This window comes from Bacteroidales bacterium (assembly GCA_016709865.1).
Lineage (GTDB): Bacteria > Bacteroidota > Bacteroidia > Bacteroidales > VadinHA17 > LD21.
Genome location: JADJLX010000005.1, coordinates 1,730,146 through 1,845,488 on the forward strand (window position 1 = coordinate 1,730,146; position 115,343 = coordinate 1,845,488).

The following is a 115,343-nucleotide window of genomic DNA, read 5'->3' on the forward strand; positions in this document are numbered from 1 at the left end:
TAACAATTTCATATCGGCATCGCCTGCATAGTTCTTATAAATGACTTCAACCTTGTATTTTTTCCCGGCTTCAAGGTCAACAGAATACTCTTTATGGAATGCATGATGTTCATTTCTTTCAGATATGATTTTCTTTCCGTCGAGATAAACCTCATAATATGACGATCCCCAGCTTCCGATAGCAAATGAGCCGGTTTCGGGAGCTACAAGGTATGTTGTCCACTTCACTCCGAAATTATCATCCGGAAGGTCATATCGGGGAGAGAGATGCTCCCAGTAAAAGTTGATCTGATCGTCAATCCTTGTAAATTTTGGTTCACCTTTCAGATCCCTGTTATCATAATATTCGCCAACTGCTCCCTGAAGTCCATCAGCAGTAAGAAGATATCGTGATGGGATTACAGTCAGATTATGAACGCCATCAGCCAGATCACTTCCTTCCGCATAAATAATTTTTGTCTCGGGGGATAGCTTGTTCTTAATACCCCTGAGGACTGTAACAGGATCTTTTGATATCCCGTTATAGTTTCCAACCAGCGACTCAAAGTTGTCTGCGTTTGGTCCGATAACAGCCAGGGTTTTAATATCTTTTTTAAGAGGAAGAATATTCTCAGCATTTTTAAGCATTACTATTGATTTCTGAGCAGCATTTCTTGACAGTGTATTGTTGTAATCGGAACAATTCACAAAGAATGGAATCTGTGCATAAGGTACGATCTCATCCGGATCGAACATACCAAGCTTAAACCTGGCAGTGAAGATCCTTTTTACGGCAACATCTATATCTGCCTCGGTAATTAGTCCGCGCTCCACTGCTTTCATCAGCTGCTTATAATCGACTCCGCATTCTAGATCGGTTCCGGCCTTTACTGCGGCTGCGGCAGCTTCAGCAGCATCTTTCGAAAACTTCTGAAATTTCCAGAAATCTGAAATAGCCCAGCAGTCTGATACTATATAACCTTTAAATCCCCACTCATTTCTGAGGATCCCATATAACATAGGATTGGCACAAGCGGGATAATCCCTTATCATATTGTACGCACCCATAACCGAATATGCTCCGGCATCCATAATAAGTGTACGAAAAGCAGGAAGATATGTCTCCCTGAGATCAACTTCGCTGACTTTCGCATTAAATTCGTGCCTCAGCGGCTCTGGTCCTGAATGTACAGCATAGTGCTTGGCAGTAGCAACAACTTTCAGGTATTTTGGATCATCACCCTGCAATCCTTTTACAAACTCTAAACCCATTCTTCCTGTCAGATAAGGATCTTCACCATAGGTCTCGTGTCCCCTTCCCCACCTTGGGTCGCGGAAGATATTAATATTTGGTGACCAGAAGGTAAGTCCCTGATATATACCTGTTTTGCCTCTTCTCTGAAACTCATGATATTTAGCCCTGGCCTCGTCAGAGATTGCACTGGCAACATTAAACATCAGACTTTCATCCCATGAATTGGCGATCGTAATCGACTGGGGAAACACCGTTGCGTAACCTGCTCTGGCCACACCATGCAGAGCTTCATTCCACCAGTTATAGGAAGGAATTCCCAGTTTCGGAATTGCAGGAGCAGTATAAAGAAGCTGATCAGCTTTTTCCTGAAGTGTAAGTCTCGAAACGAGGTCATTCACTCTATCCTCAAGAGGAAGTGAGGGATTCCGGAAAGGAAATGAATATGGTACCTGCTGTGCGCTGGTGAATAATGAGGAAAAAACCAGCAAAAACAGGATTGCAAGAGATGATGCTTTTTTCATAATTAATGTATTAGATCTGAGTGGAAAAGTATAAAAAATCTTTATAATAATTATATTTATACATAATTGAATTAAGATGGAAAAGCTATCATTTCTTTTAATCGGATGTGCATGTATTTCAGGATGTTCTTCAGGGAAACATGAGGTAACAGACGGGAGTAAACCAAATATAATTTTCATTCTTACAGATGACCACCGCTGGGATGCAATGAGTTATGCAGGTAATAAAATAATCAGGACACCCCAGATGGACAGGCTCGCAAGTGAAGGGACCTGGTTTAAAAATGCCTTTGTTACTACACCAATAAGTGCTGCCAGCAGAGCATCATTACTTACCGGTATGTATGAAAGAACTCATGGATATACCTTTCAGCAGGGTCCGCTTAAGGAACCTTACATGCAACTCAGCTATCCTGTAATTCTGAAGCAGAACGGATACTATACCGGTTTCTTTGGCAAGCTTGGAGTAACGTATAAAAACGCTGAAATGCTATTCGACACTGCAGACATTTACGATCGCAACGGAAACTTCCCCGACAGAAGGGGTTACTTTTTTAAAACCATAGGAGCTGATACTGTTCACCTTACAAGGTATACCGGATTTCAGGCTCAGGAGTTCATTAAAGATGCTCCATCGGATAAACCATTTTGTCTGTCATTAAGCTTTAGTGCACCCCACGCACACGACAATGCACCGGAACAGTACATATGGCAGAAGAAATCTGATGAACTGTATTCTGATATTACAATACCGGATCCTCTTTTAGGGGAGGATAAATACTTTATGGCTTTACCAAAAGAGGCCAGGGAAGGCTATAACAGGTTACGCTGGACGTGGAGGTTTGATACTCCTGAAAAATACCAGAAGAGCATTAAAGGTTATTACAGGATGATAACTGAAATAGATGATGAAATAGGCGAACTGAGAAAAGTGCTTGAAGATAAAGGCATTGCAGAAAATACTATTATTATTTTAATGGGCGATAACGGGTATTTCCTGGCTGAACGCCAGCTTGCTGATAAATGGCTGATGTATGATAATTCCCTGCATGTTCCCCTGATTATTTTTGATCCGAGAGCAAAAAAACACGGCGATATCAGCGATATGGTACTTAATATAGATATTGCCAAAACTATCCTTGATATTGCAGCTGTTGAGATTCCTGAAGAATATCAGGGAATAAGCCTTATGCCATATGTCTGGAATAAAAAACCTGAAAAAGTAAGGGAAGAAATCTTATTCGAACACCTATGGAAATTGCCTGAAATTCCTTCGAGTGAAGGGATAAGAACCAACGAATGGAAGTACTTCAGATACAGGTTTATTGAAGCTCCTGAAGAACTATATGACCTGAAAAATGACCCCCTTGAAACAAAAAATCTGGCTCCGGATCCTGCCTATAATGAAATCCTGAGCAGACTGCGAAAAGAGTGTGACAACCAGATTGAAAAGTACACAAAAGCCAAACTTGTTTCAGATTATACTCCTCCTGAAGAAATTGACAAATCTTTTTGATTATTATTTATTCAGCGTCTGTAACAATATTACAATTTCTGCATGTCCGTTGCTTTTAGCGAAAGCAAGAGCATCATCTCCATCAACGTCTTTCAGTGACGGATCAGCTTTATTTGACAGCAGCAATTTTACAACTTCCAGTTGTCCCTCAGAAGCAGCATACATCAATGCTGTGAAATGCTCCTCCTTATCAGTGATATTCGGATCAGCAGATCTGTCAAGAAGGAGTTTTACAGCTTCGGGATACGGACCTGAAGAAGCCATCATAAGGGCAGTCCGGCCATAGGCATCCTGAATATTAACATTAGCACCTTTTTCAAGAAGCCTTCTGATGATTGTGGTATATCCGTTATACGAGGCATACATCAATGGTGTCCTTCCGTCAGTGTCAAGTGTATCAACAGCCATACCGCTGTCGAGTAAACTCATTACCCGGTCTGTCAATCCATTTACTGCTGCTTCGTGAATTGACATCGAAGGCATAGTGATATCAGCAGCAGCCGGGACACTTATTTCAACAGACTTACTATCAACCTTTCTGGTTCCGCAACTAAACAAAAGAGGTGAGCCTAAAATTAATAGAAGTATGTGTAGAGTTCTGATCATATCTTTATGAACAACTTGTTCTTATAAAGCCAGTAACAAAGGTACCATAAAGCAGCCCACACCATCAGACTTGTTACAATTCCGACAGTTATTTCACCTGCCCAGGAGAAAACAGTTGTCGGGAATGGAGTTAAAATTTTATAGACCAGACCTGCTCCGCCTGACTCAAAGAAGACGTAAATGAAGATACAGTTCATACCAACGATCCTGAACATTTTCGAGCCATTTACAAAGATCTTCTTAACATCTATAAGCCAGTATGAAAATGTCAGGGCAAGAATTGCATAACCACCACTTGTAAATACGAATGAAGCTGTGGCAATTTTCTTGATTATCGGAGTGATATTCAGGAGATCGAGAGAGTAACCTATAACCAGCCCTGTTACACCAGCGATTATCAGCAGTTTAATTTTTTCACCGGCAGGTTTAGTGCTCATCAGAAGCTTCCCGCAAAGAACACCCCATACTGTGTGAGCGATAGTGGAAAAAGCATTTATTGATGCCCAGATACTCGTTTTCTCGACACCTTCTATTTTTATATTTGCCCAGGCACCAAGATTCTGATAAGCCACCCATGGCTGATTAAAACCTTCAACCGGAAAGAATCTGTATGCAAGATCCATAATCAGCAAAATAGCCAGAGATAATGTCATTTGAAACCAGAAGCTTTTATTTCTGATCAGGAAGGCAACAAGGTAAGTAACAGACAATTGGGTAAGAACGTCCTGAAGCCTGAAGACAATTTTACCCGGACCAATCCAGTAGAGGGCCCAACCGAGGAAGAACAGAAGAAATGCTCTTTTATAAGCATGAAGAGTTATTGTCCGGTCCCCCTCTCCTTTCTTGATCCTGTTGGCAACAGCAAATGGAATTGCAACACCAACGATAAACATGAAAAATGGCTGTATAAGGTCCCAGAAGTAAAGGCCATGCCACTCATGATGTTCAAGCTGTGTACCGATAAACTGAGTTAAGCCGGTGTCTATCTTTCTGATATGGGAATAGAGCCTGGTACTTTCACCTATAAGCAGAAACATTGTGAAGCCACGGAAAAAATCAATTGAGAACATTCTTTCCGCTATTGATGAATTCTGATTTACATCGCTCTCTTTCATAACACTTAAAAATTAAATTTTATGCGTCATTAAAGTACTGTTTTTTATTAATTATTCCCAATAAAATTCCAGACCAGTGAATCACCCTTGGTTTTAAACAAGAAGAAACCTGATTTCTTTGTCATGGCACTGCCATAACTTACATTTATTGATAGTCCTGTAAAAAACAAGTTATCAGTTCAATACAAGTTCTGATGGTTTATTTCCATCCGCTGTGATAATTGATGCCTTAACTTTACCATTAATGATATCACATTTTATAACTGCATTATTGCTGTTAACCAAAACCGGGAAGTTTATTTTCCCTGCCTCAGGCTTGTTGTAAGAATACCTGTGAGTGTGTCCGCTGAACATAGCTGTCACATTTGCCTCATTCAGAACAGGCAATAATGTTTCCCTCAGGTGAATATTCCCATGCCAGTTTCCTTCCATTGGAGGCATATGCAGAATCGCAACTTTGACTTTTGAATCCAGGTATTTCTTCGACTTTACAGTTTCTTTCAGCCATTCTGCTTCTGCATTCCGGTAGGCATCGAAGTCTGCCAGACCGCTGTACTCTATATCAGAATCTGGTTTATCTTCGCCGCAATCGAGCATCAGAAAAGAGACATCTCCCACATTAACAAGCTGATAGATATTATCAGACTCTTTTGGAAAATAGTCTATAAGGTAATCTGCGAAGGTTCCTCTTGTCTCGTGATTACCCCTTGTAAATAGTATTGGAACCCTTGATGCAAATATTTCCACTGAAGCATCTATGAAATCAGTAAATAACTGTTCTTCGTTGTTAAGGGATGAAGACATATCTCCGTTAAAGATCACCATATCAATTTTTCTGAAGTCAATTCCTTTACTGACATCCTTCATAAATTGAGATCGGCCATGTAAATCGTTGAATACTAAGAATGAAACTGAATCATCCTCATTACTGAATGTACGAAATGCAAGCGAATTCCTGCTATATGCGGGATTGGCCACAGTAATTCCATAAATAATCTTCGAATCAGTCTCCCATTGTATAACCTCCTTCGAGAAGATTGCATAACGATATCTGGTACCCGGAGTCAGATTATTTATTCTAACCTTGTGCAGGGTTGATGTTCCCTGTATCCTGCCATATTTTGAATCGTATTTCTTTGGCCGTTCATACCCATAAAAATTAGTGCCATCATCGGGAGCAACTTCAGCCCATGCTATTGCCTTTTTATTGGTAGTCCATACGATCGTTACTCCGGTTTCACTCATATCACAGAGGTAAGGACCATGCGTTATCCTGAAGTTCTCCTGTGAAAGTCCATTAAATGTCAAGACAAATATCAGTATGAAAAGTAAAAGTAATTTCTTCATTCTTATAAAGTTTAGTGTTAAAAGTAAGATAAGTTGCCCTTGCGGGCAACTTATCCAAAACAAAAAAAAGAATGTCCTAATATCCGGGGTTCTGAATAAGCAGACTGTTCTTGCTCATTTCAGCACGCAATATTGGGAAGAAGTATGCTTTATCCTGCCATGCCCATGTTTCAAAATTTGAAGAAGTTATTTTTGGGACTGTTGCAGTTGTTTTATCAGGATTCATTTTATAAACTACTGTAACTTTCTTTATCGGATGATAAGCTAATGGTCCTATTACCCATCGGCGGACATCAAAGAAGCGCTGCTCCTCAAATGACATTTCGATTCGCCTTTCATGACGATACCTGTCGCGAAGAGCTGTACCAGATTCAGTAATATCAGGCATCCCTGCCCTTTTTCTGATCATATTTATATAGGTCCTGGCTTCAGCATCCTGTCCTAATCCAATACAAGCTTCGGCATAATTAAGTAACACTTCTGCATATCTGATCCAACGCCATGTCGTGGTCATGTTGAAATACTGAACATCAACTGTAGGATCCTGATATTTCCGCAGATAATAGCCAGGATATCCTCCATTCCAGTCTTCAACTCCACTTGACCTTGTATCAAGTCCCCAATAAACCTTCATTGAATTTGAAGCAGCATCCCATCTTTCCCATGATCCGACCTGCATTACACCTACAGGATCTCTACCTTCAACATCAGCAGGACGTTTTTTCCATTTTGCACCTTCATAAAAAATATCAGCATAAAAACGAGGCTCACGATTTTTGTATGGGCTTGCTGCATGAACGGGGTTCGACCAGCTGAACTTTGTTCCATCTTTCATTTCATAATCATCAACCATGTCACCTATAGGGGCATTTGTTCCCCATGCATGGTAACCATTCGGCTGACTTACAAGACCAAATATCTGTCCTGAATTTACTGTGAAATATTTAACAAAGATATCCTCCTCAGTGTCTTTTTTAAGGAACATGTCGTTGTAGTTCTTAGCTACAGAATCCCCTGGAGCTGGCGAAGCCATGTAAAGCTTATAACTTCCCAGATCTATAACAGCCTTAGCTGCATCTTTGGCTGCCTGCCAGCGTGCTGTTCTATTGCCGTCTGTGTATCCAATAAGTTCAGGATTTGAATAACCCGGAAAAACAGTTGTATTATATAGGTCACTGGCTGCATAAATAAGAACTCTGGCTTTTAAAGCCATAGCTGCCCCCATTGTAGCACGCCCCTTATTTGCCCCGGTATTATTCACTGGTAATAAACCTGTAGCAAGATCACATTCTGAAACCATAAAATCAACACATTCTTTATACGAGTTCCTGGCTATTTGAAATTCTTCAGTTAAGCCGTATGGTTTTGTTATAATCGGGACTCCACCATAAACAGCTGTAAGAAGATGATAGAGATAAGCTCTTAAAAAATGCGCCTCACCAACTATCCTGTCTTTCATAGTCTTACCATCAATAATAGTTTCGTCGAATGGTACTTTATCAACATTTGCTAAAAGCAGATTACAAAATCTTATTGTCTTATAAAGATCATTCCAGCTTCTGTATCTGCTTGGGGTGCTCCATCCGGGAATTTTATCGACAGTCAGAAGTCCATTGTTAAAGTTTTTCGAATCACCATTTCCACGATAATGAGATTCATCAACAATATTAGATTTCAACCTGCCATTAGTAAATGGTTCATCAAGCCGCCAGTATATCTGGTTAATGAAGGTTTGTACCAGAGCCGGATCTTTCCAGACATCTACATCTGAAAACTCAGTAAGCGGTTTTGTTTCAAGAAAGTCTTTGTTGCATGATGTCATTATGACAGCAACAAAGAGCGCTATATTAAATATAAAAATATTTCTTCTCATAATCTCTGTTTTTAAAAGGTCATGTTTACTCCAATGTTAAATACTTTATTGAGAGGATAGGATGTCGCTGATGTCGACTCCGGATCGAAATCATCAATCTTATCAAGTGTTATCAGATTAAGTCCATTAAGGTAAATTCTTAGGCCGCTGATTCCAAGCTTATTGATTGAAGGAACATTGTACCCAACTTCAAAATTTTTCAATCTGACATAATCGGTATTCACCAACCAATAAGTATTATTTTCATTATCTCTCCAATACTCACTATAACGGTTCCATGTTCTCGGTTTAGTTGCATCAATATTGTCTACTGTCCATCTTCCATTTGCATCTGCAGCCCTGAAGTTTCCAGCCTCTCCCTGCATCTCATAATAATTATTTGTTACAGCACCGGTGGCCCACTGAATAAAAATGGCTGAATAGAAGTTTCTGTATTCCAGATTCAAATTTAACCCACCAGTAAAAGTAGGAAGGTTCGTTTTGTAGTTCATCTTTCTGTCGAGGCCATCTATTTTACCATCCTCATTCAGATCTTTAAAGATTACATCACCTGGTCTGGCACCAGCCCAATGAGGATATGCATCAACTGCTGCCTGATCCCTGAAAATTCCAATAGCCTCATAATAGAGTTCAGAATTCATTGGATGACCTGTAGATTTCTGATAATCAGGAACACCAGGTGTTTCATCCCAGAATACTATTTTGTTTTCCTGATAGCCTCCATTTAAAGACACATCATACTTAAATTCACCGAATCTATTTGTATATCCAAAAGTGAACTCAATACCCTGATTGGCTACTTTCCCAATATTCTCTCTTGGCAATGTCAATCCTGTTGACGCCGGAACAGAAGCATTCCTTGGCCACAAAATATTTGTTCGAAGGTTGTAAAAATAGTCACCTGAGAAAGTCAGGCTCCCATTTAACATCTGTGCATCAAATCCTATATTCGACTGGTTTGCAACCTCCCATGTTACTTCAGGGTTAGGAATACGGAGTTCGCTAAGGATTTTATTCTCTCCGGTATTGTTAAACACATAGATCCCTGATGTTGCACTGTTATAGCCATAGCTTGCGAGATACTGATAGGCAGCTATACGGTCGTTACCAGTCTGTCCCCATGATCCGCGCAATTTAAAATAGTTAACTATTGAGATATTGTCTTTCCAGAAATTTTCTTCAGAAACTCTCCATCCTAAAGATACACCCGGAAAAAACCCAAATCGTTTAGCTTCCGGGAAAATATATGAACCATCCACCCGCCAAACGAATTCAGCAAGATATCTTGAATTATAGGCATAATTAGCACGTCCAAAATAGTTTAATCTTGCACTTACGTCAGCTGATCCGGAATTATTCTTTTCAAGATCACCACCTGCAAACATCTGATCTACTGCAGTTGAAACAAAGTACTTTCTAAATGCTGAAAATGTGGAAGACTCACCTGAAATCATTTCTGATCCGAAAAGAATACTAAAATCGTGTTTCTCCTTAAATACCCTTTTATAGTTTACCAAACCATTAAAAGTCGAACGGGATCCATCAGATAATGACTGACTTAACTGGGGGTCAGGAAGTCCTTTTTTACCCTTAGTAAGAACAGGGATTCCATTTGCATCGTAAGATGTTCCATTCCAACTATATAAATACCATGGAGTTTCCCAAACTTTTCTGTTCTGAATATTCTTGTCGACGGATCCGTTAGCAGTTACAGAAAGTCCTTTTACCCATGGGATCGTTATGTTGAGTTTTAAATTACTTTCAAATATATATCTAATATCCTTATCATATCCTGTTTGATTTGTTGTGATAACAACTGGATTACTTCCATTCTCAAGATCAGGTCCATTCTCACCAGTCGGCCAATATGCCTGCTGTGTTGGATACGATCTCATCAGTGTGGAAAAAATTGAACTTGCCGATCTTGTGGGATAATTCCTGTTTTCCTGTCGGCCGGCAATGTCGAGACTCAAATTTATATTTTTTGAGATCTTCCCATCAATATTACTTCTGAAATTAAATTGCGAATAATTAGTTGCACTCTTCTCATAAATTGCATCCTGGTAGTTGCCTCCAAGTGAAACAAAATATTTGAGGCTCTCAAAACCGCCTGTAACAGAGAAATTAGCTGTCTGCTGCATAGCAGAAGGTTTAAAAGTTGATCCTATCCAATCAGTATTAGGGTAAGCCCATGGATCTGATCCGTCTGCATATTTCTGTACCTGTTCTGCTGTGTATCTTGGACTTCTTCCTGCATATACATCAATCTCATTAAGCATGGTAGCGTAGGTTGTAGCATCAGCCATCTCTGGTAAAACCGTCGGCATGCTCCATCCCTGGTTAAAGGTCAGGCTCACCTTTGACTTACCCAACTCACCACGTTTAGTAGTGATAAGGATTACTCCGTTCGCTGCCTGTGCTCCATATATGGCAGCTGAAGCATCCTTTAGAACAGTAATGCTTTCAATGTCACCCGGATTAATTCTCTGCATACTTCTGTTGGCGATACCATCAATCACAATGAGAGGTGAATTATCTCCAAGGGTATTTGATCCTCTGATTCTTAATGTTGAGTTATCATTACCAGGCTCCCCAGAACGTGTTACAACAACCAGACCAGGTAACCTGCCTGCAAATGAATTAGATAGGTTTGTTGTAGATGATGCTCTCAGAGATTCTGCTTTGACCGCACTTATTGATCCTGTAACTGTTGCTGCCTTCTGCGTTCCGTATCCGACAACGACAACTTCATCCAAACCGGTAAGTTCTGAATGCATTCTGGCATCAACTATCAGTTTTCCCTCAATTGGAAGTTCGAGAGTCAAAAAACCAATAAACGAAAATGACAGAGTCGCGTTCATATCTGCTGAAGTAAGAACATATTTACCGTTTTCATCAGTTATTGCACCCTGAGTGGTGCCCTTAACAATGACGTTTACACCAACCATTGGCTGTCCCGATGTTGCTTCCAGCACAGTACCAGTAATTCTGTTCTGCTGTTGCAGATTATAGGATTCAGTTGCAAGCAGTTTTAAACCAGCATCCTTCTCACCGGTAGTTAGTAATATTTTCCTGTCGAGTATTAAATAATTCACATCTGTTCCTTTAAACAGATCTGAAAGGATTCCATCAATTAATTTCTCATCAGCCTGAACAGTTACAAGACGACTTACATCTATTTGCTTTTGATTAAAAATAAAATAGAATTCACTCTGTTTTTCAATCTCATCCATTACCTTTTCAAGGGGAGAGTTATCCATATCAAGAGTAACTTTTGCCACCTGCGAATAGGAATCTGCTGCAAAAACAGTGGTCACACTGAGAACAACAATTAGTATCGCAATTTTAAGTTCCATAATTAATTTTTTTAGGGATGGGTGATAATGTACCCATAAATCAAATTTTTTCTTCATAACTTTGAAAGGTTTTTAGTTAGGTTATTTATAAAGAGTAACTTAGCATTACTAACAGGGAAGCGGGTCCAACGCTTTCCTGTTTTGCTTTAAATAGACTTATTTCATAGGCGCTGTATTTAGAATATTTAAACTATTTTCTTTTATTTCCGAGTGAAATAATAACTCTCTTTTTTGCATAAATGTCATCAGGTTGCAGGTTGCTGTTTTCAATTTTATAATCAATTAACAAACTGCGCTTTAGCATATCCATAACTTCTTCCAGTCCTTCATCAACAAAAGTTGCTCTTAATCTCAATTCTTCATTTAATGCGCTCTCAACGACAACGTCAACATTATACCAGCGGGCTATTCTTCTGGCAATAACATCGACAGGATCATTCCTGAAAACCAGTTTCCCCTCTGTCCAGGCCAGATACTTGGTAGGCTCTACCCCTGTAACTGACATTACCTTTTTTTCCTTGTTAAAAACCACAAGTTCATTAGGATTCATTTTGCGGAAATTAATCATCTCCTTATCGGATAGTTCTATTGCACCCTTCTCCAAAACTATCTCAACATTATTTTCATTTTCATAGGAGGCGATATTGAAACTTGTTCCCAACACCTTCACTGTTAACTCTTTGGTATTAACTCTGAATGGTCTTTCTTTATCATGAACAACGCTGAAAAATGCTTCACCAATAAGGGCAACTTGTCTGTCGTAGATGAAATTCCCATTATATCTCACACTGGAATTACTATTTAGCCAGCCTGTAGAGCCATCAGGAAGACTAAACTGAGCTCGTGTCCAGGCAGGTGCCTTTATTTCTATCCAGGTTTCTTTACCCTGATTCATATTCAGATAACCTTTCACTCCCCAGAAGATTGCTACAGGGAGAATTAGTATAGCTGCAATCCTGGCAACCCAATTTATAAGGTTTGGTTTTCTCCTGATTCTATTCCCTTCAGATTTCGTATTTATATCGTAATGAATTTTATACAGTATATGATCAAGATTTTTCTCTTCAGCATCATCATCTGAAATAATCTCGTCAAACTGAATTGACAGGAAATGCTTTAATTCCTTATCATTATCGCTATTCCCAAATATTTCTGAAATATAGCTCTCTTCAGTTTCTGAAAACTTACTGTTAAAATAGTCCTTTATTCTTTTAATATTTAATCCTGTCGCTGCCATAAAATACTTTTCGCTATCCGGAAGAGTGTTGATACTTATAATTATTTCAATTTATCCTTCTTTTGTGAAGAAAATAGATTAAGCAGTTCCTATTTACATAAGAACTGCCAATCATCCATTTAACTAACTTGTTATTAAACAATAGTTTTTATTCAAAACCATCATAAAATGTTCTACTAACATACAGTTATATCCACAACTGTCGTTTTACACCTATCAGGATAAGAAAAAAATTATTTTGAGATGAATAAGACAAAAAACAATATTGCAGAGATCTCTTTCTTATTCAGATTTGTTCTTATAAACTTCAGGGCATCAGTCAGTTGATTTTCAACTGTCTTATGACTGATATTCAGTTCCTCAGCTATTTCTTTTACACTTAATCCTTCGAATCTGCTTTTGATGAATATCAGCCTCCTTCTTTCCGGTAACTTACTTACAAGTTCATTTACATATTGGAATAACGAATCAAATGTGATTTTTTCGGTCGTATTAGTATCCAACTCATCAATAGTTCCGGCTTTCAAATACTCAGAAAGCTGAGCTTTTGTTCTGAAGTGCTTTCGAATAATATTAAAAGCAATTGTAAAAAGATATGATTTAAATGAAAGTTCCTCCTTCAGGTTTTCTCTTTTTTCCCATACCACTGTAAACACCTCCTGAACCAATTCTTCAGCTTCCTCCTCTGATTTCAGATATCCCAGAGCAAATCGGTATAACCTGTTACCATAAGCTTTAAAAAAAGAATTGAATGCCAGAAGATTACCTTCTGACAAGTTCTTCACTAATCGTGCTTCATTCTCTATCTGACTATATTTCACTTAGTTGCCCAGTTTTAACAAGCCCAATACAGAATTATTGGCTGAGTACAAGTTAAGAATTTTAAGATTATCTGTTCATGAGATAAAAACATAATAATTCTTAAAAAGCAAATCGCCGGATAATAAGAGGTTTAATACTCTTATTTCCCGGCGAAATAATTCTGTTTTTTGAAACTTATACTTTGGGCAATTTCCACGGCTCCCTGTAATTGGGCACAAGGAACCTGTTCGCATCAGCATCATTAGTGAACTGTGTGCCATCCCACACAAGTTTCTTGCCTGTACGGTACGCAATATTTCCCAGTGCAGAGAACTTTGCAATATGTGCTGCGATATCAGGATTGGCGTTGGTCTTGAAATTGCGTTTACTCATGCAATCAAGATGATTTACAACATGGTTCTTCAAACCTTCACCTGTACCTTTTACCCAAGGAACAGCTTCCATTCTGGTGACACCGTTCACGACTTCAGGAATTACTTCCCATCCGCCGCGATCGACAACCAGGGTACCGTTCTCACCAACAAAGCCTAAAACCGCATTGCGTTTGTAACCTCCGTCGTTGATACCTATCGCATGATCCCACATCACATTGAATCCGTCGAATTCGTATATTGTCTGAAGACTATCAGGTGTTTCACAGGCATCGTCGGGATAACCGTATTTGCCTCCCATTGCCATTATCGATTTGGGAGCAGTGACGTCCATTCCGAATAATGCAAAATCGAGCAGGTGAACACCCCAGTCTGTCATCAAACCACCTGCATAATCCCAGAACCAGCGGAAGGTGAAATGATATCTGTTTTTGTTAAAAGGACGGCTTGGTGATGGTCCGAGCCACATATCATAATCAATACCTGCAGGAGTATCCGTATCGGGCTGCACTGGGATAGAAGTGTTCCATCCCTGATATGAATAGACTCTGACAAGTCTTATTTTTCCCAACTTACCTGAGCGGATAAAGTCAACAGCATTGAGCCAGTGAGGATCGCTTCTCTGCCACTGACCAACCTGAACAACACTCTTGTATTTCTGTGCGGCTTTAACCATCAGATTACACTCTTCAATTGTTCTCCCGATTGGCTTTTCGCAATAAACATCCTTCCCTGCCTCGCATGCAGCAACCATCTGCAAACAATGCCAATGGTCAGGTGTACCAACGATTACCAGATTAATATCTTTATTATCGATGAGTTTACGCCAGTCTTTATAAAGATTGGCAGGTTTCTTACCTCTTATTTTCTCTACATCAGCCGCTCTGCGGTTAAGTACAGCATCATCAATGTCGCAGAGTGCAAGACACTCAACCTGCGGGTGTTTAAGAAATTCACTAAGATCAGAAAATCCCATACCGTTGCAGCCTATCAGACCAACATTAATCCTGTCTGATGGTGCGCAGCCTGCCAGGGCGCTGGAGAATGCCGGAGCTAATCCAATACCGGCAGCGGTGATAGCTGTGTTACGCAGAAATACTCTTCGGGTTGCCATAATCAAAATTAATTATCAAAGGTTATTGAGCTGAAAATCTGTAGATTGTTGTTGATTTTTTTGTTTCTCCCGGATTAATTATTGTGGTTGGGAATTCAGGATGATTCGGACTGTCAGGGAAATGACCTGACTCAAGACACAAAGCTGACCTGAAATTATAAGCCCGCCCACCATGACCTATTTTGGTACCATCAAGGAAGTTCCCTGTATAGAGCTGCATTCCGGGCTGATCAGTAATCACCTCTAAAGTGCGACCTGACAATGGCTCATAGAGGATTACATCAACTTCCTCCTTATTATCAAGGACATAGTTATGATCATACCCTTTTCCCAGATACAGCTGATCATATTCAGCATCAAGTCTTTCGCCAATTGTGTGAGCTGTGGTAAAATCAAAAGGAGTCCCGGCAACAGGTCTGATTTCTCCGGTCGGTATCATAAAAGAGTCAACAGGAGTGAATGCTGAGGCTCTGAGAACCAGTACATGTGACACAATATCATAGTTATTTATACCATGAAGATTGAAATATGCATGATTTGTAAGGTTTACAACTGTCTTCTTATCAGTTGTCCAGGTATAATCCATTACAATTTCATTATTGTCAGTCCAGGTATAAACCACTGATGCGGTTACTGTTCCAGGGAAACCCATCTCCATATCGGGACTAACATAAGAAAACTTAACTGAAGGTCCTCTGTCATCTTTCATAACTTCTGTATCCCAGACAACGCTGTGCCAGCCTTTCGGACCACCATGCAGTGTATTTGGCCCATTATTCTTAGGTAGAGTATATTCAACTCCGTCAATAGAGAACTTACCATTGGCTATACGGTTGGCATACCTTCCAACAGTTGAACCAAACGACATATCGCCATTTATTGTTTCCTCAAATGTATCGTATCCAAAAGTGATGTTATCCTTTTTACCGGTTCTGTCGGGGACTTCGATCCAGGTAATTTTTGCTCCGAAATTAGTGAGTCTTATTACGTTACCGAATTTATTTGTCAGAGTCAGAAGATAAACTTCTTTCCCTTCGTGTGTCCCGAAAAGGTCTTTTTTAAGTGTTGACTTACTTTTTCCCGACTGATTGCAGGACATTGCGATAAGCGCAATTAATGCCAGTGATACTATAAGAATCTTCTTCATGTGGTTAAGTTATGTTTTTGCTAAATTAATTATTTTTTTGAGAAAAGTGCCTCTACAGCACCTGCAAGATATGCTGCCGGAGCATTCCAGTTAATTGCAATCTCATTTGAAGCATATGAACAGACATCATCTGTATACGCCTCATCAGGAATGGAAGAAGTGTATGTTGTACACTTATCCTGTTTACCTGGATTTGCTCCTCCAGCCAGCAATCCCGGTACCGGATCAGCTATGCCATCGGCTTCTGACTGACGGTGATGAGGGAACATAGGAGTTCTGTCTCCAATACCTGTTACATAGGAATAACCTGTCGCGTTTCTTCCCAGAATATAATCAAGATTACCGAGGGCGAATTCAAGATACTTTCTGTTTCCTGTAAGTTTGTACGTATAGATGAGCAGTATACCCTGATTTGCAGCAACTGAATTACTGCCCCAGACAAAATCACGCGCTGTTTTCCCCATTACAGTTCTGTATGAACGGTCGACAACACCCTCAGACAACTGGTCAGCAGCCTTTATTAACCTGGCTTTGATTAGCGGGAAATCCTTCTTTGCACCGTCTGTCAGTCTCTTTTCAAACCTTGCCAGAGTATAATAACCAAGTAGTCTTACATTCCCCCATGAAGGCAATGGCATAAGAGTATCAGGAATCATATTCACCTCTTGGTAATAACTTGTTTTCTTTGTTGTAATATAAAGCTCAGCAGCAGCCCAGATGAATTCGTCGGTATAATTGTAATCACCATAACCTCCGGTATTGATAACGGGGGTAAACTCTTTGTTCATCCTGTTCTGATCATAAGCCAGTTTTGGATTGTTCTTAGCCCATAACCAGGCTTTTTCAGCTGATCTGATACACGAATCGGCCAGACCAGGAAAAGCTTTCTTAAACTTCCCGAAGATTCTCGAAGACTGAGCCATAACTGCAGCAAAGTCGAGTGTGGCAGCAGTCCCTTTCGGAACTACATATCTGGGTGTAACACAAACCGATGGCATTACCATTCCATCAAAATCAGCGTTAGTGACTTTATGATAAACACCTCCGTCGGAGGGATCCTGCATCGTCAGCATCCAGCGCAGGTTCCATGCGATCTCGTTAAGAAGATCAGGTGCCTGATCGGTGCTTTCAGGAATATTTAAGTTCAGAGTGTCAAAATATGCCGGGAAATCTTCATAAAGTGATAATAAAGTGCCCGTTGTAATTCCGCTGTTCACAACATATTTATTGTAGTCGCCTGCATCGTACCAGCCTTTTGGAGATGAGATAATTGTACCCGCTGGTCTGCCAGGCGATGCTGCTGCAGGATGGACAATAACCTCCCTGTCAGGATGGCCTGCAGCCCGGCTCCATTTTCCTGCATATTCAGGAAGCAATGGGGTAGACATTCTCTGAAAATAAAATCCTTTTATCAGAGCTTTCGTTAGTCCGCAAAATACATTAGACTTAATTTCAAACTGATAGGAATCTCCGATTCCGGGGACCGAAATCCTATAGCTTCCCGGGTTTGTAACCTTTGAAAAGTCTGCTATCCGGGTTACTGTAGGAGAGAATGAAGACTTATTTGGTCCGCCTAATTTAGACTGAAAGACAACCTCGCCTGAAGGAATTGAGACTACAGAAAAATCACTTTCAGTACCATCTGGTATTACAGCAATTTTCTGTGATTCAGGATAAAATCCAAGCTGATTAAGTCTTATTTTAGATGCTGTATTTTGTGCCATCAAAAATGATGGCAAAAAAACACAAATTATTATTGCAATTAAATCTTTTCTCATTGTCTATTATATGGAATTACAAGCCCCTCCCTCCCGGGGGAGGGTCCCGATAACTATCGGGAGGGGAGAGGTTTTACAACAGTTTTAATATATAGCTAAAAGTAGTCGGAGCAGCATATACAACATACTGCGGAAGTGGTCTCGGACCACAGCCTGCTGTACCAACACCAAGTGTCATGTGACTTATTGTAAACACTGTGGCACTGCTCTGTGGAAGATCGATCCGGTATTCAACCTTATCCATCTCTTCGTCACTATAAGGTAACATTGAGACCTGCAGAAGGGTATTCACCGACTGTGCCATCAATCCGCTTCCTGCGGCGGTAGTAACCTTTGCCCAACGTACATCTTCATGATTTCCGCATTCCATTGGTTTCTCATAAGGTGTAAGCTGTTCTGCTACAGTGCTTTTATAAATACCCACATCAAATCCCCGCTTTCTGTCAGCATAATTCTCCATTGGTCCGCGGCCAAAATAAGCTGCCTGATCAAACTTTTTATCGAGTAACAGCCTTACACCCATACGAGCAACAACCTGTTTCGGATCGCTTGAATTGACTGTATTCTCAGAAAGAATTGAGCCGTCACCTGAGATAGTATACACAACATCATGATTTACAGTGAAATTATTTTTGCCGGCAGCCAGCAGCCTGACAGTTATGGCCACTGTTGAAGGAGATTTTTGTTCAACACTCACATTCTGGGTGGTCCATTTGAGTTCTCTGAGGCCTGTTGTCACCCAACTCCTGTCGGCCCACATATCATCATTTCTGTGCGGGGCACGCCACAGATGAAGTCTTGGCCCGCCATCTTTTAACAGCATGTTGGTTCCGTTCTTTTCCAGAGTTGTGAAGGTTCCGCTAACCTTATCAAAAACAACTGTAAATCCCGAACCTTTAATAGTAATGTCAGTTTGACCCGGAACCAGGGTAAGCGGATTCATTGCTGCTGCCGGAGCTGCAGCAAGTGATTCAACAGGAAGTTTGAACTGTTCTGATACCATCTCAAATCCCTTCTTTGCCCATAGCTGATCAGCAGCAAGAGCAAAGGAGAGACGCAGGAAATATTCTGATCCGGTATTTACTTTTTCAATCTTATAAGGAATTGTTACAATTGCCTCTTTGCCAGGGGCTATATCAGGAATTTTAATATCGCCCCGGGAAATTTCCGTTCCGTTTTCAGAGAGTGTCCATGTTGCTGTAAAACCGCCAAGGTGGACAAACTGATATTTATTCTGAACCAGGAATTGTCCTTTTGAGAGATCCTCTCCTGTGACTTTAATCCACTGATAGGCCTTTTTCATTTCAGGATAGTGTGGTTTGAGCGAACGGTCTGATGCCACTACTCCTTTATGAATGAAATACTTGTCGTTAGGGAATTCACCAAAACCGCCACCATAGGCTATAATTGAATGGTTCGGATCGCGTTTGTTGTAAATACCCTGATCCTGCCATTCCCAGATAGCACCGCCTAGTATTGTTTCATACTTGTCAAATACATCATTGTACTCACCAATAGCTCCCATTGAGTTGAACATTGCATGAGCATATTCGCAGAGGAAGAATGGCTTCTTATAACTTGTATCCTGAGCAATTTTTTCTACTTCAGCCACACCTGTATACATACGGCTGTCGATATCGGCAGGATTGTTTTTACCTATTCCAAAGCCTTCATAATGAACAGGACGGGTATTGTCTATTGCTTTTATTGTTGCCATGGCAGCCCTGAAATTTGATCCGCCTCTTCCGTTCTCATTTCCAAGCGACCAGATGATAATTGAAGCATGATTCTTGAAATTCTCTGTATTGGCAACATTCCTGTCAATAATTGCACTTTTCATTGTTGGTTCTTCATCAAATCTTCCCATATAACCATGACATTCAACATTGGCTTCACCAACAAGGAACATACCATATTCGTCGCACAGTTCATACCAGCGCGGATCATCTGAATAATGTGATGTACGAACCAGATTGCAGTTTCCCTGCTTGATAAGTTCCAGATCGCGTATCATTTGTGCTTCGGTAACAGCATGACCGACATCAGGCCAGTTTTCGTGACGGTTCACTCCTTTAAGTTTAACAGGAGTTCCGTTAACAAGAAAAACTCTTCCTTTAATTTCTATCTCTCTGAATCCTGTTCTTGCCGATAGTGTCTCAACAATTTTCTTCCCGCTTGCAAGTGTTATAACAGTAGTATACAATTTAGGTGTTTCGGCTGTCCATTTTTCAGGGTTTGTTACCTGGAAAGTAAGTTTTACGGCACTCTCAGCACCAGGCTGAAGGGCAGGAACAGCAGCTTCAGCCATAGCAGCAGGAACAGTAACTTTACCATCGTAGAGTGTTGCAGCCACCTTTGTTGCTTTTGAAGCTTTTGATCCATAGTTCTTAATTTTTGCAATTATTTCTACTGTGGCATTTTTATACTGATCGTCAAGATCTGTTTTTATGAAAAAATCGCGGATATGCTGCTGGGGAGCGCTCCATAATGTAACATTACGGAAGATCCCGCTCAATCTCCACATGTCCTGATCTTCAAGCCAGGTACCGGAAGTGAACCGGTATACTTCAACGGCAACCATGTTTTTGCCGGGCTTAACATATTTGGTAACATCGAATTCGGCTGCATTCCTGCTGTTAACACTAAATCCTACTTTGGTACCATTTATCCACAGAAAGAAACCTGCATCAACTCCATCGAATGTAAGAAACACCTGACGGCTATTCCACTCAGCAGGAAGTTCAAAATCGCGACGGTAACTTCCCACAGGGTTTCGTTCCTCATAAGCTGTAAATGTCTTCGGTGGCATGCTCATAATTCTTGGAAAATCCTTTCTGATAATGTATCCAAGATTACGGTAATAAGGTGTTCCGTATCCCAGAACCTGCCAGTTGGAAGGCACCGGAATTTCTTTCCATGAGGTTACATCGTATTCAGGTTTATAGAAATCGACCGGACGCATCTGCGGCCACTTTACAAAATTAAACTTCCATGTTCCATTCAGGCTTCTTGCAAAAGTTGAAGCATGCCTGTTTGCAGCAAGTGCCTCTTCAAGCGTTGCGTAAGGCATAAGTGTTGCATGTGCCGGCTCCTTGTTTATTCCGAGGAGTTCGGGATCCTGAATCTCAGGAGGAACCGGAGCAGTCCCTAGTGAATCCTTTGGGGAGGTATACTGGGCATAACCAGAGATTGTTGAAATTAACAGAACAAGTGTACAAATAACACTTAATCGTAGATTTTTCATGTTGATTGTTAGTTAGTTATTGTTGTATGGTTAGATTTATCCGATTATAAAGTTACACCTTAATAAAATCATGAATGATTTTGAATTGTTAAAAATAGTTAATGCCTTTTTTAGCCGCACTGTTGAATCCTCAATTGAGTTTGAAAAAATCTGGTTAGTTTCATGATTTCCAGATCAGGATATTTATTTGGTTCACGCAAACCCCACCAGATATTCTCTTTAAAGAAACTACCGCTGTTCTTGCCGCTAATTAGCTGCCCGGAACCAATAAAAATATTATCATGAAAAATAAAATTTTTATGAGCTGAAGCATTTTCAAAGCTTACAACGGGAACTGAATCACTATATACAATATTGTTAAATATTTCACAATTAGCAAGTTGCTTATCATCTCCGGAGCCATTCCAAAGGAAAATACTACCAGAGCCTGCTGTCTTCAGTCCGTCATTTATGCTAACACAATTTCGTACAATATTATCTGACCAGGCTGAGGCACCCCAATATTGGAACAATCCATATCCGGCACCTTCATTTTCATATGACAGGCAATATTGAATAATTGAATTTGTAACCCCTCCATCGAGATCGAAACCTCCGCCGTCTTTGCCATTTCTGGATGTTTTATTACGATAGCTGACACAGTGCTGAATAACAACATTATTGCTTTGCCAGGTCCAGATCCCGACAGGTCCGTTACCTTCGCGGGGCATATCCCATCCGTTATTGGTGGCAATACAATGATCAACAATAACATTATCCGACACTCCGACAAGTATTCCGTTTCCGCTGTGGTTATCGAGCTTTGTCGGATCGCCCGGATTATTCTCAGCCCGGCAATAACTTATAAGAATACCATGAGATAACTTCTGTTCAGAACCCATGATATTAATTCCGCAAAAACCATTATTGAAGGCATATACTTTTTTCAGTTCTATACCTGAGCAATCAAAGAGATCAAGACCTGATTTCTGAAACCCTTCAGCACTAATGTTTTCAATGGTACTGCTGGTAGTACGGATTAATGCTATACCATTTGTAGTATTTCCACCCTTCCGGCCATTCCCCCTTACATTCAGATTGCTTATAATCAGGCCATTGCAGTCTTCAACAATAATTGCCTCATTATTCCCGCCGCTGATTTCAGCTCTGCCCTCACCATAGGAAGAAATTATAATTTCAGAACCTGATGATCCGGCAATATTTCTCAGATTAAGAGTGCCTTCAAAAACCTGTCCGGCAGCAAAGTACACTGAAGCTGTATTTTTTTGAAATCGGAGGTTTAATTCGGGAATTGTTTTTAAAGGGAATTTTTTTGTACCTGAATTACTGTCGTCTCCGAGATTGCCATCAACGTAATAATAGTCACCTTGAACATCCCCTGCATCTTGTGTGTGTCGATCAGTAGCAGATGATTTACAGCCAGCTAATGAAACAATAAAAAATAACAGATAATATGCATGGCGCTTTTTCATTCAATGATCCATTCATATAATCCGGCTGCGAATTCTTTATTGAGTTTAACTTTAATTTTTACGGCTGTTGCTTTAACCGGTTTAAATTCAAGTGAATCCCAGCCGTCTTTCGTAACCTTGTAAGGTGCTTTTGCTTTTACCGGCTGCCACATATTGCCGCTCAGGTACAGAATTTCCCACTCATCAGGAATACGACAGCCGCCGTTGGGACCATCATCGAACCAGTAAACCTTTGTTTTCGAAATAGTCTCTGGCTTTTCAAAGTCATACTCTATCCACTCCCACTTGCCCTTTTCAGGCCACCAGTGGAAATAAGAAACAGAATGATCGTTTGAATGGGCAGGACTAATCTGGTCATTTACTGCACCCAGGTCTCTTGTGTTTCTGCCGCTTGTCCTTACACTGCTTCTGTTGGCGATTGTCGGAGCAGGCAAGGGATGTGCAACCTCCGCTGCTGTCGGGATCCATACCATCATCTGACCCGGACCGCGGTTATTCCAGAGAGCATAGGGGATTAAGTTAACAGGCTCCTCCTGCAGCAACTCCACTTTACCATCAAGGGTCCTTTTTGTCTTGTTTCCTTTAGTTTTAATCATCATTGTTCCATCAAGAACAGATGGAAAAAACTCAGTTGTAACTGAGGCATCTTTATTTATCAGCAGGCTAAGAACTTTCCCGTCTGTGTTATCAGGCCATTCAGCACAATAGATTACAGGTCCCCTCTGAAATGCAATTTTTCCAACATCTTCCTTTATCCTTTCATCAGCAACAATTTTTCGTACAGGCATTGGAAATTCAACTTCAACCTTATCTCCCTGCTTCCATTTTCTGGAGATAACTGCGTATCCGTCAACAAGAGTGGCAGATTCTATGATTTCACCATTTACTGAAATATTTACTGGTGTACTATCCCGATCTGTAAATCTGTACAGGTTACCTGGAATTGCCTCATTCAGGGCCCAACCCGGGATTCTTATCTTAAGATCAAATTTTATGTTTGTTTCCGGATTTACAGAGATCTCAACTTTGCCATTCCATGGAAAATCAGCCTTCTGGGACACTGAGACTTTATTCTTCCCGATGCTTATATCAGCATCGTTAGAGATGAACAGATTGACATAAAGCTCATTGTCTGTAACAGCGTAGATATAACCCGGTATAGCAGGAACAAACCTTGCTACATTAGACGGGCAACAGGCACATCCGAACCATGCCTGACGCTGGTGCTGACCATTCGATTCCAGAGGATTAGGATAGAAAAACCGGTCTCCGGATAATGAGACTCCTGACAGCATCGAATTATAAAGAGTTTTCTCAAGGATATCAATATATTTTGTCTCACCGTGAAGCAAAAACAATCTCTCATTAGTGAAAATATTACCTATTGAAGCACAGGTCTCACAATAGGCTGACATATTAGGCAGAACGTAAGGATCAGCAAATCCTTCGTTACCTCCGGTTGCTCCTATCCCTCCGGTGAGATACATTTTTCCGTAAACGATATCCTCCCATATTTTTGTAATAGCATTAAGGTATGCTTCATCTTTCTCAATTGCAGCAATGTCGGCCATACCTGAATACATATAAGTAGCTCTTACAGAATGACCTACTGCTTCAGTCTGATCTACCACCTTCTTATGTGCCTGATTATACTCTTCACCCTTGGGACCCCGCAGATCGAGGAAGAATCTTGCGAGATCGAGATATTTCTTCTCACCTGTAGTTCTGTATAATTTAACCAGTCCCATCTCAATAACCTGGTGACCGGGGTAAACAGTTTCCCTGTCCCACCCAAAATCTTTATTGACTAAATCCGCTGATTTGACAGCGATATCGAGAAGTGTTCTTTTCCCTGTTGCCTGGTAATGAGCCACTGCGGCTTCATATAAATGTCCGAGGTTATAAAGTTCATGACTAAGAATTGAGTCGAGACCCCATCTGTTCTTACTTGCCCACTCATGCAATCCTACTCCTCCGTGCATCTCAGCTATTGTACGGTTGGTGTAGAGATAGCCGTCATCTTCCTGAGCAAGGCCAATCTTCCAGATAAGAGTGTCGAGGTAGGCATCCAGTTTCGGATCGGGTATTGTCTGAAGTGAATAACTGGCACCCTCAATAATCTTGAAAACGTCTGAATCGTCGAATGGATAAATAGTCTGGAACTTCCTGTATCAAGTCCTCCGGCAATTTCAAAATTCTTAACTCTGCCGGTCGATTCACAATAGCCAAAAGCTATTGGAATCGTAACATTAGCATTTTTCTTTATCCGGGGTGCCCAGAAATTATCTGTAAGCTTCACCTGGGTAAATGGAACAGGCTGAATTGGATAATCAGCATCTGATGAAGTAGTCTTGCCACAGCCTGTAATCAAAGCTATTGTACCGGCAATCACTAAAGAAAAACTGGCTATTTTTTTCATAATCAATTATTTATAAGGCCTCTTCTCCAAGATCCATTCTCCAAGGAGGCAGTCTCAAAAGTTCCTCTTTTAAAAGCCCCTAAATCCCCTAAAGGGGACTTAAAATCATCCATATTTAGACCCCCTTTAGGGGGAAGGGGGCAACATGAAGCTATTGAGACACCCTCTTTAGGGTGAGGTTACTTCGTCAGTTCCAGTACCACAACCGATTTTGCAGGCATATTGATAGTCAGAACACCATCTTTGTTTGTATATCCTGTGAAATTAACCGGTTTAACAACATCCCCATTTTCAAAGCTGTTAAATGAATTCATTTCAGCAGCAGTCAGAACCTCACCTGAAATTTTCCTGAAGGTCTCGCCTAATACAGGGCATGTAACAGTTACTGATTTATTGGGATTAAGGTTTGCCAGCGAGATGTGTACCTTTCCATCTTTATCAACTGAAGCTGATGCAGAGATTGCAGGGATCTTTTTTGTACCATTTACATAATCCTCGCATCTGAGATCAATGTTAAGCAACTGCGCTTCCTGATGGACCCTGAACATTCTGAAAACATGATAAGTAGGAGTTAATACCATCTTGTCATCTTTTGTAAGGATCACTGATTGAAGGACATTCACTATCTGGGCAAGGTTAGCAACTTTCACCCTGTCGGCATACTTATTAAAGATATTAAGGTGAATGGCAGCAGTGAGTGCATCACGCATTGTATTCTGCTGGTAAAGGAATCCGGGATTAGTGCCCGGCTCAACCTGGAACCAGTTTCCCCATTCATCAACTACCAGACCTTTTGTTTTCTGAGGATCGTAACGATCCATAATAGCTGCATGACCCTTGATTATCTGATCCATCTGGAGGTTCATCCTCATAGTCTCGAACCACTCCCTCTCATCGAATTTTGTTGCTGAACCTTTATATCCCCAGCCGTCAACGATAGAATAATAATGGATAGACAAACCCCTGAAATCTGCCCCTGGTCGCTCCGTCTTTCATCAGAGTTTCTGTCCATGCATAATTAAAATCCGACGGACCGCATGCCACTCTGTAAAGCTTATTATCAGCATAATTACCAAGATAGGTTGAGAACTGTCTCATCTGGTTCGCATAGAACTCATCAGTCATATTACCGCCGCAGCCCCAGTTTTCATTTCCTATTGCAAAATATTTTACTTTCCATGGTTCTTCACGGCCATTTTCCTTACGAAGTTTTGTCATCGGGCTCTCTGAATCGGAAGTAAGATATTCGACCCACTCCGACATTTCCTTTGGAGAACCTGTTCCAACATTACCATTAATATATGCATCACAACCAAGAAGTTCTGTAAGTTTCATGAATTCATGTGTCCCGAAGGAATTATCCTCAGTTACACCTCCCCAGTGAATATTGACAATAGAAGCCCTCTGTGACTGAGGACCTATTCCGTCTCTCCAGTGGTAAGTATCAGCGAAGCATCCACCGGGCCACCTTAGGTTTGGGACTTTGATCTCACGGAGAGCAAAGAGGACATCATTACGGATACCATAAGTATTCGGGATTTTTGAATCAGTGCCAACCCATATGCCACCGTAGATACAAGTTCCAAGGTGTTCTGAAAATGGCCGTAAATATCTTTACTGATAACCGGTCCGGGATGATTAGCCACTACAACCAGTTGATTTACAGCTACACTGTTTTTGTCCTGGGCACTGGAAATGGCTCCAATAAATAATATTACACATAAAACAAAAATATGCTTTTTTCATAAAGGTTTATTTTAATTGTTTATTTTCATTTTCCTTTTTGTTTACGCCCCTAAATCCCCTAAAGGGGACTTAAAATCATCCAGATTTAGACCCCTTTAGGGGAAGGGGGCAAAAAACCTGCAATTATAATAGCTCCATTTCTATAAAATTTCCAAGTTTCTTATATTCTTTAAAGAGTACCTCATATTTCTTTGCTCTTACAGGATCCGGTTTGTATTCCTTCTCGAAGCCGCCTCCCATTGCTTTCTGTGCTGCAGAGATATCCTTATGAACACCTGCCACAACAGAGGCTGCCATTGCTGATCCCAGCGCACAAGTCTGATCTGATTTTGCGACAGTTATCGGCATATTAAGAACATCAGCAACTATCTGCATAACGAACGGATTCTTTTTGGCAACACCTCCGATTGCGATTACACCATCTATCCTGACTCCCTCCGAGATAAAACGGTCGTTAATCATTTTTGAACCAAAAGCTGTTGCTTCAACCAATGCCCTGAATATTCTGGGAGCATCCGATCCGAGAGATAATCCGGAGATAGCCCCTTTAAGAGCCTGGTTAGCATCAGGAGTCCGCCTTCCGTTCATCCAATCGAGAGCTACAATAGCAGACTCTTCCGGTGGAATAGAAGCAGCTTGTTTGCTTAGTTCCCGCAATCATTTTGTCGGCTGTCTCCTCGCTTATCCTCTTCTTTGATTTATCATCAAGCCATTCCATTTTTGCAACTATCTCATCTACAGGCCACATAAGAAGCTTACTGAACCATGCATAGATATCTCCAAAAGCTGATTGTCCGGCCTCAAGTCCCATCAATCCGGGAACTATTGAGCCATCGACCTGACCGCATATGCCTGCCACAAGTTTATCGCCGACTTCAGCCATTGGAGAAACAATCATATCGCATGTTGAGGTACCCATCACTTTTACCAGATGATAAGGTTTTATCTCACCTCCGACTGCTCCCAGGTGCGCATCAAATGAACCGACACCTACATTAACATTTTCTGGCAATCCGAGTTTTTTTGCCCACTCTTCAGTAAGGGTTCCTGCAACAACTTCACAAGTATATGTCTCTGAGTAAAGTCTTTCCTTTAATCCTGCCAGTACAGGATCGAGTTTAACGAGAAATTTTTCATCTGGCAATCCACCGAAATCTTTATGCCACATAGCTTTATGACCAGCTGCACAACGGCTTCTCTTCAATTTCAGCGGATTTGTTTCACCGGTGAGAATGGCAGTAATCCAGTCGCAGTGTTCAACCCATGAGAAAGCATTTTTGCGGACCTCACTATTATTACGGAGTACGTGTAGCACTTTTGCCCAGAACCATTCAGAAGAATATATTCCTCCCTCGAATTTTGTAAAGTCGACACCTCCCCACGATCTGGCCAGTTCGTTTATCTCAGCAGCTTCCTTAACAGCTGTATGATCTTTCCATAAAACAAACATGGCATCGGGGTTGGATTCGAAACCTGCTTTCAGAGAGAGAGGGACACCCTCTTTATCGGTTGCCACAGGAGTTGAACCGGTAGTATCCACAGTAATTCCGGCGATATTATTAATTATATCCGGGGCCAGTCCTTTCAATGCATTTTTAACAGAGGTCTCCAGTCCTTCCAGATAATCAAGAGGATGCTGACGAAACTGGTTTATTGATGGATCGCAGAACAATCCTTTTTTCCAGCGTGGATATTCAAATACAGACGATCCAATAATTTTCCCATCGGATGTATCAACAATTACTGATCTTACAGAGTCAGTACCATAGTCAATCCCAATTACATATTTGTTTGCCATAATATCACATGTCAGAAAAATTAATATGCTCCTCTTTAGCGCCGGTATTTTACCTTACAAATACACTGAAATTGTGCTCCGGCGCAAATCATAAATTTATTACATCTTCTACCGATATGTCGCCACTCTGTGGCTGAAAACCTTCATATTCAGCTAATTCAGGTCTTTACTTTTATCTTTCAACTTTTGTCTTTTGTCTTTTTTGCTCTGTGCTCTGTGCTCTATGCCCTGAGCTTATTTTTCTCCCTGCCCATAGTATGCATCTTTCCCATGTTTTCTGTTAAAATGCTTATCAAGCAATGCTTTGTTTACAGGTTCACTTCTTCCCAGAAGTGTTGTGTAGAAAGCCATTCTCGCAATCTCTTCAAGAGCCACAGCATTATAAACTGCCTCAGCAGCACTTTTACCCCAGCAGAATGGGCCATGACTGTTTACAAGAACAGATGGTACTGTTAAAGGATTAACAGCTCCAAGTGTTTCAACTATTACTTTCCCGGTATTAGTTTCATAATTGCTGCCTATCTCTTTATCTGTCAGCAGTCGGGTACATGGCACTTCACCATAGTAATGGTCGGCATGTGTAGTGCCGAAAGGAGGAATTGCTCTTCCGGCCTGAGCCCAGCTTGTGGCATATGATGAATGCGTATGTACAATACCGCCTAATAGTTTATAGGATTTGTAGAGAAAAAGATGAGTTGGTGCATCAGTCGAGGGTTTATATTTCCCTTCAACTACATTACCATCAGGATCTATAACAACCATATCATCAGGTTTCATTTTATCATAGCTCACACCTGATGGCTTAATAACAACCAGTCCTGTTTCCTGATCCCTTCCGCTGACATTACCCCAGGTATGAATCACCAGGCCATGTTCCACGAGGTCGAGATTTGCTTTAAATACGTTATCCTTTAAGATTTCAAGCATGTTATTAACTTTAGGAACTCCAAACTTTAGTCACTTTAGTCACTTCTTTTTAATATACATCCAAATCGAAGTAGAAACCATCTTTTTTAAGTTTCTCATAATTTTCCTTATTAAACTTAAAGTAGTAAGCGCCCTTTTTGGAAGTTTCCTTCTCCTTTTCATCCAGTTTCTCAAGGATACCCATTGAGAGGATCTTTTTCCTGAAGTTTCTTTTATCAACACTCCTCTGATATATAGCCTCGTACAGATCCTGAAGCTGAACGAGAGTGAACTTCTCAGGAAGCAGCTCAAATCCAACAGGCTTTACTTTAACCTGATTCTGCAGATCGGTTAGTGCTCTCTTTACCATCATGGGATGGTCAAAGATCAGTTCGGGGAGTTTCGAGATTGATCTCCAGTGAACACCATTCTCCAGCGCCAGGTCTTTATTAATATCTCGCAGAGTAATAAGTGCAAAATATGCCACAGAAATAACCCTGTCACCAGGATCACGGTCAGTATCTCCATAAGAGTATGACTGCTTAAGATATACCGATTCCAGTCCGGTAATTTTTCTCAATACACGTGAAGCTGCATCGTCGAGACTCTCATTTTCAAGAACAAAGCCTCCCGCCAGCGACCATTTACCTTTTGCCGGTTCAATAAGTCTCTTAAAAAGCAGCAGTTTTATCTCTTTTTCGACTATATCATATCCAAATATTATACAGTCTACTGCAACCAGATGCCTGGCAACTTTTGAATATAGTTTCATTCAATAAGTCATTAGTAGTTTATAAATAAGTCCCTTTCTGTCAATAATTTAGCCAATACCATTGGAAATATGATAAAGACCTCATTCCACCTGAGTTCATTTCTGAATTCAGTAAGATTACATTTCTCATCAATCAGTACATACTCGACACCCATCATACCGGCAAAATCTTCGAGATACTCAGCATCTACAGATGTACTGAATCCGGTATGATGTGCACCACCGGCAAGTATCCAGGCAGCGGCACCTGTTTTCAGGTCAGGTTTAGGTGCCCATAACACGCTCGCTACAGGCAGATTAGGCATATCGGGACATTTTACGACTTCAACATCATTAACAATCATCCGGAATCTGTTGCCAAGATCAATAACAGACACATTTATTGCTTTCCCAAGTGCCGTTTTGAATACAAGTCTTGCCGGATCCTCTTTGCCTCCTATGCCAAGGGGATGTACTTCAATAGTCGGTTTTCCTAGGGCAATTGTCGGACAAACCTCGAGCATATGAGCACCCAGGACCCTCATACCCTTCGGATCGAAATGATAAGTATAATCTTCCATGAATGATGTTCCCCCTTTGAGTCCGGCAGCCATAACCTTCATCGAACGCACAAGTGCAGCAGTTTTCCAGTCACCTTCTGCACCAAAGCCGTAACCTTTTGCCATCAGACGTTGTACAGCAAGACCGGGTAGCTGCTTCAATCCATACAGATCTTCAAATGTTGTTGTGAAAGCTTTGAAGTTTCCGGCTTTAAGGAATTCTTCCATTCCAATTTCAATTCTTGCTGCTTCTTTAAGCGTATCGGATGCAGCAACAGCTTTGGTCATCTTATACTCTGAGCCATACTCTTCTATCAGCTTTTTTATTTTCGCCGTGGAGACCTGGTTCACCACTTTAACCAGATCACCAATACCATATCCATATACAGAATAGCCCATTTTCATTTGTGCGCTGACCTTGTTTCCTTCAGTTACAGCCACATCGCGCATGTTATCGCCGAAACGGGCTATTTTCATATTAAGAGCATCATTATAGGCTGATGCAGCTCTTATCCAAACAGCAATCCTGTCAATTGCTTCAGCATCCTGATAATGACCAACAACGACCTTTCTGTTTAATCGCATTCGTGCTCCAATGAAACCGAACTCACGGTCGCCATGGGCAGACTGGTTCAGATTCATGAAATTCATGTCGATCGATTCCCAGGGAATGTCTCTGTTGAGCTGAGTATGAAAGTGAAGTAATGGTTTGTTCAGAATCGACAAACCTCTGATCCACATTTTGGCAGGAGAAAATGTATGCATCCAGGCTATAAGACCAATACATGCTGAAGAATTATTTGCTTCGGTGCAGATTTCAGTAATTGAATCAGGAGTGGTCAGTATTGGTTTGAAAACCACCTTCTGAGATATTTTTGGTGATTTATCAAGGGCAGTTGAGATTTTAACTGAATCTGCAGCAACCTGTTTTAATGTTTCCGGTCCGTACAGATGCTGGGTACCGGTAATGAACCAGATCTCTTTTTAATAATATCTTTCATATTCGTGTTGTTTTAATCCACCTTATCCTACCAGAAATATGCATAGAACCAAACGATTACTACGATAATAAGTCCTGAGAATACAAGATCCCAGTTATTCCAGCTAGCCCGTGTCACGGCTTTTTCTTCTGGAGTGGCAGACCCGAACCATAAACCTTTAATCTTAGCCTGATCGGGCTTGTCAGTAACCATACTGGTAACAATCATAATTACAATTACAATGACAAACAGAGCTATTTCATAATGTAGCCAATTGGGTGCAAGGAAAACCTTGTGAATAATACTGTCGGTGCTGATACCACTTCCAAATACTTTCAGGGCCAGACGAAACATTCCGAGTGTGAATCCAGAGATAAGGCCTATCAGACCAGCCATTGGAGTAGTTTTTCTTGAAGCTACACCCAAAAGGAATACGGCAGCTATGCCCGGAGCAAGCAGTGACTGTACATCCTGAAGATAAGCGTAGAGGACTTTACCCAGCCCTCTCATTACGGGGATCCAGAGAATTCCTAGTACAACTACAACGACAGTGGCAATCCGGCCAACCTTAACAAGCTCTTTCTCTGCTGCCTGTGGCTTATACTTCTGATAAAAGTCAACAGTAAACAGAGTAGCAGATGAGTTAAATAGTGAGGCAAGAGAACTCATAAGGGCAGCAAGTATTCCACCAACTACAAGACCTTTAAATCCCAACGGAAGTAATTCTTTAACAAGCATAGAGAAGGCTGCATCGTTATCAGTTAAATTAATCATTCCTTTTGCATTCAGAGAATACGCGATCATACCAGGGATAAGGAAAATGAATACTGGTGATAGTTTGAAAGCTGCACCAAGAATAGCTCCTCGTCTTGACTCCTGCTGGTTTCTTCCTGACAGGACTCTCTGAACAATGAACTGGTCTGTACACCAGTACCAGAATCCGATAATAGCTGAACCAAGGATTACTCCTGTCCACGGATACTCGGGATCATTTGCCGAACGCATCAACTGGGTCATAGTATCGCCATCAGCATTCACAGGAACTGCACGGCAGATCTCCATCATCTCTGACCATCCCCCGAGTTTAATGAGTCCAATAACCATAATTGCAAGTGAACCTACAAGTAGAATCGGAGTCTGCAACACTGAAGTCCACAACACGGCTTTCATACCGCCGAGAGTAGTATATATTCCAGTAAGGACTACCAGTCCGACAGCACTTATCCAAAAAGAAATCGATCCCGAACATTGATTCGATACCAAATACCTGTTTGAAAACGATTCCTCCTGCATACACAGTAACTGCCACTTTTGTAAACACATAACTTACAAGAGATATTATTGAAAGAACACTTCTGGAACCTTTATTATAACGTTTTTCAAGGAATTCAGGCATTGTAAACACACCGCTCCTTGCATAGAAGGGAACGAAGAACCAACCGAGGATCAGGATTATCCATCCGTGCATTTCCCAGTGTGCCATAGCCATACCACTTGAAGCTCCGGCGCCTGCCAGCCCAACAAGATGCTCTGAGCCTATATTTGATGCAAAAATTGAGGAGCCTATTGCCAGCCAGGTGGCATCACGTCCTGCCAGGAAATAATCGGTTGATGTCTCAGATTTTTTGTCTGACAACCCATACAATAATACCAATTAAGGCAAGGCAAAATAGCCCTAATACAATCCAGTCTAATGTTCCCATAATAATTCCGCTTTTATGATTGGTTAAATAAGATATTATGAATTGAATGAAACTCAGTAAAAAAATACGATCAGGAAATGGAATACTTTAAACAAAATCCGAAGCCACTTCCAAACAAATTTATAAAAAACTTTAATAAATGTAATAAATACACTTAAAAATTGTTGGATTATTTTATTTTCTATTTCAATGTCAGATCTATTGAATTTCAAAGATTCTTTTTACCGCAGAGATTCACAGAGAGAAAACGCAGAGGGCCGCAGAGTAAATCCATAACTATAGTACTCTGCGGCTCTCAATAATTAGCTCGCGCCTCTCTGCGGTAAAACTAATTTATTCCGTTTTCCAATCTTGGAGGGAGGTCTTAATAAAATCAATTATCTTCTGGTTTTCATCCTTGCCATTACCGGTAATACTGAAGGGTTCACCGAATTTAAAATGAATCTGTTTATTACTATTGAGTGGTCCGAGCTCTTTGATAAGTTTCCCGTTACCCCAGAAATCGGTTTTAATTGCAATGGGAACAACCTGTACACCAGCCTTTTTTGCAAGTTTTACACCAAGTGAATTAAATTCCTCCGGATTGAATTCAAGGCTTCTGGTACTCTGTGGAAATATAATAATTGAAATGCCTTTTGATAGAAGCTCAACGCCACCGTTCATTACAGCCTCAAGATCTTTCCTCGGATCTGTTCTTCCAACAACAATAGGATTACGCGACCTCATAACATCTCCAAAAAGTGGATGCTTCACCAGGCTCTCTTTCACAACAAATGTTACTTCCCGAAGTGGAGCTATGATACATGGAAGAACCATTGTCTCAAGTGTGCTCATATGATTGCTTATGAAAGCACTGGTCCGGCCGGCTTCGTAATGTTCTCCATCCCGGTTATGTGAAACCTGCCTCCGGTCTTTTCAATAAACTGAAGTATTTCGAAAGAAGAGTCTGCCCAGGCTTTTGTGTCATAGACTCCCCTTATAGCCTCTTTTCTTGTTCTGAGAACTGTTTTGGCATAACTTAAAGTAAAGAATATCCGGCTGTTTTTCAGCAGCTTATCTTTAATACTTAGCCTGTCTTTTTCAGGAGTATGATATGAATTTGATTCAAAATAACCTTTCATAAAATAATTTTTCAACTTTATTACAAAATCATTGTTCATCAGCACCAAGCTTAAGCATGGCGTCACGGTACTTATCCATAAGCTGTTTATTCAGATTCAAAGGAGGCTGAGCACCTTCGGGAAGAAATGACTTGTATGGATGATCTTTGGAATAATCATCGAACTCCTTTTTAATTTCAGCCAGAAGCTTTGGATTTGTTAATAGATCGAGAGCTGAAGCAGCCATAACCTTTGCACCGATATTCAGCCCTTTCCAGGCTGCTGAACCGTACCCTGTTGTAACAGTGGACCAATGGTGCCCGATTGCTCCAGGAACACCACCGGGAAATTAAGTGTTGCAGTCGGAGCAACAAGAGTAACCTCTCCTACATCGGAGGACCCTCCCCAACCTGAGTACCTGATGGTTCATTCAGTGCCTTCAACTTTACGGGCATTCCGGTCTCCTTTGAACCCAACTCCTTCTGAAGAGCTTTAGCAAACGTCTGTTCTTCATCTGTCCATACAGGCAGCCCTACAAGTTCAATGTTTCTCTGAATTGTTTCGGCCATGCCTTTGTTTGAGTGTCGCTGATGAACAGCAGTAAGTACGACTACGGTATCGAGCTTTGTACCAGAGGCAATTGCAGCCCCTTTGGCACAATCAAGGACTCTCGTATACATTTCTTCCAATCTGTCGTCGGTGTTTCTTATATAATACCATACAGATGCTTTATCAGGCACTACGTTCGGGGCCTCACCACCTTCAGTAACAACATAATGAAGCCTGTATGTATAAAAAAGATGCTCCCTCAGGTAGTTTGCTGCAACATTCATAAGCTCTACACCATCGAGGGCACTGCGACCGCTCCATGGGGCACCTGCAGCATGAGCAGTTTTTCCTTTGAACGAAAAGACAACTGACATAACAGCATTTCCGTTAACTCCATAGCTTGTCGTCAGATCTGAAGATGCATGGTTATCTATCACAGCATCTACATCCTTAAAGACACTGTCTCTCACCATGTATGGACGGCTTATAACTGTCTCCTCAGCAGGTGAACCGAAAAATTTTATTGTCCCGGGAAGCTTATTAATCTCAAGACTTCTTTTTTACGGCTATGGCTGCAGCAATACCTGCAGAGCCCATCATATTATGGCCGCACCCATGTCCGGGAGCCCCGTCTATTACAGGGATCTGCGATGAGGTCAGGGCTTTCTGGGATATCATCGGAAGTGCATCAAATTCCCCCAGAATACCTATAACAGGCTTCCCGCTTCCCCATGTTGCAACAAAACAGGTTGGCATCCCTGCAACTCCCTTTTCAACAGTAAAGCCTTCTTCTTCAAGTGTTTTAACCAGCAGGGCTGATGATTTGAATTCCTGCATACCAAGTTCTGCATATCCCCAGATAGCATCTGAAATAGTACCAAATTTTCTAATGGCAGTACTATCACCAAGATATTCCAGAGCAGTTTTTTTAGCTTTATACAGGTCAGCTTTCCCCAGATAGGTACCTTCATTTTTTTTCTGAGCCTGCAGGGTATTACTTGCTATAGATATAAGAGCTATAAGAAAAAATATTGTTCTAATTAAAAAAGACTTCCTCATGCTGTCAGAAATTTAAATCTATACAAAACTATATCATTACAAATCTAATATTAAATTTGAACCTGAACCACAAACAGCAGATATGAAAAAAGCTCTTTTCTTTTCGGTCCTCATTCTTTTAAATACTCTTATTTCAATAGCTCAGGAGCCCTTTAAGGGTGAAAGATGTTTTGTTAAGACAGAGTTCATTTACCAGCCAGATGATGTTTCTTTTCCAAGCTGCCATGCCTCAACAATTGTTCAAACCAAAACTGGTTTACTGGCTGCATGGTTCGGAGGAACTGCAGAGAGAAATCCTGATGTAGGTATTTGGGTAAGCCACTTCTCAGACGGAAAATGGTCAAAACCTGTTGAGGTGGTAAATGGGATCCAGCATAAAACTAAACGGTATCCATGCTGGAATCCTGTTATGTATAATACCGGAAAGGAAGTAATTCTGTTTTATAAGGTTGGGCCCACTCCTTCCACATGGTGGGGAGAGATGATGACTTCTTACGATGAGGGAAAAACCTGGTCAAGACCATCGAGACTTCCTGAAGATATTTATGGTCCGATTAAAAACAAGCCGGTTCTGCTGCAGAATGGTGAGTTGCTATGTCCTTCAAGCTCAGAACACGACGGATGGCGGGTACACATGGAGATTACTGCAGATAACGGGCTTACATGGGAACGTACCCCATTTCTTAACAGTAAAGAGATCAGGGCAATTCAGCCAACAATTCTTCTTCATAATGAGGGAAAGCTACAGATGCTGTGCAGAAGCGGGTCATCAGCCATATTATCCTCATTTTCAAACAACAACGGACGTACATGGAGTGAGCTCACCCCGATTGCGCTCCCAAATCCCAATTCCGGAATAGATGCAGTTACTCTGAAAGATGGAACACACATATTAATATATAACCATATAACAAAGGGACGTAACATTTTGAATGTTGCACTTTCTGAAAATGGAATTGAATGGAAAGCTGCGGCACTGCTTGAAAATGAGCCTAAAGATGGTGAATTCTCTTACCCGGCTGTAATCCAGACAAGTGATGGTATGGTTCATATTACCTATACATGGAACAGAAAGCTGATTAAACATGTGGTAATAGATCCAACTAAGATCAAAGCAAAGACAATTGAGAACGGAGTTTGGCCGGCGGAATGATTAGCTGAGAGCGGGCATAATCAGCAGTAGCAATGAGAGTCCTGTGAGAATAATTACGGTTCCCCAGCCGATAATATTCTGAAAGGGTTTATTGACGTATGCTCCCATGATCTTCCTGTTATTAATTAGCAGAATCATACTTACCAGTACCACAGGAAGAAGTATTCCGTTTAGTACCTGCGACCAGATTGAGATCTGAATCAGCGGGGCATTCGGTATGAGTATTATAATTGCTGATATAACAAGAATTCCCGTGTAAAGAATATAAAACTCTTTAGCTTCATCCCACTTCTTATCTATACCTGCTTCAAATCCAAAAGCTTCAGAGACATAAAAAGCTGTAGCCAGAGGAAGTATTGTTGCAGAAAAAACTGATGCAACAAAAAGGCCGAAAGCAAATACCTGAGAAGCCATGGCTCCTGCCAGAGGCTTGAGAGCAAGCGCGGCATCTTTTGCCTCATTAATTTCAATTCCTGCAGGATATAGTGTTGAACCACATGCTACCATAATAAAAAAGGCTACCACAATTGTTACAACACATCCGACTGCAATATCTATCAGTGTAAACCTGTAATTCTTCATTTTAAGCCCCTTCTCAATTACAGAAGACTGCATATAAAATTGCATCCACGGAGCAATAGTTGTTCCTACAAGAGCTATTACCATTGCCAGACTCTGAGTATTCATTTCAACCTGCGGATGTATAATAGCTGATCCTATTTCGTCCCAGTGTGGTTTACTCATCAGTGCCGAAACCACATATGTAAGGAGCGAAACACTGAATATCAGAAATATACGTTCAGCTATCTGGTATGTTCCCTTCACCACCAGAAACCAGACAAGAACAGCAGTCACTGGTACGGATATATATTTGCTTACACCAAAGATCTCCATACTACCTGCTACACCTGCAAATTCTGTAGTTGTATTGCCAATGTTTGAAAAGAGAAGTCCAATGAAAATGAAAAATGTGATTTTCATTCCGGCGTTTTCCCGAATAAGATCCGATAGACCTTTACCTGTAACAATACCCATTCTTGCATTCATTTCCTGAATTACCAGCAATACAACAAACGACGGGATAAGAGTCCAGATCAGGCCATAGCCATATAAAGCACCTGCTACTGAATAGGTTGTAATACCACCTGCATCATTATCGACACTGCCGGTTATAATACCGGGACCAAGAATAGCAAAGAATATTGCCAGATTCCTTATAAAATGCGAGTCTTTTAATTTCTTTCTGAACATTGGCTTATTCTCTTGTCGTCTGCTGTCGTGCAGGTCTTGCAGGTCATGCTCTCAGTAATTATCTTTTCTTATACGCTCTACGCTTTACGCTTTCTTTTACCTTCTCTTTGTTCTTCTCTCATTAATCAGGTCTTCCACAACATCATCAACCACAACCATACCCTGAAGCAGGTTATGACGGTCGACAACAGGAACTGCAAGAAGATTGTATTTAGAGACTAATTCTGCAATTGCTCTTGTTTTCTGATCGTCGAACAAAGAGACAGGTTCCGATTTCATAATCTGGCTTACACTGGCATTTGGTTCAGCAACAACAAGATCGCGCAAATTGAATGTCCCAATAAGCTCGTCGTTCGATTCAGTTACAAACATGTTATAGAGCTCAGCTGATTCAGGTTTCTTCTGACGTAACTCTGTCAGCACCTCTTCAACTGTTTTTGATGCACTGAACGATAAATAATCAGTTGTCATAATACTTCCTACAAGATCATCATCATATTCGAGAAGCTCCCTTACCTCCTGGGATGATTCTGAGTCCATCTCTTTCAGAAGGATTTCAGCTTTCTCATCCTCAAGTTCATCAAGAATATCTGCAGCTTCATCGGCAGGCATTTTTTCAAGAACATCAGCAGCCTTATTTACCGGAAGGTTTTCGATGATATGGATCTGTGTCTGAGTCTCGAGCTCTTCAAGAACATCGGCAGCTTTCTCTTCATCGAGGGCAGAGAATACCGACATGCTTGACTTCTTACCCAGGTCTTCAAGGATATCAGCTATATCTGACGGGTGAAGCGTATGAAGCTTTGCATAGCTTTTCGACAAAACGATACTCAGATTTGAATGGTCAATTGCCTGAACATCGTCCCATAGGATAAACTTCGCAGGTATATTTACCTTAAACAGTGATAAAAATCCTTTTATCGGCTGTGCGATTCCAATTCTTCTGAGAAGTCCTTCAATTCCTATATCAACAGCTACCGCGAATGTCCCTGCCGGCAGAGTGGCAAGCCTCACATCATTTACCCTGACAAGTTTGCGTCCGTTAAGGTCAACAATCTGTTTATCAAGGATATTATCAACAAGTAAAAGACCGTTTTCCACCTCTTCATTACTTAATTCAATCAGTCCGGAACAACTTACGTTTAGCTGTTCACGTGCTTTAACCACCCTGAAAGTAGTGAAGGAATAGAGTCGGGTTTCCTTTTTGATACGCAGTCTTATACCAGTTATGAGCTGTTGATTGGGATCACTTAGACCGGAAGGTACAGCATTCAATAGCAAGTCCTTAATGATACCAATAGCATCGCCATCTGCACCAAATGCTTCTTTCCCTATTATTCCGCTTAGATAAAATGTTGTGAGTGATGTCATTGTCACCTCCTTGCTGTTTCCGAAAAAGAAGGAAGTGACCGGTACGACCGGTTAACCTTCTAGTTCAGGTTTAAGATTAATAAATTCGCCGGGTCGTCGTCCATTGAGTTCTCTGTTTTGTTTTACGCGTACAAAAGTAATTCTCATATTACTACTTTCCAAATTAAATTAAAGTAAAAAAGTTCGTATTTAAATACCTAATAAAGTTCCTCAAATCAAACAATTAAATTACCGCAGAGGAACGCAGAGTAATATAATGAGAGCCGCAGAGTACTTCTTACCGGATTTTGTCTCAGCGGTCCTCAGCCTTTTCTGTGTGCAACTCTGCGGTAAAAATAAAAATCCCTTCCGTCTCCGGTCTTCCGTCTTCTGTCTTTCCAATGGGTATATGTGCTTAATTTATCAATCTGTTAATTGAAAAACTGATGTTTTATTCAATTGTATTCATTTTTAGTTATTTTTGGCAGTTAAACTTAAAATACTAGCTGACCAGTGAGAATCTTAACAGACAAACTTAAAGGCTACGACGCCCCGCAAAAAGCCATGCAGGCTGGCATATATCCCTATTTCAGGGCAATAGAATCAGAACAGGATACTGTGGTTCATATCAACGGTAATAAGGTTCTGATGTTCGGATCTAACAGTTATCTGGGACTAACAAATCATCCAAAAGTAAAAGAGGCAGCACTGGCTGCAATCAAAAAATACGGAACCGGATGTGCCGGATCAAGGTTTTTAAACGGGACCCTTGACATTCACATAGAACTTGAAGAAAAACTTGCCAGACTGGTAAATAAAGAAGGTGCACTCTGTTACAGTACAGGATTTCAGGTAAACCTGGGGGTAGTTTCTCTGCTTGCCGGACGTCATGATTATCTTCTTCTTGATGAACTTGACCATGCTTCGATAATAGAAGGAAGCAGGCTCTCCTTTTCAAAGGTCCTTAAGTTTGCCCATAACGATATGGATGCCCTTGAGTGTAAACTTAAACTTTGCCATAACGACCGGATAAAACTGATTGTTGTTGACGGAGTTTTCTCAATGGAAGGTGATATCATCAAATTACCTGAACTTGTAAAGCTTGCTGATAAATACAAGGCATCAGTTATGGTTGATGATGCTCATTCTCTGGGAGTTCTGGGAAAAAATGGTTCAGGTACGGCTTCTCATTTCGGGCTGACTGATAAAGTGGATCTGATAATGGGTACTTTCTCGAAGTCATTTGCATCTCTTGGAGGTTTTATTGCTGCCGACAAAGAGGTGATCAATTTCATAAAACATAATTCCAGATCGCTGATATTCAGTGCCAGCATGACTCCTGCATCAGCAGCTGCAGTACTTGCTTCAATAGAAATAATGGAAACAGAACCTGAAAGAATAAAGCATCTCTGGGATATGACACATTATGCACTTGAGGGATTTAAAGCTGCAGGTTTCGACACCGGAAAGTCAGAGACACCAATTATTCCTCTCTTTATCAGGGATGACATTAAAGCTCTTATGCTTACACAGGTGCTCCTGGCAGAAGGGGTATTTGTGAATCCTGTTGTATCCCCTGCTGTTCCTAAGGAGGATTGCCTTATAAGGTACTCTCTCATGGCAACACATACAAAAGAGCAGGTTGAAGTTTCGATAGAGAAGATTACGAAAGCTGCGAAAGAGCTGGGTATTCTATAATATGGCCCCTATCCCGATAGCTATCGGGACCCCTGAAGGGGACTTTCAGATTATCAATGACTTACAGAACCCCCTTTAGGGGGCAGGGGGCAAACAATAGCATGAAAAAGATTATTCTCATCACAGGTATCTCCTCAGGCTTTGGGAAAGAGACTGCAAGGCTCCTTTCTGAAAAAGGACATACTGTTTATGGTACAGTTAGAAGAAATACGGAGCAGACCTCTTCTGTTAATTATTTAACAATGGATCTGACCGATCTTGTTTCAATTAAGAAAGCTGTTTCATTAATACTTGAAAAAGAAGGAAGAATTGATGTGCTGGTAAATAATGCAGGGATGCATACTGGAGGTCCGATTGAGACATCGCCAATTGAGCACATCAAGCTCCAGATGGATACGAACTTCATTGGAACTGTCAATCTAACCAGGGAAGTGTTGCCTGCGATGCGCAAACAGGGAGGAGGAACTATTGTCAATTTCAGTTCTATCGGAGGATTGATGGGATTACCATTTCAGGGATATTATTCAGCTGCAAAATTTGCATTGGAAGGCTTCAGTGAAGCTTTGAGAATGGAGGTCAGTCAGTTCAATATCAAAGTTGTACTCATCAACCCGGGAGATTTCAACACAAGTAATTCAGCTAACCGCAGGAACTATCTTGCTCCCACCGGAACTGAAGATGCTTATAAAACACAGTTTGAAACGAGTCTGGACCAGATTGAAAAGGATGAAGCCAAAGGTTGGAAGCCAGTTATTCTTTCAAAAAAACTCGTTAAAATAATAGAATCTAAAAATCCGCATCAGAGATATATAATAGCTTCCTTTGAGCAGAAGCTGGCTGTTGTATTAAAGTATGTCCTTCCAGGTAAGTTATTCAGGATGATCCTTGCCGATCATTACAAAATAACTCAATAACCAAATTACCTTATAACTTCTTTAACCACGGATTACACGGAGTTTCACGGAGAAATTACGGAGAAATACTCTCTGTGCCTCCGTGTAATCCGTGTATCTGTGGTTAATAATATTGACATATCTATATATTTATATTTATTCTTGTTAATAATAATGATATTTAATACTTTTGGCGGCACAAATAAAAGACATAATAAAAATATGGCAGCTGAAAAAGGAAAATTCAATTTAAGAAGTTTTACCAGTTTTACACTGGTTATCTCCACACTTATAATGTCGTGGTCGGGATTCATTCTTTACGTTGCCCCTCCCGGGAGAATAGCCAACTGGGGAACATGGAAGCTGATGCTTTTCACTAAATCTGAATGGCAGGCTTTGCACACAATATTTTCTTATCTCTTTTTTATCCTTGTAATCATCCATCTGTTCTTTGTTAACTGGAAGACTTTTCTTACTTATTTTAAGAGCAAGTTAAAATCGGGGCTCAACAAAAAATGGGAACTTGGAACTGCAATTATTCTTTCTTCAATTTTTTTCATCGGCACACTTCGTCACTGGACTCCATTCGAACCGGTTATGACATTCGGAGAAAAGGTGAAAGAGGGCTGGGAAGGGGATTTCCAGACACCTCCGGTGCTGCATATGGAAACGTACACGCTGGAACAGCTTTCAGTTGTTCTTGACAGCATTGCACCTGCAAAACTGCTTAAGACTCTTCAGGATAGCAGTATTAAAGTAACAGGAACAAAAGAGACACTTAAAGAGATTGCTAACAACAATAATACAACTCCTTCGGCTATCTATAATATACTTGCTGCCAAAAACAAGCAACATACAGGACCAGTAGCCGGTGAAGTACCTCAGGGAATAGGTAAATACACAGTAAACTCAACAGCTGTCAGTTCAGGCATAGAGGTCACATCACTTATTCAGAAACTGAAGGAAAAGGGAATTGAAGCTGAAGGAGAAACAACCTTAAGGACCATAGCTGATAAACTAGGAGTTACTCCAAGAGATGTATACACTATGCTCACCTCGAAGTAGAACCAGAATTAAAATAATATTGGTATTTTTGAGCTGTAAAAAACTGTTATGTCAGAGCTTGAAATATACTTTAATCAATACAGGAAGAATATAATCGGTATTGATTCTGAAATCGATACACCATACGGCAGGAAGAAACTTATCTACGCTGACTGGATAGCCAGCGGACGGCTGTATGGTCCTATTGAAAAGAGGATGCTGGAGGATATCGGACCGATGATTGGCAACACTCACTCTGAATCAACATCAACCGGTAAAGCTATGACAGATGCGTATCATATGTCGCAGAAGATTGTAAAGCGACATGTAAATGCAAATGATGATGATATCCTGATATTTACAGGAACCGGTATGACTTCTGCTATAGCCAAGCTTCAGAGAATACTTGGACTCAAAGTACCCGAACAGGCTATAAATTTCTGCACCTTTACAAACGGAGTATATCAAAAGTGCAAAGATATTCCAAACGGAAACAGACCGGTAGTATTTTTGACACACACAGAACACCATTCAAATCATACCTCCTGGTTCGAAACACTTGCAGATGTAGTTGTTCTTGAACCATCGGCCGATCTCAAAGTCGATCCTGATTCTTTACGGAAAGAGATTATCAAATATAAAGACAGGCCCCTTCTGATAGGTTCATTTTCTGCCTGTTCAAATGTTACAGGCTATGTGCCTCCTTTCAAAGAGCTGGCTAAGATAATGCATGAACACAATGGTTATTGTTTCGTTGATTTTGCCGCTTCTGCTCCCTATGTTGATATTGATATGCATCCCGCAAATAAAATGGAACAGCTTGATGCCATCTTCTTCTCTCCCCACAAGTTTCTTGGCGGTCCGGGAAGTGCAGGTGTTCTGATCTTCAGCAAAGCCCTTTATAAGAATGACATACCGGACTCACCCGGAGGCGGTACTGTTAAATGGACAAACCGGTGGGGCGGATACAGTTATATCAGCGATATTGAGGTAAAAGAGGACGGAGGCACTCCCGGTTTCCTGCAGGGGATCAGAGCGGCTCTCTCTGTAAAACTTAAGGAAAAGATGGGTACTGCTAAAATGCATCAGCGGGAAAAGGAGCTTATCAGCATAGCATTCAGCCGGTTATCGAAAATAAAAGGAGTCCATATTCTGGCTGACAACGTCAATGAAAGGCTTGGTGTGTTTTCTTTTTACATTGATAATATTCATCATAATCTTGTTACAAGACTGCTTAACGACAGGTTTGGGATACAGGTAAGAGGAGGATGTTCCTGTGCAGGGACTTATGGACATTTCCTTCTAGATGTTGATTTCAGCATGTCGAAAGAGATTACAGATAGAATTGATGCCGGTGACTTATCAATGAAACCGGGCTGGATAAGGTTATCACTTCATCCGACTATGACTGATGAGGAATTGCTGTTTATTACAGATGCTATCAGACAAACAGTAGAGAATGTATCAGAATGGCAGAAAGATTATTGCTACGACAGACATACGAATGAATTTAACCATTGCAGTTCACCTGACAGCTCCAAAGCTGTTGCAGATTGGTTTAATTTATGATTTCCTGAGTTTATCCAGTGAATAATGCTGCAATACCCTGTCTTTGACAACAAGAGGTGTTACAGGAGCTTTGGATTTTGAATTGAAAATCATATCATGGCCAAGGCAGAGTCCCATCATAATATTGAGTTCAGTCCCTTTTTCTTCGAGGTAATTAGCCTGACCGGCCGGATTACATGAGATTCCTTTGTAACCATCTACCAGATCAGTGAAAGGAATTTTACCGTACTTACAATTAACAGTTTCCACAGTAAAACCATTTTCAGAAAGAATTTCCGATAGAAGCTGTGCTTCCTTATTGAAAACGGTACAGTTTGCTATTCCGATTTTTTTCAAACCGGCTTCTCTGGCATATTCTATTATCTCCTCCACCCTGTCGAGTTTTGAGTCTAATGAATCTTCAGCAATCTTCAGAATATGCTTATCTTCATCACTATACAGTTTTATCTGATCGTTTTCCTCCATAATCAGTTTAAGATTCAATAATTCGTATTTCCGAAGTGACCTCCATAGTTTTTCTATAAACAGCACTCACCCCGCAATATCTTTCCTCAGAAAGATCGATAGCTTTCTGTAATTTCTCGAGAGGCAGATCTTTGCCTTTAAACTCATAGATAACATGCATTTTTGTGAAGTGTTTTGGGTGTTCTTCTGTCAGTTCACCTTCAACAACCACATTAAAACTGTCAACTTCAACCCTCATTTTACCGAGTATTGAGATCACATCCATTCCTGTACAGCCACCCAATGCGGCGAGCATAAGTGGCTTTGGACGGGGACCGAGGTTCTCTCCGCCTACCTGATGGCCGGCATCCATAGTGAATTTATGTCCGCTCACTTCAGTTTCAAAGGCCATATTTTTAAGCCATCGGGTATTAACGGTCTCTTTACTCATTTTGTCTCTGTTTTATCCGGTTCAATCATAATACTGATATTTCACCTTTAAGATACGCTAAAAATACCGGATGCTGTCATGCTAAGGCAACTAAAATTTTTAAGTATCTTTGTTTAATCCAACCAAAAAATCAGATAATATGGGACAAAAAGGAAGATCTATCGTAAAAATGGATGTTGATGAATTAATCAACTTACTGAACAAAGCCTTATCAGATGAGTGGCTGGCTTACTATCAATACTGGATTGGTGCTAAAGTAGTTAAGGGTCCGATGAAGGATGCAGTTATTGCTGAGCTTACCTTGCACGCTACTGAGGAACTGGGACATGCAGAATTATTATCGACCAGAATTGTCCAGCTTGGAGGGACTCCCGTTTTATCTCCGGAAGAGTGGTCAAAACTTACAAATTGCGGTTATGATGCTCCGACAGACGGATATGTTGAGGTCATTCTCGATCAGAACATTAAAGGTGAACAGTGTGCTATTAAAGTATATAGTGATTTACTCGATATAACAAGGGTCGGCGACCCAGTTACATATAACATTATTCTTCAGATATTATCTGATGAAGTGGAACATGAAGAAGACCTCTCTTCTCTAAAAGAAGATCTGGAACTGATGCTTGAAAGAAGAAGGTAATTGTAACCTTAATAATACTTAAAGGTGGTAAACAGTTTACCACCTTTTTTGTTATACTTGCGAACGATATTTAATATAAATACTTTAACCAACATGCATTTACAATTACATAAAATAAGAAGGATCTCATTATCAGTATTTTTAACTGTATTAAGTGTAACTTTTATCACCTGTACCCCTGCCAGGTACTCTGCTTCGAAAAAGCAGCCTGAAATCAGGAATGTTATACTAATGATTGGCGACGGGATGGGACTAGCCACAATGTCATCGGCAATAACTGTCTCAGACCACCCGCTGAACATTACCAGATGCAAGACAATTGGCTTGCAAAAAACAAGCTCTGCAAACAAATATATCACAGATTCTGCTGCAGCCGGCACAGCACTCGCAACCGGTAATAAAACAAACAATGGAGTAATTGGAATGGATTCCACGGGAGTGCGGGTTAAATCAATTCTGGAAATCGCAGAAGAAAATGGACTGGCCACGGGCCTTGTTTCTACTTCTTCAGTAACACATGCCACTCCTGCATCATTTATTGCACACCAGGAAAGCAGGGGAAGCTATGAGGATATAGCTCTGGATTTTCTGAAGACTGATGTTGATGTCTTAATTGGCGGTGGTTATGATCATTTTGCAAAAAGAAAAGATAATCTTAACCTTATTGACAGCCTTAAAGCCAGAGGTTATGAGGTTATGAATTCAATGAATCAGGTTCTGGGCTCAACCTCTGGTAAAATTGCCGGACTTGTTGCTCCTGTTCATACACCATACAGGCTTAAAGGAAGAGGAGAAATGTTGCCACAATCATCTTCCAAAGCAATTGAGATACTGAGTAAAAATAAAAAGGGATTCTTCCTTATGATCGAAGGTTCTCAGATTGACTGGGCCGGACATGCAAATGCAGCTGATACACTCGTTGACGAAACAATTGATTTTGATAATGCAGTTGGTAAGGTACTTGATTTTGCAGAAGCAGACGGACATACCCTTGTTATAATAACAGCCGATCACGAAACGGGAGGAGTGACAATAACCGATGGTGATATTCAGACACATAAGGTGAAACTGAACTTCTCATCAAAAGATCATACACCCATACTTATTCCGGTCTTTGCCTTCGGCCCTGGTTCGGAGAACTTTAACGGAATTTATGAAAACACAGAGATCTTCCAGAAAATCCGTAATAGTTTTAGATTTGACCTGAACAAATAACCCTTACAGAATGTTTTAATAAGCATGACGACAAGCTTGTCCCATAAAATATCTGGTTACTTTCTGGTTATACTCTTTTGCGGATATTTTGGCTCTATAACATTATTCCCTCATAGTCATATAGTTAATGGAGTTACAATTGTTCACTCCCATCCGTTTAAATCCGACCAGGGGAATGCTCCTGTAAATCATAGTCATACTACTAACGGATTTCAACTGATTCAGTTGATAAGTGGCTTTATTGCTACCACTACTATCTTTTTCATTGCAACAACTGTCCTTAGAAAAGTTTCAAGTGTCCGTTTTCCCGTACAGGATGAATTCTTAAGGGTCAGGATAACCATATCTTCACCTTATCGTCCCAGAGGTCCGACTTTAATATTACACACTGGTTTCTAAGTTTTTCTTTAGTATGCAGGTCCTTAAGCATACAGAACAATTTGTGTAACATTTAAAGTCATTATTATGAAAACAAATTTATTGGTTCTGTTCTTTTTTCTCATTTATATACCATCCCTTCATTCTCAGAAAAAGACAGATGCTAACATTATTGGTCATGTAACAAGCGGCGGAGAACATGTTCATTTTGCTACTGTAAGCATTCCGGGTACCACAGTCGGAACATCCACTGATGAAACGGGCCATTTCCAGCTAATCAATATGCCATTAGGCAAGCATATCATCAGGGCATATTCAATAGGATACAAGGCTGTTGAAAAAGAAGTTGTTTTGAAAGCCGGTGAAACAATTGAACTGAATTTCGAACTTGATCCCGACATGCTCGGACTTGATGAAATAGTTGTAACAGCTGACAGGGGTGAAATAAAAAGAGTTGAATCGGCTTCAATAGTAAATACACTCTCTCCAAAACTTTTTACATCGACACAATCTGTGACCCTCAGCGAAGGATTAAATTTCTCACCCGGACTCAGAATGGAGAATAATTGTCAGAACTGCGGATTCTCACAGGTAAGGATGAATGGCATGGAAGGACCATATTCCCAGATACTTATCAACAGCAGACCAATATTCAGCGGACTGGCCGGAGTATACGGACTAGAGCTGATACCTGCAAATATGATTGAAAAGGTTGAGGTGGTTCGCGGAGGCGGTTCTGCTATCTACGGCAGCAATGCAATTGCAGGCACAATAAATATCATTCTTAAAGAACCTGAATCGAGTACTTATGAAGCCGGATTTAATTCAAATTTCACCGGAGTGGGAGTATCGGGTTCCGGGGGGGCAGCACCGGACTATTCTGCAAATTTTAACACATCTATCGTATCAGCCGATAGCAAAACAGGCTTCTCTCTGATAGGTTTTACAAGGAAAAGAGACATATTCGATGCAAATAATGACGGTTATTCAGAACTTTCCCAATTGTCTTCAATAACCTTAGGAACAACAATTTATCACAAGTTCGGATTAAGAAATAAACTCTCAGTAGATTTTTATAATATTAATGAGGCCCGCGACGGCGGGAACAGGCTTGATTATACTGTTCATGAAAGAGATATCGCAGAATCTCTGAAACATGATATTAAAGCCGGAGCAGTTACATTTGAACAATATTTCAGGGGTTATGACCTGCTTTCTGTTTACTTTTCAACCCAGCTTCTCGATCGCGACTCCTATTATGGCGCCAATCGCACTCTCAGCAGCTACGGTAAGTCAAAGGACATCACATATAACATTGGATTTCAATATAAAGCTGTATTTGATAAATCCACACTTATCGGAGGAATAGAAAACACATCAGGGGCTCTGAAAGATTACAAAATGGGATATCCCGATTATCAAAACGCTGTAATAAACAATGATACAATCACCTCGGTACCTCATACAGACAACACAATTATAGCCGATCAGAAAACAGGAACCACAGGACTCTTTTTACAGTATGATCTTAAGATGAACAGGCTGAAGCTTGGTTTTGGCGGACGATTTGAACATTTTGCCATTACAGATAATTTTAATCCTGCAGGTAATAACTCAGGAAATGTTATCAGTCCCAGGATAAATATTATGTATGAAGTGGCCAAACCATTACAGGCCAGGGTAAGTTATTCCCAAGGTTACAGGGCCCCGCAGATCTTTAACGAAGACCTTCACATTGAGGCTTCAGGTTCAAGAAAGATTATCATAGTTAATGACCCCGGACTTAAACAGGAAAAGAGTCACAGTGTAATGGCTTCCCTTGACTTTAACAGGCTGCTGGGCACTGTTAATACAGGCTTCCTTGCCGAATTCTTCTATACCAGGTTAACTGATGCATTTGTTAATGAAATAGGCTCTCCGGATGAAGAGGGAACAGTCTACTATACACGCATGAACGCACCGGGAGGTGCAACAGTGAGCGGATTGAATATGGAACTGAGGTTAAAACCCTTAACACAATTTTCTGTCACCGGAGGCTTCACGATTCAGAAAAGCACATATGATGAACCCCAAAGGTTCAGTGAGAAAATATTTTTCAGGACACCTGCTGACTATGGATTCCTGATTGCAGACTGGGATTTTACAGACAATTTCTGCCTTTCATCCTCGTTCAATTATACCGGCAAAATGCTTGTACCTTATTTTGGTCCGAACACAGACCCTGTGACTGGTGAATTAAGAAAATCGGAATCCTTTTTCGACCTTGGATTAAAAATATCACATACAGTTAAGATCAATGGAGCATCAGTTCAGTGGTATGCAGGTATGAAAAACATTTTCAACTCATACCAGTCTGATTTCGACTCAGGTGTCAACAGGGATCCCTCATATATCTATGGCCCTGTTTCGCCAAGAACGATATATCTGGGAATAAGGTTCGGAAACATGCTTAACTAACTTATTGTTAATTATATAACAGCATTTTACATAATGAGTATGTAACCTATTGCATACTTTATCTACAAAAGTACTGAAGAATATCCAATCAATTAATATCGATCTGATATCATCAAAAGACGTACCTTTGAATAATATATAAGATTAATATGAAAACATTATTATCAATTGTCCTTTTAGGATTAGTGACTATGTCATGTAGTCAAAACCAGAGTGACAAAGCAGTCACAGTTACCTCTCAGTCCCCTGCTTCTGAAACAGTAACAAATGTCAGAGACGGAGTGTTTATTCATATAACCGAATGTTACGGTGATCCTCACCGTGCCCTTATGCCTCTGAAAATGGCCGTAATGATGGCCGACGATAAAGATGTGCTTGTTTATATGGATATACATGCTGTACATCTTCTGGTAAAGGGAGCGGAAGATCTTAAATTTGCAGATTTTGAATCTGCTCACACTTATATTAAAAAACTGATTGAAAAAGGTGTAGGTGTTTATGCCTGCCCTACCTGTCTTAAGATTGCCGGTTACAAACCCGAAGATCTGATGGAGGGCGTTCAGGTTGCACAAAAAGATAAATTCTTCAGTTTTACCAAAGGAAGGATAATTACTCTGGACTATTAAATTCATCTGGAATTTAAGTCAATGTAATTGCTTTTGCCAGCACACTATAGACAGATAACTAAATAGTGTCCTGAAAAACTTTATATTGTCCTGAGTGTTATATAATAGTTAAGAAAAAAATATCAACATATAATGAATGAATTCGACGTTAAAGCCGCTGAATGGGATAAAAATCCCATGCATTGGGACCGCTCTGAAGCTATAGCTAATGAGATAAAGAAGCTTATTCCGCTTAATAATAAAATGAAAGCTCTTGAATATGGTGCAGGTACTGGTATCACCAGTTTTTTACTTAAAGACCATCTTAGGGAAATCATTCTTATGGATAATTCAACCGAAATGGTCAGGATAATGAATGAGAAGATAGAAGCCAGTAAAGTTAAGAATATGACTGCCCTGAATTTTGATCTTGAACATAATGACTATAGAAGTAGCAAATTCGATATCATATTTACCCAAATGGTTCTTCATCATGTAATGAATATTGATGCTATTCTGGGAAGATTCCAGACTTTGCTTAATCCGGGCGGCTATCTTGCAATTGCAGATCTCTTTTCCGAAGATGGTTCTTTTCACGGAGAAGGATTTGAAGGACACAATGGTTTTGATGTAGAGGATCTTTCGGGGAAGCTCGACAAACACAACTTCAAAAAAATCAATCATAAAGAATGCTTCGTAATTAACAGGAAAATATCAGATAGTGTGACAAGAAACTATCCAGTATTTATAATGACTGGCTTTAAGCCGGCAAGTTAACTTACAGTTTTACTTCTTTAAAGTATAATAAAGAACTTTTAACTGAATATTTATTTGCATTATGAACGTAGGTTCATTATATTTGTAAAAAAGATCAGCTATGAGAGCTTCTTTATTTGTTAAAGTGTTTTTTGTGCTGCCATTAATTCTATTCATCGATTACATATTAATGGCACTATTAGGTTGTACGACTTGTCTTTTAGGATTTGGTGAAGATTTTTACTGTGATTCCTTTTGTCTCGCCGGGAAAATAATTTTAGCTTTGTCTGCAATATTTTTTGGGTATCTGATATATGCCGATATTAAAGCTATCCTGAAATCAAAAAAACATGGCTCGTCCGCAAAAAAGCAGGAAAATTTCTAATCCTCCAATAATGAAGGGATTTAAGCCCTATGGCATTCCGATGTGTAAAATTGAACCGGTAATCCTGAAATATGAAGAATTCGAAAGCATAAGGCTGGTAAACTATGATAATTTGCCTCAGGATAAAGCAGCAGAACAGATGAATATTTCGCGACCTACTTTTACACGAATTTATAATAAGGCGTTAAAACTTATTGCAAAGTCATTTGTAGAAGGCAAAGCAATTGAGATAGAGGGTGGCAATTATGAGTTTGAGAAAGATTGGTACCGTTGTAAGAAGTGCTACAAGCTGATAGAAGGATTAGAGAACCACTTCAGATGCGACGGGTGCACCACATTCGGGGAGAATGAATTACTTAGAATAAACTAACAATAAAATAAAAACAATAATATGAAAATTGCAGTTCCGGTAACAAGAGATAACCAGATAGATGGACATTTTGGCCATTGTGAGTCCTATAGCGTATTCACAATAAACAACAAAAAAGAAATAACTGAAAAAAAGAATGTGGAGTCTCCTCAGGGATGTGGTTGCAAATCCAATATCGCGTCAGTACTTGCAGATGATGGCGTATCAATAATGCTTGCCGGAGGTATTGGCGGCGGAGCAATCAATGTTCTTAACAGCAGCGGGATAGATGTTATTCGTGGCTGCTCAGGTGATGCCACCGAAGTTGTAAAACTCTATCTGAAAGGATTGGTTGAAGATAGCGGAAGCAGTTGTCATCAGCACCAGGCACACCATGGCCATGGCCACGATCATGACCATGAACATGGACATCAGTGCAACCATAACTAACTTAAGATAAAACGCAGGGACTATACAGCTCGATTTACGAATCCGGAAAAATGTAACACCTGTTTACTGACATACCATTATCGCGTATCAGAACAATTTGTGTATCCGCTTGTTTAATATCTAAAATATGCAATATATAATTTACTAAATGGAAATTACTTTTGAGGGAGGAAAGGTAGTAACTGCCTTCACCCATGGTCATACAATAAGAACTGATCAGCCACTCGATAATGGAGGGGAAAATTCAGCGCCATCACCATTTGATCTGTTCCTGGCTTCAATAGGAACATGTGCCGGTATTTATGTGAAATCATTCTGTGATAAAAGACATATTCCATCAGAAGGAATTAAGCTGATACAAAAGACTATTTATGATGAGGTGACAGACCTTCCTACAAGTATTAGTATAGACATTCAGGTCCCTGAAGGATTTCCCGACAAGTACCTTAATTCGCTTATAAGTGTTGCTGAATTGTGCAAGGTGAAAAAGACAATGCTTAACCCTCCTGTATTTGAAATAGTAACTTCAAAAAGATAGATATATGAAAATTGCTGTACCAGTTTCAAAAGATAACAAGATAGAAGCCCATATCGGTAATTGTGAATACTATAATGTATTTTCAATAACAGAAAATAAACAGATAAAAGACATAACGAGTATAGAGTCGCAGGGAGGATGCGGATGCAGTACCGATATTGCCAGTGTCCTGGCAGCTGACGGAGTTTCAACTGTAATCGCAGCAGGAATCGGAGGTGGTTCAACCAGAGCCTTTAATAAAAGCGGTATTAATGTTATAGGTGGTTGTTCGGGAGATTCAACAGAGGTTGTTAATCTTTATCTTTCAGGATTGATTGAAGACAAGGGAAGCAGCTGTCACAAACACCAGCCGCATCAACATGAAGAGAAACATGCAGCGCATCGTGTACCTGAAATAGTTGGGATTCATACAAAAGAACATAGTTGTGGTTGCGGCCATGGGAGTGGCAGTTCCTGCCATAACTAATGTTGCCCCCTGCCCCCTAAAGGGGGTTCTTTAAGTCCCCTTTAGTGGTCCCGATAGCTATCGGGATAGGGGCAAAATTTATTCTTTCTTTCTGGTACTCAAACCAAAAGGAAGGTAAAGCGGACAAAAACTTATAAAACTTGTCAGCACAAAAACCGCTGCCAAAGCTAACAGTACATATGCCAGAGTTCCTGTAATTACGTTTGTAAAAAATAGTAAAACCACGACTGCTGCAATCAGTATCCTGACTGATTTGTCAATTGTTCCCATGTTCTTTTTCATAATACTTCTTTTTGTAATTAATTTTTAAACTAATCCAGCTCTTTTGCGATAGCCATTGCTGCGATTGTCCCGTCAGCAACTGCCGTTGTTATTTGCCTGTATTTCTTGCTTATAACGTCTCCTACTGCATAAACACCATCAACACTTGTCCTCATGTCTTCATTTGTCTTGATATAACCCCATTTATCAAGTTCGAGTTTATCTCTGAACAAATCGATGTTGGGTTTCATACCTATGAAGATGAAGACTCCATCACTAAACAGTTTTTGTCTGGCTTTTGTTTTGACATTTTCAATTTCAGTGACGATTTTATCGCCATCGCGGGTAAATGATCTTGGCTCATTCTCAAACAGGACTGAGATCTTAGGATTAGACAATACTTTATCCTGGGCCAGCTTATTAGCTGTAAATTTATCAAACTGATGAACAATTGTAAGCTTCGTTGCAAAACGTGTAATATATTCAGATTCCTCAATTGCCGAGTTACCACCTCCTATTACAATGGCTTCTTTTCCGTCGAAGTATTTGGCATCGCAGGTAGCGCAATAAGAGATCCCTTTACCTTTTAACTCTTTTTCTCCCGGTGCGCCGGTAAGATTAGGAGTTGTACCTGTTGCAATAATTATTTTCTTTGCTTTAACAGTCTCATACTCATCAATAATTACCTCTTTTTTATCAAGGTCAACTCTTGTAATATCAACAGCAACTTTATATATTGTTCCGCAAAGCTTTGTCTGCTCGCTCATATTATGTGAAAGCATATAGCCTGCCTGTGGTTCAATAAACCCGGGATAATTAGATACTGAATGTGTTGTTGCAACGTTTCCTCCCGGTAATGCTATGTCGATCAATACTGTATTAATTTTAGACTGGCACAGATAAAGTCCCGCTGTTAATCCGCCGGGGCCCGCGCCAAGAATGATAACATCAAACTCAGATACCGTTGGTTTAATTTTCGCTTTGATACTTGCTACCTTATCAGCAGGAAGCAGATTATCGAGATTCCGGATAATATCTATTCTTTTTACTCCGCCCGTGAGTCTTTCTCCGACTTCTTTTCCGTTATCATAGAATAACAAAGTTGGAGACGACTTAACTCCAAGCTTATCAGCAAGTTCACGGTTTCCCTGACGAAAAATCTTCAGAAATTTAATATCATTACCATATAGTGTGGAAAGATCCTCAAATTTCGATGCGAGGGCTTCACAAGGCGGACATTCTGTTGAATAAAAGTCAAGCACAACTTTGCCTGAATGCAATACTTCTGCATCAAATTCTGATGAATTTATTGTTTTCATTTTTGTAAAAATTGGTGTAATTGATTATTCTGCTGTGTTTTCAATATAAGCTGAGAATCCTAATTCAAGCAGCTCTTTTACCGGACGGCAATCTGTTGAGCAAATTTTGCCGGTCCTGTTTTTTGCCACCGATCCGCATCCCCCTCCACAGGCGAGCTGAACAGAGCATTCTTTACATTCGGGGATAGCTGTTACATCACGTCTTTCCCATTGGTCTATCAGGTCAGATTTCCGACTAACCACAGGATAAAAAGTACCAAGCGATTCATCTGACTTCCCTACTGTTGCAGTACAGGAATAAATCTGTCCTGTGTAATCAAAGGCCCATTCTGTTTTGCAGGCTGGACAAGCATCAAATAAAGGATCGGGCAGTTCTCCGTTCTCGGAAAGGAATTTTGCTACCGAATATGCGGGTTTATAGAACTCCACAATCTGCGGATGCTTCTTAGTAAGTTCATATATACTTTCATACAGCGACACCCTGTCGAAAAGCATATCAGGTGAAGATTGACAATGATGAAGCTCATAGTTGCGGCCGATCTGGGTTTTAAAGTACGGACTTTTTGTCCAGCCTTTATCAATTGCGAACTGAGCCAGATCAGGAAGATTATTAATATTCTCTTTATCGGCAACCATACGGAGATTTACATCGATATGGTTATCGATGCATGAGTCAATGCCTCTGACTATCCTGCTGAATGTGCCCTCTCCGCCCTTAAGAAAACGACGGTTATTATGAACTGATTCTGTTCCGTCGAGAGTAACCTGAACTTCTCTTATTTTGCCGGACTTAAGAATATCCGAATACTCTTCAAGGGAATATCCGTTAGTTACAAAACTGACTTCAAGATCTGCCTCAGCAGATTTCTTCAGTAAATAACTAATAAGCTCTTTTTGTTTAGGACTACCAAGAAGAGGTTCCCCGCCAAAAACAGTTATATACTTTTTACGCCCGGCAAACTCCCTTCTTACATAGTCAAAGAACGCATCTGTAATGTCGTTGCTTAGTTCCAGGTGAGGATTATTGTATTGATCCTGGTAGCAATAGGTACAGGCAAAGTTGCAACTGTAGTTGGTAACAAAGAAAATCTGAATTTCATCCTTGTCCCGTGAATCTATAAAATCGAGGTACCTGCTCCTGTAGAGTTTTGTCTCTTCAGGCTCTTCAATCAGATAACCTTTTTCTGTCAACTCATTTATAATCTCTTCCCCTGAACCAGGCTCACCTTTACGTATCGCCTCAATTTTTTCAGCATCACTTCCCGTAAGAATATCAGCGTTACCTGTGAGAAGGTTAATGATGAAGTAATTCTCAGAATCCCTGATTTTCGAAAAAATATTGTACTTTGAGTATCGCATTAAGTTTAGTCGTGACAGCCAACAACTGTTTTAGATGTTTTTGCACAGCACTGTGCCACTTTAGCCTGCTTTCTGTTTTCTTTCTTTTTAATTACGCTTTTCATAATTCTGATTAATTTTTAATTAATAAAATTTCATTTATAGCTCTTAACATATTCTCCCTCGACATAAAACCCATCGATGCACGGGGCATCCCTTCTGACGGGATAAACAGAAGCGTTGGCAAGCCTGTTATGCCCAATCCCTGTGCAAGCATCTTTTCTTTCTCAGTATCCACCTTATACACTGCAATTTTTCCTGAATATTCATCTGCAATTGAATCTACAAGAGGAGAAAGTTGGCGGCAGGGGGCACACCAGTCAGCATAAAAGTCGATTATTACCGGTTTGTCACCTTCAAACTTCCACTCTTTATTTAACTCATAATTGAATACCAATTTTTTAAATTCAGCATCTGTTAACTGTTTCACAGAACTCTCTTTTGAATCAGTTTTTCCCTGATTTTCAGACTTACAATTTATGAAAAACAAAGAAGAAACTATTACTGCAAGGAAGATTTTATTTCTCATATTTAACAGTTTTACTAATTAATTTTTACAACCGCAATCTGTTTTCCCGGATGGTTTCTCTCCGGCAATTGTCCAGCTTGAAACCCTTGTTTTACCCTTTTCATAAGGGGCAGACTCTTCAATTATCTGAATATTATTAAAACCTGCATTTTTCAGTTGAGAAAGATATTCATCACGTGTAACCGATCCTGCCCAGCACTCTGAAATAGCTACAGGGTCATTTCTATACTCTTCAGGCACAGGTTCAATCGCATAAATATCGCTGATAACAAAACGGCCTCCGTTTTTCAGGATCCTGTATATTTCGTTCCAGACGAGTTGCTTATCAGTAGCATGATTTATTGTACAATTTGAGATTACCAGATCGGCCAGATTGTCTTTTAAATTAATCTTTTCAAGAGGACTTTGAACAAATTCGACATTTGATATTCCAAGCTGGCTGGCAGTATTGGCAGCTTTTCTTATCATGCCATCTGAAATATCAATTCCATAAACGAAACCATCTTTGCCTACTGTTTCAGATAATCTTATTACATCGGTTCCCCTGCCACTACCCAAATCAACACAAACTTCACCTGTGCTGGCACCTGAATAATTTATTGCTCCGCCACATGAAAGACAGCAGGATGATTCTGCCAGTTCAGTATATCTTTTATTTATTGCTTCGTATTCCATCTTATAATTCTTACTTTCCAAACCGTGAACATGGACTACCAGTAACAAAAAATCCCAATAAGCCCCCGAAGAACATTGAATTTAAAGTATCACCGGTAAATTCAAACGGGATTGGTCTGGCTTCAATAAAAACATTATATAAAAACCCTAAAGTTACTCCAATTAACACTCCAAGAAAAGGCTTCCAGAAATACCAGGTTGAAAAAAACTCTTTCACACTTTTTGGTCTGGGTGTTACTTTACAACTTGATTCCATATTTACATATCTATATATTTCGATGCAAAGATAATCAGAAATATTTAAATCGCAATAATATCACCTGAATCTTTTTATTATCACTTGCAATTTGTATCTTTGCCGTACAAATTCCTGATAATGGGTAAGATATTCAAGACGGACCTTAATGAGAAGCAACTGGAAGAGCTCTTCAGCAGTGATGAAAAGTGCTATGAGTTCCTAGCAGAAGTGAAATGGGGCGACGGTTTTATCTGCAGGAAATGCGGAAATACAAATTATTGTCAGGGAAAGACTCCGCATTCAAGACGATGTACAAAATGCAAAACAGAGGAATCCTCCTCTGCCGGCACTATCTTTCACAACTGCAAATTCCCCATCAGTAAAGCATTTTATATAGCCTACAATGTATGTAAGGGTAAAGAAGATCTGTCTACCTACGAATATGCCAGAAGGCTTGCATTACGACAGATGACATGCTGGAATTTCAAAACCAAGATCCAGCAGGCTCTCATACATATGGAATCTCTTACTGATATTGAAAAATCATCAATAGAAAAAATACTCTCTTAATACTTCGATACATAATTAGAATGCCTTTGAGATTCTTCGTGTATCCCTTTGTGCCCTATGTGGTAAAAAAAGACTTAACCACTAAGGATCACAAAGGAAGGCTCAAAGGAACACAATGGGAAGAAATATTATTTATCAGTTACTGACTTAACTATTTCAAAAGTCTCATCCGACGCGTCCTTCATTACACCGGCAATCTCAGAAGGTAATCCTGAAGCCAGATCACCTGCATTTATTAAGCTGACATAGGTGTGTCCGTTGTCCTTCTCATAAACAGAGATCCTGCAGGGCATCATAACCGATATAATCCTCTCATCATTCAGCTCCAGCATTTTTCCTGAATACTGGGGTTTGCATATTTCGATAACCTTTACCGGTTTCACTTCTTTGCCTGATTTTGCCAGAGAAAGCTGCAGATCGTGAACAGCAGGGACTTTCCATTCCCTGCGTTCCGCCTCTGCAACAAGCAAATCAACTGTCTTCTCAAACTTAAATTTACTCTGATGTTCAATAACCAATCGATTTGTCTTCATAAGTAAAAATTTTAAATTATATGCATATTTATCAGCTGCTCAAATAATTCCTGCTTTCCGCTTTTGGTTTCAGGCTCGCCTATTTCATGGGCAATGTCGCGGAGCTTTTCAAGGGTTAATTTACCCTTTTCAAAATCTTTTCCCGGACCTTTATCAAATGATTCGTATCTCTTCTTCCTGAGCTTAAGATAATCGCTGTCCTTCAGTATCTTATCAGCTATAACCAGTGCGCGTGCAAAAGTATCCATACCACTGATATGGGCTATAAAGATATCTTCTGCATCGGTTGAATTACGACGGATTTTTGCATCAAAATTTATGCCTCCGGTTGTAAATCCTCCTGCCTGAAGAATAACCATCATTGCTTCAGTTATCTCATATATATTTGTAGGGAATTCATCCGTATCCCAGCCATTCTGATAGTCACCTTTGTTGGCATCAATACTTCCCAGCAAACCGGCATCGGCAGCTACCTGCAACTCATGCTGGAAAGTATGTCCTGCGAGAGTGGCATGATTAACTTCGATATTCATTTTAAAGTCCTTATCCAGTCCATGTTCGCGCAGAAAGCCTATTATTGTTGCCACATCGAAATCGTACTGATGTTTAGAAGGTTCCATTGGCTTCGGTTCCACAAGGAAGGTACCTTTAAAACCAATTTTTCTTCCATAGTCACGGGCCATGGAAAGCATCATCCCCATATGTTCAAGCTCTCTTTTCATATTTGTATTATGGAGGCTCATATAACCTTCCCGCCCGCCCCAGAATACATAATTCTCACCTCCAAGAGCAACAGTAGCAGCGATTGCATTTCTGAGCTGAACACCTGCATTGGCAACAACATTAAAATCGGGATTTGTTGCTGCGCCGTTCATATATCTTGGATTAGAGAAGAGGTTTGCAGTTCCCCAAAGAAGTTTTACTCCTGTCTGCTCCTGCATCTTTTTGATAACTGGAATAATTTTATCAAGACGCTTCTCTATCTCGAAAACTGAGCCATCTCCAACAACATCAGTATCGTGAAAACAGTAATATCCGGCACCTATTTTCGTAATAAACTCAAAGGCAGCATCGAGTCTTTGTTTCGTTTTGTCATCATTTGATGCATCTTTCCACGGATAGATTCTTGTTGCATTGCCGAAAGGATCAGAACCGTCTCCGCAGAACGAATGCCAATAAGCAATAGCAAAACGAAGATGATCTTTCATCTTTTTGCCACCTATTTTCTCTTCAGGATTATACCATCTGAATGCCAGTGGATTTTTTGATTTTTTCCCTTCATACTCAATTTTCCCTATTCCGGGGTATACTTCTTTTTTTCCTTTGTAAATCATATATCTGTTTTTTAAAATGAGACTTAAGAAATCCGTTAAACACAAAGTTCGCAAAGATTTGCGCAAAGTGCGCAAAGAAAAAGTACTATTTTAAAGATCTTCAAGTAAATCTTTCCATTTATTATATGCTTCTTCAAATATCTCCAATCCCGAAGATGCAGGCTCGGTAACTCCCAGTGCATTAAGTCCTTTAAATGCCTCTTTTTCAGAAGTATAATATCCGCATCCGATTCCGGCTCCCCGTGCTGCTCCGATAGAACCGTCAGTATTGTAAAGATGAATTGCTGTACCTGTAATATTAGATAAGGTCTCCCTGAAAATTTTACTGAGGAACATATTAGCCTCTCCTGCTCTTATAACCTGGGGATCAATTCCTGTTTCCTTCATAATATCGAGTCCGTACCTGAATGAAAAGGCAATTCCTTCCTGTGCTGCCCTGAAAAGGTGAGCAGTTGAATGAGAGTTGAAATTCAATCCGGCAAAATGAGCACCTGATTCCTTGTTTCCAAGCATTCTTTCCGATCCGTTGCCAAACGGGAGAATAGTCAATCCGTCTGATCCGGGGGGAACTTGAGATGCCAGTTCATTCATCTGATTATAAGAGAGGGTATTGCCTGTATTTCTCCTCAACCATGAATTAAGTATTCCTGTTCCGTTGATACATAATAACACACCCAGCCTTGTATCTGTATGTGAGTGATTAACATGCAGAAAAGTATTAACCCTTGAATGTGGATCATATTTCTTCTGATCTGTAACTCCATAAATTACTCCTGATGTACCTGCCGTTGCAGCAACTTCACCCGGATTAAGAACATTTAGCGAAAGGGCATTATTTGGCTGGTCACCTGCACGGTATGAAACAGGGATACCTTCAGGCAATCCTAATTCAGATGCGACTGATTTCAACAATCCCCCTTGCGATGAAAATGAAGAATAGGCTGCCGGCAGAATTCCCGGATCAAATTCGAAATATTTCATCAGTTCAGCAGATACCCTGTTTTCGGAAATATCCCAGAACATACCTTCTGAAAGTCCGGTAAAAGAAGTACTTATTTCACCGGTAAGCCTCATTGCAATATAATCGCCGGGGAGCATAATCTTGTGGATTTTACTGAACAGATCAGGTTCGTTTTCTTTTACCCATGCGAGCTTTGAAGCTGTGAAATTACCCGGAGAATTGAGCAGATGAGAGAGACAATATTCCCTTGTAAGAGAAATCAGAGCCACTTCACCATACCCGACAGCCCGGCTATCGCACCAAATTATTGAAGGTCGTAATACATTCTGATTTTTGTCGATTGCTACCAGACCATGCATCTGGTATGATATACCTATTGCACCTATTTCGTTTTTTTTTTGCCCCAGCTGTGTTGTACAGTCACTGATTGCCGCTTTGAGGTTTGTCCACCAGACTTCAGTCTCCTGCTCAGCCCATCCGGGTTTAAGGGCAATTATCTTCATTTCATCTTTTGGGCAGAATGCTGTTGCCAGACATTTACCTGAATCACCGTCAATTACAGAAGCCTTTACTGATGAGCTTCCCAAGTCTATCCCAAGTAATAACATAGTATAAAATATTAATTCTTCTCTGTGTTACTCTGTGCCTTCTCTGTGGAACTCTGTGTCAGTTCTTATTTTTTTGTTACACAGAGAGACACAGAGAATACACAGAGAGACACTGAGATCAAAAATAGTTAAAACTTGCTACCAATTGAACATAGTCCCGTCAGATTTTCTGTTTACCGGAAGACGGGCCATTGAGTAAGGGAATTTTGCAGCAGCTTTTTCGTCAATATCCACCCCTATCCCTGGAGTATCATCAATAGTGAGGAATCCGTCATCAAACCTGTAGTTGGTTTTAAATACCTCATTTACAACATCCTGATGAGGCATATATTCAAGAATCCCGAAATTATTAACGGCAGTGTTGAAATGTACTGAAGCAGCCAGGTTCACCGGTGACAGGTCAGTGGCTCCATGAAAACCCGTATTGATATGATAAACAGAAGCCATGGCTGCAACCTTTAGAAGATGAGTTACCCCTCCTCCATGTACCAGAGGCATTCTTACATAGTCGATAAGCTGTTCAGTAAAAAGAGTCGAATAATCATAAATTGAGTTAAAAACTTCTCCTATAGCAATTGGTGTAGCAGAGTGTTTCCTGATAAGCCTCAGTCCTTCCTGCAGCTCACCTGCAACAGGGTCCTCCAGCCAGAAAAGATGATATGGTTCGAGTTCTTTTGCGAGACGTGCTGCCTCAACAGGAGTGCATCTGTGATGGACATCATGCAAAAGATGAATATTATCACCAAAAACTTCCCTGGCTTTTTCAAATAATGAAGGGATAAAGTTCAGGTACTTTGAAGTATCCCAGGATTCTTCCTGGGGTATACCTTTATGAGCAGGTTCATATGATTTATTATCCTTAGCCACACCATATGTATGCTCAATACCAGGAACCCCTGACTGAATACGTACAGCTTTAAATCCCTTTTCTATTTCCTTTCCTGCCTTTTCAATTGTTTCGTTAAGATTCTTACCATTTGCATGACAATAAACCAAAACTTTCTCCCGGCTCTTTCCGCCGATCAGATTATATAAAGGGGTGTTAAGAACCTTCCCTTTAATATCCCAGAGTGCCATATCAATTGCAGATACAGCGGTCATCGAAACAGCACCTCTTCTCCAGTAGACACCCCTGTAGAAATAGTTCCATATATCCTCGGTATTGCGCGGATCGCGTCCGATAAGAGAGGGTATACAATAGTCTTCGAGGTAGGAAGCAACAGACTTCTCCATGCCGTTCAGCGTAGCATCACCTAATCCGTATACGCCCTCGTCAGTATAAATCTTAAGGGTAACAAAATTTCTCCCCGGAGAACAAACAATAACCTTTGCATCAGTAATTTTCACAATGATTTTATTATAAATTAGTTAATATTTAAATCCCCCCTCTTTATTTCATCCCTTCTCCTCTTCTCCCACTTCCCCCTTTCATGTTATTGAGCCATTGCGCCATTACGCCCTTGTGCCATTGCGCCATTACGCCTTTACGCCTTTGTGCCCTTGCGCCTTTCTTAAAACCCAATCGAATTTCCCCCGTCAACCGGCAGAATGACCCCGGTGATAAATGACGCTGACGGTGAAACAAGAAAATAAGCAGCATCTGCCACTTCTTCAGGTTTACCAAGCCGTCCTAACGGAGTTCTTGAGAGTACTTTCTTTTTGCGTTCAGGATCTTTTTCAAGAGCAAGTGTCGACATATTGGTTTTAATGAATCCGGGGGCAAGACAGTTTACCCTGATTTTATACTGAGCAAGCTCAACAGCCATTGCCCTGGTCATGCCTTCAATAGCTGATTTTGAAGCTGTATAGGCAATTACATTCGGAAGTCCGTATTGCGACGCCATTGAACTGATATTAAGAATTACACCGGTGCACTGTTTCTGCATAATACCTGCCACTTCTCTTGTCAGGCTGAACATTGCTGTCTGATTTGTAAGGATAACCTTCTGATATTCTTCATCGCTTACCTCAGCAATTGCCTTCTTCAGGTGCATTCCGGCGTTATTTACAAGAATATCAATATTCCCGTGTTTTTTATGGATTTCTTTGATAACACCCGGTAATTCAGAGAGTTCTGCAAGATCACACCCGACAAAGTCAGACAACTCCCCGAGTGTTTCACAAGCCAGCTTAAGCTTTGTCTTATCTCTTCCGATAAGGATTACTTTAATACCATTCTGCACAAACTTTTTTGCAATTGCAAAACCTATTCCCGAAGCTCCGCCAGTAATTATTGCAATTCTGAATTTACTATCGCTTGTCATACTTTCCTGTTTTATATCTGTTTACTCTTCTCTGCCGACTCCCACATTATGAGCCTGTGTTCAAATATCATTCTGTTTTTTTATCAGAACAATCTGACAATAAGTAAAATTAACAGAAAACTAAGTAATATTCAAAAGTAATACATTGTTTATGCATCCGGGTTCAATTTTTATACGATTGCTGTATTCTAAAAATGTTTACTTTTATATTGTTTAAAAGCATTCAGCATTCTGTTTTAATTCAGTATAAAATTGGTAAAACCTCATAATTCCTGCGGTATGATAATACAAGATATTGTTCTGAACACGTGCAGAAAACTTATCATATTTACATTAGCTTTATTTGTCATCTCACTCACAAACGGCTGCGAAAAAGTCAATGCTGAAGCAAATGACCCTTATATTGGAACAAATCCGGATACCCTTAAAGGACTAAAAGACTATTATAAAGCTTTCTTCCCTGTAGGAGTTGCAGTAGAACCGTCTTCACTAACAGGCACTTCTTCTGATCTTATACTGAAGCATTTCAATAGCATCACAGCTGAAAATGTGATGAAACCTTCATCGATACATCCTGCGGAAAACAGGTATTTCTGGGATAATGCAGACCTGATTGTGAATTATGCGAAGGCAAACGGAATGATGGTAAGGGGACATACTTTGTTGTGGCATAAACAGGTTCCTGCCTGGATGTTCAGAGATGCAGCCGGAGACACAGTTTCAAAAGAGGTTCTGCTTGCAAGGCTAAAAGAGCATATAACTCAGGTTGTATCAAGATATAAGGGGAAGGTATATGCATGGGACGTTGTTAATGAAGTTCTTGATGATAAAGATTCCAAGTTCTACAGAGAAACTCAATGGTACAAAATATGCGGGGAAGAATATATTGCAAAAGCATTTCAGTGGGCACATGAAGCTGATCCGGATGCCCTTCTTTTTTATAACGATTACAACACTGAATTTGCGGGAAGAAGGGATAAGGTATATAAACTTGTAAAACAGCTGCTTGATGCCGGGGTTCCGATTCATGGAATAGGTCTACAGGGACACTGGAATATTAATAATCCCTCGGAACAGGATCTCAGGAGTGCAATTGAGAAGTACTCATCACTGGGATTGAAGATTCAGATAACAGAACTTGATGTATCCGTCTATTCTTCATCTGAAAGGAATCCTGCAGATAATGTATTTACCACAGAAAGAGAACAGAAACAACTCGAAAAATATAAGATGATTTTCAGGGTTTTCCGGGAGTATAACAATGTGATTACAGGTGTTACATTCTGGAATTTGTCTGACAAACACAGCTGGCTGGATAATTCCCCCGTGGCAGGAAGAAAGAACTATCCGCTGCTCTTCGATCAGAACCTGAAACCAAAAAAAGCTTACTGGGAAGTTGTAAAGTTTTAATTTCATATTCCCTCTGTGTCTCTCTGTGCCTCCTCTGTGTCTCTCTGTGTCAGTTCTTTTTTGTTACACAGAGAAAATCCGGAGGAGGCACAGAGTTACACAGAGAAAACAAAAACAAGATGCGTAAATTATTGTTATTCATACTTTTATCAATACTGCCATTGATATTTATCAATGGGCAAGACAACTCTGGAAATGAGACATTTATCTCGACTGCAAAAGGGAAAAAGAATTTTGCAATATCTGCAGAGGGTAAGTCTACACCTCTGTTAATCAGCTCAAAAGAGTGGCCGGGGGTAATCAGGGCTTTCAAAGACCTTCAGTCTGACATTGGTAAAGTTACCTCAATAGCTCCTGAATTGCTTACTGATGAGTATTCCGGTAACAAAATGATAATTATAGCCGGTACTATTGGAAAAAGTCCGCTTATAGATAAGCTCGTGAGTGATAAAAAACTTGATGTCAATAGTGTAGCTGGTAACTGGGAAACATTTGTTATACAGGTTGTTAAGAAACCATTTAAAGGTGTTAAAAGAGCCCTTGTTATTGCAGGAAGCGATAAACGCGGAACTATATATGGCATTTATGAAGTTTCCAAACAGATTGGCGTCTCGCCCTGGTACTGGTGGGCTGATGTTCCGGTAATAAAGAAGAATGCACTTTATACCCTGCCGGGAAGATTTGTACAAGGTTCCCCTTCGGTAAAATACAGGGGAATATTTCTTAATGACGAGGCTCCTGATCTGACAAACTGGGTGAGGGAAAAATATGGAAGTGTGCCTGTTGGAACAAATCCTCCCATGCCCAGAGGAGTTGTCAACTACGGAAAGGAATTTTATACAAAGCTTTTTGAACTTATTCTGAGACTGAAGGGAAACTACCTGTGGCCCGCAATGTGGAATAATGCATTCAACGAGGATGATCCTGATAATCCGCGACTGGCCGACGAATACGGGATAGTAATGGGAAACTCACACCAGGAACCGATGCTAAGGGCACAAAAAGAGTGGGACCGTCGCTATCAGAAAACCATTGGTACCTGGAACTATGCCAAACATCCTGATATTCTGGAGGCTTTCTGGCGCGAAGGCATAAAAAGAAATAAAGATTATGAGAGCATAGTAACGATTGGATTAAGAGGCGCTAACGACACAGAAATGGCACCGGGCGGACCGCCGGCTAACATGACAATGCTTGAAAAAATTGTTGGTGTACAAAGAAAAATACTTACTGAAGAGATCAACCCTGATATAACCAAAATACCTCAGTTATGGTGCCTGTACAAGGAAGTGCAGGATTACTATAACGCCGGAATGAGGGTCCCTGAAGATGTGACTCTTCTCTGGGCTGAAGATAACTGGGGGAACATTCGCCGGCTACCAACAGCGGAGGAAAGGAAAAGAAGCGGAGGCGCAGGAATCTATTATCACTTCGACTATCATGGAGGTCCAAGAAGCTACCAGTGGCTGAACACCAGCCCTATAGCCAAGATCTGGGACCAGATGTCGCTGGCAAAACAGTACGGAGCCGACAGGATCTGGATAGTTAATGTCGGACACTTCAAAGGTTATGAGTTACCGATAGAATATTTTCTCGATCTGGCATGGAATACTGATAAACACACAAATAACAATATAAATGAGTTCACTCAGGAATGGGCCGGGGAGCAATTTGGAGATGAATACTCAGAAGAGATAGCAGAATTTCTTTCTGCTTATACAAAATTTAATGGCCGGCGTAAACCGGAGCTACTGTCGCCAACAACTTACAGTCAGACTAATTACAATGAAGCGGAAAGGGTAGTTGATGATTATAAAGCACTTGCAAGAAAAGCTTCTGATCTTTTCAATAAGATCCCGTCTGAGATGCAGGATGCATTTTATCAGCTTGTACTATTTCCAGTCAGAGCCTGTGCTATAGTAAATGAGTTATATCTGGCGGCCGGAAAAAATGATCTCTACTCAAGACAGGGAAGAGCAAGTACAGTAGCCCTGGCAGCCCAAACGCGAAGACTATTTGAAGCCGATACAAGTCTGATGGCATATTATAACCGCGAATTTGCCGATGGCAGATGGGCTCACTTTATGGATCAGTCTCATCTTGGATATACAAGCTGGGTAGATCCTCCAACGAATAGCCTGCGGGCAATAAAACTTAAAGAACCGGTAATACCAAAAACTGCCTCGATGGGAGTATCAGTGGAGGGATCTGAAGCTGTATGGCCAGGTGCTAAAACAAGTCCCGAATTGCCTCCTTTTGATATATTCAATAAACAAAAACATTATATCGACATCTTTAATAAAGGAAAAACAGAATTTGAGTTCAGTGCCACCTCTGCTGAACCATGGATTATAATTAGCAAATATAAAGGCCCGTTTGGATTTGATGAACGGCTATGGATATCAGTCAATTGGGAGACAGTTCCAAAAGGCAGAAACACCGGAACAATAAAAATCTCAGGTACAGGAAAAGAGGTATCTGTTAGGATCAATGCTTTTAATCCGGATGAGATAACTCCTGAAACTCTTCAGGGTTTTGTTGAGGGGGAGGGAGTTGTTTCAATTGAGGCGGAACACTATACAAAGCTCAACAATGCCGGTGAACGGAAGTGGACTGTAATTGAAGATTACGGACACACTCTGTCTGCTATGAGGGCTGAAGGTCCGGTTGAGGCTGCTCCCGCTGTTCCCGGAAACGATTCTCCATGCCTGGAATATCAGATATATTTCTTTAATACCGGTACATTTGATATAACTTCAATCTTCTCCCCTACGCTTAATTTTATGGCCGGAAGGGCGATGCAATATGCGATCTCTTTCGATAATGAAACACCTCAGGTAATTACACTCGTTCCTGAAAAATATAATGCCCAGAACCGGAATACCGACTGGGAGAAAACAGTTAGTGATAATGCCAGATTCAGTCAGTCAAAACATATAATAAACAACCCCGGTTACCATACCCTCAAAATTTTTATGGTCGATCCTGGTGTAGTATTGCAGAAAATTATCGTAAATTCCGGTGGTTTAAAACCAAGCTATCTCGGTCCGCCTGAAAGCTTCTACAAACCACTTAGCAGTAAAATATAATTGTATCACTTTAAATATCAAAGAGATGAAAAAAGAGACAAAGAATATTTCCAGAAGAAAATTCATCGATAATTCGGTAAAGGCAACTCTCCTGTCGTCAGTTGCATTTGGCGGATTTCCTACAATTATCCCTTCAAGTGTCATCGGGAAAAACCCGCCGAGTGACAAAATTAACATAGGACAGATTGGATTTGGCAGGATAGCCAGTAGTCACGATCTGACAGAAACACTTCCTTATGATGTTGCACGGGTAGTTGCGGTAGCTGACTGGGATTCGAACAGGGTGGCGAAAGGGAAACAGTATATTGAGAATTTTTATACAAAAAAAACAGGTAGTCCCGGTTATGTTGACGTTAAAACATACGAAGATTATCACGAAATAATAGCCGATAAAAGCATAGATGCAGTAATCATATCCACTCCTGACCACTGGCATTCCCAACCGGCTATTGAGGCTGCTCTTGCAGGCAAAGATATATATGTACAGAAACCCACTTCACTTACTATTAAAGAAGGACAACTTCTAAGGGATGTGGTACTCAGGAAAAAAGTCATTCTCCAGGTCGGTACGCAGCAGCGTGCAATGCCTCAGTTCAGAATTGCAGCAGAACTTGTGAGAAACGGAAGGATTGGTAAGCTTCATACAGTTAAAATAGGTCTGCCCGGCGACCCACCGGGTCCGGTAACTACAGAAATGCCAATACCAAAAAACCTTAATTACAAGGCATGGCTGGGATCAACTCCTGAGGTCTACTATACAGAAACCCGTGTACATCCTCAGAATAGTCTGACTGACAGACCGGGATGGCTAAGATGCGAACAGTTCGGAGCAGGTATGATAACTGGCTGGGGACAGCACCACTTCGATTCAGCTGCATGGGGTATGGATACAGAATTAACCGGACCGATTTCTATTGAAGCTGTTGCTGAATTTCCTAAATCAGGTATGTGGGATGTTCATGGTGACTTCATGGCAAAAGCAGAATATAAAAATGGCATCACAATGTACACAAGCGGAGGCTATCCGAATGGCATCAGGTACGAAGGTACAGAAGGCTGGATTTTTGTTACACGCGGTAACTATACAGCTTCTGCAAGCGATCCTGTTGTTGCAGGAAGAAACGCAAGATCACTAACTGCAAGCGATCCAAAAATCCTTACATCAGAAATAAAGGAGAATGAGATTCATCTTTATAAGATTGACAATCAGCACGGGAACTGGCTCGATTGTATAAAATCGAGAAAAGAGCCAATATCACCTGTCGAATTAGGCCATCGCGCATGTACAATATGCCTAATAACTCATACTGCTATGAAACTTGGAAGAAAACTTCCATGGGATCCTATTGCTGAAAAATTCGGCAATGATGCTGAAGCCAATAAGACTCTGTCGCGCCCGCAAAGGGCTCCTTACGGAACCGATTATATTAAAATGTAACTTGCTGAATAATAAGATTATGAAAAGGCTTTTTTTCTGGACACTGGTTATTGCCGGTCTGATGATTGTTTTACCAATATCGGCAGCTAAAATTACAGCCGAGAAGGTTGGCTCAAAAATTAATGTAACGATAGGGAATAAATATTTCACCAGTTACATCTTTTCAAACGATGAAAAATATCCTTTTTTCTATCCTGTGAACGGTCCTGTTTCAGGGGGTTCTGTAACATCTATGCGTAACGGTGAATACCCTCATCACAGCTCTCTGTTTTTTGGCTGCGATCTGGTAAATGGTGGAAACTACTGGCAGGAAGGACTTGAACGGGGAAGAATAATCTCAGTCAATGCACAGATTCAAAAGCAGGGTGGCGATACGGTTCTAATAACTGATGAGTGCATATGGAGCCGTCCGGGTGCAATATCCCCGGTGAAGGATACTAGAAAGATCCTGATAACCTCACCTTCGGCTACCATGAGTCAGATAGATGTTGAAATAGTAATGGAGATGCTTATTGATGTTACTATCAAAAAAACAAATCATTCGCTGTTCAGTGCCAGGATGGCGGCAGATCTCTCTGTTAAGAATGGTGGTACTATGATTAATGCTGAAGGATCAAAAAGTGAAAAAGACACTTTCGGGAAGAGCTCCCCATGGATCGATTTTTATGGAAAAAGAGGGGATGCGATTGAGGGGTTGGCTATTTTTCAGCATCCATCGAACCCGTGGTACCCATCCCCATGGTTCACGCGCGATTACGGCTTTATGTCGCCAACACCAATGTACTGGCCTGCAAATGAAACTGATACCTTTATGAAAAAGGGAACTGTACTAACACTTCGGTACAGGGTACTTGTTCATTCAGGTGATCACAATCAGGCTAAGATTGCAGAGGCATTCGAGAAATATAAAAACGAAAGATAATTCTTAACCCTTCCCTTAGACAATAAGGGAAGGAGGCTGTGATTTTCGAAATACCTGCGACACCCCTTCCCTTACTCTTAAGGGAAGGGGCCGGGGGATGGGTTACAAAAATATTAAGGATTTCATTACTTTCTCTCCTTGACTTTCCTGTAAATACAGTCCTTCATATCGCACATCCTGCATGTATACGGATTGCTTTTTACTTTTGAACCAATTCCAATAATGCCGCTAACAGACTTTACTGGATCCATCAGAGCTGATTCAGTAAGCCTTATACCACAATAATTATATGGAATAAGACTAAAGAGACTATGCTGCTCATTAACATTCCAGCCGCAATACCCGGGACTATACCTGTTTGTAATTTTCAATCCAGATTCTGAAGCTGATTTTCCAAGATCATCCTGCATCAGATCGGCTGCTGCTTCAGCTATTTCACTGCCAACAACATCATAGATATAACCACGAAGCAGGTCTCTTTCATGCATATATTTCCGGCTTCTCTTTCCTATCTCTTCACCGGCAGTGCACATAAAAAGTGCAACAGATTCAGATTTCTTAAGCTGCTGGTAAACAATGTTTTTAATATTGAAAGTGATATCATTAATCGAGATTGATTTAGATTCATTTTCAAAACTGATCCTTTCGAACAGGCAATATTGTGCCCTGACATTTGCAATCTCTGAAGATTCAGCAAGGACTTCATCTATTAGGCTGATAACAAACTCGCGGTCATCACCTTCATTAAAACCAATGACATTCTCTATCTGCGAAACACTAAGTTTCAGATCCTTAAAGTCAAATTGAAATATCTTGTTTTTCATAATTCTTTCACAATCCTCTCAACCGCTGCCTCCCAACCCAATGTCATAATATGAATACCGTTAACACCCTGTTTTCCTTTAACTGCACTGATCATTTCCAAAGCAATCCGGATGCCCTCCTCCGGTGCTGACTCTCCGGCTTTCTCCATCCGTTTCAGAATTTTTTCAGGGACCCTTACACCTGGTACCTTTGTGTTTATATATTCTGCAACCTTATAACTTTTCAGCGGTGCAATACCTATGAGAATAAATACCTTATCAAGAACACCTCTCTTATAAAGTTGTTCCAGCCATGGATCGAGTTTCTCAGGCTCAAAAACAAGGTTTGTCTGGAAAAACTGGGCCCCTGCATTTACTTTCTTATGATCCTTAATAGCCTGCAATTCAGGATCTGAAGCAAACGGTGATGCAGCAGCTCCCAGGAAAAACCGGGGAGGATTCTTCATTTGCCTTCCATCGAGGTATATGGCATCATCGCGCATTCTTCTGAGTATCCACAGCATCTGCACTGAATCAACATCTAAAATATTCATGCTAGAAGTTGGAGATGATCCAACAACAGCGTTATCTCCTGTCAGACACAGAACATTTTTAATACCAATTGCATTTAAACCTACAGCGGTTGCCTGCAGACCTGTACGGGTTATATCGCGCGAAGCAATCTGAAATACCGGCTCAACTCCATGATCCAGAGCCACTTTACAACATGCAATGGAAGACATTTTAGGACGTGCGGAAGAGGAGTCTGTAAAATTAATTGCTGTAGCATACTGTTTTACTGATTCCAGATCTCTCACAAATTTATCCGTTCCTGAACCAACCGGCGGAGAGACCTCCGTTGCCACAACAAATTCCCCTGAGCGCAACTTTTTCTCCAGCTCAGATACCGGCTCAGCATTCCTGGCAGGATGGTATTCTGAGTCGCCCTGCCACCATTCAGGCTGACGGATAGTTTTGAAAACTGATGCCCACACCTCGTCTTTCGCTATCTGATCTTTTAAAAAAAGAGATGAAACAAATTTACCGGTACCGACTTTTTTAACCTGTCGCACCACATCACCCCATGTTTCAGTACCGGTCTTATCCCAGTCGAGAGGAGGAAGAACTTCCATCAGCATCTCTTCCCTCCCGGTTTTAAGTGCTCTTTTATATATAGCATACCAGATACATTTTCTGGTTCTATCAACATAACACATTTTATCTGGAGTAATACCACCGCATGGTCCGTTTCTTATACCTTTTGGACACTCCATCGGGCAAATGAAAGCAGTCTCCTGGAGCAGACAGTTTCCGCACATACGGCAGCCAAAAAGTGGCCCCTTGACCATTAACTCCGTTTTTGCAAGTATCCTCCTGCTGAGTTTTTCCTTTTTAAACGGGTAAAAAGCCGGTTGCCATCTGCGTGCAGGTTTAATTACCGACATGCTATTTATATTGGTGAAATACTAAAATTCTCCAGACTGGAAATGTTCAACAAACCTCACTGCATAATCATCCCTGCCCATAATAAGATCTGTTGCCCTTACGGCAGCCGTGATCTTCTCCGGATTTGCAATCGGACACGTGAGCCCGTTCAGTATTGATAATGTCATGAAAGCTGAATTCAAAACTTCTCTGCCTGGCAGTCCGAAGGATATGTTACTCGATCCCATGGTGATATTCAATCCAAGTTTACTGTGTACTAATCTTATTGTCTCAAGAGTTACCATACAGGCATCAGGATCAGCACTGATTGCCATGGCAAGGGGGTCTATAACAACATCTTCCATTCTGATGCCTGCTCTAACGGCCCTTTCCATTATCTTTTCGGCAATCCGGAGTCTTTTTTCCGGATCATTTGTTATCCCGTTCTCATCCATCGTTAATCCAATAATTGCAGCTCCATACTCTTTGGCTATCGGGAGAAGTATGTTTAAAGACCTCTCTTCGCCATTCACGGAATTAATGAGGCATTTTCCTGTGGCTGCTTTTAATGCAGCCTCAATTGCTTTTGGATTTGGAGAGTCGAGACAAAGAGGGATATCAAATTTTTCATTAAGAGCCAGTACTGTTGCAGGCAGCATAGAAACATCATCCACTCCCGGAAACCCAACATTTACATCGAGAACATCAGCCCCGGCTTTAATCTGACTATCAGCAAGTTCAAGGACATATTCAAAATTATTTTCCTGTAAGGTGGAAACAAGTTTTTTCCTTCGTGTCGGGTTAATACACTCCCCTATAATTACAACCGGCCCTTTTGTATCAATGACTACTTCAACTTCTCTGCCTCTCAGGATTGTTTGCATAAATTAAACATGTTATGACACTAATTGCTTCAGGTAATTAACAGCACCCTGTGGATCGGGGGAATAAAAGTCAGCCCCGATTTTTTGACAATATTCCATTGTTACAGGAGCACCTCCTACAAGAATTTTTGAGTCAGAATGCTTCTCCTTTATTGCGGCGACTATTTTTTTCATATTCTCCATTGTGGTTGTAAGAAGCGCAGATAATCCTACTACAGCCCCCGGATGTTCGTCAAGAGCCTTCAGAAATTTCTCGGTTCCTACATCTACTCCCAGATCTATAACTTCCCATCCGCCACCCTCTATCATCATCGCAACCAGATTTTTACCTATATCATGAAGATCACCTGAAACGGTACCGACTATAAACTTACCCTTTCGTTTTGTTTCTCCTGACTGAAAAAAGGGTTTCAGATGTACCAGGGCGCTGTTCATTGCTTTGGCAGCCATAAGCATCTGCGGCACATAAATCTCCTTACGTGTAAACTTCTCCCCGACCTTTTCCATAGCCGGCACTAATGCATTTTCGAGTATCTCACCAGGGCTTACTCCTTCATCCAATGCCCTTCTGGTCAACTCATCAGCTCCATCCTGATCCTTCATATTAGGAGGATAAGGAGAAACTTTATTTATCTTCCCGAACTCAACGCAAAGCGAAATTTTATTAAGTATCTCATTCATAGTTCTTCATTTAATCAGAATCGTGGTATAAAAATTTAATCTGGTCTGACAATTCTGATACCAAAATAGTCGAATTTCTTCTTTTTACATCAAAAATCAGAGAATATATTAACGATTATATCTGATTGCAGCAGATTTTTATTGTATCTTTAATCAGCCTAAAATAGTGGAGACCAGCAGCCACATAAAACCTGGCAGCACTAAAACTAAATGAGTACTTAAAAACCAGAACTATGTATTGCAGAAACTGTGGAAACGAAGTTTCCGAAAAAGCCGTTATGTGTGTATCTTGTGGAACACCACCTAAAGCAGGTGACAGATATTGTCACAACTGCAAAGCTGAAACAAATGCCAGCTCAACAATCTGCATGAAATGCGGAGTCAGTCTCAAAGGAGAAAATCCCCAGAACGGTGAGGGAAAAGATTGGCTGACTACACTTTTGTTATGCTTTTTCCTTGGATTCATTGGCGTACACAGGTTCTACACAGGCCATACAGCAATCGGGGTAGTTCAGATATTAACTCTTGGAGGTTGTGGTATCTGGACACTTGTAGATTTCATTATTATTATTGTCGGTAACTTCAAAGATGCAAAAGGAAATCTTCTGGTTAAGAGATAGAAGTTTTTCCGGGATTCTTTTTACTACCGGAATCTTAATGGTTCCGGTGGTTTTATATTTTATACCTCTTGACTGGATAAAGGATCAGCATACGATCTGCCTGTATAAGAATATTACCGGTAATGAATGTATAGGTTGCGGAATGACAAGAGCTATTCTTTCTGTGATTCATTTTCAGTTCGAAAATGCTTTCTACTACAATAAACTGGTGGTTGTTGTTTTTCCATTACTTGTATATATTTGGTTAAAGAGTTTATTAATGCGTTTCAAAAAATATTCATCCGATTTTAAGACTTTAAAACCTGCTTAAATATGAAATCATCACTGATCCTTGTATTAAGTCTAATACTGATTTCAGTATCAGCACAGAATAATCCTGCCGGAGTCTTTCAGAACAGCAGTGATATCGGCAATCCGAAAATCGCCGGCTCTGCATTGTATAATAATGCTGAACAGGCCTATACACTGAAAGGTGCCGGATACAATATCTGGTTTGAGAGAGATGAATTTCATTATCTGTACAATAAGATTAAAGGTGATTTTATCATGACAGCAAATTTTGAATTTGTTGGCAAGGGCAAAGAACTTCACAGGAAAACAGGCTTTATGATCAGGGAATCTGCTGATGAAAAGGCAATGCATGCTACTGCTACACTACATGGTGACGGATTGACTGCTCTGCAGTGGAGAGCATCAAGTGGGGCAGCAATGAGAGACCCTCAGGATGAGATATTTGCAAAAGACTCAGCATATAATGTTATTCAGATTGAACGCACAGGAAAGCTGATTACAATGAGAGCTGCTCATTATGGTAAACCATTTGATATAATTGGTTCTCACGAAATGGAGAATCTTCCGGAAGAAGTGCTGGCAGGTCCGTTTATCTGCTCTCATAATCCAGATGTATCCGAAGAAGTGAAAATATGGAACCTGAGAATAGACAAACCTGTTCCGGATGGTTACACATCAGCAAAATTCGGTCCGGTAGGATGCAGAATGGAAACAGTTAATGTATTCGACGGGAAAAGAAAAGTAATATGGGAAAAAGACGGAACATTTGAGGCACCCAACTGGATGCCCGACGGCAAGAAACTTCTTTTCAACATGGGAGGTTCCATTTACAAGATTCCTGTTGAGGGTGGTGAATTGGAGAAACTTAACACCGGCAAAGTAGTCAGAAACAATAATGACCATGGAATATCCTTCAACGGCAAGTTACTTGCAATAAGCAGTTCAGGAGAAGGGACAGTTGGGACAGGCTCTGCTGTTTGGGTTGTTCCGATCACTGGAGGAGAGCCAACTCTGATAACCCCGGAGACACCTTCATACTGGCATGGATGGGCACCTAATAATAAAGAAGTCGTTTATGTTGCTCAGCGTAACGGGAAAAGAATCTATAACATTTACCGGAACTCGATAAAAGGTGGAAAAGAGGTTCAGTTAACCGATATCAAGGAGGGTGAACATGTTGACGGATGTGAATATTCGCCTGATGGAAAATACATCTATTATAACGGCCAGCATACCGGGACGATGCAGATCTGGCGTATAAAACCCGACGGATCAGGAAGGGAGCAGCTTACATTCGATAAGTACAACAACTGGTTTCCTCATATATCTCCTGATGGAAAATGGATAGCTATTATCTCATTCCCTCCCGACATTGAGCCGAACAGTCATCCTGCTAATAAACGGGTAATGCTCAGACTGATGCCTGTTACAGGCGGCGAACCAAAGGTAATAGCTTACCTGTACGGAGGACAGGGTACCATTAACGTACCATCGTGGTCTCCTGACAGTAAGCAGATTTCCTTTGTAAGCAATTCAGGGATAAAATAATCAGCTTGCCTGAATCTTAATCAGACGGTCGCAGAGGTCTTTCAATCCTTCGGGAGTACCACCTCCCGGCTGCTCTATTGTTGTCCAGCCTCCATAACCAATATTATCGAGGGCTTTCATAACATTTGCCCAGTTAACATCGCCTTCAAGCAGGTTCACCTTGAATCCTGCTGATTTGCCTTGCGTGTCGGCAATCTTCCGGCTGAATTCCTTAATGTGAACCTTCGCTATTCGTCTGTTAAGGATTTTTATCCATTGCTCAGGCCACCCATATATAAGAATATTACCGCAATCGAAGTAGAACCCGACGAATGTTGTTTTAAACTGATCAACAAATGATGCAGCTTCCATCGGGCTGATGAGGAAGTTGTTCCATACATTCTCAAGTGCAATTTTCACCTTAAGATCTATTGCCATCGGAACTACTTTTTTAATCTCCTCTGCTGATCGTGTCCAGCATTCATCATATGTAACTGTTTCACTAACCCGGCCGGGAACAAGTAATACTGTATCAGCACCATATGCTGCAGCATCCTCGAGGGATAACTTAAGCGAAGCCAGTCCCTGCTCCCTGATTGCAGGATCGGGATCAGAAAGCGTGAACTTCCAGTGGTTTGTTCCACAGACACTTGGGATAGTGAGTCCTGTAGCGTCGCGGGCTTTCAGGACCTCAGCCCTGTTGAGATGACTCATAACCTCAACACCGTCAAATCCGGCAGCTTTTGCAGCCTGGAACTTTTCCATTATTGTTTGTCCAAAGCCAATGCTTCCCCACATTATTCCTTTTTTCAGAGTCCGTTCAGCAGGAGAAAAGGATTTTGAGAATAGCGGTAATGAAGAAGCTGAAAGCATAGCCGAAGCCAGCATTGTATTTTTGGTAAATTGTCGTCTATTCATAGTTCAGTTTATTTATGGTGAATCGTGAATTTCGGATTTCGGATTTTCGATTTCGGATTTCATTGCTAAATTCAGCTCGTTTTCAATCCGCAATCCGCAATCCGAAATCCGCAATATTTTTAGGCTTTAGGTTCTGCTCCGATTACAGGTATTGTTTCAGGAATTCCGGGAACGGGGCCAAACGCATAGGTCTTTGGACCAAGATACATGTCGGAGTTCATAACTTCTTCCCAGGTAACATCTTTTCCTGTATATGCCGACATACGTCCCATGATAGTTATGAGTGTTGAATTTATCTGTGCCTCAGCATCACTCAGGTATTCTCCTCTTCGGATGGCAGTAACCAGATTGATATGTTCCTGAACATAAGGATCTGTAACCTTCCATGTTGGATCTGTCGAACCTTCTTCGGGTGTCGGATACTTCCATATCTCCTCCCCTTTGAGGTTATAAATCTGACCTTTTGCATTTGCAAACCCCTCTGTTCCTGTAATTAGCTGTTTTGTCAGGTTGCTGCAACCAGTAATCTGACGTGCAGCACAATGTGTGTGCATGCCGTTTTCATACAGATATTCAACACTGAAAAAATCGTACTGATCGCCTGTGATCCTTCGCTGACGTCCGCCCCAGCCCATTGCTTTTACAGGGTTTTTACCTATATACCAGTTCATTACATCAACTTCATGAATAAACTGTTCAACTATATGATCGCCCGAAAGCCAGCAGAAATTTGCCCAGTTGCGAAGCATATATTCCATATCAGACATTCCAGGTTGTCTCTTGATGACCCACAATGACCCTCCGTTGCGGATTATATGTGCACTTACAATCTCCCCTATTGCGCCGTTCTGTACTCTTCTCCATGTTTCCATGAAATCTTTCTGAACACGCCTGATTGTGCCGCTAACAATACAAAGTCCCTGCTGTTTGGCTCTCTCCGAGGAGACCATAACAGAACGGGCACCTACTGGGTCAACAGCACACGGTTTCTCCATAAATATATGTTTACCAGCTTTTACTGCAGCCTCTACATGCTGCGGCCGGAAGTGAGGAGGTGTGCATAACAAAACAATATCTACTCCTGAATCAATAACTTTTTCATAATTATCAAATCCGAGGAAGCACTTCTCGTCAGGGATCTCTACGTTTTTCTGAGTTTTTAGTTCAGCCCTGCATTTATCAAGACGGTCCTGGAAGACATCGCCCAAAGCAACTATTTCGAGGTTTGGACCGGCATCGAGAAAGTTAATTGCGGCACCTGTACCACGTCCGCCACATCCAATAAGTCCTGCTTTCAATACTTTCCCGTCGGGAGCGCTGGTAAGCAGCTCAGGCAGTTTGATCTCCTCTTTTTTAGTACCTCCATCGGTACATGAAGATAGTAATTGAGATGCTCCTATCGTCCCCAGAGTTGCTAATGCAGATGTAGAGATGAATTTACGGCGGCTGAATTCTTCATTTGTTTTCATAAGGGTATCAGTTTGGTGTTGTTATGAAAAAGATCAGGTTTATGGTTAGTTATAAAATTATGAAAAAGAGTTGAATTAAGGCTTATAATGCTATAAATCACTCTACTTATTTTTATGATAAAAAAAATAGTTATTTTCATCCGGCAATTATTAATCACATTCAATGCGTTCAAAATTCTACGCAGTTATTTCAATACTATTATTTGGAGTACTTTATTGCTACACGGCAATCGGGGTATTTATAATCTTGGTCTTTGCCTTTCTAAGAATGAAAAGGCCAATCAGGGTGCTTTCACAGTTTTGGGCCAAATCGGTCTTTATAATTATAGGGAAAAAACTGCATGTACAGGGCAGGGAGAATATCAATAAAGTCCAACGCTACATACTTGTTGCGAATCATGCAAGCCTGTTTGACATCGTGGCAATTATGTCGATCTATTCAGGAATATCCTGGTTTGGTCATGAACGGCTGTTAAAAGTGCCTCTGTTCGGTATGATACTCAGAATGACTGATTATGTTCCTTTTAAAGAGCCAACAGTCAGGAATACAAAGGAAATGCTCGAACAGCTTGTCCTGAAATCGAGGGAACATACAGTAGCAATATTTCCAGAAGGCACCAGGACTCTGGATGGAAAGATAAACGATTTCTATAAGGGATTTATATATCTGTTCCGTACGTCGGATATCGGAATATTACCTGTTACTTTAAATGGTTTTTACAAACTCAAGCCTAAGAACAGGGCATCGATAGATTTTGATTCCAGGCTGGAAGTAATTATACATGAGCCTATAAAAAGAGAAGATTTAATAGAAAAGACAGATATTGAAATTATCGAAGCAGTAAAATCGATAATTGAATCAGCTTATAAATAGAAAATATTATCAGACTAATATTGAAAATATTTAACCACAAAGGACACTAAGTGCACACAAAGAACACAAAGGAAGAATCAACTAATTAAGCTCTTCGTGCCCTTTTTGGTTAAATGATTTATATTTAAACAAAAATGGAAATAAAAAACAAAAGGTGGGCTTTCATCATCAATCCGATAGCAGGTAATGGTTTTGCTAAAACCCTTATACCCTTGCTGGAAGAGATGATAAAGAAGCATAATATTGATGCCGAATTAATGATCACCGAGAGAAGCGGACATGCCACTGAATTGTCAGAGCAATGCCTGAAAAAAGGATTCGGGCATATAATAGGCGTAGGCGGTGACGGAACATTTAATGAAATTGCCCGGCCGCTAATTAATCAGAAAGATGTGATAACCGGACTTATTCCTGCAGGCACAGGCAATGACTTTATACAGATCCCCGGATTCCACAACCGTTTTGATGAGAAAGAATGGGATATCTTCTTCAAAGCCAATGTTATTGCAATGGATGCAGGATTGTGTAACGACATGATTTTCCTTAACGGGATGGGGCTTGGTTTTGATGCCCAGGTTGCTGCCGAGAATTACACTGAACCCGGTAAGGTCAAATTGGGAGGAAAACATAAGTACATATGGCATATAATAAAAACCCTTCTCTTTTTCAGAGAAAAAAGGATGATAGTAATAACAAATGAGGGAAAACATGAGACTGACTGTTTTATTAATACCATTGCGATTGGAAGAAGGTTTGCCGGGAGTTTTTTCCTGACACCAAAAGCAGTTGCCAATGATGGATTATTGGATGTATGCATGATTAAGAAACTCTCTTTGCTCCAGCGATTCAGCATTCTGCTAAAAGTTCCTGAAGGAAAGCATGTTACCGATCCCAAAGTAAATTACTACCAGACTCCCGGAATAAACCTGGAATTCCCCGGAAAGGTGCCATTCCATGTAGATGGCGAGCTGAATTTTGCTACATCTTTTAATGTAAAAATTATACCTTCAGCGCTGAATCTAATTTATAACCCAGATGGAAACCACTTCTTCAAATGTTAGCCATTCGGGCATAAAATATATTGCATTTTTCGATCTCGATCGCACAATAATAAGTGAAAACAGCGGGAAGATCCTAATCCAGCAGGCATACAGGAATGGGCTCATATCCAAACGTTATGTTCTATGGGGCACATACCTCTCCCTGTTATACAAGTTAAAGCTTAAAGATCCTGTTATCATTATCAAAACTATTACCAGATGGCTTAAGGGAACAAAGGAATCTGAATTAAAGGAACTCGCTGCAGAGATTTTCAATTCCCGGCTTAAAAAATCAATTCGTCCTCTGATAGAGGAAAAAATCAGGCTTCATAAAAAGAACGGAGCAAGAGTTGTTATTCTATCTTCGTCTGTATTCCCGGTATGCAGCGCTGTAGCTGAGTATCTAAACATGGATGATGTAATCTGCACACAACTCGAAACTGAAAATGGAATTTTCACCGGCAGACCAGATGGTTCATTCTGTTTCAATGAAGCGAAAGTTGAACGTCTTACCAGTTACTGTGAAATAAATAACACAAGCCTAAAAACCTCCTGGTATTACGGCGATTCCACTGCTGATCTTCCTGCTCTGGGCATTGTTGGTAATCCAGTTTGTGTAGATCCTGATAAGAAACTTCGCAGAAAAGCTATTGTGAACGGGTGGGAAATAATATCATGACCCCGAAAATCAAGAGACCTATGAAACCAAAGACAATTACTTTTATTTATTTCTTTATAGGGACTGTTTACACTTTGACAGACAATCTTCTGCCATTCTGGTTGGGAGTAGGGCTGAAAGGTATGATAATCCCAACTCTTATAATTTATTATTTAATCAGCGTCAGGAAAGATATTAAAATCCCGGTTCTTGCAGCCTTGTTACTTTCATGGGCAGGCGATGTTGCAATAGATTTCTCTTTTATCCCCGGACTTGCCTTTTTTCTATTAAGCCAGATCATGTATATTGTGGCATTTAGCAGGATCCCGGGAAAAAGTGTTGTCTTCTTCAGAAAGATTTACCTTCTTCTTCCACTTCTCTTATTCGGATCTTCACTAGTTGCAATTCTATATAAAAACCTTGACGGAATGAAGGTTCCGGTAATATTATATGCTGCGGTAATATTGTCGATGGTAGCAGCCGCAATAAACCGTATGGACAGAGTTAACAAAATCAGCTATATAGCAGTCTTATGCGGAGCAATCCTCTTTGTATTGTCCGATTCTCTTATTTCAATCAATAAGTTCTATGCTCAATTCACATACTCCGGAATTGCAATTATGTCAACCTACATTCTTGCCCAGTACCTAATTATATCTGGTATTGTGAAACAAGACAACTTAGGGTCTAAGCAACCGTAGTATTTGAACGCCAGACTAGTTTACCTCGAGCCTCTGCCATTCAGGCATTTTAGGAAATTTTGCATGGGGCTCTGCCTGGTACCAGAAACATGTTGATGCAATATCAGATTGCTGTTTCAGGTATCTACCTCCCTGGTGCCAGCCCAGATCCTGGATTGTGATTTTAAGATCTGTTTCAAACCTTACCGGATCCATAATATGCCAGCGGTATAATCCGAATCTTTGCTGCGATTTGTATGTTCCATCTGGCCTGATCACCTGAGGCAGCCCGGCATATGGAGTACAGAATTCGGTATACTTTCCTTCACGGTCGAAATTATATGAGCCGCAGAAATAATCTTCTGTTCCTGTTCCGCAAATTGTTGGAAACTTAGTATCACCATCCATATAAAATTTAATTTCACCTTCTCCCCACCATCCGTTATTATTAACACCCCATGCGAGGTAAACACCTACATACTGCCCTTTTCCTTTTATCCCGTCATTAATAGTATAGACAGATGATTCATTTGGGTTTGAACGGCGGAACTGGGCATGAAAATATCCTGCATCAGACGGTACCTCAGTCAGAGTATAGTCAACCTGATAATAGAGTGTCATGGCATCAGCATCGTTGACATTCTCCATAGTTATCCTGCATTTTTTCCTGAATGGCATTACCCAGTAAGAGTTAAATGCACTTCCTGGATTTACACAAATGGCTGCTGATACCAGCGGCGAGTACTCATTCCATCCCATGCCGAAGAAATCTCCTACAGGACACTCAACAGAAGGTTCTGTTTCATCATCCCAGTAGATCCTCAGAATCGAAAAACGCCATTTGCCTGTGGGTGTCATCCAGATGTGCTGAATAGCTCCCGGGCCGGTTATATCTGCCATTGTAAAGGTCTCTCCGGGTTTAATCCTTACAAACGGATTTACCTTCCATCCCTGACCCAGGTCTCGTGCGGCATTGAATGCATTTGCTGTGTTAGGCTTATCCTTATCAGCAGGATCAGCCATTCCTGCTTGGCCCTTTTCTCCTGAGAAATTCTCAGGACTTATAGAACGTGTTTTGGCATCTGACAGCCTGTAAAGGTTTCCCATATTCATATCTAGTCCGTTAAAACGGGACTGGGAACTTGCAAGATACGGCACCAGTACTGCGATTAAGATCAACAAAAGAGTTCTTTTCATATCATAATGTGTTTGGTGAGTTAGTTAACATCTGTATTTAATTAATAAAATTAAGAAATTACTGGAAATTTATAACCTGGTCAAGATTGAAGAAATCCGCAGATTAAAGTCATCCATACTTTTCTGATTTCTTCTTTCTGCAATTATCCCGGCTCTGCGAATTCCTCCGTTGTAGGTCTTGTTTAATAATCCCAATCCAACAAAATACCCGGTAAAATAATAATGAGTATAAAATTCATATGCTGCAAATCCGAGTATTGATGCATTCATCAGAAAATTAAATGATCCCTCGCCGACTGCTCCTGAATAAACCTGTCCTGAACCGGGAATGAATCTTGAAAGGTTTTCTGCTTTAGAAGGCTTTTTGAATTTAGGGAGTTTATTATCAATGTAAATCTCATCAATTTCTTCTGCTAATTTTTTCTTTTCCGGTTCTGTGATATCAGAATTAACTATCAGGTAATCTAACAGATTGTGAGCATCTTCCCATTTCCGTATTGAATTCAGGCATAAAACATTAAGAGGTAAAATGTTTAGAATTTCGGAAGTATCCCGGTTACTAAGCCTGAGTTCATCAAGAAGCCAGATTGCCTTTTCGGGATCGCCGATAAGATAATTGCACAAGGCTCCTTCATAGCGTATTAATAACATAAGAGAATCAGGCAGGTTAAACAGGTTTATGCCGTTGAGTTCATCAAGAGCTTTTGATACTTCATCAGCCTTTCTGTAGCACAATGATTTGTAGTATTTACAGGTGGCAATTTTGCTATTGTCGGTTTCATAAAAGAGGGCTCTTTCAAATTCAATAGAAGCAACAAAGTACTTACCCTCATTATAATATCGGAGAGCGTCCCTGAAATAGTCTGATGCATCTAACCTACCGGTCGAAACTATTCCTGATAGGAATATGCAGATTAAAAAGTATCGAGTTCTTAACATTGTCGTTATATTCTGTTTCAATAATGTTAACTGTCATTACAGCTCCATAAATATTGGCTGCATATGAGAATGCAAAGGCAGTACCAAAAGCAATTGTTCTGAAACTCTTCAGTCCCTTCTTCCTTATTGATTCTGCTGTTACAAGTCCAAGCCCGGTTGTGGAAATAAAAGTCGTAATTGCCTCACCTCTCTTCCCGGCATAGAACTTGCCTGACCCCGGTATTATTCCTGACAATAATCCGGCAACAAATGGTGACTTTCTTTTATGGCTCTTTAGATTTTCAGATATTTTATAAAGATTATCAAACGATTCAGAGATCTCGTACTGACTTCTGTTTACCAGGCCTGCTGATTCATCATACTTTATATAATTACCCTGGAGAAGGAAGAGTCCTGCCAATTCAAAGTTTCTGAGAGAAAGTTCCCTGGTTTGAGTAATCTGAATATCTGATAATGTCTTAAACGCCAGGTCATAATTGCCGGCATGCAAATAGTTGTATCCGGCAAAAAAATGTGATTTCAGGTAGAATTCAGATGAAGGGTCAACTTTAATGAGGTTTTCTGATGATCTCAATAATTGCTTCAATGAATAAAGGCTCCAGCCTCTGAGATAAAAAACAGTATCATTCGACTGATTAAGGGAGCAATCTGTTGAATCGAGCAAAAATATTGCTTCCTTATAGTATCCCCTGTTTACGAGATGATTAATGAACTGCAGGTCGCAGCCGGCAGAATTCTGGGATAAGCTTATTGCCTCAAATGAAATAAACCAGCTTAACAGAGCATATTTAATCAGTGAATTATTTTTGATCATCATGATCATTTGACTTTCTGATATGTCTGGAAACAGGATCTGGATACTTATTGGAGACCGGATCCAGGGTCTGATTTTTCAGATCATGTGCTGCAATCCTGTTGCACCTGCTTAGACGGTCCATCGTAAGAAGAGTACCTCGTATCAGTCCGGTTTCTCTGATTGCCTCTTTGCTAAAATCTGAACAGCTGGGGAAGAAAAGACAATCTGCTGAAATGTGTTTTGAAAGAACATTCTGGTAGAAGTATAAAGTGCCTCCAAACACCCACCCTATCGGATTCAGTTTCTTTATTAAGGGTTCATCCTTATAGATATATGATCTTCTTGATTTCTCCGGTTTTGAAAACAATAAACTAACCCTTACTACGTCTATATCGGAAATAAACAAACTATCCTGTCCATATATAAATCCTGAAAATGAAATAAGGAATACGATCAGAATAACTTTAGTTACCGATTTTTGCATTTTCCGGAATTTTAAAATTAAAATAATTGTTCTCCGGAAAGTCCTTTGTACGAACATTTGAGAAAACAGATAGTCTTATCGTCGAGTCTTTTTTATCATCGAAGGTTATCTCCGTAACGCGGAGAGGAATTCTAAAGGACTGATAATCTGTGTATCTACTGTAAAATATCTTTTTAAGTATATTCCCATCCGGGCCACGATACTCGGCATATATAGGAAGAATATCTTTAAAGACTATTTTAATCATATTAATAACTTTAAGAGACGCAGGTGCCTGCCAGTAAGTAACCACCATACCTTCTTCCCTTGCAGTATTTGCCAGTTTAAATCCTTCTTTTGATAGCCCCAGATCGGATAGCTTATTATTAATGAAGTAATACAATAATTCATTTGTTGTTGATAATGACTGATTTTGCTCAATTGTAACTTTATTGGTTTCAGGAAAATAAATTTTCATCTCCCCTAACCTGTTTGACATCTTCACAAACTCTACAGGGTAGTAATGATGCGTTACAATTGCATCCTTTTCTTTGTTATAGAAAATATCACATCTGAAAACACTTTTGGTACCCTTTGTAAGCACCTGTGTTTCCTGACTCACACTTACACAATCCTTATATTGTGAGAATAGAAAACAACCAGGAAATAGTGTTAAGACAATAACAGTGAATATCTTATTCATAGTCAGCAAGCCAGCATTCTTAAATACGGATAAGAACTAAGTATCATAAATACCAGATACTTAATTCTTATCCTCTATTGATAAATATTCGTTATTCCTGAATTACCACATGAAGAACTTTGGATTATCAACATATTTCGAAATATCTTCAATATTGATAATAATTACAACAAAATCAATAAGGGGCATAACGCCGAAGAATCCACCGCAGGTAAGAATATACCCTATTCCTGTGAACACTTCAGTTCCAAGGTAAAAACGATGAACTCCCAGTCCACCTAAAAAGAAATCAAGAAGTAAAGCTACAGGTGCACTTTTGTCACTGGAGGCAAAGGAAGCTGCTGAGAGTCCCCCGGATGTCAGGTCATTAAAAAGGACACCAGTACTTTCAGGAGCCTGTGTCAACATCTGGTCGATCAGGTTATCATCGGCAGTATAACCTGAAGCATTCACTGCTGTACCGCAAATTGCAGTAAATGCAATGAGTAATGAGAGGAAAAGAATCTTTTTCATAAGCATTTCATTTGTTGGTTAATAATTGAGAGAAAATTAAATTCCTTGGATATTGTGCATTCAGTTCAGTTATGTAGGCTAATGCCTTTGACTTGTTATTTTCAATGTCAAGATAATACTTCATAAGAAAATACTTACCTATTGCGCGGTTGGAATATGAACCATTGCTAATTATGGATTCAATATCCCCGATTAATCGGTTATTAATATCATGTCCTGAAAACAAACAACTAACTGAATAGCTGTTTTGAACAAGTTCCAACAATGATTTATAAAGCACAAACAGCTCTTTTTCTTCGGTGCATGAAGATATAAGTATTTCCTTTTCTGCGCTACCGACCTGTCTGTGGACTTTAAGAAATAACCCGGGAATCATATACACTTTGTTTGTGCAGGCATAGTATCTCATTCTGTACGTTGAAGAAATGATGAGAGATAATTCAGATGGGTTATATTTTTCAAACCTGTCAAGTGTTTTCAGAAACTCTGAGAAACGGTCTTTATCCTGTCGCTCCATAGCCATCCACCATTTTACTTCAAGATTAAGAGTCTGGTATTTTAAAGGTTCATTTTCACTTAACAACAATAACTTCTCATTTGCTTTTAGAAAATCAAAATTATATATGTTGTCTATAATTGAAGTGGTATCAGCAGATGAGGAATGCAGTATGAAATTAACAGGAAATGAGAGTATTGCCAGTATCAGATACTTCCTAATTTTCATACCAGTTGTTACAATAATAAGGTTATAAAACAAAGTATGTTATAAATATACTAAATTACGATTCAATGTCGCAAAAGACACATAAAAAAAATAAGGGCGCCGAAGCACCCTTATTTCCTTTTAAATATTTATATGTCCTGGCTTAGAAAATATATCTGATAGATAAGGCACCACCATCAGCCCAGAATCCTGAATATCCAACAAGGTTAATAGCTGGTTTCCAGTCGAGTCCGATATTGATCGGAGCCTCACTGAAACTATATTCAATGCCGAGGATTCCATCAATACCAATTACAGTATAGGATGTACCAAGCGTACCCCATGAACTGTTTCCATCCCAAAAACCGATATGTGCCCCAGCACCATAATACCATTTAAGGCGATCTACATCAAAAGCAGTATTATGAATTTCATAGAGACCTGTTATCTCAAAACCGCCCCATCTGGTTGTTAAAAGTCCTTCAACAGCAGCTTTATCTCCAAGAAAATGTTTGATTGTTAATCCCTGTGAAAATCCGCCTCTGAGACCAACACCTGTTTTATATTCCTGTGCAGATGCAAGTGAAACAATACTGAATGCCAATACCAATGTCAAAATAGTTTTTCTCATGTCTTTTCAATTTTTAATGATTTGATGCGCAAATTTAATTAATAATCTTTCTAAATGAAATCTCATTAGTCCATCAAATCATTAAACAAACAAAAGCACTTAAGGGTTCACTACCTTTCTGTATCTGGCATTCTCATTTTTCCTTGCCTGGTTACGTTCCCTTATTATAGGAATAAGTTCTTCCCCAACAAGTTTAAAATTCTCCGCATCTTCCGGCGCTATAACGTATAATGAACGTCCCGGCTCAACTCCCTTCTCAATTATAACATTCTTTTCATTCGATTCTCCCAGCACGACTATATGCTTTGTTCTATTCTTCTCATAAACAAATGGCAGACTGTCTGCTCCTGCCATTACACATTCTGTAGGAACAGAGATCACATTATCAAATGTTTTGATAATTATCTTATTGTCAGTTGTCATTGTTGGTCTGAGATCGGGATCCGAGCCATCAAGTTTAATAAGCACTTCAAACATTTTTGCATCGGAGTTCGGAAGAACCTCTCCGATATTTGCAATTGTAGTTACGGTTCCGGTATATGATTTTTTTGGAAATGCGTCTACCCTAACATCGACTTTCTGGCCAGGTTTGATTTTGCTGACCTCAATCTCATTTACATAGACTTTTGAAATCATAGCGGTAAGATCGGGAAGTGTGGCAATCACACGGTCAAACGGATTTACCTGTGAACCTGCTTTTCTTTTTGACCCGTTTCTCTCTTTCTTGTAAATTACCATTCCGTCGGTAGGAGCAGTGATCGTGAATTGAGAAAGATATTCCTCAAGATCTTGAACGAGTCTTTCCTGCCTGCTGAGTCGAATTTTCTGGTAATTGAGTTCAGAGGCTGTCTGTGCGACGCGTAAATCATATCCTCTGATTTTTTGGTGAAGATTTCTCTGAGCTTTATCAAGAGCTATCTCTGCCTGACGAATAGTGGCAGGAGGTTCATATTTTGACTGTGCCAGAGTAATAGTGGCCTCTTCCACAACATATCGTTGATTCTTTATGTCATCCCTAAGATTGGTAAGAACAACTGCAGTATCAAGAATCTTCATATCAACATTATTCTGGTATGTTTTCAGAAGGTCCTGTGCATCCTTCAAAGTATTGGAATAACTCGACCTGTCTAGCTGAGCAATGAAATCGCCCTTCTTAACAACTGTCCCTTCAGGAACAATGTCCTGGATCTTTAATTCCATCATACGCATATCCATACCGCCACCCTGTCTTTGTCCTCCATGATCACCCCCACCTTGCTGATTACCGCCTTGCCCGATAGATGGACCAAAAATATCAACAGATTTCTCTGCAAGAAGCTCTCCTGAGTTAGAAACTGATATTTCAAAAGGGCCCTCAAATACCTCTGCATATACAACAACATCACCTTTTTTAGTGGTCATCATGTTAAAAGCAACAAGTGCTGCCACCGCAAGCAAAACCCCACCGATAATTAAAAAACGTTTCATAATATGATTATATATTTTTAATAGATTCTTTAAAACTAGACTTCGAAATTATTTAAAAAACTGATCAACAGGTCCCTAAACTTAAACATTTAACAACTATTAACATCAGCAGGCAGATATAAGCACACCAATGCAGTTAATAGACAATCATATCTGTAGTTTTATTCCTTTAACAGGAAATATTTATAACTTTAAATTGTCAAAACAAAATAATAAACAAATTATCAGGTTTTAATGTTAGACTTGATCAGTGCAGATTTGAACATGAATAATTATCAAAAATATATTGAAAATTTCAGTCTGATAATCCTGATAATGGTGATCCTCTCCGCTTGTGTCAAAGAAGAGTTTGATCCCGCAAAATTTGATGCCTCCCTGAACCTCAAACCAGGACTGGCAGTGCCCGTCGGTTACTCGCATTTGGAAATAGAAAAATACCTCACCGACTCGGCATACAGCGATCAGCTTCACATTGCCAATGATGGGTTCCTTAGCCTGTACTACTCAACCAGTGTTGTTTCAGGAACAATGCGCGATCTTCTCTCCTTCACGCCAATAAGTGTTAATAATACACTAATAAATACTACAGGCTCGGCAATTAATCTCATAATTCCGGGAGCCTCTCTCGACATTACTGATACAGTATCAGTGCCTATAACACTTGTTCAGACTACAGCCCGCCTCGACAGTATTCATCTGTTGACAGGGAACCTTACCGTTGACATTAATTCAGCAAACATCTCCGGGACAGTCACTTACCTTTTGCCAGGACTTCAGCTTAATGGCCAGCCATACACAATAACCCGAAATTTCTCCAATCCCGATTTTACAATAAACCTTGCAGGTTATTCGATTATTCCCGGACATGATTCCGGAGGCAACAATATTCTGAAATGCATTCTTTCAATTCATCTTCAGAATCCCTCAGGTCCTGTTAATGCAGGCTCCTCAATATTAAGCACTCAGGTAGATATGACAGGTTTAAGTTATGAGACTATTTATGGCGACTTCAGCGGATATAGTATTAGTCTTCCCGCTTTTAACTTTGCAACTGACTTTTTCAGCAAGATCGACGGCGGACAATTTGAATTTTATGATCCGAAACTTAAACTCCTCTTTTCAAACTCAGTCGGAGTTCCTTTATCATTGTCTTTCAGCAGGTTTGAGGCTGTAGACCGAAACAATAACCACATTTCATTAACAGGCACAGGTGTCCCTTCACTAACCAATCCGAGAACAATCGGATACCCTTTGCTTAGCCAGGCAGGACAGACAATAAACGATAGTATCGTAATTGACCGGACAAATTCAAATCTGCCGGTGCTTCTTGCCTCAAATCCCGATTCAATAAGTATGTCAGCCTCAGCAGGAATAATGCCTGCTGCAGGGAACAGCACAACATTTATCAATCACGATTCAAACTATGAGGTGACTGCTGCAGTTGAATTGCCCCTCTGGGGAAAAGGTGAGTTTCTTGTTTTGTTCGATACCATGTCATTCGATTATTTAAGCACGACTCTTCCGGCTCCTGAAGAACTGGAGAGAGTGATTGTACGGTTAAATATTACCAATTCATTTCCGGTTGCCATGAGTTCTCAGATCTACCTGCTTGATCAGAACCACATGCTGCTTGACAGCCTGTTCACTCAGGAGATAAAAATTGAAGGAGCATCGGATACCAATAACGACGGAATTGCCGACCCCCACCAGCAGGATATGATAGATGTTGATTTGCCAAGGTCTAAAATAGATGTCCTTAACAATACCTACTTCATTGTTACAAGAGGCAGAATAACGACAACGGATTTCCCGGTAAAAGATGTCAAATTCTATCTTTCATACTATATGGATTATAATATAGGTCTTATCGCCCAGTTAAAAATCAATACCGGGAAGTGATGAAAAGACTGAAAATAGTATATAAAATCCTGGTTACATTCATTATTCTTATACAGATAACGTTCAGCACAAAAGCACAGGACAATACTCTTTATATGATGCCGGGGATCCCGCAGGCGAATCAACTAAATCCTGCCTATATGCATCCCTGCCGTATTTACATTGGACTGCCGGTAATATCCGCGCTGAAAGTAAATGTGAGAAACACCGGATTTGGTTTTCATGATGCCATTCATACAGGAACCGGTGCCCAATCGGGTACTTATTATCTCGATCTGGAAAACCTTGACAGGAAGCTTAAGAGGATGAACTATTTCCGTACCGACCTCGACATCGATCTGTTAGGATTCGGTTTTAACCTGAAGGACTGGTATTTCACTTTTGGAATTAGAAATCATACTGAATTAAGGGTTGCTTACAGTGATGATGTTGCTTCATTGAAAGATGGGAACTGGGACGTTGCAGGAAACACAGCAATACCTGTTAAACTAAGTGGTACGGGTGCAGATCTTACTGTATGGAATTCAATTGGATTCAGTGCTGCCAGGGAATTATTTGACGGACTGAAGGTTGGTGCCAGAATTAAGTATCTGCAGGGGATGGCAAACATAAACACAAAGCAGGCGCGACTTGAACTAAATACCACAAACAATCCTATATCTCTTGAGGCAATAATGAACTACAGGCTTAATGCTTCATTTCCTGTTAATCTGGGATATGATGCCAACGGTTTGGTAAACAGGGTGGATTTTGATAATGCTCTCGATAATATCGTTGGTGATTATATATTTAATGGTAACCGGGGAATATCAATCGACGGAGGTATTGTTTATGATCTGGATGAGTCAACGCAACTTACTGCTAGTTTTACAGATCTGGGGTTTATCAGGTGGAAGAAAAATGTTAATAATTTTAAAGCAAGCGGGACCTATACTTTCAACGGCATTGATCTTGATCAGTATCAGGCCAATCCCGGCCAGAAACATCTGCTTGAGGCTTTACAGGATACTCTTCTGCAAGCATTCACAGCAGCCGGAACTACTCAAAAATATTTTACTGCCACCTCTTTAAAGATTTATGGAGGAGTTACCAGGGTTCTCCTTCCAAAGCTGAAGGCAGGCGCAATGACCAGAATTGAAATCTATGATTTACGATTGAGACCATCACTTACATTGTCAATGAATTATACACCAATTCCTTCTGTGGGAACAGCGCTTACCTACACTATAATGAATAATAAAATCAATCAGGTGGGTGCAGGAGTGGCATTCGGAAACAAAGGAGCACAGTTTTATCTCATAACCGATAATATTCCGGTTAGGTTTACAAGAGAAACCGGATCAGGACTAATGTGGCCATATAATGCACGCATGCTTAGCCTCAGGTTAGGATTTAATCTGCTATTCGGATGTAATGAGAAGGAGGTTAAGAAAAGTCCCCGGAAACCCGGGAAGAACGAACTTTGTCCTGCTTACTGGTAATCTCAGAGTTTTATTCTTTTTCCGGAAGCCAACCCGGCATAAAAAATTCCGTCCTTATAGATCAGCATCTGTCCGGGCTCATTGTCTGTTGAGATACCCGCGTCTATTCCGAATATCTTATTCTTAAAAATCGGGTTAATTCCCTCACAATGAGTATGTCCTACAACTATATGACCTGTCCCGTAAAATGAAAGTATCGAATCAAGCTGATTCTCGCTGAAATCTTGTTCTCTGAAGTACCCTCTATACCAGATCGGACCATTATCGTCATTTAGAAAAATAAGTTTTTCATATTCTGCATCCGACTGAATTTCCTTACCTGCAAGCATATCAGAAAATCCCCTGTTTATCTGTTCAATCTTAAGCTTTCTGTCTACCATTTCAATTGATATGCCGGCATGAACAAATAGAATATCATTTATAGTTATCACTATTGGTTTTGAACGTAACCATTTTCCAAGTACCGAATTTGCAGCAAAGAGATCTGAATATTTCACCTGTAATAATTCTTCAACTTTCCTGTACTTATCATTCAGGTAAGTCTCATCTTTGCCAAAAATCATCAATTCATGATTCCCGAGGATGACATGAACCATACCACCTGCCTCCAGAGCCTGTTTCTCGAGACCAAAAAGATGCCAGAGAATCTGAGTAACCTTGTCTCCCCTGTCGAAGGCATCGCCGAGAACAACCAGATGACCTTTCCCGTATTTCCAGTTAAGGTTTTCGTCAATTATTCCTGAAGCCTTGAGAAGGTTAATATATTTGTCGTATTCTCCATGTATATCTGAAATTGCACTCAGACTGTCAACTGAGGTATAAACCTGAGCATAATCCGGTTTTGAAGGTGAAGATTCCTTTAAATCAATATAGTCAAATGAAAGATTGAATTTTTTCTTAAACTCAGAATAATTTTCGGCAGTTAAAACATCAGATTTGATCCGGCCTTTATCAATCCAGCGTGCTTTGATTTTATTGTTTTCCCTGAAAATATACGGACCGGCAGAAAGTGTATCTGTATAATACTCTGCATCCAGTACTATTGCTGAAGAACTAAAACTTAAGAAGATACCAATAATTAGAAAAAAAGTATTTCTATACATAGGCTTTCTATAATATCATAGTAACACAAAGAATTGTAAATTGTTTTAAAATTTTATCAAAACTTTAACAATAATAAATATTTTGTTAATTCATCCCGGCAAAAGTGATAAAAACAACTAACATAATAACAGATCTGCCTTTTCCATTTAGTCGAACAAAAAAATAATAATATTTGTTTCTTATTTTTAAATAGCATAATATCTGATTGCCAGAATATATTGAAAAACCATGAAAAAAGCACTATTTATAACTTTACTATTTTTTACAACACACTCATTGTCAGCAAGTGAACCAGACACATTGTTCCGATCTGACAAAGTTCTCAGGATGGAATTAAGGGCTGACTTTACAGCAATACAAAATGACAGAGGAGAAACACCGGCATATCATAATGCAGAATTATCATACAAAGATGCTAAACGTAAAATAGTGACTCTTCCACTAAGAATTATGGTAAGAGGAAATTTCCGTCGTAATCCTGATAACTGTAACTTTCCTCCCTTGTATTTTAATTTCAAAAAAAGTGATGTACATAATACGCTCTTTGAGGATCAGGACAAAATAAAACTTGTTACTCCCTGTAAGTCTGATGAATATGTTATTGAGGAGTATGTTATCTATAAAATGTACAACAGGGTCACTGACCTCAGCCTGCATGTGAGGCTTGTAAAGATAGAATATTATGATACCGGACTTAAAAAAACTCTCTTTGAGAAATACAGTTTCTTTATTGAAGATAAAGATCATGCAGCCAAAAGGAATAATGCTGTTGTAAAGGATAATTTCTTAACCCCGTTTGATCTTGAGAGGGAAAATTTTAAAAGAATGGCAATGTTTCAGTTTCTGATCGGGAATAAAGACTGGTTTGTTTCCTCAAGAAAGAACATAATAATTTTCCAGCCAAAAGATACTACTCTGGCACCTTATGCTGTACCATATGACTTTGATTTTTCAGCTTTCGTAAACGCCGATTATACAAAGCCCAGAGACAGAGTTGACATATTCCCCGAAAGCAGAAGGACGTATAAAGGATTATGCTATTCAGATGCTGAGTATAAAGATGTATTTGACTATTATCGTGAACTGCGAACCGATTTTTATTATATAATCAGAAAGCATGGATATATCTCTGCAGAAATAAACAATCAGATAATTGATTATATAAATCAGTTTTATAACGGTATCAAAGACAAGGAGTATGTAACGAGGGAGTTTATTGATAAATGTGAAACAAAAAAAATGTATAATATCCCTGAGATATAATAATTTAGGAAGTAAAGAGTATGAAAAAACAAGATAGGATAAAGATAGTAATCTCTGCGACTGTAAAATCGCCGGTTGCCAGAGTATGGGATCTCTGGACAAAACCCTTTCATATTATGCACTGGAATGCTGCCTCTGCCGACTGGCATACAACTTATGCTGAAACTGATTTAAGAAAAGGAGGTAAGTTCCTGTCCAGAATGGAAGCAAAAGATGGATCATTTGGCTTTGATTTCTCAGGCAAATTCACCAAAATTGAGCTGAATAAGTGTATTGAGTACACTTTAGATGACGAAAGAGTTGTTGAAGTATTGTTCATCCCGGAAGGTAAAAATACTATTATCAAAGAAACCTTCGAAGCGGAACAGGAAAATTCTGCTGAACTGCAAAAGACCGGATGGCAGGCAATACTTGATAATTTTAAAAAATATGTAGAAACCACCATAAATTAATATACTACCATGGCACAAGTTAGTACATATCTGAATTTTGAACGGAATACTGAAGAAGCATTCAACTTTTACAAATCAGTATTCGGAGGTGAGTTTGACGGAGGAATTAACAGGTTTAAAGATATTCCACCATCTGAAAATATGCCACCTCTGCCGGAGGCTGACAAAAATCTGGTTATGCATGTTGCATTACCAATTGTTGGCGGACACAGATTAATGGGAACTGATGCTCCCGAATCGATGGGGTTCAAAGTTAACCCGGGAAACAATGTTTATATCATGCTTCAAATCGACACGCGGTCTGAAACGAAACGTCTTTTTGATGCTCTTTCAAAGGGAGGTATAATTGAACAGGAGCTGCAGGAAATGTTCTGGGGCGATTACTACGGAAGCTGTAAGGACAAATTCGGCATACAATGGATGTTTGCCTGTTCTGAGAGTGTAACTAAGAAATAAAGGGCATCAGGCAACAGGCCCCTGACTTCCGTCTCCCGTCTTCGGTCTTCCGACTTATTTATAGCTGTCACGGTGTCAGGATTAAATGACTTCATTATATTTACCAAAAATGAAGTCAAATGCATAAAAACAGATCAGTCGTTGTCACCGGGATAGGTGTATTTACATCAATTGGATGTAACCGTGATGAATTCTGGAATTCTCTCATTACAGGTAAATCAGGCATTAAAACAATACAATCCTTCAATCCTGATGGTCATAAAAGCAGGATTGCTTCTGAGGTTTTGTCTTATAATCCTGAGAATTACTTTGACCGTAAAGAATCACGTAAAATGGCCAGAGTATCACAAATGGCTTCAAGTGCGGCAATTGAGGCAGTTAAGGATGCAGGGCTCGATCTGAATAATGAAGACAGAAGCAGAATCGGTTGTGTAATAGGTTCTGCAGCAGGCGATCCTATTCATCTTGAGGATCAGCATGAACGGTTTCTGAAGATGGGACCAGGATCGGTCAATCCTCTTACTGTACCAAGAGTTATCTCTAACATGCCGGTCTGCAATGCTGCAATGGTACTTGGAATTCACGGACCAAGTCTGGGAATTGCAGCTGCCTGCACAACAGGAACCCATTCTATTGGTGTTGCCCTTGGATTACTCAGGGGCGGTATGGCTGATGTGATACTTGCCGGCGGAGCTGAATCAACAATCACCCCCTATGTTCTTGATGGGTACGCCAGTATGGGTGTGCTTTCAACAAACAACGATATTCCCGAAAAGGCGAGCCGCCCTTTCGATCTGAACCGCGAGGGATTTGTTATTGGCGAAGGAGCTTGCGTTCTTGTGCTGGAAACTCTGGAACATGCTGAAAAGAGAGGGGCTAAACCACTTGCATTATTGAGCGGATTCGGCATGACATCTGATGCATATGGGATAGCAGCACCTGAACCAAATGGATTGTGGGCAGCCGAGGCAATGCTTATTGCTGTGAGAGATGCAGGCCTTAATCCTGATGACATCGGATATATTAATGCACACGGGACTTCGACAAAAATGAATGACAAGACGGAGACGCTGGCGATTAAAAAGGCTTTTGGAAACCTGAACATCCCCGTAAGTTCAAGTAAATCTATGATAGGTCATCTGCTTGGTGCTGCAGGTGCTGTGGAAGCAGCAGCAACAGTACTGGCTGTTCATCATGACATTTTGCCTCCAACAATAAATTATGAAACCAAAGACCCGGAATGCGATATAGATGTTGTACCTAACAAGGCCAGAAATGCGAAAATTGAAGCAGCAGTTTCCAACTCATTCGGCTTTGGAGGACAAAACGGGGTGCTTGTATTCTCAAAGGCCTGACAATTCTACCAGCTTCCCGTTAATAGAGGTTTCCTGAAATCTGAGTCCCTCTACCCTGCCTTTAATCCGGTTGTCATCTTTTACACCGGTCCACACGCAATTTAACAGATTGATATTGGATATATTAGTCAGATCCTCATAACCGGTTATATTAACACCGTAGCGACTTTTTTTACATGTAACATTGTCGAGATAGACATTTCTCACATATGGAGGAAAATCTCTTTTGCATTTTTCGTTCGGCTCATAGACAAGATCTATAAGCAACACAGCTTCATTGCACTGTCCCACATTTACATTTCTGACAAACACATTTTCGATTACACCTCCGCGGCAATTGTTGGTTTTGATTCTTATCACCCTGTCAAGAGTGGGACTATCCATTTCACAATTTTCGACAAAGAGATTCCTGTAACCGCCGGATATTTCGCTGCCGATTACAACACCGCCATGACCATTCTGCATGCGGCAGTTGCGGACTATTATGTTTTCACTGGGAGTATTCCATTTGCGGCCATCATTATTTCGGCCCGATTTTATTGCAATACAGTCATCACCCGTATTGAAAAAACAGCCTTCGATAAGAACATTTTTGCACGATTCAGGGTCACAGCCATCTCCATTTGGTGCGCCTTCTGTTGTTATTGTTACACCTTTCACAGTAACGTTTTCGCACATCAAAGGATGGATTGTCCAGAAGGCAGGGCGAATAAGGTTGAGGTCCTGAATCAGAATGTTTTTACATTTATAAAGGTTTATAAGTTGTGGTCTGAGATTATCAGCCGGTCCCATTATCCGTTTTTCTACCGGAGTGCTGCTTTCGCTCCATTCCATTAACAATGGCCTGCCTCTGAGCTCTTTCCCGGCGACCGCTGTGAGTCGTGGCATCCCCCACCAGTTGTCTCTTGAGGAACCACCATCGATTGTTCCTTTGCCGGTAATTGCTATGTTTTCCTGACCATAAGCATAAATCATTGGTGATGTGTTATAGCAGTCCATCCCTTCCCAGCGCGTAAGGACAATCGGGTACTGGGTTACATCAGAGGTAAACAATAAAACGGCCCCCTCAGATATTTGAAGATTCACATTGCTTTTTAATACAACAGGGCCGGTATGCCAGGTCCCTTTCGGAATTACCACCATCCCCCCACCCTTGCTGCTGCAGAGGTCAATAGTTGAATTGATTATTTTTGTATTCAGGAAATCCGGTTTATCAGCTACAGCCCCATATTCTGTTATGTTGTACGTAACAGCTTTAAATGTGGGTGCAACAATCTGCTTAAGGATCTGCGGATAGAGTTTCTTCCAGGCAGTTTTGTTGTTATACTCACTGTTTGCGAAACTGGTTAATCCCATTATTGCCAATGCAAATGCTAATATTTTAAGACTTTTCATCGCTTCCGGTTTTTGAGTCGGTTTAAATCATAATATTAGCAATTATTTCTATTCATTACACTTCAATCACATCTCCTGTGTTAATAGTTTTAATCCTCCTTCCCATCCATTCTTTAATTTGAAGGAAGTTTGTTTCTCCGGTACAATGCCCGGTATAAAACACCGGATCAGTTTCACCCAGAGCGGCAGTCAATTCAACTATATAATCCTCATTCTCATTCCTTCTATTTATAGGATTATATATATGGAAACCGCCAAAAGTGGCCTTTATTTTCATAGTTTTAGAAAAGAGCTTCACCTCTTCTATGATATTGATAATCCCGGAATGCGAACATCCGGAGAATAATACCGCTTCATCATTTTCAATCAGCAGCATCGCAATTTCATGGTTGAATTTATCAGGAACAAAACCGTTTTTCGTCTTTTCAAATAATGCATTGTTTGCTGCAGGCTGAGGAAAAACTTCAGTAAAACCTTCAATGAGAATAATTTTATCTTCGATTTGTGTGTCTTCATCAATGAAATATACCCTGCTGTTTTGAGCAATCAACTTCTGATCGAGACCCACATAATATGGTATGAATCCAAAAATTCTGGCATAATATTTTTTTGCAGCATTTATGTGCAAAAACACTCTTGCCTTTTTATTAATCTTCTGAAAGTGCTTCAGTCCGCCTCCATGATCAAAATGACCGTGAGAGATAATCAGATAATCCACCTGAGTCAGATCGATACCCATTTTCTGTGCATTATGAATGAACATATCCGACTGGCCTGTATCAAATAAAATTTTTCGCTTATCAAATTCTATAAAGAGACTTAATCCATTTTCCGGCTTCAGATTCAGGGTATTTGATTTACTAACAGAATTCTCTGCAAGTACTGTAATTTTCATTTACTTATGTTCTGGTTGATAGTAAGTTAATTGAACGGCAGGCTTTATAACTCCTGCATCCACTTTATAATAATTTCTTCTCCGATTAGAACTGTTGATTTTCCATGTGAACCACCCTGAATAATTTCATATCTCTTATTCCTGTCTTTCCATGCTTCAAAGATCTCATCACACCCCGTTTTATCAACAATCAAATCATTTTCGCCATATAACAGCAGCAAGGGACAATCTGACCCATGTGCGTTTTCAACAATAGCATTCATCAATTTCTTCGATCCCATCATAGATCGCATGCTGAAATACTTTACAAGCAATGGGTCATTATTCCTGGCTTCTGACTCTAACCGGTCAGTTTCATTTTCTATCACTGACGGGTCGCCAGCCATGTTTACAACAGGCACGCGTGGGGCAAAAATATAATAGCCAATATATTTCAGATAATCACTGAATCCTGGACTCATCCCTTTTGCTGATTTTAATTTATATGCAGGGTTCACAAGGATTATACCGTCGGTTTCTTTCAGTTCAACTGCGATTTTTAATGCAATTGCACATGACATGCTATGCCCGAATAAGATTGTCTTCCTGTTAACATCATTATAAAACTTGTCAATTGTAATTATCCCGACATAATCTGCAATGAAATCTGAAATGTCAGCCATATCCCCTCTTGTTCCCTCAGAGTATCCTGTGCCTCGAGGATGAATAACAACAATACGGTTTTCATTATTACTTAATAAATCAATAATGTCTTTTTCGCTATTGTGATTTATGCCGGTAATTCCCGATATGATATATATTGTTTTTTTAAAATCATTTACCGGAACGTACTCATATACAAAGATTTTGATTCCATCTCGTGCAGTTACAAAGAAGCCTTTTTCATTAATTCCGGGTTTGGGACTTTCAGGGTTCTTCATTACGGTACAGCGGTTACAAATTATTAGCATTGATCCAAGTGTAACTGTTAACAATACCAGTTTTAAAGCTTTTTTTATTTTGCTATAAGACATGATCAGTAGGTTCATTATTAATCGATCGGTTTAAATAATTGTATTACCAGTCAATAATTGTATGCTTAAGACTATCAATCACACTATCTATTCTAACCCAGTATACAGCAACATCTGAATAGTCCGGTTTTGTTCCGGTAGAATAAAACAGGTACTTATTGTCAGGAGTAACCCAGGGTCCCCAACTGCCCAATCCGAAGTTAATGTCTTTGCCAAAATTTTGAGGGTTTGTCCAGGTGCCATCATTTTTCCTGAAGCTAACTGCCAGTTGTGGCCGGTTCGTTACGATCATATATGATTCATCTCCGGAGACAAAGAAATCGAGATTGTCACCTTCGGTATTCAGAGGTCTTCCCAGGCTTGATGCTGAAGTATCTGCTCCGGATATTACAATCTGACACCAGTCATTGAATCCGGCTCCATTTCCGGTCAGTGACGAGATATAGAGATTACCCTTTTTTGTAATCTGGAAATAATGAGCCTTATTGAGTTTGCTTAAAATCTTTTTAGGGTCAGACCATACTGTTCCACTTTTGACCGACATATACACCTCTGATTTTACTTCAAGATCATTTCTTTGAAAATACAATGTATCGCCGGTAACTGATAATGCCGGAGCATACCCGTCAAACAAATTGAATGGGCCGTTCCATTTTCCGCCAGCAAAAGTGTATCTTTTGATGTTTTCGCCTCTGATTGGATAGTATCCTTTTATCTCCGAATAATAAATCTCCCTGCCGTCATTTGAAATTGCTATCCTCTCGGCGGCGAAGTATCCCGGATTTACAAACAATGGGAGTGCTTTAGGCTTGTTCCCCGGAGGAGTCTGCCCCAGGTGACGGTCTCCCAATGGTAATGACTGAGAATAACAGTTATTTGCGAGCAGAGCAATGAGGAAAGACAAAAGTATTGATCTTGATCGTGTATCAAACAGAAGATTATTTGTTTTCATAGTATGCCCATTATTTCTGAACTACATAAACATCTGCTGTCTTATATTTGGTATTAATATGAATCTCTTTCGGATTTTCAGACAGAGATAACGTGCTCATTTTCATCTCCAGATCATAAGATTTTCTACCGTATTTAACCAATGATCCTGTAGCAGCATCAACAGCCCAGCCAAACAAACTTCCAAGATTTAATACGCTTACAACATTGAATTGTTTATCGAGAGTAAACATCCTGGTCTCATAACCATCAAGTTTGTATTCAATATCTTCACTGTTTAGTGTTCGCTTTACCGGCACATTACACGGGGTCCTGCATATTTCAACTCCGTCCTTATACACAATGGCACCGCGTGGATTGGAATTAAAACTAATGGTGTCTTTAGTTCCTGTTAAAATTGTTGCACAACCTGATGTCAGGAGGACAACTGCTAGAAATAAATAAATCGTTTTCATTCTTTATGAGTTTAAACATTTTAAATTATGATAATTACTTCAAAGGAAGGAATGCAACAAGCTCAATCAAAGGGAAATATGATTAGCGGTCAGATAAAGTGATGAACAGGCTGTTATTGTCTGACTTCCTTATATAATCTAGATCCGACAATTCCTCCAATAATTAATTCTCCAAGCCCCCAAATAATACCAATTACAGTCAGACGGACTGGCATAAAACCGTATACAGCCAGAGAAACATTGCTTAAAAAATATGTCAGGAACCAGAACACCACAGAAACAATGACAGCTGTTTTTATTCCTGCCCCAAGACGTTCTTTTACAAGCACATACAGCAAAATCAGAAAAATGCCACGTATGAAACTTAACACAACAAAATAAAGCATTGCCAATGTGCTTAAAGGAGGAAGGCCCCTGCTTTCGAGAACCTGATCCATTTCGTTCCCAGCTACCGGGACCATTGTGATTGCGCTAAGGCTGATTAATAGACCGGCAATCAATCCACTCGTGATAACACTTTTCACATTTATTTTCATTTTTTACTCCTTTCTTTTATAACATGATTTCTACTACCACACCACCTCTCTTGTGTCCTTTCTCAACATAACGATGAGCTTCTGCAATATCCTCCAATCTATAAACCCTGTCGATAAATGGTTTTAGATATCCGGCTTCAGCAAGCTCCTTGATTCTGTTCAGCCGGTTTGAGTCGAGTTGCAATGCCTCATCATCAATTGTCACATATCTGCCATCAGCAGCAAGAGCTCTTTTACAGCTTTCTTTCAGTTTTGACGTTTTGCTTTTTCCAACGGCATCAAGGATAAAATCGTATTTTGCACCCGGCCTCAGATTATCTTCTTTGGTGTAATCAATTACTTCATTGGCTCCCAGCGATTTTACCATTTCCAAATTTGTTGTGCTGCATACACAGGTTATTTTAGCTCCCAGATACCTGGCATACTGAATTGCCGTAGTTCCTGTAGTTCCGGAGGCTCCATAAATCAGTATATTTTGTCCTCGCTGAATGTTTCCTTTTTCCATGGATTGAAATGCAAGAAGTCCCCCATAAGCTGCAACAGTTGCTTCTTCAAAAGTCAGGTTTGCTGGTTTTAATGCAAGGCACCCATACTTTGATTCTGTTTCTTTCATGCATTTATACTCAGCATAGGCGCCAAGTCCGAATCCGGTAAGTCCAAATACCTGATCACCTGGTTTAAACTGTTTGATTTTGCTGCCAGCCGATTCTATCTCTCCTGCCAATACTAGCCCGATTATTGGTTTTCTGGGTTTTGTTATTCCCATCATTATCCGCATCGGGATTCTGAACTTCAGAGGTATTTTAACCCCCCTGATGAAGGTATCACTTGCTGTTACAGCAGTAGCATGTATCCTGATAAGAATCTCATCATCTTTCGGGGTTGGTTTTTGAACTTCTCGTAGCTGAAGAACTTCAGGTGGTCCGTATTTTGTGCATACAGCTGCTTTCATTTTGTCAGTATTAATTTTGTGAATTAGAAATTGTTTAAAAATTTATCCCGATATATAAATTAGGCTCAAAAAGCATATAATTATTCCATTTGTTTTCTTCTGCCTGAAAACTTTGAGGAGCATTTGTATCAATTGGCCAATAATTACAATGAACCTGTGGTTCTATATACATTCTGTTTTTAAATAATGGAATATGGTAGCCTAGATGATAAGTAGTATATAATTTAAATCCATTACCTATCTTTTTATTATTAACGTCAAAATATGTTTTCTTTAAAGGCATAATTTCAATTGCTGCAAATAGCCCTTTCCACAGCATACGCTGATAAATGACACCTATACCTTTTTCGTGGAGTTTACCAGGGAAGAAAGTACTTTCTTTCATCTGAACTGCATCTACAATTGGTATTCCCATTGGTGCGAATAGCTCCCAGGTGGTCGTTTTTATCCCAATCTTGTCTTTAGGAGTAAGTTTGTATCCCAGATGAATCTCGTAGTGATGGGTATTTGTTTTCTCCGGACCAAAATTGGCAAATGAGAGCCACGTAGTGTTAACTGAAAATTTATAAGATGAAGCCTTATCCTTTGCATTGTTTCCGGTTTCCTGTGAGGAGGATTGACTAAATGCAAGTGTTGAGAATATAGCTATCATTAATGATGTTGATACGATTTTTTTCATTGCTGTTGTTTTCATAATATTCTTAAAAATTGATTAATAACAACAAAGAAAATAATACAACATGCTCAATCAAAGGAATATGTGATTAGTGGTCAGATTAGGTGATGAGTGGTTAGAGTGGCGAAGACATTGTTAAACCGCTGCGCGGTAAAAACTAACCTATTGGATTCATTTTCTACAATGCCATATCGGCTACGGCGAATAGAAATGTGTAGAGGTTAAAGAATTAAGTCAGGAATTTTGAAGCCTATTGGCGATTTGAGTAGTGTTTTCATCTCCACATAATTCCAGACTTATTTTCCAGAGTCTAGACTGCATTTCATTATCAAATACTATTTTATCTTCAACCAGTTCAACAAAATTATTCTTCTTCCATGTGATAAATTTTCCTGATCTTTTCAGGCTTTCTTCCTGGTTTTCTGTGAATAACGGAGCCATTATCTTTCCGCATTCTTCTATTGTGATAAATGTCCCGAAAAACTTCATTACAGTCGCCATGGTTTTCATTAAAACCGGGATAATATTTATCTGATTGCTCCAAACAGTTTTGGCTATTTCAAAGCCGATAAAGGATACTTTTGATCCCTCTGTTTTTCTGTAAAGATCATTTAATTTAACCAGGAACATTCTTTTGGCAAGCATTGCCTGATGGATCCCGTTTTCGAAACCCCAGTTTCTTTTCATTTGTATGTCGTCCCAGAATATTTTGCCGCCCCTGGTAACATTGAATATTACCCTTCCGCCATTCTCAGAGTTTTCAAGGAGACTCAATAAATTTAAAGTCAGCATAAACTGAGATAAGTAATTTACCTGGAAATGAGGATCCATTCCATCTTCAGTCTCTACACGTTTCGGAGCATAACCTAAACCGGCATTTATGAAAATACAATCGAGAAACTTATGTTTACTCTGAATCTCATCTATTGCAGTTCTTACATCAGTCAGTCTGGTCAGGTCGCACAGGATGATTGTTGTTTTTTTATTCCTGGTATCGGTTTCAACTTCTTTAATTGTCGCTTCCCCGAGCTCCCTGGATCTGCACAAAATTATTATTTCATGAATCTGATTATCCAGGCCAGCCAATACCTTAGCCACTCCTTTTCCCATTCCGTTTGTGCCGCCGGTTACCAGTATTTTCATTTATAATTCGTTATTAAATATACTTATAACTACATTCCCTTTTTTATGACCCTGCTCAACATACTCAAATGCCTCTGCTGTCTTTTCCAATGGATATACTTTGTCAATAACCGGTACTAATTTCCCTGATTCAATCAGCTCAACAAAATAATTCAGATTAGCAGCACGCTCTGTTGATACACCTCCCTTAATTTTCTTACCGCCTGATATTGATGTCCACAATACTTTCAGGAAATCCTTGACTTCCATCATGTTTTCAAGATAGATTCCATCGGGTTTTAATAACCCCTTGCATTGAGCAAAAGTAGACTTGCCTACTACCCCAAAAACAAAATCATATCTCTCATCACTTTTTGTAAAATCCTCCCTGGTATAATCTATTACCTTATCTGCTCCTAAGGATTTCACCAGAGCTGCATTCGTGCCACTACAGACACCTGTAACCACTGCTCCATAGTACTTTGCAAGCTGAACTGCATAAGTACCTATCGCTCCGGAAGCTCCATGGATAAGGATTGTCTGTCCCGGCTGAATCTTTGCCAAATCTCTGATATAGAACAATGCAGTATTTCCTGCTAAAGAAATGGCGGCAGCTTTCTCCCAGCTCAAATCAGCTGGCTTTATAGCCAGTGCTCCGTTTTCAGGAACACAGACATATTCTGCATGACCACCAAATTTGGTTCCCGGTGATCCAAAAACATGCTCTCCGACCTTAAACAGTTTTACATCTTTCCCGATGGCTTCAATTTCTCCTGCCAAGTCAATCCCCAGTATTTTAATTCTTGGCTCTTTGAAACCAAACATCAACCGTGCAAAAAACATAAACGATTTTGGCACGAATGTTAAGTTACGGGCATTGCAATCTGTAGTTGTTACTGTTGTCGCATGTATTTTTATTAATACATCGCTATTTCCCGGGACCGGTTTTTCAACTTCTTTAAGCTGAAGCTCATCCGGTGATCCATACTTTGAGTGAACTATTGCCTTCATCTTTTCCATTTTATTATAATACTGTTAATCAATCCTAAATTTATCAAAATTGTATTTTGTCGAGCTATGGTATGAGATTTTTAAAATTTAAATCCAAAGTGTAGACCCGGCTCAAACAACAGGTACCTTGGCCATTTATCTTCTACTATCTCAAATGACTCCGGAACATTTGTGTTAACGGGCCAGTGTGTCATAGCCACTGAAGGCTCAATAAAAAACCGGTCTTTGAAGAATTGGAACTGGTAACCCAAACGATAGGTCATAAACAACTGATAACCATTTTGAATGTGTCTCTTATCTTCATCCATATACTTTTGTAACATATTGCCTGCATCAATGGATGTATAAGCTCCTTTCCACCAAAATCTTTGATAAACTAACCCAATGCCATAAGCCTTTACATATCCGGGATAATTTTCTCCCGGAGCCTGAAACGACTCCCCATAGGGTATCCCTAATGGCCAGCCGTATCTCCATGTTTTAAATTCTACAGAAACAACATCTTTCGGAGTTATGTGATAACCAAAGTGCAACTGAATTAATTCAGGTGGATTGGGATCGTCAGGGATAAAATTTCCCAGCAACCAAAATGTACTTCCAATAAAAAACTTTCGGGAGGTTGAGTCCTGTTCTGTTTTTTGACTGTAAGCAAGTGAAGTACACATTGCTAATATCAACGAGGCCAAAGTAATTTTTTTCATTTTAAAGAGTTTTTGATTTAATTAAGTTTAATCCATCTGATAATATTGAGCCTGATTGTTTCGAATTCGCTGATAACTGTCTTACTTATACAGTTTTTATCCTTTCTGAAAATAAAAGCCCGGATGGAAAGGATTCCAATTATTATCCACATGATAATTTACATTTGAAGTTTTTGTCGCTTTTTGTATCGTATATAGGGCAAGCCGTAGATGAGCATTTCATTCTGCCCTGAAGGATTCTTACACCCCATGGAATGTAACCGGCACACATTAATAATGCACCAGTTGCACTTACTAATTCTATATCAGGATTATTGAGTAACAGGAGCCCGGTAACCAGGCAAACTGTCTGCCATCTGCTGATAAACCTTTCTTTATACAGACCAAGTGCCTGTATTGCAGCACCTACAGGTAATAATGGCAGTAACCATACCACCCAGAGAAGTCCTTCCTTGTTTACAATAACACGAAGAAAAGGGACAAACTCCTGAAACTGATCCTCAGGTAAAGTGTCGAAGGCTGACAGCACCAGACATAAAGCTCCTTTATCAACGGCCAGAATGAAAGCTCCGAATAAACCTATTATACCTCCCCAAAAACCTAATCGTTTGCCTTCTCCCTGCAATACATTCATTATACTGATAAGAGATATCATTATTACCGGTACGGCAAACATTACAATTAAGTGCCCTATATGGAATACCGGATGATTATGAAACCTGCCAACCAGTTGTTCCACAGTCTGAAGCGCCTCAAGTTTTAAGATATTAGGGTGCATTAAAAAGCCAACAAGCAGCATCACCGGGAATGCAATAACTGAGACTCCAAATCCTATCTTTTTTATTGATTCTGTTTTCATAATAGTTTTATTTTATTAGTAATAAGTAATAAATATTACTACAAAGAAACTATTACAACTAGCTCATTCAAAAGGAAATATGATAAGCGGTTTTAAAAAAGGATAAGTGGTAATTCCGGATTAAAAGACCAGGATTTTTAAGCTTTATCATTCAATCGGATGAAAAACTGAAATAGTATTGTTGCTTTACTCGTTTCTTAAGGCTTCCACCGGGTTTCTTGTTGCTGCCTTCCAACTCTGCAAGCTTACTGTGCAAATAACTATAACTAATGCTATTAAGCCTGCCAGCAGGAAAATCCAGATATTTATCTCAGTTCTGTATGAAAAGTTTTGCAGCCATTCTTTCATTGCATATAAAGCAACCGGACAGGCAATTATAAAAGCAACTAATACCGGGATAATAACACTTTTATTTAATAATACTACGATCTCAAGTGCTCTGGCTCCATTAACTTTTCTTATTCCGATTTCTTTGATCCGCTGTTCTATTGAGAATGAGACCAATCCGAACAATCCAAGACAGGCAATAAAAATTGCCAGAATTGAGAAATATGCGATTAATAAATTGAATTTTTTTTCTGAATTATATAATGAGTCATATTCGTCATCAAGAAAATGATATTCAAAGGGAATGTCAGGAGAGAATTCATCCCAGGTCTTTTTTATATACTCAATACTCTTATCCTTATTTATTGCGTCTATCCTGAGATTAATGGCTCCATTCCATGGTGCAACCCATAATGCAGATGGAGGTATCTTCTGATGAAATGACGATGCATGAAAATCTTTCATTACCCCGATGATAACAACTTTGTGTCCAAACATTTCCAATTCAGTTCCGATTGGCTGAGTTAATTCAAATTCTTTTACAGCCGTTTCGTTTATTATCATTGCCCCATATTCATCAGTTCTGATATCCCATGAAAAATCTCTCCCTTCAATTATCTTCAATCCTAAAGTTTGCACAAAATCCTGGTCAACGGTCATTGTATAGAAGCTCCGTTCCTTATCATTAATTACACAACTATTTGTCATTGGAAAATTTTGAGCCAGCGATGTGTTCGAGGAAGCTATTTTAAAAATATTTGGATTTTGTAATAGCTTTTGTTTAAACGCGTCATAATTCTTATAAACTTTTGATCGGGCACTGGTATAAATAATATTTTCCTTGTCGAATCCGACATCTTTAGTTCTTAAATATCTTACCTGCTTTGTAATAATAATTGTACATATTATAAGAGCAATCGAAATGACAAACTGAAATACCATTAAGAACCTTTTAAAAAATTTTCCTTTGTTTCCTGATGTGGTTTCTTTTTTTAATGTTCTTAACGGGTTGAAGGATGAAAGCATTATAGCAGGGTATAATCCTGCTGTCAATCCAATTATCAAAGATCCGGATAGTAGTATTGCACTGATATAAAAATAGTCTTCCTGTCCGAATGATACTTTCCATCCAGATATTTTTTCAAACACAGGGCTTACCATTCCAACAATAAAAAGAGCCAGAAAGGTCGAAAGAAAGGATAATGCAACTGACTCGAAAAGCAATTGAAATACTAAATCTTTCCTTCCTGATCCGTAAACCTTCTTTATGCCAATTTCTATTGATCTGGATGATGACTTAGCTATGGAAAGATTAATAAAATTTACAATTGCTATGGTTATAACAATAACACCAATCACAAGTATCAAGAAGATGAACTGGCGTTTGCTGTTCCCGAAAAAAGGGACATCTCTTAATGGAATAAATTTCAGGTAATTTCCTATCTCAGCAACGTCAAAGGCTTCTGTAATAAGTAGTTTATCCTTTGCAATTTCAAGCCATGAAGGAATTACCTTTAATTTGAAATCATTGATTTTTGTATTTTTATTTAACTTGATGTATGTTGGATATCCCCAGTTCCCCCAATCTTCTTCCAGTTTTGGGGAACTAGAATATCTTGTGGCAAATGAAATTATTCCATTACATTTAATAGAAGAATTAGCCGGTGGGTCTTCTATTAAGGCTGTGATTATCAGATCAAGTTTTATAGCTCTGGTCTTACTAAAGAATTTTATAGTTTTTCCCATCGGGTTTTCTGTTCCAAAAATCTTTTCAGAAACGCTCTTTGTAAGCACAATACTGTTTGGATCTGCCAGCGCCTTCTTTTTATCTCCCAGTAATAAATTGAAGCTAAACATGTCAAAAAATGTACTGTCAGCATAAATTATATCTGTAACATCTATGCTTTTTTGTTGATTTTCTTCTGAATATTTCAGGATAGTGGCTGCCCCTCCACCAAACTCTTTATCCAATCTGACTATGTTTTCAATTTCGGGATATTTGTTTTGCAGCCATGCTGCAATCGGAGCACAGATATTAAATTCATCGCCTATATTGATTTCATAAATGCTCTCACGATTATTATGAAATCTATCATAACTAAGTTCGTTAAAGACATATATACCAGTTAGCATAAAAGTGGCAATCCCTGTTGCAAGACCAGCGATATTAATAAAAGATGAAAGTCTGTTCCTTTTAATATTACGCCATACGATAATTAGGTATTTCCAATTCATTCGCCAGAGATTTAATTATCTTATAACAATGTGTTCAACATTAATAAGTTCTAACATCTATTCATACCTGAGAGCATCTACGGGATTCCTGGTGGCACCCCTCCAGCTCTGCAAGCAAACTGTCAGCATAGCAATCCCAATTGCAATAATACCTGATAAAACAAAAATCCACCAGCTCAAATCTGTCTTGTAAGCAAAATTCTCAAGCCATTTATTGATTGAATAATAAGAAACAGGAATGGCAATTATAAAAGCAATTGCTACCCATACAAAGAAGTCTTTGGTAAGCATTAAAATCACTTCTGATACATGAGCCCCGTTTATCTTGCGGATACCAATCTCTTTGGTACGAAGTTTTGTGAGAAATACTGAAGTTGCTATTAATCCAAGACAAGTTATTATCATAGCAAGAAAAGAAAAGAGCAAAATTATATGTGCCTGCCTTCTGTCATTTGCATAATTTAGTTGTACTGCCTGATCTAAAAACTGGTATTCAAAAGGATTTCCCGGATTAGTACTTTCCCATTCAGACTTGATAAAGCTAAGGCTTGATTCAAAATCATTACTGCTCAGTTTAACTCCCATCTTATACAAATCCTGCTTCAAACTTATATTTAATACAACTGGTTCAATTTTCTCGTGGAATGATTTAAAATAAAAATTTTCAACCACTCCAATCACAATCTGGTCTTTCTGGTTCCATCCATTTTTGATGTGCTTCCCTACTGATGACTTCCAACCCATCTTTTCGGCAAATGCCCTGTTTATAATTGCCCCCTGATCTTCATCTGTACTAAAATCGACTGAGAAATTACGACCTTCGATGATTTTTATTTTCATAAAATCAATAAAATTGAAATCAACGAAAAAGTATTTCGTCTGAATGCTACCGATTTCCGGGTCATCAGGTGAACCGGCTGATGAAAAATGGTATTTATTTGGGGGGAAAGAGGATGCAAATGTAATATCTGCAATCTGAGGATTTCTTAATAACCTATCCCTCAGAGATCTGGCCGTTTCAAATGTTTTATCAACAGGTATGGTTATAATACGATCGGCGTTATAACCCAGATCAGATTGTTGAATGAACCTCATCTGTTTGAAAATAAATCCCGAGCCTATAATTAAAATTATCGAAATGGTAAACTGAACGGATAAATAGATATATGATTTGGAAATTCCGGCAAACTTCGACAATTCATGTCCTCTTATCAGGCTTAAAGCACTGTATTTTAAGACATTATTAGAAATATATAATCCTGATAAGACAGATATTGATAAGGCTGTGGTACTTGAGATAAGCAGGAAATGAATACCTGAAAGATCCTTAATATCGAATTGCAATTTGATAAATTGATCCAATACAGGTTGTAATAATCCTACGAAAAATATAGCAAAAACCAATGAAATCATACATATGATGATAGATTCAGCTATATACAAAGCTTTGATACTGGACGATCGTGCTCCAAATATTTTACGTACACCGACATCTCTTACCCTTTTTCTGACAATTGAAATACTCAGACTGATATAGTTTATGCAGGCTATGACCAGTATGCAAACTGCAATGCTTAAGAAAATCACAACGGTACTTATATCGCCTGTTGGTTCAGGATTATCGCTGATAGATTTTGAATACAAATGGATTTCTGAAAGACTCTGAAGTTTTGTATTTAAAATATTTTTTCTGTTCTTTTCATCGACATATTTTTGAGCGTAACTTTTAAATTCATTTGTAAACTGATTCAACGGAAGTTCTTTAGAAAGTAGCACATATGTATTAAAACTGTTCAAATCCCAGGCTTGCTTGATCCAGTCACCCCAGCTTTCAAGCCGGGCAGGGTCATAAACAAGATACTCAAAATGGAAATGTGAATTAACAGGAAAGTCTCTAACAACTCCGGTAATTGTAAGGTTGGTCATATTATCAAGAACAATTACTTTCCCCAATAGATTTTCCTCTTTGAAATATTTTTCAGAAACCGTCTTGGTTAATATTACTGATCCTGGTGCCCTTAAGGCATTGCTTTTATCTCCTGCAATAAAATCAAAACTGAAAATATCTAAAATGGACGGATCTGTATAAAACAGGTTGTTAGCTTTGACGGCTGTTTTATCGAAAGAGATGACATTTGGACTCCATAAATTATATAGTCTTGCAGTTTTCTCTACTCCGTTAATGAACTCTGCGCAATCCGGGCCCAGTCGGTAAGTGACATTTGCACTGTATTGCCCGTTTTCATCATTATAAGACAGCAGCCGGTAGATTCGATCCTTCTTATCATGAAAGTCATCATAACTGATTTCTGTATTTATAAATAGTCCAATAATTATGCAGCAGGAAAAGCCTAAAGTCATGCCAATAATATTGACAGAAGTTGAAAACTTTTGTCTCAATAGCATCCTTACCTGTTGCTTAAATATTTTCATTTGATATTCTTTTATATATATCAGAATGCTTAAACTATTCCCTGGGGGGGGGGAAAACAATTGCGGGTAATTATCCTATAGCCATTTAGTATTTTATTCATAGCGCAAAGCATCCACAGGATTCTTTGTTGCAGCTCTCCAGCTCTGCCAGCTCACAGTTATTAAAGTTATTGACAGAACGATAATTCCGGATATGGCAAAAATCCACCAGCTCAGATCTGTTTTGTATGCAAAAGTCTGTAACCATCTGTTCATTGCGAACCATGCAAAAGGAATTGCTATTAAAAAAGCAATGAAAACCCATTTTAAGAAAGTCATGTTTAACATTGCCATTATTTCTGGAATAGTGGCACCGTTAACTTTCCTTACTCCAATCTCTTTTGTCCTTAGTTCAGAGAAGAAAGCTGCCAGCCCGAAAAGTCCCATGCAGGCAATTAGAATTGCTATTGCTGAGAAAATAAAAATGACCTTACCGAACAGGCTCTCCTTTTTATAAAGCTGATTATAGTAATCATCGTAGAAAAA

General features: G+C 39.9%; 97 protein-coding genes and 6 pseudogenes (2 of these 103 only partly in view). 33 read left to right on the forward strand and 70 right to left on the reverse strand.

The annotated features are described in order from the left end of the window. Positions 1 to 1,755: the 5' portion of a glycoside hydrolase family 3 C-terminal domain-containing protein gene (locus IPJ16_15590; GenBank protein ID MBK7628597.1), read on the reverse strand. Its footprint begins 897 nt before the window's first position; the window shows 1,755 of its 2,652 coding nt (coding positions 1-1,755); its start codon is at positions 1,753 to 1,755; the stop codon falls past the left edge of the window. A gap of 76 nt (positions 1,756 to 1,831) precedes the next feature. Between IPJ16_15590 and IPJ16_15595 the strand changes: the two genes are divergently transcribed. Continuing rightward, positions 1,832 to 3,271 carry a sulfatase gene (locus IPJ16_15595; protein MBK7628598.1) on the forward strand — a complete coding sequence of 480 codons (1,440 nt, stop codon included), beginning with the start codon at positions 1,832 to 1,834 and terminating at the stop codon, positions 3,269 to 3,271. A 3-nt stretch (positions 3,272 to 3,274) separates the two neighbouring features. Here IPJ16_15595 and IPJ16_15600 read toward each other — a convergent pair whose 3' ends face one another. From IPJ16_15600 to IPJ16_15710, 23 genes and pseudogenes are all read right to left on the reverse strand, one after another. Continuing rightward, entirely contained in the window at positions 3,275 to 3,877 is a 603-nt protein-coding gene (locus IPJ16_15600; protein MBK7628599.1) for an ankyrin repeat domain-containing protein, read from the reverse strand. Continuing rightward, positions 3,874 to 4,992 (reverse strand): DUF5009 domain-containing protein, encoded by a 1,119-nt coding sequence (locus tag IPJ16_15605; GenBank protein ID MBK7628600.1) that lies wholly within the window; start codon positions 4,990 to 4,992, stop codon positions 3,874 to 3,876. Before IPJ16_15605 ends, IPJ16_15600 begins: the two co-directional genes overlap by 4 nt. Positions 4,993 to 5,166: 174 nt before the next feature. Further along, entirely contained in the window at positions 5,167 to 6,339 is a 1,173-nt protein-coding gene (locus IPJ16_15610; GenBank protein MBK7628601.1) for a metallophosphoesterase, read from the reverse strand. Positions 6,340 to 6,415: 76 nt separating this feature from the next. Further along, positions 6,416 to 8,212 carry a RagB/SusD family nutrient uptake outer membrane protein gene (locus IPJ16_15615; GenBank protein MBK7628602.1) on the reverse strand — a complete coding sequence of 599 codons (1,797 nt, stop codon included), beginning with the start codon at positions 8,210 to 8,212 and terminating at the stop codon, positions 6,416 to 6,418. Positions 8,213 to 8,223: 11 nt separating this feature from the next. Continuing rightward, entirely contained in the window at positions 8,224 to 11,445 is a 3,222-nt protein-coding gene (locus IPJ16_15620; protein MBK7628603.1) for a TonB-dependent receptor, read from the reverse strand. A 313-nt stretch (positions 11,446 to 11,758) separates the two neighbouring features. Continuing rightward, the gene (locus tag IPJ16_15625) at positions 11,759 to 12,805 is read right to left on the reverse strand and encodes a DUF4974 domain-containing protein (GenBank protein ID MBK7628604.1); all 1,047 of its coding nucleotides are present in this window, start codon (positions 12,803 to 12,805) and stop codon (positions 11,759 to 11,761) included. 233 nt (positions 12,806 to 13,038) lie between these two features. Continuing rightward, positions 13,039 to 13,626: an RNA polymerase sigma-70 factor gene (locus IPJ16_15630; protein MBK7628605.1), complete on the reverse strand. Its 588-nt coding sequence runs from the start codon at positions 13,624 to 13,626 to the stop codon at positions 13,039 to 13,041. A gap of 175 nt (positions 13,627 to 13,801) precedes the next feature. Continuing rightward, entirely contained in the window at positions 13,802 to 15,112 is a 1,311-nt protein-coding gene (locus IPJ16_15635; GenBank protein ID MBK7628606.1) for a Gfo/Idh/MocA family oxidoreductase, read from the reverse strand. A gap of 22 nt (positions 15,113 to 15,134) precedes the next feature. Further along, positions 15,135 to 16,259 (reverse strand): galactose mutarotase, encoded by a 1,125-nt coding sequence (locus tag IPJ16_15640; GenBank protein ID MBK7628607.1) that lies wholly within the window; start codon positions 16,257 to 16,259, stop codon positions 15,135 to 15,137. 29 nt (positions 16,260 to 16,288) lie between these two features. Continuing rightward, positions 16,289 to 18,037 (reverse strand): glycoside hydrolase family 9 protein, encoded by a 1,749-nt coding sequence (locus tag IPJ16_15645; protein MBK7628608.1) that lies wholly within the window; start codon positions 18,035 to 18,037, stop codon positions 16,289 to 16,291. Positions 18,038 to 18,110: 73 nt separating this feature from the next. After that, entirely contained in the window at positions 18,111 to 21,281 is a 3,171-nt protein-coding gene (locus IPJ16_15650; GenBank protein ID MBK7628609.1) for a DUF4981 domain-containing protein, read from the reverse strand. Between the two features lie 110 nt (positions 21,282 to 21,391). Beyond that, positions 21,392 to 22,753 carry a right-handed parallel beta-helix repeat-containing protein gene (locus IPJ16_15655; protein ID MBK7628610.1) on the reverse strand — a complete coding sequence of 454 codons (1,362 nt, stop codon included), beginning with the start codon at positions 22,751 to 22,753 and terminating at the stop codon, positions 21,392 to 21,394. Continuing rightward, positions 22,750 to 25,172, reverse strand: a pseudogene (locus tag IPJ16_15660) (glycoside hydrolase family 127 protein). Before IPJ16_15660 ends, IPJ16_15655 begins: the two are co-directional and overlap by 4 nt. Positions 25,173 to 25,351: 179 nt before the next feature. Continuing rightward, positions 25,352 to 26,869: pseudogene (locus tag IPJ16_15665) on the reverse strand (alpha-N-arabinofuranosidase). A 172-nt stretch (positions 26,870 to 27,041) separates the two neighbouring features. Beyond that, a pseudogene (locus tag IPJ16_15670) lies at positions 27,042 to 28,716 on the reverse strand (ribulokinase). A 234-nt stretch (positions 28,717 to 28,950) separates the two neighbouring features. Further along, positions 28,951 to 29,643 (reverse strand): L-ribulose-5-phosphate 4-epimerase, encoded by a 693-nt coding sequence (locus tag IPJ16_15675; protein MBK7628611.1) that lies wholly within the window; start codon positions 29,641 to 29,643, stop codon positions 28,951 to 28,953. 49 nt (positions 29,644 to 29,692) lie between these two features. Beyond that, a complete protein-coding gene (locus IPJ16_15680; protein ID MBK7628612.1) occupies positions 29,693 to 30,394 on the reverse strand; it encodes an NUDIX hydrolase in 702 nt (233 codons plus the stop codon). Positions 30,395 to 30,405: 11 nt separating this feature from the next. Next, entirely contained in the window at positions 30,406 to 31,911 is a 1,506-nt protein-coding gene (gene araA, locus IPJ16_15685; GenBank protein ID MBK7628613.1) for an L-arabinose isomerase, read from the reverse strand. 50 nt (positions 31,912 to 31,961) lie between these two features. After that, a pseudogene (locus IPJ16_15690) lies at positions 31,962 to 33,616 on the reverse strand (sodium/solute symporter). A gap of 333 nt (positions 33,617 to 33,949) precedes the next feature. Continuing rightward, a pseudogene (locus IPJ16_15695) lies at positions 33,950 to 34,737 on the reverse strand (1-acyl-sn-glycerol-3-phosphate acyltransferase). 28 nt (positions 34,738 to 34,765) lie between these two features. Continuing rightward, positions 34,766 to 34,963, reverse strand: a complete 198-nt coding sequence (locus IPJ16_15700; protein ID MBK7628614.1) for a hypothetical protein — start codon at positions 34,961 to 34,963, stop codon at positions 34,766 to 34,768. Positions 34,964 to 35,102: 139 nt separating this feature from the next. Continuing rightward, positions 35,103 to 35,738, reverse strand: coding sequence for a peptidase dimerization domain-containing protein (locus IPJ16_15705; protein MBK7628615.1), 636 nt, complete (start codon positions 35,736 to 35,738; stop codon positions 35,103 to 35,105). Between the two features lie 73 nt (positions 35,739 to 35,811). After that, positions 35,812 to 36,324, reverse strand: a complete 513-nt coding sequence (locus IPJ16_15710) for a hypothetical protein (protein MBK7628616.1) — start codon at positions 36,322 to 36,324, stop codon at positions 35,812 to 35,814. Positions 36,325 to 36,406: 82 nt separating this feature from the next. On the opposite strand from IPJ16_15710, the gene IPJ16_15715 reads away from it, so the two are divergent. Next, positions 36,407 to 37,477: an exo-alpha-sialidase gene (locus tag IPJ16_15715; GenBank protein MBK7628617.1), complete on the forward strand. Its 1,071-nt coding sequence runs from the start codon at positions 36,407 to 36,409 to the stop codon at positions 37,475 to 37,477. Here IPJ16_15715 and IPJ16_15720 read toward each other — a convergent pair whose 3' ends face one another. Continuing rightward, entirely contained in the window at positions 37,478 to 38,728 is a 1,251-nt protein-coding gene (locus IPJ16_15720; GenBank protein ID MBK7628618.1) for an Nramp family divalent metal transporter, read from the reverse strand. It abuts the gene before it with no gap. Between the two features lie 96 nt (positions 38,729 to 38,824). Continuing rightward, positions 38,825 to 40,099: a magnesium transporter gene (locus tag IPJ16_15725; protein MBK7628619.1), complete on the reverse strand. Its 1,275-nt coding sequence runs from the start codon at positions 40,097 to 40,099 to the stop codon at positions 38,825 to 38,827. Positions 40,100 to 40,591: 492 nt separating this feature from the next. On the opposite strand from IPJ16_15725, the gene IPJ16_15730 reads away from it, so the two are divergent. The 4 genes from IPJ16_15730 (at position 40,592) to IPJ16_15745 (ending at position 45,282) form a co-directional block, all read left to right on the forward strand. Then, entirely contained in the window at positions 40,592 to 41,776 is a 1,185-nt protein-coding gene (locus IPJ16_15730) for a pyridoxal phosphate-dependent aminotransferase family protein (protein MBK7628620.1), read from the forward strand. A gap of 101 nt (positions 41,777 to 41,877) precedes the next feature. Next, positions 41,878 to 42,690 carry an SDR family oxidoreductase gene (locus tag IPJ16_15735; protein MBK7628621.1) on the forward strand — a complete coding sequence of 271 codons (813 nt, stop codon included), beginning with the start codon at positions 41,878 to 41,880 and terminating at the stop codon, positions 42,688 to 42,690. A gap of 201 nt (positions 42,691 to 42,891) precedes the next feature. After that, on the forward strand, positions 42,892 to 43,734 hold the full coding sequence (locus IPJ16_15740) for a DUF4405 domain-containing protein (GenBank protein MBK7628622.1): 843 nt from the start codon (positions 42,892 to 42,894) through the stop codon (positions 43,732 to 43,734). Between the two features lie 48 nt (positions 43,735 to 43,782). Beyond that, positions 43,783 to 45,282: an aminotransferase class V-fold PLP-dependent enzyme gene (locus tag IPJ16_15745; protein MBK7628623.1), complete on the forward strand. Its 1,500-nt coding sequence runs from the start codon at positions 43,783 to 43,785 to the stop codon at positions 45,280 to 45,282. On the opposite strand, the gene IPJ16_15750 is transcribed toward IPJ16_15745, so the two are convergent. Both IPJ16_15750 and IPJ16_15755 read right to left on the reverse strand, forming a co-directional pair. Then, positions 45,277 to 45,765, reverse strand: a complete 489-nt coding sequence (locus tag IPJ16_15750; protein MBK7628624.1) for a DUF1847 domain-containing protein — start codon at positions 45,763 to 45,765, stop codon at positions 45,277 to 45,279. The two genes, IPJ16_15745 and IPJ16_15750, sit on opposite strands and share 6 nt — an antisense overlap. Next, positions 45,755 to 46,177, reverse strand: coding sequence for an OsmC family protein (locus IPJ16_15755; protein ID MBK7628625.1), 423 nt, complete (start codon positions 46,175 to 46,177; stop codon positions 45,755 to 45,757). Before IPJ16_15755 ends, IPJ16_15750 begins: the two co-directional genes overlap by 11 nt. A gap of 139 nt (positions 46,178 to 46,316) precedes the next feature. On the opposite strand from IPJ16_15755, the gene IPJ16_15760 reads away from it, so the two are divergent. From IPJ16_15760 to IPJ16_15800, 9 genes and pseudogenes are all read left to right on the forward strand, one after another. Beyond that, complete coding sequence (locus IPJ16_15760; protein ID MBK7628626.1) at positions 46,317 to 46,817, forward strand: ferritin; 501 nt, start codon at positions 46,317 to 46,319, stop codon at positions 46,815 to 46,817. Positions 46,818 to 46,910: 93 nt separating this feature from the next. After that, positions 46,911 to 48,032 (forward strand): alkaline phosphatase, encoded by a 1,122-nt coding sequence (locus tag IPJ16_15765; protein MBK7628627.1) that lies wholly within the window; start codon positions 46,911 to 46,913, stop codon positions 48,030 to 48,032. 465 nt (positions 48,033 to 48,497) lie between these two features. Further along, a complete protein-coding gene (locus IPJ16_15770; protein ID MBK7628628.1) occupies positions 48,498 to 50,867 on the forward strand; it encodes a TonB-dependent receptor in 2,370 nt (789 codons plus the stop codon). Positions 50,868 to 51,058: 191 nt separating this feature from the next. Further along, positions 51,059 to 51,493 carry a DsrE family protein gene (locus IPJ16_15775; GenBank protein MBK7628629.1) on the forward strand — a complete coding sequence of 145 codons (435 nt, stop codon included), beginning with the start codon at positions 51,059 to 51,061 and terminating at the stop codon, positions 51,491 to 51,493. A gap of 132 nt (positions 51,494 to 51,625) precedes the next feature. Then, positions 51,626 to 52,249, forward strand: a complete 624-nt coding sequence (locus tag IPJ16_15780; protein ID MBK7628630.1) for a class I SAM-dependent methyltransferase — start codon at positions 51,626 to 51,628, stop codon at positions 52,247 to 52,249. Between the two features lie 329 nt (positions 52,250 to 52,578). Next, entirely contained in the window at positions 52,579 to 52,983 is a 405-nt protein-coding gene (locus tag IPJ16_15785) for a DUF134 domain-containing protein (GenBank protein MBK7628631.1), read from the forward strand. Positions 52,984 to 53,004: 21 nt separating this feature from the next. After that, positions 53,005 to 53,412, forward strand: coding sequence for a NifB/NifX family molybdenum-iron cluster-binding protein (locus IPJ16_15790; protein MBK7628632.1), 408 nt, complete (start codon positions 53,005 to 53,007; stop codon positions 53,410 to 53,412). A gap of 136 nt (positions 53,413 to 53,548) precedes the next feature. After that, positions 53,549 to 53,950: pseudogene (locus IPJ16_15795) on the forward strand (OsmC family protein). Between the two features lie 4 nt (positions 53,951 to 53,954). Continuing rightward, positions 53,955 to 54,416 carry a dinitrogenase iron-molybdenum cofactor biosynthesis protein gene (locus IPJ16_15800; protein ID MBK7628633.1) on the forward strand — a complete coding sequence of 154 codons (462 nt, stop codon included), beginning with the start codon at positions 53,955 to 53,957 and terminating at the stop codon, positions 54,414 to 54,416. Positions 54,417 to 54,494: 78 nt separating this feature from the next. On the opposite strand, the gene IPJ16_15805 is transcribed toward IPJ16_15800, so the two are convergent. From IPJ16_15805 to IPJ16_15830, 6 genes are all read right to left on the reverse strand, one after another. After that, on the reverse strand, positions 54,495 to 54,698 hold the full coding sequence (locus IPJ16_15805) for a DUF2892 domain-containing protein (GenBank protein ID MBK7628634.1): 204 nt from the start codon (positions 54,696 to 54,698) through the stop codon (positions 54,495 to 54,497). Between the two features lie 29 nt (positions 54,699 to 54,727). Then, positions 54,728 to 55,996: an FAD-dependent oxidoreductase gene (locus IPJ16_15810; protein MBK7628635.1), complete on the reverse strand. Its 1,269-nt coding sequence runs from the start codon at positions 55,994 to 55,996 to the stop codon at positions 54,728 to 54,730. A 24-nt stretch (positions 55,997 to 56,020) separates the two neighbouring features. Further along, on the reverse strand, positions 56,021 to 57,355 hold the full coding sequence (locus IPJ16_15815) for a radical SAM protein (protein MBK7628636.1): 1,335 nt from the start codon (positions 57,353 to 57,355) through the stop codon (positions 56,021 to 56,023). Between the two features lie 112 nt (positions 57,356 to 57,467). After that, positions 57,468 to 57,923, reverse strand: coding sequence for a thioredoxin fold domain-containing protein (locus tag IPJ16_15820; GenBank protein MBK7628637.1), 456 nt, complete (start codon positions 57,921 to 57,923; stop codon positions 57,468 to 57,470). An 18-nt stretch (positions 57,924 to 57,941) separates the two neighbouring features. Continuing rightward, on the reverse strand, positions 57,942 to 58,598 hold the full coding sequence (locus IPJ16_15825) for a methyltransferase domain-containing protein (GenBank protein ID MBK7628638.1): 657 nt from the start codon (positions 58,596 to 58,598) through the stop codon (positions 57,942 to 57,944). Positions 58,599 to 58,608: 10 nt separating this feature from the next. Next, complete coding sequence (locus IPJ16_15830; protein MBK7628639.1) at positions 58,609 to 58,854, reverse strand: hypothetical protein; 246 nt, start codon at positions 58,852 to 58,854, stop codon at positions 58,609 to 58,611. A 120-nt stretch (positions 58,855 to 58,974) separates the two neighbouring features. Between IPJ16_15830 and IPJ16_15835 the strand changes: the two genes are divergently transcribed. Continuing rightward, positions 58,975 to 59,406, forward strand: coding sequence for a transposase (locus tag IPJ16_15835; GenBank protein ID MBK7628640.1), 432 nt, complete (start codon positions 58,975 to 58,977; stop codon positions 59,404 to 59,406). A gap of 128 nt (positions 59,407 to 59,534) precedes the next feature. Here the strand turns inward: IPJ16_15835 and IPJ16_15840 are convergent, their stop codons facing one another. From IPJ16_15840 to IPJ16_15860, 5 genes are all read right to left on the reverse strand, one after another. Continuing rightward, positions 59,535 to 59,939, reverse strand: coding sequence for a DUF302 domain-containing protein (locus tag IPJ16_15840; protein MBK7628641.1), 405 nt, complete (start codon positions 59,937 to 59,939; stop codon positions 59,535 to 59,537). A gap of 11 nt (positions 59,940 to 59,950) precedes the next feature. Continuing rightward, positions 59,951 to 61,273 (reverse strand): xylose isomerase, encoded by a 1,323-nt coding sequence (gene xylA, locus IPJ16_15845; GenBank protein ID MBK7628642.1) that lies wholly within the window; start codon positions 61,271 to 61,273, stop codon positions 59,951 to 59,953. 90 nt (positions 61,274 to 61,363) lie between these two features. Further along, positions 61,364 to 62,842, reverse strand: a complete 1,479-nt coding sequence (locus tag IPJ16_15850) for a carbohydrate kinase (GenBank protein MBK7628643.1) — start codon at positions 62,840 to 62,842, stop codon at positions 61,364 to 61,366. Between the two features lie 138 nt (positions 62,843 to 62,980). Beyond that, positions 62,981 to 64,189 (reverse strand): D-galactonate dehydratase family protein, encoded by a 1,209-nt coding sequence (locus IPJ16_15855; GenBank protein MBK7628644.1) that lies wholly within the window; start codon positions 64,187 to 64,189, stop codon positions 62,981 to 62,983. Between the two features lie 164 nt (positions 64,190 to 64,353). Further along, complete coding sequence (locus IPJ16_15860; protein MBK7628645.1) at positions 64,354 to 65,106, reverse strand: SDR family oxidoreductase; 753 nt, start codon at positions 65,104 to 65,106, stop codon at positions 64,354 to 64,356. 279 nt (positions 65,107 to 65,385) lie between these two features. Between IPJ16_15860 and IPJ16_15865 the strand changes: the two genes are divergently transcribed. The 4 genes from IPJ16_15865 (at position 65,386) to IPJ16_15880 (ending at position 71,965) form a co-directional block, all read left to right on the forward strand. Next, positions 65,386 to 66,516: an endo-1,4-beta-xylanase gene (locus IPJ16_15865; GenBank protein MBK7628646.1), complete on the forward strand. Its 1,131-nt coding sequence runs from the start codon at positions 65,386 to 65,388 to the stop codon at positions 66,514 to 66,516. A gap of 119 nt (positions 66,517 to 66,635) precedes the next feature. Continuing rightward, positions 66,636 to 69,605, forward strand: coding sequence for a glycosyl hydrolase 115 family protein (locus IPJ16_15870; GenBank protein ID MBK7628647.1), 2,970 nt, complete (start codon positions 66,636 to 66,638; stop codon positions 69,603 to 69,605). Positions 69,606 to 69,630: 25 nt separating this feature from the next. After that, entirely contained in the window at positions 69,631 to 71,043 is a 1,413-nt protein-coding gene (locus IPJ16_15875) for a Gfo/Idh/MocA family oxidoreductase (GenBank protein ID MBK7628648.1), read from the forward strand. Between the two features lie 19 nt (positions 71,044 to 71,062). After that, positions 71,063 to 71,965 (forward strand): PmoA family protein, encoded by a 903-nt coding sequence (locus tag IPJ16_15880; protein MBK7628649.1) that lies wholly within the window; start codon positions 71,063 to 71,065, stop codon positions 71,963 to 71,965. Between the two features lie 125 nt (positions 71,966 to 72,090). Here IPJ16_15880 and IPJ16_15885 read toward each other — a convergent pair whose 3' ends face one another. The 4 genes from IPJ16_15885 to IPJ16_15900 are packed head-to-tail and all read right to left on the reverse strand — an operon-like array spanning position 72,091 to position 75,758. After that, a complete protein-coding gene (locus IPJ16_15885) occupies positions 72,091 to 72,789 on the reverse strand; it encodes a methionine synthase (GenBank protein ID MBK7628650.1) in 699 nt (232 codons plus the stop codon). Beyond that, positions 72,786 to 74,213, reverse strand: a complete 1,428-nt coding sequence (locus IPJ16_15890) for a methylenetetrahydrofolate reductase C-terminal domain-containing protein (GenBank protein ID MBK7628651.1) — start codon at positions 74,211 to 74,213, stop codon at positions 72,786 to 72,788. The genes IPJ16_15885 and IPJ16_15890 overlap by 4 nt, the downstream gene beginning before the upstream one ends. Positions 74,214 to 74,234: 21 nt before the next feature. Continuing rightward, positions 74,235 to 75,077 (reverse strand): dihydropteroate synthase, encoded by an 843-nt coding sequence (locus tag IPJ16_15895; GenBank protein MBK7628652.1) that lies wholly within the window; start codon positions 75,075 to 75,077, stop codon positions 74,235 to 74,237. A gap of 12 nt (positions 75,078 to 75,089) precedes the next feature. Next, the gene (locus tag IPJ16_15900; GenBank protein ID MBK7628653.1) at positions 75,090 to 75,758 is read right to left on the reverse strand and encodes a corrinoid protein; all 669 of its coding nucleotides are present in this window, start codon (positions 75,756 to 75,758) and stop codon (positions 75,090 to 75,092) included. A 233-nt stretch (positions 75,759 to 75,991) separates the two neighbouring features. Here IPJ16_15900 and IPJ16_15905 point away from each other — a divergent pair, with 233 nt between their 5' ends. Genes IPJ16_15905 through IPJ16_15915 form a run of 3 tightly spaced genes read left to right on the forward strand, consistent with a single transcriptional unit; the run spans position 75,992 to position 78,217 of the window. Beyond that, positions 75,992 to 76,378 carry a TM2 domain-containing protein gene (locus IPJ16_15905; GenBank protein ID MBK7628654.1) on the forward strand — a complete coding sequence of 129 codons (387 nt, stop codon included), beginning with the start codon at positions 75,992 to 75,994 and terminating at the stop codon, positions 76,376 to 76,378. Next, on the forward strand, positions 76,347 to 76,688 hold the full coding sequence (locus IPJ16_15910) for a DUF2752 domain-containing protein (protein MBK7628655.1): 342 nt from the start codon (positions 76,347 to 76,349) through the stop codon (positions 76,686 to 76,688). Before IPJ16_15905 ends, IPJ16_15910 begins: the two co-directional genes overlap by 32 nt. Before the next feature lie 2 nt (positions 76,689 to 76,690). Next, on the forward strand, positions 76,691 to 78,217 hold the full coding sequence (locus tag IPJ16_15915) for a PD40 domain-containing protein (protein ID MBK7628656.1): 1,527 nt from the start codon (positions 76,691 to 76,693) through the stop codon (positions 78,215 to 78,217). Here the strand turns inward: IPJ16_15915 and IPJ16_15920 are convergent, their stop codons facing one another. Together IPJ16_15920 and IPJ16_15925 are read right to left on the reverse strand one after the other, a co-directional pair. After that, positions 78,218 to 79,114 carry a sugar phosphate isomerase/epimerase gene (locus tag IPJ16_15920; GenBank protein MBK7628657.1) on the reverse strand — a complete coding sequence of 299 codons (897 nt, stop codon included), beginning with the start codon at positions 79,112 to 79,114 and terminating at the stop codon, positions 78,218 to 78,220. A gap of 119 nt (positions 79,115 to 79,233) precedes the next feature. Further along, the gene (locus IPJ16_15925; protein MBK7628658.1) at positions 79,234 to 80,514 is read right to left on the reverse strand and encodes a Gfo/Idh/MocA family oxidoreductase; all 1,281 of its coding nucleotides are present in this window, start codon (positions 80,512 to 80,514) and stop codon (positions 79,234 to 79,236) included. A 232-nt stretch (positions 80,515 to 80,746) separates the two neighbouring features. Between IPJ16_15925 and IPJ16_15930 the strand changes: the two genes are divergently transcribed. The 4 genes from IPJ16_15930 to IPJ16_15945 all read left to right on the forward strand — a co-directional run bounded on the left by IPJ16_15930 (position 80,747) and on the right by IPJ16_15945 (position 83,856). After that, positions 80,747 to 81,457: a 1-acyl-sn-glycerol-3-phosphate acyltransferase gene (locus IPJ16_15930; protein MBK7628659.1), complete on the forward strand. Its 711-nt coding sequence runs from the start codon at positions 80,747 to 80,749 to the stop codon at positions 81,455 to 81,457. A gap of 134 nt (positions 81,458 to 81,591) precedes the next feature. Then, positions 81,592 to 82,518 carry a diacylglycerol kinase family lipid kinase gene (locus tag IPJ16_15935; protein ID MBK7628660.1) on the forward strand — a complete coding sequence of 309 codons (927 nt, stop codon included), beginning with the start codon at positions 81,592 to 81,594 and terminating at the stop codon, positions 82,516 to 82,518. Next, positions 82,493 to 83,176: an HAD-IB family hydrolase gene (locus IPJ16_15940; protein ID MBK7628661.1), complete on the forward strand. Its 684-nt coding sequence runs from the start codon at positions 82,493 to 82,495 to the stop codon at positions 83,174 to 83,176. Before IPJ16_15935 ends, IPJ16_15940 begins: the two co-directional genes overlap by 26 nt. Before the next feature lie 20 nt (positions 83,177 to 83,196). Further along, on the forward strand, positions 83,197 to 83,856 hold the full coding sequence (locus IPJ16_15945; GenBank protein MBK7628662.1) for a lysoplasmalogenase: 660 nt from the start codon (positions 83,197 to 83,199) through the stop codon (positions 83,854 to 83,856). A 15-nt stretch (positions 83,857 to 83,871) separates the two neighbouring features. On the opposite strand, the gene IPJ16_15950 is transcribed toward IPJ16_15945, so the two are convergent. The 9 genes from IPJ16_15950 to IPJ16_15990 all read right to left on the reverse strand — a co-directional run bounded on the left by IPJ16_15950 (position 83,872) and on the right by IPJ16_15990 (position 91,247). After that, positions 83,872 to 85,032 carry a DUF2961 domain-containing protein gene (locus tag IPJ16_15950; protein ID MBK7628663.1) on the reverse strand — a complete coding sequence of 387 codons (1,161 nt, stop codon included), beginning with the start codon at positions 85,030 to 85,032 and terminating at the stop codon, positions 83,872 to 83,874. Positions 85,033 to 85,101: 69 nt separating this feature from the next. Further along, on the reverse strand, positions 85,102 to 85,971 hold the full coding sequence (locus tag IPJ16_15955; protein MBK7628664.1) for a hypothetical protein: 870 nt from the start codon (positions 85,969 to 85,971) through the stop codon (positions 85,102 to 85,104). Next, positions 85,910 to 86,788, reverse strand: coding sequence for a hypothetical protein (locus IPJ16_15960; GenBank protein ID MBK7628665.1), 879 nt, complete (start codon positions 86,786 to 86,788; stop codon positions 85,910 to 85,912). Before IPJ16_15960 ends, IPJ16_15955 begins: the two co-directional genes overlap by 62 nt. Next, the gene (yidD, locus tag IPJ16_15965; protein MBK7628666.1) at positions 86,772 to 87,251 is read right to left on the reverse strand and encodes a membrane protein insertion efficiency factor YidD; all 480 of its coding nucleotides are present in this window, start codon (positions 87,249 to 87,251) and stop codon (positions 86,772 to 86,774) included. The genes IPJ16_15960 and yidD overlap by 17 nt, the downstream gene beginning before the upstream one ends. Next, positions 87,232 to 87,933 (reverse strand): hypothetical protein, encoded by a 702-nt coding sequence (locus tag IPJ16_15970; GenBank protein ID MBK7628667.1) that lies wholly within the window; start codon positions 87,931 to 87,933, stop codon positions 87,232 to 87,234. Before IPJ16_15970 ends, yidD begins: the two co-directional genes overlap by 20 nt. A 102-nt stretch (positions 87,934 to 88,035) precedes the next feature. Next, positions 88,036 to 88,446 carry a TM2 domain-containing protein gene (locus IPJ16_15975; protein MBK7628668.1) on the reverse strand — a complete coding sequence of 137 codons (411 nt, stop codon included), beginning with the start codon at positions 88,444 to 88,446 and terminating at the stop codon, positions 88,036 to 88,038. Between the two features lie 7 nt (positions 88,447 to 88,453). After that, the gene (locus tag IPJ16_15980; GenBank protein ID MBK7628669.1) at positions 88,454 to 89,170 is read right to left on the reverse strand and encodes a hypothetical protein; all 717 of its coding nucleotides are present in this window, start codon (positions 89,168 to 89,170) and stop codon (positions 88,454 to 88,456) included. Positions 89,171 to 89,312: 142 nt separating this feature from the next. Continuing rightward, positions 89,313 to 89,780, reverse strand: coding sequence for a hypothetical protein (locus tag IPJ16_15985; protein MBK7628670.1), 468 nt, complete (start codon positions 89,778 to 89,780; stop codon positions 89,313 to 89,315). Between the two features lie 99 nt (positions 89,781 to 89,879). After that, entirely contained in the window at positions 89,880 to 91,247 is a 1,368-nt protein-coding gene (locus tag IPJ16_15990) for an efflux RND transporter periplasmic adaptor subunit (protein MBK7628671.1), read from the reverse strand. Between the two features lie 234 nt (positions 91,248 to 91,481). Between IPJ16_15990 and IPJ16_15995 the strand changes: the two genes are divergently transcribed. Then, complete coding sequence (locus tag IPJ16_15995) at positions 91,482 to 93,146, forward strand: hypothetical protein (GenBank protein MBK7628672.1); 1,665 nt, start codon at positions 91,482 to 91,484, stop codon at positions 93,144 to 93,146. Then, a complete protein-coding gene (locus IPJ16_16000; GenBank protein ID MBK7628673.1) occupies positions 93,146 to 94,627 on the forward strand; it encodes a hypothetical protein in 1,482 nt (493 codons plus the stop codon). The genes IPJ16_15995 and IPJ16_16000 overlap by 1 nt, the downstream gene beginning before the upstream one ends. A 2-nt stretch (positions 94,628 to 94,629) precedes the next feature. On the opposite strand, the gene IPJ16_16005 is transcribed toward IPJ16_16000, so the two are convergent. Then, complete coding sequence (locus tag IPJ16_16005) at positions 94,630 to 95,730, reverse strand: metallophosphoesterase (protein MBK7628674.1); 1,101 nt, start codon at positions 95,728 to 95,730, stop codon at positions 94,630 to 94,632. Positions 95,731 to 95,959: 229 nt separating this feature from the next. Here IPJ16_16005 and IPJ16_16010 point away from each other — a divergent pair, with 229 nt between their 5' ends. From IPJ16_16010 to fabF, 4 genes are all read left to right on the forward strand, one after another. Next, positions 95,960 to 96,994, forward strand: a complete 1,035-nt coding sequence (locus IPJ16_16010) for a hypothetical protein (GenBank protein ID MBK7628675.1) — start codon at positions 95,960 to 95,962, stop codon at positions 96,992 to 96,994. Positions 96,995 to 97,014: 20 nt separating this feature from the next. Next, the gene (locus IPJ16_16015) at positions 97,015 to 97,446 is read left to right on the forward strand and encodes an SRPBCC family protein (GenBank protein ID MBK7628676.1); all 432 of its coding nucleotides are present in this window, start codon (positions 97,015 to 97,017) and stop codon (positions 97,444 to 97,446) included. Between the two features lie 9 nt (positions 97,447 to 97,455). After that, positions 97,456 to 97,902: a VOC family protein gene (locus tag IPJ16_16020; protein MBK7628677.1), complete on the forward strand. Its 447-nt coding sequence runs from the start codon at positions 97,456 to 97,458 to the stop codon at positions 97,900 to 97,902. Between the two features lie 119 nt (positions 97,903 to 98,021). Continuing rightward, entirely contained in the window at positions 98,022 to 99,257 is a 1,236-nt protein-coding gene (fabF, locus tag IPJ16_16025; GenBank protein ID MBK7628678.1) for a beta-ketoacyl-ACP synthase II, read from the forward strand. On the opposite strand, the gene IPJ16_16030 is transcribed toward fabF, so the two are convergent. The 15 genes from IPJ16_16030 to IPJ16_16100 all read right to left on the reverse strand — a co-directional run. Beyond that, positions 99,246 to 100,652, reverse strand: a complete 1,407-nt coding sequence (locus IPJ16_16030) for a glycoside hydrolase family 28 protein (protein MBK7628679.1) — start codon at positions 100,650 to 100,652, stop codon at positions 99,246 to 99,248. The genes fabF and IPJ16_16030 overlap by 12 nt on opposite strands. Positions 100,653 to 100,707: 55 nt before the next feature. Continuing rightward, the gene (locus tag IPJ16_16035) at positions 100,708 to 101,547 is read right to left on the reverse strand and encodes an MBL fold metallo-hydrolase (GenBank protein ID MBK7628680.1); all 840 of its coding nucleotides are present in this window, start codon (positions 101,545 to 101,547) and stop codon (positions 100,708 to 100,710) included. 44 nt (positions 101,548 to 101,591) lie between these two features. Then, positions 101,592 to 102,560, reverse strand: coding sequence for an alpha/beta fold hydrolase (locus IPJ16_16040; protein ID MBK7628681.1), 969 nt, complete (start codon positions 102,558 to 102,560; stop codon positions 101,592 to 101,594). 43 nt (positions 102,561 to 102,603) lie between these two features. After that, the gene (locus IPJ16_16045) at positions 102,604 to 103,512 is read right to left on the reverse strand and encodes a hypothetical protein (protein ID MBK7628682.1); all 909 of its coding nucleotides are present in this window, start codon (positions 103,510 to 103,512) and stop codon (positions 102,604 to 102,606) included. A 10-nt stretch (positions 103,513 to 103,522) separates the two neighbouring features. Then, on the reverse strand, positions 103,523 to 103,966 hold the full coding sequence (locus IPJ16_16050) for a PEGA domain-containing protein (protein MBK7628683.1): 444 nt from the start codon (positions 103,964 to 103,966) through the stop codon (positions 103,523 to 103,525). A gap of 113 nt (positions 103,967 to 104,079) precedes the next feature. Beyond that, positions 104,080 to 104,502 (reverse strand): hypothetical protein, encoded by a 423-nt coding sequence (locus tag IPJ16_16055; protein MBK7628684.1) that lies wholly within the window; start codon positions 104,500 to 104,502, stop codon positions 104,080 to 104,082. A 16-nt stretch (positions 104,503 to 104,518) separates the two neighbouring features. Continuing rightward, the gene (locus IPJ16_16060) at positions 104,519 to 105,454 is read right to left on the reverse strand and encodes an NAD(P)-dependent alcohol dehydrogenase (GenBank protein ID MBK7628685.1); all 936 of its coding nucleotides are present in this window, start codon (positions 105,452 to 105,454) and stop codon (positions 104,519 to 104,521) included. 34 nt (positions 105,455 to 105,488) lie between these two features. After that, positions 105,489 to 106,133 carry a hypothetical protein gene (locus tag IPJ16_16065; protein ID MBK7628686.1) on the reverse strand — a complete coding sequence of 215 codons (645 nt, stop codon included), beginning with the start codon at positions 106,131 to 106,133 and terminating at the stop codon, positions 105,489 to 105,491. A 231-nt stretch (positions 106,134 to 106,364) separates the two neighbouring features. Then, positions 106,365 to 107,273: an SDR family NAD(P)-dependent oxidoreductase gene (locus IPJ16_16070; GenBank protein ID MBK7628687.1), complete on the reverse strand. Its 909-nt coding sequence runs from the start codon at positions 107,271 to 107,273 to the stop codon at positions 106,365 to 106,367. Continuing rightward, the gene (locus IPJ16_16075) at positions 107,274 to 108,263 is read right to left on the reverse strand and encodes an NAD(P)-dependent alcohol dehydrogenase (protein ID MBK7628688.1); all 990 of its coding nucleotides are present in this window, start codon (positions 108,261 to 108,263) and stop codon (positions 107,274 to 107,276) included. Positions 108,264 to 108,343: 80 nt separating this feature from the next. Further along, positions 108,344 to 108,964, reverse strand: a complete 621-nt coding sequence (locus tag IPJ16_16080; GenBank protein MBK7628689.1) for a hypothetical protein — start codon at positions 108,962 to 108,964, stop codon at positions 108,344 to 108,346. 142 nt (positions 108,965 to 109,106) lie between these two features. Beyond that, positions 109,107 to 109,823: a hypothetical protein gene (locus IPJ16_16085; protein ID MBK7628690.1), complete on the reverse strand. Its 717-nt coding sequence runs from the start codon at positions 109,821 to 109,823 to the stop codon at positions 109,107 to 109,109. 186 nt (positions 109,824 to 110,009) lie between these two features. Continuing rightward, positions 110,010 to 112,385 carry an ABC transporter permease gene (locus IPJ16_16090; protein ID MBK7628691.1) on the reverse strand — a complete coding sequence of 792 codons (2,376 nt, stop codon included), beginning with the start codon at positions 112,383 to 112,385 and terminating at the stop codon, positions 110,010 to 110,012. A gap of 57 nt (positions 112,386 to 112,442) precedes the next feature. Next, positions 112,443 to 114,818 carry an ABC transporter permease gene (locus IPJ16_16095; GenBank protein MBK7628692.1) on the reverse strand — a complete coding sequence of 792 codons (2,376 nt, stop codon included), beginning with the start codon at positions 114,816 to 114,818 and terminating at the stop codon, positions 112,443 to 112,445. Between the two features lie 93 nt (positions 114,819 to 114,911). Continuing rightward, positions 114,912 to 115,343, reverse strand: partial view of an ABC transporter permease gene (locus tag IPJ16_16100; GenBank protein ID MBK7628693.1) — the 3' portion only. The gene runs 1,944 nt beyond the window's last position; only the last 432 of its 2,376 coding nucleotides appear in the window; the start codon falls outside the window, past its right edge; it ends in the stop codon at positions 114,912 to 114,914.

Bases quoted from the DNA above. Each gene is read 5' to 3' on its own strand.
- IPJ16_15890 (MBK7628651.1), bottom strand. From the start codon at position 74,213: ATGTCGGTAATTAAACCTGCACGCAGATGGCAACCGGCTTTTTACCCG.
- IPJ16_15900 (MBK7628653.1), bottom strand. From the start codon at position 75,758: ATGAATGAGATACTTAATAAAATTTCGCTTTGCGTTGAGTTCGGGAAG.
- IPJ16_15810 (MBK7628635.1), bottom strand. From the start codon at position 55,996: ATGAAAACAATAAATTCATCAGAATTTGATGCAGAAGTATTGCATTCA.
- IPJ16_15640 (MBK7628607.1), bottom strand. From the start codon at position 16,259: ATGAAGAAGATTCTTATAGTATCACTGGCATTAATTGCGCTTATCGCA.
- IPJ16_15740 (MBK7628622.1), top strand. From the start codon at position 42,892: ATGGCAGCTGAAAAAGGAAAATTCAATTTAAGAAGTTTTACCAGTTTT.
- IPJ16_15980 (MBK7628669.1), bottom strand. From the start codon at position 89,170: ATGAAAATTAGGAAGTATCTGATACTGGCAATACTCTCATTTCCTGTT.
- IPJ16_15970 (MBK7628667.1), bottom strand. From the start codon at position 87,933: ATGAATAAGATATTCACTGTTATTGTCTTAACACTATTTCCTGGTTGT.
- IPJ16_15770 (MBK7628628.1), top strand. From the start codon at position 48,498: ATGAAAACAAATTTATTGGTTCTGTTCTTTTTTCTCATTTATATACCA.
- IPJ16_15935 (MBK7628660.1), top strand. From the start codon at position 81,592: ATGGAAATAAAAAACAAAAGGTGGGCTTTCATCATCAATCCGATAGCA.
- IPJ16_16090 (MBK7628691.1), bottom strand. From the start codon at position 112,385: ATGAATTGGAAATACCTAATTATCGTATGGCGTAATATTAAAAGGAAC.
- IPJ16_15675 (MBK7628611.1), bottom strand. From the start codon at position 29,643: ATGCTTGAAATCTTAAAGGATAACGTATTTAAAGCAAATCTCGACCTC.
- IPJ16_15945 (MBK7628662.1), top strand. From the start codon at position 83,197: ATGAAACCAAAGACAATTACTTTTATTTATTTCTTTATAGGGACTGTT.
- IPJ16_15650 (MBK7628609.1), bottom strand. From the start codon at position 21,281: ATGAAAAATCTACGATTAAGTGTTATTTGTACACTTGTTCTGTTAATT.
- IPJ16_16050 (MBK7628683.1), bottom strand. From the start codon at position 103,966: ATGAAAACGATTTATTTATTTCTAGCAGTTGTCCTCCTGACATCAGGT.
- IPJ16_15715 (MBK7628617.1), top strand. From the start codon at position 36,407: ATGAAAAAAGCTCTTTTCTTTTCGGTCCTCATTCTTTTAAATACTCTT.
- IPJ16_15705 (MBK7628615.1), bottom strand. From the start codon at position 35,738: ATGGTGAGAGACAGTGTCTTTAAGGATGTAGATGCTGTGATAGATAAC.
- IPJ16_15725 (MBK7628619.1), bottom strand. From the start codon at position 40,099: ATGACATCACTCACAACATTTTATCTAAGCGGAATAATAGGGAAAGAA.
- IPJ16_16085 (MBK7628690.1), bottom strand. From the start codon at position 109,823: ATGAAAACAGAATCAATAAAAAAGATAGGATTTGGAGTCTCAGTTATT.
- IPJ16_15835 (MBK7628640.1), top strand. From the start codon at position 58,975: ATGGGTAAGATATTCAAGACGGACCTTAATGAGAAGCAACTGGAAGAG.
- IPJ16_15775 (MBK7628629.1), top strand. From the start codon at position 51,059: ATGTCATGTAGTCAAAACCAGAGTGACAAAGCAGTCACAGTTACCTCT.
- IPJ16_15815 (MBK7628636.1), bottom strand. From the start codon at position 57,355: ATGCGATACTCAAAGTACAATATTTTTTCGAAAATCAGGGATTCTGAG.
- IPJ16_15865 (MBK7628646.1), top strand. From the start codon at position 65,386: ATGATAATACAAGATATTGTTCTGAACACGTGCAGAAAACTTATCATA.
- IPJ16_15600 (MBK7628599.1), bottom strand. From the start codon at position 3,877: ATGATCAGAACTCTACACATACTTCTATTAATTTTAGGCTCACCTCTT.
- IPJ16_16060 (MBK7628685.1), bottom strand. From the start codon at position 105,454: ATGAAAGCAGCTGTATGCACAAAATACGGACCACCTGAAGTTCTTCAG.
- IPJ16_15920 (MBK7628657.1), bottom strand. From the start codon at position 79,114: ATGAATAGACGACAATTTACCAAAAATACAATGCTGGCTTCGGCTATG.
- IPJ16_15885 (MBK7628650.1), bottom strand. From the start codon at position 72,789: ATGAAAAACAAGATATTTCAATTTGACTTTAAGGATCTGAAACTTAGT.
- IPJ16_15985 (MBK7628670.1), bottom strand. From the start codon at position 89,780: ATGAGAAAAACTATTTTGACATTGGTATTGGCATTCAGTATTGTTTCA.
- IPJ16_15880 (MBK7628649.1), top strand. From the start codon at position 71,063: ATGAAAAGGCTTTTTTTCTGGACACTGGTTATTGCCGGTCTGATGATT.
- IPJ16_15930 (MBK7628659.1), top strand. From the start codon at position 80,747: ATGCGTTCAAAATTCTACGCAGTTATTTCAATACTATTATTTGGAGTA.
- IPJ16_15610 (MBK7628601.1), bottom strand. From the start codon at position 6,339: ATGAAGAAATTACTTTTACTTTTCATACTGATATTTGTCTTGACATTT.
- IPJ16_16075 (MBK7628688.1), bottom strand. From the start codon at position 108,263: ATGAAGGCAATAGTTCACTCAAAGTATGGATCACCGGATGAGCTTCAG.
- IPJ16_15995 (MBK7628672.1), top strand. From the start codon at position 91,482: ATGTTAGACTTGATCAGTGCAGATTTGAACATGAATAATTATCAAAAA.
- IPJ16_15840 (MBK7628641.1), bottom strand. From the start codon at position 59,939: ATGAAGACAAATCGATTGGTTATTGAACATCAGAGTAAATTTAAGTTT.
- IPJ16_16005 (MBK7628674.1), bottom strand. From the start codon at position 95,730: ATGTATAGAAATACTTTTTTTCTAATTATTGGTATCTTCTTAAGTTTT.
- IPJ16_15915 (MBK7628656.1), top strand. From the start codon at position 76,691: ATGAAATCATCACTGATCCTTGTATTAAGTCTAATACTGATTTCAGTA.
- IPJ16_16070 (MBK7628687.1), bottom strand. From the start codon at position 107,273: ATGAAAATACTGGTAACCGGCGGCACAAACGGAATGGGAAAAGGAGTG.
- IPJ16_15595 (MBK7628598.1), top strand. From the start codon at position 1,832: ATGGAAAAGCTATCATTTCTTTTAATCGGATGTGCATGTATTTCAGGA.
- IPJ16_15950 (MBK7628663.1), bottom strand. From the start codon at position 85,032: ATGAAAAGAACTCTTTTGTTGATCTTAATCGCAGTACTGGTGCCGTAT.
- IPJ16_16055 (MBK7628684.1), bottom strand. From the start codon at position 104,502: ATGAAAATAAATGTGAAAAGTGTTATCACGAGTGGATTGATTGCCGGT.
- IPJ16_16040 (MBK7628681.1), bottom strand. From the start codon at position 102,560: ATGTCTTATAGCAAAATAAAAAAAGCTTTAAAACTGGTATTGTTAACA.
- IPJ16_15615 (MBK7628602.1), bottom strand. From the start codon at position 8,212: ATGAGAAGAAATATTTTTATATTTAATATAGCGCTCTTTGTTGCTGTC.
- IPJ16_15990 (MBK7628671.1), bottom strand. From the start codon at position 91,247: ATGAAACGTTTTTTAATTATCGGTGGGGTTTTGCTTGCGGTGGCAGCA.
- IPJ16_15860 (MBK7628645.1), bottom strand. From the start codon at position 65,106: ATGACAAGCGATAGTAAATTCAGAATTGCAATAATTACTGGCGGAGCT.
- IPJ16_15830 (MBK7628639.1), bottom strand. From the start codon at position 58,854: ATGGAATCAAGTTGTAAAGTAACACCCAGACCAAAAAGTGTGAAAGAG.
- IPJ16_15645 (MBK7628608.1), bottom strand. From the start codon at position 18,037: ATGAGAAAAGATTTAATTGCAATAATAATTTGTGTTTTTTTGCCATCA.
- IPJ16_15655 (MBK7628610.1), bottom strand. From the start codon at position 22,753: ATGAAAAAGCGCCATGCATATTATCTGTTATTTTTTATTGTTTCATTA.
- yidD (MBK7628666.1), bottom strand. From the start codon at position 87,251: ATGCAAAAATCGGTAACTAAAGTTATTCTGATCGTATTCCTTATTTCA.
- IPJ16_15825 (MBK7628638.1), bottom strand. From the start codon at position 58,598: ATGGAATACGAAGCAATAAATAAAAGATATACTGAACTGGCAGAATCA.
- IPJ16_15790 (MBK7628632.1), top strand. From the start codon at position 53,005: ATGAAAATTGCAGTTCCGGTAACAAGAGATAACCAGATAGATGGACAT.
- IPJ16_16095 (MBK7628692.1), bottom strand. From the start codon at position 114,818: ATGAAAATATTTAAGCAACAGGTAAGGATGCTATTGAGACAAAAGTTT.
- IPJ16_15710 (MBK7628616.1), bottom strand. From the start codon at position 36,324: ATGAGGAAGTCTTTTTTAATTAGAACAATATTTTTTCTTATAGCTCTT.
- IPJ16_15700 (MBK7628614.1), bottom strand. From the start codon at position 34,963: ATGGCTGCTTCAGCTCTCGATCTATTAACAAATCCAAAGCTTCTGGCT.
- IPJ16_16015 (MBK7628676.1), top strand. From the start codon at position 97,015: ATGAAAAAACAAGATAGGATAAAGATAGTAATCTCTGCGACTGTAAAA.
- IPJ16_16030 (MBK7628679.1), bottom strand. From the start codon at position 100,652: ATGAAAAGTCTTAAAATATTAGCATTTGCATTGGCAATAATGGGATTA.
- IPJ16_15975 (MBK7628668.1), bottom strand. From the start codon at position 88,446: ATGAAAAAGATTCTTTTCCTCTCATTACTCATTGCATTTACTGCAATT.
- IPJ16_15720 (MBK7628618.1), bottom strand. From the start codon at position 38,728: ATGTTCAGAAAGAAATTAAAAGACTCGCATTTTATAAGGAATCTGGCA.
- IPJ16_16045 (MBK7628682.1), bottom strand. From the start codon at position 103,512: ATGAAAACAAATAATCTTCTGTTTGATACACGATCAAGATCAATACTT.
- IPJ16_15960 (MBK7628665.1), bottom strand. From the start codon at position 86,788: ATGATGATCAAAAATAATTCACTGATTAAATATGCTCTGTTAAGCTGG.
- IPJ16_16035 (MBK7628680.1), bottom strand. From the start codon at position 101,547: ATGAAAATTACAGTACTTGCAGAGAATTCTGTTAGTAAATCAAATACC.
- fabF (MBK7628678.1), top strand. From the start codon at position 98,022: ATGCATAAAAACAGATCAGTCGTTGTCACCGGGATAGGTGTATTTACA.
- IPJ16_15745 (MBK7628623.1), top strand. From the start codon at position 43,783: ATGTCAGAGCTTGAAATATACTTTAATCAATACAGGAAGAATATAATC.
- IPJ16_15910 (MBK7628655.1), top strand. From the start codon at position 76,347: ATGCAAAAGGAAATCTTCTGGTTAAGAGATAGAAGTTTTTCCGGGATT.
- IPJ16_15735 (MBK7628621.1), top strand. From the start codon at position 41,878: ATGAAAAAGATTATTCTCATCACAGGTATCTCCTCAGGCTTTGGGAAA.
- IPJ16_15765 (MBK7628627.1), top strand. From the start codon at position 46,911: ATGCATTTACAATTACATAAAATAAGAAGGATCTCATTATCAGTATTT.
- IPJ16_16020 (MBK7628677.1), top strand. From the start codon at position 97,456: ATGGCACAAGTTAGTACATATCTGAATTTTGAACGGAATACTGAAGAA.
- IPJ16_15800 (MBK7628633.1), top strand. From the start codon at position 53,955: ATGAAAATTGCTGTACCAGTTTCAAAAGATAACAAGATAGAAGCCCAT.
- xylA (MBK7628642.1), bottom strand. From the start codon at position 61,273: ATGATTTACAAAGGAAAAAAAGAAGTATACCCCGGAATAGGGAAAATT.
- IPJ16_15785 (MBK7628631.1), top strand. From the start codon at position 52,579: ATGGCTCGTCCGCAAAAAAGCAGGAAAATTTCTAATCCTCCAATAATG.
- IPJ16_15755 (MBK7628625.1), bottom strand. From the start codon at position 46,177: ATGAGTAAAGAGACCGTTAATACCCGATGGCTTAAAAATATGGCCTTT.
- IPJ16_15635 (MBK7628606.1), bottom strand. From the start codon at position 15,112: ATGGCAACCCGAAGAGTATTTCTGCGTAACACAGCTATCACCGCTGCC.
- IPJ16_15875 (MBK7628648.1), top strand. From the start codon at position 69,631: ATGAAAAAAGAGACAAAGAATATTTCCAGAAGAAAATTCATCGATAAT.
- IPJ16_16080 (MBK7628689.1), bottom strand. From the start codon at position 108,964: ATGAAAAAAATTACTTTGGCCTCGTTGATATTAGCAATGTGTACTTCA.
- IPJ16_15905 (MBK7628654.1), top strand. From the start codon at position 75,992: ATGTATTGCAGAAACTGTGGAAACGAAGTTTCCGAAAAAGCCGTTATG.
- IPJ16_15870 (MBK7628647.1), top strand. From the start codon at position 66,636: ATGCGTAAATTATTGTTATTCATACTTTTATCAATACTGCCATTGATA.
- IPJ16_15850 (MBK7628643.1), bottom strand. From the start codon at position 62,842: ATGTTATTACTTGGGATAGACTTGGGAAGCTCATCAGTAAAGGCTTCT.
- IPJ16_16065 (MBK7628686.1), bottom strand. From the start codon at position 106,133: ATGAAAAAAATCGTATCAACATCATTAATGATAGCTATATTCTCAACA.
- IPJ16_16010 (MBK7628675.1), top strand. From the start codon at position 95,960: ATGAAAAAAGCACTATTTATAACTTTACTATTTTTTACAACACACTCA.
- IPJ16_15625 (MBK7628604.1), bottom strand. From the start codon at position 12,805: ATGGCAGCGACAGGATTAAATATTAAAAGAATAAAGGACTATTTTAAC.
- IPJ16_15955 (MBK7628664.1), bottom strand. From the start codon at position 85,971: ATGTTAAGAACTCGATACTTTTTAATCTGCATATTCCTATCAGGAATA.
- IPJ16_16000 (MBK7628673.1), top strand. From the start codon at position 93,146: ATGAAAAGACTGAAAATAGTATATAAAATCCTGGTTACATTCATTATT.
- IPJ16_15895 (MBK7628652.1), bottom strand. From the start codon at position 75,077: ATGCAAACAATCCTGAGAGGCAGAGAAGTTGAAGTAGTCATTGATACA.
- IPJ16_15805 (MBK7628634.1), bottom strand. From the start codon at position 54,698: ATGAAAAAGAACATGGGAACAATTGACAAATCAGTCAGGATACTGATT.
- IPJ16_15680 (MBK7628612.1), bottom strand. From the start codon at position 30,394: ATGAAACTATATTCAAAAGTTGCCAGGCATCTGGTTGCAGTAGACTGT.
- IPJ16_15620 (MBK7628603.1), bottom strand. From the start codon at position 11,445: ATGGATGAGATTGAAAAACAGAGTGAATTCTATTTTATTTTTAATCAA.
- IPJ16_15940 (MBK7628661.1), top strand. From the start codon at position 82,493: ATGGAAACCACTTCTTCAAATGTTAGCCATTCGGGCATAAAATATATT.
- IPJ16_15820 (MBK7628637.1), bottom strand. From the start codon at position 57,923: ATGAGAAATAAAATCTTCCTTGCAGTAATAGTTTCTTCTTTGTTTTTC.
- IPJ16_15605 (MBK7628600.1), bottom strand. From the start codon at position 4,992: ATGAAAGAGAGCGATGTAAATCAGAATTCATCAATAGCGGAAAGAATG.
- IPJ16_15780 (MBK7628630.1), top strand. From the start codon at position 51,626: ATGAATGAATTCGACGTTAAAGCCGCTGAATGGGATAAAAATCCCATG.
- IPJ16_15760 (MBK7628626.1), top strand. From the start codon at position 46,317: ATGGGACAAAAAGGAAGATCTATCGTAAAAATGGATGTTGATGAATTA.